Genomic DNA, 109,983 nt, shown 5'->3' with positions numbered 1-109,983 from the left:
GGGAGCCGCCCGGGCGCATGATCTTCTCGGCGCGCTGGGCCACCGCGGTGAACGAGTAGCACGAGACCAGGAGCGACTTGGTGAAGTTCTCCTCCGACGTCTCGATGTAGCGGCCCGTCAGCTCGTCCTTGTCGGAGAAGGCGACGCAGTGGACGACGAAGTCGATGCCCTCGGGGAAGACCCGGGCGGCCTCCTCGAACACGGCGTCAATCGTGGCCGCCTCGGTCACGTCGCAATGGCCGATGACGTGGGCGTCGAGTTCCCTGGCCAGGGGCTCGACCCGCTTGCGCAGGGCGTCGCCCTGGTAGGTGAAGGCGAGCTCCGCTCCGTGGGCGCGGGCGCTGCGGGCGATGCCCCAGGCGATCGAGCGGTTGTTGGCGACCCCGAGAACAATGCCCCGCTTGCCCGCCAGAAGGCCCTGCCCGTGTTCCGCCATGATCGATCCCGAAGCCGCGCGGCCCTTCTCAGGGCCGGGGGGCCTCCTTAGCGGAGGCGGCCCGGCGACGGAAGTCCGGGGCGCCTCTACGCGCTGACAGGCTTACGCTGCCTTGGCGGCCCGGCGCCCGCGGGCGAACTCCATCAGCGCCGCATCCTCACCCTGAGGCAGAACGATCGCCGTGGTGGCGAACAGGTCGCCGGGCGTGCCGTCCTTCTTCGGCAGCCCCTTTCCGCGCAGGCGGAAGGTGCGGCCGGAACTCGTCATCGCCGGGATCTTCATCTCGACGGCGCCGGTGAGTGTCGGCACGCGAATCGTCCCGCCAAGGACGGCATCCTCCAGGGGCACATCGACGGTGGTGCGCAGGTCGGAGCCGTCCACAGTGAACCGGGGATGCGGCCGGATCTTGATGGTGAGCAGCGCGTCACCGGGCTCGCCGCGCGGGCCGCCGCTCTGGCCGAGGCCGCGGAGCCGGATCGTCTGGCCGTCGACCACGCCGCGGGGGATGACCACGTCGACCTCCCGCCCGGTGGGCAGGTAGAGGCGCAGCTTCTCCTCGCTGGCGACCTGTTCCAGGGTGACCGACAGCTCGGCGGCCACGTCCTCGCCCTTGGCCGCCTGGCGGTGACCGCCAGGGCCGGCGCCGCCCGCGCGGAACGCCTCGCCGAAGATGTGCGAGAAGATGTCCTCGCCCATCCCGCCGCCCATTCCGCCCTGCCGGCTACGGGCCATGTTCTCGAAGTCGAAGCCGCCTGCCCGCCCGCCGCCGAAGCCGCCAAATCCTTCGAAGCCAGTGGCGCGCGGCCTGCCCTCGGCGTCGATCTCGCCGCGGTCGAACTGCTTGCGCTTCTCGGCGTCGCCCAGGATCTCGTAGGCCGCATTTGCCTCGGCGAACCGGTCCTTGGCCTTCACGTCGTTCTTGTTGCGGTCGGGGTGGAAGTCCTTGGCGAGCTTGCGATAGGCCTTCTTGATCTCGGCCTCGCTCGCCCCCTTGGCCACGCCCAGCACGTCGTAGGGATTGCGCATGGATCTCTTGGCTGTGCGGTGTGGGGTCTCCACCCCGATGTGGGAAGGATGTTGCATCCCTGCAACGGTCTCAGCGGCAAAACTCTGCGGGTTCGTGCGTTGCGTCAAGCGGCGGATCTCGTCCCGAGGCGCACAGGGCCTTAGTGTGAGACGGCGATCGAGATGCGCGTCCTGCGCCAGCCTGCGCCGAAGTCAAATCGCGGAAGACCGGGGACCCGATGCAATACGCCTGTGACCACGTCCATCTGCGCAGCCGCGACGCCGTGCGGGCCGCCACCTTCTACGTCGAGGCCTTCGGGGCGCGGGAGGTGAAGCGCGTCGGCGACGCCCCGGTGCAGCGCGTCGTCCTCGACCTCGGCGGACTCACCCTGTTCATCGAACAGGCACCCGCCGAGACCGCGCCCGCGACCCGCACCCCCTGCCTCGGGATCGAGCATATCGGGCTGCGCGTCGCCGATATCGAGGCGGCGATGGCCGATCTCACCGCCCGGAATGTTCCGGTGCGGACCGGCATCACCGAGCGCGGGCCGGGCCTGCGGATCGCCTTCGTGGAGGGGCCGGACGGAGCGCTGATCGAGATCCTGGAGCGCAAGTCCGCCTGATGCTGTTCGCGCCCGGACGCGGCCGCGGCGCCTCGCTCGCCGGCGTGCTGACCCTGCTCCTCGCGCTCGCCGGCGGAGCCGCGGCACGGCCCTTCACCGATGCGGCGGGCCGCACGGTCGAGCTTCCCGACCGGGTCGAGCGGGTGCTGGCTGCCGGCCCTCCCGCCTCGGTGCTGCTCTACACTCTGGCGCCCGACCTGTTGGCCGGCTGGGTGAGCGCCCCGCGGCCCGAGGCGCTCCCGTATCTGGAGCCCCGCACCCGGACGCTCCCGGCCTTTGGGCGCCTGACCGGGCGCGGCGGCACCGCCAATGTCGAGGCCGTGCTGGCCGCCAAGCCCGATCTGATCGTCGATGCGGGCAGCCTCGGGCCGACCTACGCCTCGCTCGCCGACCGGGTCCAGGCACAGACGGGCATCCCCTACATCCTGCTCGACGGCAGCTTCGCGCGGACACCCGAAACCTACCGGCAGCTCGGAGCGGCTCTGGGCCGACAGGCCGACGCGGATGCCCTGGCAGCCTCTTCGCGGGATCTGACCGACACGGTGGCGAAGGCGGTCGGGTCCCTGCCCGAGGAGAAGCGGCCGCGGGTCTATTACGCCCGCGGCCCGCGCGGGCTTGAGACCGGGTTTGCCGGCTCGATCAACACCGAACTGGTGGACGCGGCCGGCGGTCGCAACGTCGCGCAGGGCGGCGACGGTCGGCTCGGGCGCGTCTCCCCGGAGCAGGTGCTGGCCTGGAATCCGGACGTGATCGTGACCCTCGACCCGGCCTTCGCGGCCTCCCTGCACACCGATCCGCTCTGGCGGGACGTGAGGGCCGTGCAATCGGGCCGGATCTACGTCGCACCGCTCCAGCCGTTCCCGTGGTTCGATGCGCCGCCGGGGGTCAACCGGCTGATCGGCCTGCGCTGGCTGGCCGGGCTGCTCCATCCGGACCTGTTCCCGGAGCCGATGCCGGACGTCGTGAGGGCCTACTACCGCCGTTTCTACCACGTCGACCTTGACGCCGCGCAGGCCGCCTCCCTCCTCGCCCCGGCGGCCCCGGGTTCGGCGCAGTGAGCCGGAACGCGGCCGCCGCGGGACGGGCATCGGCGCGCCGCCTCCCGGCGCTTTCGACGACGGTGCTGTCCGGGCTCGCGCTTCTGGGGCTGAGCCTGTTCGCGCTCGCGGTCGGCAAGTACCCGGTTTCACTCGCGGACCTGGCTGGCGTGCTCGGCCACCGGCTGCTCGGCCTGCCGGCGCGGGCTCCGGCGGCGGCCGAGACGGTGGTGATGCAGGTGCGCCTCCCGCGGGTCGTGGCGGCCCTCGTCGTCGGCGCGGCGCTGTCGGCGGCGGGAGCGACCTACCAGGGCCTGTTCCGCAACCCGCTGGTCTCGCCCGACATCCTCGGCGTCTCGGCCGGGGCCGGGCTTGGGGCCGTGCTGGGAATCTATCTCGGCCTGCCAGTCGCCCCGATCCAGGCACTCGCTTTCCTGGGCGGCCTCGGCGCCGTGGCAGCGGTGTACGGCGTCGGGCTCGCGGTGCGGCGCCACGATCCGGTCCTGACCCTGGTGCTGGCGGGCGTCGCGGTGGGCGCGGTTCTCGGGGCGGGCATCTCGCTCCTGAAGGTTCTCGCCGATCCCTACAATCAGCTGCCGGCGATCACCTTCTGGCTGCTCGGCAGCCTGTCCTCGGTCACCCTCGGCGATGTCGGTGCCGTCCTGCCGATGATGCTCCTCGGCCTCGCACCGCTGGTGCTGCTGCGCTGGCGCATGAACCTGATGAGCCTGGGCGACGAGGAGGCCCGCGCGCTCGGTGTCGAGACGCAGGCACTCCGCCCGGTGCTGATCGCCGGCGCGACGCTGATCACGGCGGCCGCCGTCTCGATGAGCGGCGTCATCGGCTGGATCGGATTGATCGTGCCGCATATCGCCCGGCTGCTCGTCGGGCCGGATTACCGCCGCCTGCTGCCGGCGTCCCTGGCCCTCGGGGCCGGCTACCTGCTGGCCGTGGACCTGATCGCGCGCACGGCCGGGACGGTCGAGGTGCCGCTCGGCATCCTCACGGCTCTGGTCGGCGCGCCGTTCTTCCTGTGGCTGCTGGCGGCCGGGCGCCGGGGGTTCACCTGATGCTGCGGGTCGAGGACCTCGCCTTCGGCTATGGCAGGCGGAACGTCGGCGCGGGCGTGTCGTTCGGCCTCGACGCGGGCGAGGTGCTGTGCCTCCTCGGGCCGAACGGAGGCGGCAAGACCACCTTGTTCAAGACGCTGCTCGGCCTGCTCCCGGTGCGGGCCGGGCGGGTCGAGCTCGACGGTGCGGACCTGTTCCGCCGGTCGCGCAGGGAGATCGCCCGGACCGTCGCCTCCGTGCCGCAAGCGCATGCGGCCTATTTCCCGTTCACGGTGCGCGAGGTGGTGGTGATGGGACGCGCCAGCCGGCTCGGGCCATTCGCCTCCCCGGGCCCGTCCGACGCGGCGGCGGCCGAGCGGGCCCTCGCCACGCTGGGGATCGGGCATCTGGCCGACAGGGTCTACACCGAGATCAGCGGCGGCGAGCGGCAGCTCGCCCTGATCGCGCGGGCGCTGAGCGGCGAGCCCCGGCTCCTGATCATGGACGAGCCGACCGCCAGCCTCGACTTCGGCAATCAGGCCCGCGTCCTCGGGCAGATCCGCCGTCTGGCGCGGGCCGGCATCGCCGTCCTGTTCTCGACCCACGATCCCGATCACGCCCTGCTCTGCGCGGACCGGGTGATCGCCCTGCATGACGGCCGCCTCGCCGCCTGCGGGCCGCCAGCCGCGACGGTCACCCCGGCGCTGCTGCGCCTGATTTACGGGATCGACGTGGTGGTGACGCCGGTACCAGGGGTCGCCGCGCCGATCTGCGCGCCGGTCATCGACTGAGCGCGCGTGCCGAACCCCCCGGGCCTGATCTCTTCGCGTTCAGGTCAGCGCACGGCTTGCGGTCGCCGGCTGTTCGGTCCTGTGACCGTTCGCCGGGCCGTAAACCGAACCGAGCACGGCCTCACCATGCGCCCGCACACGGGCATGGCACTCGCAGGCCGCCGCCGAAACGGCCTCCCGATCGAGGATCGTGATGCGGCCACGCCCGACCCGGATGAGACCCTGACCCTGCAGAATCCGCAGGATGCGCGTCAGGTAGGTGCGCTGGACCCCGAGCATCGCCGCCAGGAGCTCGTGGGTGATGGGGAGCGTATCGCCGCCGATCCGGTCCTGAAGCGTCAGGAGCCACCGGAGGCAACGCTGCTCGATCGGATGCAGGGCATTGCAGGCCGCGGTCTGGAGAAGCTGCGCCACCAGGCAATCGGCATAGCGCGCGAACAGGTCACGGAGCTGGGCGGATCGTTCGCCGGCCTCCTGCAGCCGTTCCGTCTCGAGCCGGAGCATGGGTCCGCCGATCTGCACCATCGCGTTGGCGGAGGCCGGAACCCGACCCTGGCTGACGATCCCGCCGATCGCGCCGTCGCGGCCGACGGTGGCGGTCTCGGCGGTTCGCCCGTCCCGGGTGGCGATGACCAGAGCCACCACGGCCTGATCGCACGGGAAAGTGATGTGCGTCACCTCGGAGCCCGCCTCGAACACGGTCTCGCCTTTGGCATAGGAGACCGGCTCCAGATAGGAGGCGATCAGCGCACGGTCCGGGGCGGAAAGGGCGTCGAGGAGCAGGTTGCCCGTCGGGGCGGCGTGATCGATAGGCATTGCGAGCGGAGGAGTGCGGGGACAGAGGCTCCCGACAGGATCCTCACAGGCGCGCCCGTCGGCGGCCGGACCCGGCAGGCATACTCCGCGGGCTCCGCTGCTGAACTAACCTGTGTTTCTTCGCATACCGCATCACTACTTGTCGGTGCAAAGACCTTGTTCCGAGAGCCGCTTGTGGTCGCGCGGGTCGCAATCGGTGGACAGGAATGAGGCCCATTCGGAGGGGGTGCCGTAGAAGGCGTTGCGGTCGACATCACCCCTTACGCCGGGAACGCGGCCGGTCGAGGTGAACTGCCACAGCATCCAACGACGGCCGACGAAGCGCTGCTCCGGCTCGGCCGCGGTGGAGCGCAACCAGTGCGGGTAGTCGGGCAGCTCTCCTTCGAGCACATCCTTGTGGAAGGTGATGTCGGTGTAGATGATCGGGCGCTTGCCCGTGTAGCGCTCCATCTCCTCCAGCATCTCGGTGACCATCGCCAGCGCCTGCGCCTTCGGCAACTTCTTCGGGCAGGTCTGCGAGTGGCCATTCCACTCGACGTCGAGCACCGGCGGGAGCGCGGTCGGATCGTTGGGGACGTTCTTCTTGAACCAGTCCATCTGCTCCTTGGCGGAGCGGCACCAGAACACGAAGTGATAGGCGCCCCGCGGCACGCCGGCCCGTGCGGCGCCGTCCCAGTTGGTGCGGAAGCGCTCGTCGACGTGGTCGCCGCCCTCGGTCGCCTTGATGAAGGCGAACTGGGTCCCCGCGGCCCGGACCGAGGCCCAGTCGACGTTGCCCTGCCACTTCGAGATGTCGATACCCTGAATCGGATGGAGCTTGGCCTTGGCCACGCCCGGGTGGGGCTTGGTATCGCCCTTGGTCGGATAGAAGTCGTTGTTCGACGCACAGGCTGCGAGGCCGGCGAGAGCGGCGGCGGCGGCAACCCGGCCGGCGATGCGCCGGGCGGCCTTCAGGTGCCCGGTCAGACCCTGCGCGAAGTCCTCGAAAGGCGACCGCGAAAGCTTGTGGATCCGCGACATCAGTGCTCAGCCCGCCACCGAGAAGCGCCTCAGACAGGCGTATTCGATGGCCCCGGCGCGGTTAACGGAGCTTTGCGATCATTGCGGCGGAATTCCGAGATGCGTTGCAAAGCCGCGACATACGCCGCACATCCCCGGCTGTTTCACAGGATGGGATACGGCTAAGTGCCGGTTCCGAAACGCGAGTCCGGTCACGCCGTCGTGAGCAAGCAAATCTTTACCATAGGCTACGAAGGCCTGGATTCGGAGCGCCTGGGGGGCGTCCTGCGCTCTGCCGGAGTCGCCCTGCTGGCCGATGTCCGAGCGGTGGCCAACTCGCGCAAGCGCGGCTTCTCGAAAGGGGCGCTCGGGGCCTCCCTGCAGGAGGCCGGGCTGGGCTACGCGCACCTGCGCAGCCTCGGGACGCCGAAAGCGGGTCGCCAAGCGGCGCGGGCTGGCGATGCTGCACTGATGCGCCGGATCTACTGCGAGGAGGTGCTGGACACCGCCGCCGGGCAGGAGGCCCTCGACGGCCTGGCTGCCATGGCCGAGGCCGCGCCCGTCTGCCTGCTCTGCTTCGAGCGCGATCCGGCGCTCTGCCATCGCCGCGTGCTGGCGGAGCGCCTCGCGCAGCGGGGCTTTGCGGTCAGCGACCTCTACGGCTGAGGCGCGGTCGGGCTCAGGGCCCGAGCAGCGGCGGCACCTTCGCGCCGAGCGCCCCCGCGAGCCGCCGGACCGGGCCGAGAGCGGCGCCCAGGCGCACCGGCGACGCCTTGCGCGGCGGGCGTGGCCGCCGGCGATCCGGATCGGCCACTGGTTCCACGGGCATGTAGAGCGCGTCGAAGAAGGTCATCTCCAGGAGCGTCGCGCCGGTCTCGTCGGTGATCACCATGGCGGCGTCGAGCAGCCGGGGGTCACCGTTGTGCTGGCGCATCAGACCCTGGACGATCGTGCGCGCGGTCGCCCGGGCGGCGTCAGCATCGGCGACCCATTGGGCCGCCGATGCAGGCAGGCAGGCGCCGTCGAGGCGGATGTTGAAGTGGGCGCGGACCATCGGGCGCTCCTCGGCGGGGCCGGCTCTGGGCGTCAGGCGGCCTGCGCGTCGTCGACCGGCTCGGCCTTCTCGGCCGCCGATTTGGGGTCGAAGGCGTCCGCCAGGAGGCCGAGGCGGCGCGCCATGTCCCGTACCTCGTTCAGCGCGATCGACTTCTGGCCTTCCTTCACCGCCCGCGTGATGTCGCTGACCTGCGTGGTGGCGATCCGCTTCAGTTCGTCGGCGAGCTGCTGGCTGGTCATCATCGCATCCGGGCTCGGATTATCGGTCTGGGCCGGGACCGTGGAGTGCCGGCGCTTACCAAGGCGTTGCGCTAGCGCGCCGCGCCTGTGGACAAGATGGGACGTGTCGGACGGGCCAGACGGCCTGTAAGGCCAGCCAGATCATCTGCGACGACGGCAGATATCCCGAGATCCGGCGCGACTGCGCCATGCGGGGCGCCGAGCGGATCATCCGCTGCCAGGGCTGCATGTACCCGGCCAGGAGCAGCAGATCGTCACCTCGAAGGCGATGGCGTTCGCCAACAACGCCTACGTGGCGGTGGCCGACACCGCCGGGTTCGACGGCGTCTCCACGTATTTCGGCCACTCGGCGATCATCGGCTTCGACGGCCGGACGCTCGGCCAGTGCGGCGAGGAGGAGATGGGGATCCTGTACGCCGCCCTGTCGAAGTTCCTGATCCGGGATGTCCGCGCCCATGGCCAGTCGGAGGACTACCTCTTCAAGCAACTACACCGCGGCTACACCGGCATGATCAACGCGAAGGAGAACCGGCACGGGATGTCGGAATGCCCTTACGACGTCTACCGGCCCTGGATCGAGGATCCCGACGGAACCCGCGACGTCGTCCGGGCCATTACCCGTCAGAGCGTCGGCACGGAGGAATGGCCGATCGAGGGTATCCCCTTCGTGGGCAAGGGTCAGGGTTCGTCCGACCCGGTGCGCTGAACATCTCCGGGCTCGCCTCCGTTGGGACGAAACGGCCGCGCTGAACCACCGGGAGAACCATGGACGCCACCCCCCTCGACCCGACCGCGTTCCGAGCTCCGGCCGTCCTGCTCTCAGGCCCGGTCGATTACGCCATGTACCGCGATTTCCGGGGTCAGCTCGACGCGGCGGGCGACCGCGAGATCGTGGTCGTCGAGCTGACGACGCTCGGCGGTGATCCGGAGGTCGCCCGGATGATGGGAGAGGATATCCGCTTCAACAGCGCGATGGATCCGCACCGGCGCTTCGTCTTCCTCGGCAAGGCGGCCATCTACTCGGCCGGCACGACCTTCATGAGCTTCTTCGCCCGGCCGAACCGCTACCTGACCTGCGGCACGCGTCTGATGATCCACGAGCGCAAGATGAACAAGCAGCTCCAGGTTGAGGGGCCGCTCACCACCTGCATCGCCTCCGTGAAGGCGGCCCTCAACGAGATCCTGTGCTCGATCGAGATCCAGAACGAGGGCTTTTCCAACCTGATCGCGGGTTCGGACGTCACCCTCGACGAGGTGCTCGAGAAGGCCTCTGCCAACTGGTATCTCGAGGCCGAGGAGGCCAAGCGACGAGGCCTGATCGAGGCGGTGATCTGACGCTCAGCCCTCCGGGTAATCGGCCCCGAGGCTGGTGTCGCGCCACGCCTCGATCTCGGCGAGACGCTGCTTCAGACGGCTCGTGACCGCGTCGTATCCCCAGGCACCGAGCACGAGGTGGCGCGGCGGGTTCTCGATTTCGGTCACCCGGATCATCGCCTCGCCGGCCCGCACCGGATCGCCGGCCTGGGTGCCGCTCTTTTCCGACGTGGCTTTCAGCCGCGCGCCTGCGGTCTCGGCGTAGTCGGCGATGGTACTGGGCGTCTGGACCAGGGAGCGCCCGGCCCAATCGGTGCGGAACGGCCCCGGCTCGATGCAGCTGACGTGGATGCCCAGCGGCCCGGCCTCGGCGGCGAGCGAGTCCGAGAACCCCTCCACGGCGTGCTTGGTGGCGGCGTAGTAGCCGGAGGCCGGGAAGCCCACGAATCCCGCCACCGAGGTGATGTTGAGGATGTGGCCCGAGCGCTGCTCCCGCATGATCGGCAGCACCGCCCGGGTCAGCGCGAACAGGCCGAACACGTTGGCGTCGAACTGCGCGCGGATCTTGTCCTCTTCGCCCTCCTCGATGGAGGACTGGTAGCCGTAGCCCGCGTTGTTCACGAGCACGTCGATCCGCCCGAACGTGTCCTTCGTGGCGCGCACCGCCTCCGCGATCTGGTCGGCCTCGGTGACGTCGAGCGGCAGGGCGAGGACGCGTTCCCCGGCGCCCTGCGCGAGATCGGCCACTTTGGACCGGTCCCGCGCCGTGACCACGACGCGCCAGCCCCGCGCGACGACGAGTTGGGCGAGTTCCCGGCCAAAGCCGGTGGAGCAGCCGGTGATGAACCAGACCGGGTTCGTGTTCTGCGGCATGGTGTATCCTGGTCAGGGCGTCGCGGCCGGCTCGGCGAGCCGGTCGATCGAGAGATGGTAGGCAATCAGGGCCGTCTGGTCCTCGCGCGCGATGCCCGAGCCGGCATCCGCCCAGAAGGCGTGCCCCTTGCCGGTAACGCGGGCGATCCGCGCCGTATCCGAGGCTTCGTTCGCGGCGACGACCTTCGCGCGCAGATCGCGGTCGACGAGCGCCCGCAGCTTGTCCGCAGGATCCGCCGAGAGCTCCGTCCGGCCGGCCTCGGTGCCCTTCAGCCGGTCGACCTCGTCGCGCGAGATCCGGCGCCCGAGGATGGCGAAGGCCGTCTGGCTCGGGTAGCGGTCCGGATTAAGCAGGTCCGACCGGTCGGGCATCGGCGCGTCGCTGAAGCGGCCGACGATCAGGGTGACGCCGGCCGCGATGCCGGCAGCGATCAAGATACGGCGCGGCCAACCCATGGTCGGTAGCGATCCTCCCCGATTCCACCCTGCGGAGCTGCGGGGACGGGCGGCCACTAATAGCCCCGCGCGGTATCGACGCCCTGCGGCGGTCGTCCGGTCCGGCGGTACGCCCGCAGGTTGGCCGCCACCGTGGCGGCCGCCGAGTCCATGTCGGTCGGGCCGGAGACATGCGGCAGCACGGTCACGCCGGGATGGGACCACAGGGCGGATTCCGCCGGCAGCGGCTCGACCTCGAACACATCGAGGACCGCGTGCGCGAGGTGCCCGGCATCGAGGGCCGCGATCAGGTCCTCGATGACGACGATCGGCCCGCGGGCGAAGTTGATCAGCGCCGCCCCGGGCTTCAGCGCCGCGAGACGCGCGGCGTTCACGAGGCCGCGGGTCTCCGGCGTCAGCGGCACCAGGCAGACGAGGATGTCGCAGCGGCTGAGCATCGCCGGAAGGCTCTCCGCCCCATGGAACGTGTCGATGCCCGCGACCGTCTTCGGCGTGCGGCTCCACCCAATGACGCGGAACCCTGCGCCGACGAGCCTGCCCGCCGCCTCGGTGCCGAGCGCCCCGAGCCCGAGCAGCCCGACGGTCGTGTCGGCCGGCTTGCTGTAGGGGTGCGGACGCCAGACGCGATCGCGCTGCTGGCGCGCATAGGCCGGCATGTCGCGCTGGAGATAGTAGGTCCAGGCGAGCACGGCCTCCGCCATCGTGCGCGCCATCTCGCGGTCGACCAGCCGGACGATCGGGAGCGGCCGGTCGAAGGCGCCGACGAGCTTCTCGACCCCGGCCCAGAGGCTCTGCACCCAGACCAGGCCCGGCAGCGCCGCGACCTCCGCCGGATCGGGATTGGCCACGATGGCGATCCGTGCCGCCTCCCGTGCCGCAGCGTCCATCGCCCGGAACGGCACGAGCCGCTCCTCCGGCATCGCCGCCGATAGGATCTGCAGGTACTCCGCCTCCTGCTCCGGGTTTTTGCACCCGACCAGGGCGACTGCCTCCGCCATCCGAGAACTCCGTACCGATCTGAACCCTTCGTCCTTGGCGGACGAAGCAGCCGATGTGCCCGAGCGGGCGCAGATCGCCAAGCCTCGTCGGACAGTTGGTCAGCGCGCCTCGATCAGCGCCGGGTAGACCAGGCGGACGTTTCGGCGGCCCTCGGGAATCGCGGTCTCTGGGCGCCTACGGATGCTGCCGGTCGTGTTCGGCATCACCGGCTCCGTCGGACGCAGGCGCCAGCGTTCGGCGGCCGGTAGCGCGACGCGGGGTCTGGGGCGTTCGAGATGGACGTCCGCGCCTTCTGTCGGAACGGTGGCCAGCCCCGCGAGCGTCATCGCCGCGAGCATGGCGAAGCGGATCACAGGCTGACGCCGGAACCGGGGGAGACGGGAGAGCATGAGGAGGCACCGCGTGGACGCCCCCTGTTCTGCGCGCGGCAAGTGAAGACGCGATCGAACCGAATCGATTCCCAAGTCGTTGCCAACACCTGCCTCCAGTCGCGGTAAATGCAGGCTGTCGAGGCACGGTAAACGACAGTTCGGGAGGGCGTGCGGGGATGGCGAGCAAGGTCGAGGGGGGCTCCGGGACTCCGGAGCGGGCGGAGATCGGCCGCGTGATCGACACCGACATCTCCGCACGGCTCGACCGGCTACCCTGGGGCCGTTTCCACGTCCTCGTCATCGTGGCGCTCGGCATCACCTGGGTGCTCGACGGGCTCGAGGTGACGCTGGCGGGCTCGCTGGTGGGCGCCCTGCGCAAGCCGCCGATGTCCTTCTCCGAGTTCGACGTGGGCCTCGCTGCCTCCTGCTACCTCGTGGGCGCGGTCACCGGCGCGATCGGCTTCGGATGGCTCACCGACCGGATCGGGCGCAAGAAGCTCTTCTTCATCACTCTGGCCCTCTATCTCTGCGCCACGGCGGCAACGGGCCTGTCCTGGAGCGTGTGGAGCTTCTGCCTGTTCCGCTTCCTCACGGGCGCGGGGATCGGCGGCGAGTACACGGCGATCAACTCGACCATCCAGGAACTCGTCCCGGCCCGGGTCCGGGGCTGGACCAACCTCGTCATCAACGGCTCGTTCTGGATCGGGGCCGCGCTCGGCTCGTTCATGTCGATCGTGCTGCTGAGGCCGGAGGTGATCGATCCGGCCTGGGGCTGGCGCGTCGCGTTCTTCACGGGCGGCGCCATCGGCCTCGTGATCCTGCTGCTGCGCACTTGGATCCCCGAGAGCCCGCGCTGGCTCGCCACCCACGGCTACGCCGCGGAAGCCGACCGGGTCGTCACCGGCATCGAGAAGCGCTTCACCGACGAGGGCGTCAGGCTGCCGCCGGTGGACGAGAGCAAGCGCATGAAGGTGCGCACCCGCGACCACACCCCCCTGTCGGAGGTGTTCAAGGCCCTGTTCGTCACGAGCCGCAAGGAGACGATGGTCGGCCTTGCGCTGATGATCGCGCAGGCCTTCTTCTACAACGCGCTGTTCTTCACCTACGCGCTGGTGCTGGAGCGCTTCTACGAGGTGCCCGGCAACAGCGTCGGCTGGTATCTTCTTCCCTTCGCACTGGGCTCGTTCCTCGGGCCGCTGCTGCTCGGGCGCCTGTTCGACACCATCGGCCGGCGCGCGATGATCGCCTTCACGTACGGCATCTCGGCGCTGCTGCTCGCCGGCGTCGGCCTGCTGTTCCGGCTCGATATCCTCGGGCCGATGGGCCAGACGGGGGCCTGGATGGTGGTGTTCTTCTTCGCCTCGGCGGCGGCGAGCTCGGCCTATCTCACCGTCTCCGAGACCTTCCCGCTGGAGATCCGTGCACTCGCCATCGCGGCCTTCTACGCGGTCGGCACGGGCATCGGCGGCGTCTCCGGTCCGCTCCTGTTCGGAACCCTGGTGGAGACCGGCTCCCGGGACTGGGTGCTGGTCGGATACGGCCTCGGCGCGGTGCTGATGCTGGTCGCCGCGGTGGTCGGCGGAATCTGGGGGACGGCCGCGGAAGGCAAGTCGCTGGAGGAGGTCTCGAAGCCGCTGGCGGCGGCTTAGATCCGCGGGCCGTCAAGACTCCTCCTCGGGCACCGGACGGCCGCGGTCATGCTCCCTTCCGCCACACCTGCCCATGGTAGACGAACTTGGCGCCCTCGTTCGCGAGGGCGGCGAGCCCCCGGAAGGCGGGGTCCTGGACGGTGATCACGCTCGTCGGGATCTTGCGCATCATCCCGGCGAAGGGCGCCTTCCGCTCGAAGGCCGTGCGGAACCCGCTCTCCTGGAGCACTTTCAGGATCCGCGGCGCGATCCCGCCGCCGATATAGACGCCGCTGGTGGCCAGGAAGGTCAGTGCGAGGTCGCCGCAGACCCGGCCGAGCAGGCGGCCGAACAGCTCCAGCGTCTCTGCGGCGTGGGGATCGGAGGCATTGAGCCCCGCTTCGGTGACGGCCGCCGGATCGATCTTCTCGTGCGGCTTCCCGGTGCGGACATGCGCCACGGCCGCGTGCAACCGCGAGAGCCCGGGCCCCGACAACACCGTCTCCACGGTGATGCGATCCTCCACCCGCTCGAGGGCATGCCAGACCTTCTCCTCGAACGCGTCCGTCGGACCGAGATCGGTATGCCCGGCCTCGGTGGACACGATGGCGAGATGGGCGGCGTACGGCACCAGGGCGGCGGCGCCGAAGCCGGTCCCGGGTCCGAGCACCACGCGGGCCCCGCCCGGAACCGGCGGACACGGCCCGACCGGCGTGAGGTCGTGCGGCTCGATATCGGCGGCGCCGGCCGCGACCGGCACGTAGTCGTTGACCACGACCGCGGAGGAGAGACCGAAATCCGCGGCGATCCGCTGGCCTGCGATCTTCCAGGAGGCATTCGTCAGCTGGATCTCCGGCCCGTCGACCCGACCGGCGATCGCCAGGATGGCCGAGCGCGGCGCGGGCGTGCGCTCGCCGCCCTGGGCCAAAGACGCCTTGATGGCACTCGACGGATCGGGATGATGCGCGGTGGCCTCGTGCGACAGGAGACGGGGCTGCCCGCCCTGCGTCTCGATGAGGCCGAAGCGCGCGTTCGTGCCGCCGATGTCGCCGACCAGGACCGGAAACTCGAACATCGAATGAGTGTCCCCTTTCAGCTGGCCGGACGCAGACAGGACAGGTGCCTGCCCGCAGCTCCGGCGATACACCCGACACCCGCCGGGCGGGCAAGTCCCCTCATCGCGGTCCGTCCGCCTTCTCACGTCTCCGGCCGATCGCGAAGATGGGTGTCGCCGAAACCGCTCCCGTATTCGAGACCGTAACCGAGCATGCGATCCAGCCCGGCATAAGCGAGCCAGATCAGGGCCGCTCCCGCAGCGCCGGGCTCCTCCAGGCCGGCCCGGCGGCCCCGGCCAGGATCGCGTGTCAGGCCGGCGGCAGCGCCGCGGGGTCGATGGTTCCGCGCTCGGCCCAATCCCGGAGCAGCGCGCGGACGGCGGACGGGTCGGGCAGACGGTGGCCTGCCACGGTCTCGCCGTCACCGACCCGGACGGCGATGCCGCCATCCTCCTTGACCGACGCGAAGGCGATCTCGTCGGTGCGGTCGTCGCCGAAGAAGACCGGCCGGCGCCCGGCATAGGGGGCCTGCTCCATGAAGGCCCGGATCGCGTGGGCCTTGGTCGCCTGCGCCGGCACGATCTCGCCAACCGCCTTGCCGAGCTGCAACCGGTAGGCGCCTCCCAGGGCGCCGGCCACTTCCCGGACCAGCGCCTCGGCCTGACCGGCGTCGTCGGGGCTCGCGAGCCGCCAATGCACCGCCACCGAGGCGCCCTTGTCCTCGATCAGCACGTTCGCCAGCGCGGCGCTTTCCGCCTGGAGCCGCTCGACCTGCCGGCGCAGATCCGGGTGATCCTCCGCGCGGCCACCCGCGACCATCCCGGCGATCCGGCGCTCGACGCCGTGCAGCCCGGCCGCGTCGAGGCGCGCCGGATCGAGGAACGCGTCGATCACCGAGACCGGCCGGCCGGTCACGATCGCAAGCGCGCCGTCGAGGCGCGTGCGCAGCCGCTCGAGGGTCTGCACCAGACCGGGCTCCACCTGCACGGCGTCCGGCCGCGGCGCGATCTCGGCGAGGGTACCATCGAAGTCGAGGAAGAGGGCGATGTCCATCGCGGGCGGTCCCAAAGCGTGAGCGTCGGCCATCGGCTAACACGGGCCGGCCCACTGACAAACGGCGGGCGTGGCGCCCTATATGGCGCCGCGAGCGATCTGCACGAGGTTCCGCATGGCACGACCCGTTCCGGATCCGGTCAAGCCCGGCGAGGAGAGCGTCTGGCACTATCCGCGCCCGCCCAGGCTGGAGCCGGTCACGGCCCGATTGCGGGTGGTGCTCGGCGGCGCCGTGATCGCCGAGACGGAAGCCGGTTTCCGCGTGCTCGAGACCTCTCACCCGCCGACCTACTACCTGCCGCCGGGCGACGTCGCGGCGGGCGCACTCGCCAACCCGCGGCGCGGCGGGATCTGCGAGTGGAAGGGGCCGGCGGTCCTGTTCGACGTGCACGGGGGCGACCGGGTGGTGTCGGCCGCCGCCTGGGCCTATCCCGAGCCGACCGCGGGTTTCAGCAGGATCGCGGGCTACGTCGCATTCTATGCAGGCCCGATGGATGCCTGCTTCGTGGGTGCGGAACGGGTGACGCCGCAGCCGGGGCGCTTCTACGGCGGCTGGATCACTCCGGGCATCGTCGGGCCGTTCAAGGGCGGACCGGGCACGATGGGCTGGTGATTTTCCGCATCCAGCCCCCTAACCATTCCCGACAATTCCGTAGCGACGGAGACGGCATGAGCGCGCTGACCGACACCGACCCGAAAGGCGCAGGCTTCAGCCCGGGCCGACTCGACCGGATCGTTCCGTGGATGGATCGGCTCGTCGCGGACGGGCGGCTTGCCGGCCTGTCGGTCACGGTGGCGCGTCGGGGCCGCGTGGCCTTTTCGCGTGCCTGCGGGCAGGCCGATCTCGCCCGAAACACGCCGTTCACCCTCGACACGGTGGCGCGGATCTACTCGATGACCAAGCCGCTCACCTCGGTGGCGGTGATGCAGCTCTACGAGCAGGGTCTGTTCCAGCTCGACGACCCGGTGGCGCGGGTGCTGCCGGACTTCACAGAGATGCGGGTCGCCGTGGGCGGCAATCGGGCGAAGCTTGAGACCGAGCCGGCGCGCCGGCCGATCACCGTGCGCGACCTGCTCACGCATACGGCCGGGCTGACCTACGGTTTCATGGAGGCGACCCTCGTCGATGCGCAATACCGCGCCCACGGGATCGATTTCCTGGCGCGCGAGGGCACGCTCGCCGAGATGACCGCCCGCGTCGCCACGATGCCGCTGCTGGCGCAGCCGGGCAGCGCCTGGAATTACAGCGTCGCCACCGACGTTCTCGGCCAGTACGTCGCGGCGCTCAGCGGCCGGCCTTTCGCCGACTACCTCCGGGAGGAGGTGATCGGCCCGCTCGGCATGGTCGATACGGACTTTCATGTCCGCCCAGAGCTGATGCCGCGGTTCTGCGCGAGCTACGCGTACGATTCCGAGCGCCGGCTCAGGCTGTTCGACGACTCGGTGGAGACCGCCTTCGCGCAGCCTCCCGCCATCGCCTCAGGCGGGGGAGGCCTCGTCTCGACGGCCGCCGATTACCACCGCTTCTGCCGGATGATCCTCGCGCGCGGCACGATCGACGGTCAGCAGCTCCTCGGCCGGAAGACCGTCGACCTGATGCTGGCCAACCATCTGTCGGGAGATCTCGCCGCGATGGGCACACCCCGCTTCGCCGAGACCTCCTACACCGGTATCGGCTTCGGCCTCGGCTTCTCGGTGATGCTCGACCCGGCCCGCGCCCAGATTGTCGGCACGCCCGGCGAAGTCGCCTGGGGTGGCATGGCCTCGACCGCGTTCTGGATCGACCCCGCCGAGGATCTCTCGGTGGTGCTCATGACGCAGCTCGTGCCGTCCTCGGCGCTGCCGATCCGGCGGGAGCTGCGTGTCCTGACCTACGCCGCGCTCAACGATTGAGCGGCCGCGCCGCTCACTGTTTGGCGGGTGTCTCGGTGGCGGCGGGCTTCGCCGCCGGCTTCGCACCCGCCTTTGCGGTGGGCTTCGGCGCAGTGACGAATTCCGGATCGCTACGCGGGCCGTTCGGGCCGTTGGTCGGGCCGGCGAGCTGCCCCGGCGCAAGATCGGTCACCTTGTTCCAAGTCTGCGACTTGCACAGGAACGCGATGAGGCAGCCACGGACCGTCAGTTCGCCGGGCGTGTCCGTCCAGATGGTGACATCGTAGGACTTGCCGTCCTCGGAATTGTAGATCTTGCCCTCGTAGTGGGCGTCCGCATTCGGCTTGAGGCCCATGATGAGCTGGTGGCCGAGCGAGGGACGCGACTGCTTCTTGGGATCGGGGTTCTTGAAGTCGACCCGCGGCTCGCCCTTGTCGTTCAGCGGGACCTTCAGCCAGACCACGTAGCCGCACAGCCGGTCGTTGGCGGCGCCACACTTCTCAAGGCGCACGCGGGCGCGGCCATCCTCGGTGAGATAAGTCCCGCTGGGATCGGTCGGCGTGGCGGCATGTGCCGGACTCGCCAGCGCCGAGAGCGCCAGGATCGCCAGCGGCGCAACCCGACGCCCGATCGAAGTAAACCTCATACCCGAACTCCCATGCCTCGCGAGCCGTGATGGGGACCCGACCGCTCGCCTTCGCGTAAACCGCTCATGCGCGCAGAAAGCCCCCTTCCCTCGCGTGATCGCGCTCTGGCCAGGCCGAGAACCGGACGGCACGCGCTTCCTGCCCGCCCCTTCTCGCGCGAAGTTGTCCGCATCATGACAACGCAGCTTGTGGCTGCTGGGGTGCGGAGCTCGCACGCCGCGCTGCAGCGGGTTCAGAGTCGGGTCGGCGGCGTGGTTCGCGCGGGTCCGAGGGCGCGCTGCATCAAGGCGACGTCGAGCCAGCGCCCGTGCTTGAAGCCGACCCCGGCCAGGGTGCCGACCGGCACGAAGCCGAGGCTCGCATGCAGGGCGAGGGAGGCGGGGGAGTCGCTCTCGGCGATGACGGCCACCATCGCACGGCAATCGATCCGCTCGCAGGCCGCGATCAGGGCCGCGAGCAGGCCGTGGCCGATCCTGCCGCCCCGAAAGTCCCGCGCGACGTAGATCGAATCCTCGACAGTGGAGCGGTAGGCCGCCCGCCGGTGATAGGGGCCGGCATAGGCATAGCCCACGACCGATCCGTCGCGGAGGGCCACGAGGTAGGGGAAGCCGCCGTCACGCAGGTCTGTGAAGCGCCGGGCCATCTCGGCGACCGTCGGCGGCTCCGTCTCGAAGCTCGCCGTGCTGGTGCTCACGGCATCGCCGTAGATCGCCGTGATGATCGGAAGGTCGGCCTCGGTCGCCGGGCGTATCGCGTGCGTCACGGCGACAGGATACGCGGCTCCGGACGAGGCCGGCAACGGGCCTCGCCCAGCCGCAACAGGCCGGCGCGCAGGAGCGCGCCGCGAAACATGGGCCGTTTACTAGGCAGCGGACATCTCGGCGGTGTAGTGACCGCACCAATCCTTCGACGCGACCACCGGCCAGAGGCCCTTCGACTCGGGCGCCGGCTGGCTCACCGGCGGATTGAAGCGGCACAGGCCCTCATCGCCCTTCGCCCGCGCACCGTTGAGCTTGTGATCGTCGAAGAAGCGGCAGCTCTCGCAAGCGGCGTTCGCGGTACCGGCCATCGGATCTCTCCATCATCGGGGCCGAAGGGCGGGATCGAATCCGTCGGCGCACCGGCAGTCCTTAATTAGAACAGCTCTAAAGATGGATCAACATACCGGCTGGCGCGAGATGTTCCGACGGGTTCCACGGCAATAGCAGCCCCGCACCGGGCGCGGCGGCAGCCGGCGCTGTTCGGATCGGGATACCGAAGTGCTGGTTCATCGCCGTGCAACCGGGCTCCGAACGCGACGAAGCCGGACCCGCATGGGGGTCCGGCTTTGAGCGGGCTCGCAGAAGCCCTGGATGTGCGGCAGGGTAGACTGGGGTTTCTGCGGGACGTCTTCGGTCCGACTCAGCCCTGCTTGGCCTTCTTGTTGGCGTTGTGGTGGCCGATGGCGCAGCCCGCGGCGGCCCCCATCTTCCCGTGACCGGCCACGTGCCCGGCGACGCCACCGATCACCGCCCCCTTGAGGCAGCCCTTCGCCTCGGCCGGCGCGCCGGCGAGCAGGGCACCGATGGTCACGGCGGCGATGAGTGCGATCCGATTGGTCATCAAGTTTCTCCCGTTGTCCCCGTCGAAACGGCTCTGCGGGCAGACCCGTTCCGCATTCCGGCCGCCGAGCGGGTGGGTCGGTCGGGGATGGACCACGCGAAGCTGCCTGCATGTCCGCGCGTTCGCGGCGGTGCCCGAAGGGTCAGCGCGCGAGCCCCGTCACCAGCCGAACGAGGTCCGACTGTCGGGTGGCGCCCGTCTTGGCGAAGATCGCCTTCAGCTGCGAGCGCGCGGTCGCGGCAGTGATGGCGAAGCGGGACGACGCCTCGGTCAGCGAGGTGCCGCCGGACAGGGCCTGGGCGAGGCGCGCCTCCGCGGGGGTGAGGCGGTAGGCAGCCTGGAGGATCGCCGATGCCGGCAAGGGGGCGGCGCCCGGAATGCTGCACAGGAGCAGCGTGCTCGCGCCCGCGAAGATTCCGCGGCTCGGTCCGACCAGCGGGATGACGTGGATGACGATCGGCGGCCCATCCCGACGCGGCACCACCACGGCGGAGAGCGGCGCCCGGCCGGACGGCCGCGACAGGGCCTCGAGCTGCCGCCCCGCCTCCGGATCCTCCGCGGTGAGACGTCCGCAGGCGAGCTTCAGGTCCCGGCCGAGCAGCGCACCGAACGCGTCGTTCCAGCGGAGCGCCCGGCCCGCGGAGTCGAGAATGAGCGCCGCGCGTTCGATGAGATCGAAGGCCTGCGTCAGGCCGGCGAGCCTCGCCTTCTCGACCATTGCGGTGAGCAGGCCGGCGCGCCGGAGAAGCGGCGAGAGCGTGGCGAGGTGCATCTGCTCGTGCGGCTCGTACGGCCCCTGTGCCACCGTCCGCTGCAGCGACAGGCACCACAATCGTCCCTTCACCTCGAAGCCGATCCCGGCGAACCAGCGCAGGCCGCGGGATGCCAGCAGGTCCTGGTAATAGGGCAGCCGCTCGATCTCCTCAGGCGATGTGAAGTCCTGGTCGACGGCGATGCCGCGTGTGCGGATGATGGGGATGCCGCGGAGCCGGTGATCCTCATGGTGCCAGCCCTCGTCGAAGTAACGGCGCGAGGCATCCGCGATGGACGGCGTGCAGAGCGCGTCGAGCGCTCTCTTGTCGGAGCGCAGGAGCAGCGCGCCCTCGCTGCCGGAGGCGCGCGAGACTCGGTCGATCAGGTCCGGCCAGCGGCCCGGATCGATCACCGCTTCTTCGAGGTCCTCCCGGAAACTCGCCTCGAGATCGTCGCGCAAGCCGGGGAAGGGATCGTGGCTCCGGCCGGCCATCAGACGCGCCCCCGCGCCGAGCCTCGCCGACCAACACTGAGCCGCCCAGCTCTCATCCGGATTTCGCGCGCCGCCACGTGAATCAACCATAGGTCGATCCGTCGATCCGGAGCAAGTCTGCGGCTCTATACAGATTTCGACCAAGCCGAGTATTTGGAGCGGATTTTCCCGCACCGTGGCGGCCCGGCCTCAGGGGTCCTGATCTCCCCTAGCTGACCGCCCCACCATCAGGCGACCTGACGGCGCGGCAAGCGACCCGCAACTCGCCCGTCACTCTGCGGCGCTGAGGGCCCCGACGAGATGGCCGGCCGGCGTCTCGTCGGCGATCGGGTCCTGGATCAGCGTCCAGTAGCCGAGCGCCGCCACCAGCGCGATCACCGCTCCCGTGATGAAGGCCATCGAGAAATGGCCCGTTCCGCCGACGATGAACCCCGTCACGGTCGGGGCCAGGGCACCGCCAATGTAACCGCCGAAATTCTGCATGGCGCCGAGCGACGCGGTGCAGCTGGCCGGCGCCGCCACCGAGGCCATCGCCCAGGCCGACGAGGAACTCAGATAGACCAGGAACAGGGAGGCGGAGATGCAGGCGATGGCCAGCGTGTCGCTCGGCGTCAGGGCCGCCACCACGGTGAAGACCGCGGTCGCCACCAGGGACGCGACCATCGGGATCTTGCGGCTGCGGATCGGGTCGACACCGCGCCGGACCAGCACGTCGACCACCCGACCGCCGAGGATTCCACCCGCCACCCCGAAGGCAAAGGGGATCGAGCCGATAAGCCCGGTCTTCTGCAGGGTGAAGTGCCGTTCGATCTCCAGATAGCTCGGCAGCCACGCCGTGTAGAGCCAAGTCATGTAGATGCAGCCGAAATAGCCGGCGATCATCCCCCAGCTCGTCCGGAAACGGAACAGCCGCTTCCATGCGCTCCAGGTAACGCGCCGGTCACGCGCGGCGACGCGGCCAAGTCCATGGTGCTCCTCCCGGGATGACGGGCACCCTTGGGGTGCTCCGGGTCCGACCGGCCGTTTGCGACTCATGACGTCCCACCCGCATTCTGCATCGAATGCGGGTGGGCGGAAGAGGAGGTCCGCCCCTCGCGTCCCGGCCCCCGACGTCGTAGACCGCCCTCCTTTCTCACAATTCGAGACCGCCCCGCGTGCGCCTGATCCAGATCACCCACCACGACCTCGACGGCTACGGCGCCTCCACGGTCGCTGCCGCCTGCGCGACGGTGGAGCGCGTCGTCCATGTGCCGCGCTACAGCGATGTCGGCCCGGTCTTCGAGGACGAAATCAAGCGCCTCGGCCGCGCGGGCGAGAGCGAGATCCTGCTGATGACCGACCTCGGTCTGGAGGAGCAGACCATCGCGGGCCTCAAGAAGTTCGCTGCAATGAACCGGCGCCGCGACGAGGGCCGGAAGCACCGCTTGGTCGTCCTCGACCACCACGCCTCGTCGCTCGACCAGCTGCGCCGCCTCGGGCTGGAGCCGGTCGCCGACCCGGAGCGAAGCGGCCTCAACCGGATCGACCTCGGCGATCCCGAGATCGCGGTGCTGATCGAGGAGGACATCTGCGCCACCCGGATGGCCTTCGACCACCGGGCTCTCTTCGCGACCCGGGAGCCCGAGGCCGACCTGTCGAGCCTGCTGGCGGCGGTGGACGCCCTCGACCTCTGGCGCAAGGAGAGCCCGGCCTTCCCAGGGGGCTTGGCGCTCGACGAGCTGTTCTGGGACATCGTGTCGAGCTTCGTGCCTGTGGGCCACCCCTGGCACGACCGGTTCGTTTCCGACATCCTGCTCGCCGCCGCAGCAGCGCTGCGGGACGGGGCGAGCCCGGCGGAGCTCGAGCGGCGCGCGATCGCCATCCGCACGGACGTTGTCGGTGCCCTGCTGCGGGAGGTGCCCGGCGACGAACCGACGCTCACCACCCGCATGCGGCTCGCCCGGGCGCTCGCCCGCTCGGACGCGCTGTTCCGCCCGCTCAAGGACGGCACGCTCCTGTCCTTCGCCCTCGATTCGGGCACGTTCCAGCGGGTCTCCGACCTGATCATGGATGCGGGCCGCGCCACGCGGGTGGTCAACGTCCAGCGAATGGGCACGCTGTCGTTCCGCTCGAACAACGGCACGGCGCTGGACGGCGCCCGCCTGTTCCGCGGCGGCGGTCACCGTGACGCGGCCGGCGGCCGGCTCCAAAGCGGCTCGGCCTTCTCGATCGCGGACGCGATGGCGCAGGTCGAGCCGGTCCTCAACCCGGAGAAGCCCCCGGAGGCCGACAGCCCGTTTGCGGCGCTGAAGAACTGGAAGGGATGAGGCCCTCGGCTTCGCAGTCTGTTGGGCGGCTTCTCCGATCCATGACCTCAGGATGTGGATGAGTTCCGGACATCCGCCAGTCTCAGGCACGGCCCTTCGGGACGGGGCCTCGACCGGCCTTCAGAGCCTGAAATCCTCGCCGAGATACAACCGTCGCGCCTCGGGATTCGCCACGATCTCTTCGGGCGTGCCCTCGGTGAGGATGCGGCCGGAATGGGCGATGTAGGCGCGGTCGATCAGGCCCAGCGTCTCGCGCACGTTGTGGTCGGTGATCAGCACGCCGATGCCGCGCTGCTTCAGGTGCTTCACCAGATCCTGGATGTCGCCCACCGCGATCGGGTCGATGCCCGCGAAGGGCTCGTCGAGAAGCATGAAGGTCGGCGAGGAGGCGAGCGCCCGGGCAATCTCGCAGCGCCGCCGCTCGCCGCCCGAGAGGGCGATCGAGGGCGATTTGCGCAGGCGGGCGATGTCGAACTCCTCCAGCAGGGAATCCAGCTTGCGCGCCCGTTCCTTGCGATCGGGCTCGACCACTTCGAGGACGGCGCGGATGTTGTCCTCCACGGAGAGCCCGCGAAAGATCGAGGCCTCCTGCGGCAGGTAGCCGATCCCGAGCCGGGCCCGCTGGTACATGGGCAGATGCGTGATCGGCAGGCCGTCCAGGGTGATGTGGCCGCGGTCGGCCGCCACCAGCCCGGTGATCATGTAGAAGATCGTGGTCTTGCCAGCGCCGTTCGGTCCCAGAAGCCCGACGGCCTCGCCCGTGCGGACGGTGAGCCCGGCCTCGTGCACCACCGTGCGGGCGCCGTAGCTCTTGCGCAGGCCGCGCACGCTGAGGATGCCGGGGCCACCCTCCTCGGCGGCGAGCCACGCATCCGCCTCAGCGACGGTGCCGTCCGGCTGCCGCGCGCGCCGACCGAACAGGCGGCCGAGCCAACTCGCGCGGCCCGCCGTCTCCTGCGGACCAGCCTGAAACGCCACGGCGCCGCTCAATCGACCTGCGCCTTCGGTTTGGGGGGCTGCGCGCAGCCCTTCGCCTTGCCGTCCTTGGCGTCGGCCTTCTCGCCGGGCACGAACAGCGCCGAGACTCGCCCGCCCGCCACCGGGTCCATGTTCGCCCGGCCGGTGTTCATGTCGTAGACCAGCCGCTGGCCGCGGGTGACGTTCTGGCACTGGCTCAGCACGACGTTGCCGGTGAGCACGATCCGCTTGGCGTCCTGATCGAACACCGCGTGGTCGCCGGTGGCGACCTGATCCTTCTGCACCACCGTCACCGGGCCGGCGCAATCGACCTTCTGAATGCCGTTCTCCGCCGGATTGCGGGCGGGCGAGGCCTCCGCGCCCTCATCCTTCGCCTCGCCCTTGGCGCCCTTGCCGGGTCCGTCCTTGCCGCGCTTGTAGGTGACTGTCATGGTCGAGCACCGGATCGTGCTGTCGCCCTGCACGGCCACGACGTTGCCGGCGAAGACTGCCTTGTTCTCCCGGTCGAACACGTCGAGCCGGTCGGCATCGATCTTGATCGGGTCCTTGCCGCTGCCGCCGATATTGCCGAAGGGCGAGTCCTTGCGCGCCGCCGGCTTCTCGGCCAGGGCCGGGCCGCCGAGTACCAGCCCGGCCGCCAGGGCGGCGCAGAAGATGCGGGCGAGACTCATCGGGCACCGTCCGCGGCTTCGGCATCCGAGGTCAGGATCCGGGCGGGCGGCTTCTCCGCCTGGTCCTCGTTGACGATGACTACGTGCACGTTGCCCACGAAGGAGATCCGCTTACCGTTCTCGACCACGTCGAGGGCGTCGGCGTTCACAGTGGCCCGCGGGCTCGACACGGTGACGGGCTCCTGCGAGCTGATGGAACCGGTCTTGAACGCCACGGCGGCCGAGCGCAGCCGCGCCTCCTCGCCCTTGTCGGTCCAGATCCGGATGTCGTCCTTGAGGTCGAGGGCCTCCCGGGCGGTGTCGAACAGGCCCGACGCGGCCGAGAGCCGGGCGATGCCGCCCTGGTCGTCGGTGGCGATGTGGCCGCGCATCTGCTGCAGCTCGATCTGGCTCGGCTTGCGCACGTCCTGGAGGGCGGCATCCGCCGTCACCTCGTAGCCGCGCGTGCCCTGGCGGAAGCCGGAGAGCCGCGGGTTCTCCATGCGGACCTTCGAGCCCGCCAGCGTCACCGGGCCGACCGAGACACCCGGCAGGCTCGCCGCGAAGGGATTGAACAGGTAAGCGAGCAGCAGCGTTACCGAGCCGCCAGCGGCCACGGGAATCAGGCGGCGCATGGCGCGCACGCGGCCACTGTGGCGGTACGCCCGGGCATGGGCCCGGGTCCGCGCTGCCGCGACCGCCTGTCCGTTGCCGGCTTCAGCCTCGACCGGGTTCATGCAGCGTCCGTGAGGCGCGCAACGAGCGCGCGCGAGAGGGATCGGCTCAGACGCCTGCGGCCCCCACCGCGCCCGCGCCACAGGACGGGCAATGCTCCCGACCGGTGGCGAAGTTATGGCTTGACCATTTCCGAATGATCAACCGAACTTGCAATCGTGGAGCGAGGAAGTGTGTGGAGACACACGCCGCGCGCAGCATTTCCGCGGCGCACGGCGCGTCTCTCAGTACTTCTACGCGCCGCGCGCTGCCGTCAGGGCCGCCGCGACCGTGCGGGCGAAGGCCGCCGGGTCGCGCGGGCTGTCGCCGTCCTGGATGCGGGCGAGGTCGAGCAGCGTGCCGGCGGCCTGCGGCACCTCGGATCCGGGCGCCGCGGCGAGCGCCCGAATCAGCGGGTGACGCGGGTTGATCTCCAACACCGGCTGACCGGCGCCGGCCCGTCCCGCGCGGCGCATCAGCCGCTGCATCTGCAGGTCGGGACCGCCGGTGCCGGCGGAGAGCACCACCGCCGAATCGACCAGCCGGTCCGTGGTCCGCACGTCCGAAACCTCGGCGCCCAGCGCGGTCTTCACCGCCGCCACGAAGGTGTCGATGCCCTCGGGCGCTTCCGGCTGCTCGCCCTCCAGGGCAAATTTCGACAGGTCGAGGCCGCCCTTGGTGATCGAGCGGAGCGGCTTCTCCTCGAAGGTGCCGAGCTGGTCGGGCCAGAAGGCGTCGACGTGGTCGGAGAGCAGCAGCACCTCCAGGCCACGCGCCTTGAAGCCCTCGAGCTGCGGCGAGGATTTCAGCGCCTCGGCATCGTCGGCGACGAGGTAGTAGATCGCGTCCTGGCCGTCCTTCATCCGGGACACGTAGTCGGGCAGCGAGGTCCAGCCGTCGACCGCCGAGGAGCGGAAGCGCAGGAGCGGCGCGATCTCACCCCGGCGCTCGAAATCCTCGTAGATGCCCTCCTTCAGGACGGCGCCGAAATTCTCCCAGAAGGACTGATAACCCTCCGCGTCCTTGGCGCGGGTGGCGAGCTCCGACATCACGCGGCCGGTCACGGCCCGACGGATCCGCGCCAGGGCCGGCGTCGACTGGAGCATCTCGCGCGAGACGTTGAGCGGCAGGTCCTCGGTGTCGACGACGCCCTGGACGAAGCGCAGCCACGGCGGCAGCAGTTCGGCCTCGTCGGTGATGAACATCCGCCGGACATGCAGGCGGACCTTGCTCTGCCGGTCGTTGTCGAGCGCCTGGAAGGGCTTGGCGCCGGGGACGAAAAGCAGCGCGGAGAATTCGAGCTGCCCCTCGGCGCGCCAGTGCAGCGTCGCCCAGGGCTTGTCGAAGTTCATGCCGATGGAGCGGTAGAATTCCTCGTACTGCTCCTCGGTGACCTCGGATTTCGCCTTGCGCCAGAGCGCGGTGCCCTGGTTGGCCGATTCGTCCTTGCCGTCGCGCACGACGGCGATCGGCACGGTGATGAAGTCGGCCCATTTCCGCACGAGATGGTCGAGGCGGTAGGGCTCCAGGTACTCGTCGGCGTCTTCCTTGAGGTGCAGGACGATGTCGGTGCCGGGCTCGGCGCGCGTGGCGGGCTCCAGGGTGTAGCTGCCCTGCCCGTCGGAGGCCCAGCTCCAGGCCTCGTCGCTGCCGGCGCGGCGCGACGTGACGGTGACCCGGTCGGCCACCATGAAGGCCGAGTAGAAGCCGACGCCGAACTGACCGATCAGGCTCGGCCGGTCCTCGGCCTTGGCGGCTTCCAGCGTCTGCGAGAAGGCCCGCGTGCCGGAGCGCGCGATGGTGCCGAGGTTGGTGGCGAGGTCCTCCTTGGTCATGCCGATGCCGGCATCGGAGACAGTCAGGGTCCGCGCTGCCTTGTCGGGCACGATGCGAACCTTGGCGTCCGGCGGCAGGGCGCTCGCCGCCGAGGTCAGGGCCTCGAACCGGCGCCGGTCCATGGCGTCGGCCGCGTTGGCGACGAGCTCGCGCAGGAAGATCTCGCGGTCGGAATAGAGCGCGTGCACGACGAGGTCGAGGAGTCGGCCTACCTCCGCCCCGAACTCGTGCCGCTCAATCGTCTCGCTCACGGGTGGTGCCTCCGCTGTCGGGGGAAATTGCGGTGGCGATATGCTGGCGAACGCGGCCGTTTTCAATCCGGCGGGCGCCGGTTCCGCACCGGATGGACATGAGCCGAACGGATCAGATCTCGATCTCGGTCCCAACCTCCACGATCTGCCGGGTCGGCAGGCAGAAATGCGCGCCGGTGCGCTCGGCGTTGCGCTTCATGAAGGCGAACAGGCTCTCGCGCCACACGGCCATACCGGGCTTCTGCGAGGGGATGACCACCTCGTGTCCGACGAAGTAGGTCATGTCCTCAAGGTATTCCGGCGGCAGCAGACCGCTCGCGACGGCGCATTGCAGGCCCTCGGGGATCGAGGCCGTCTGCATGAAACCGTAGCGCAGGACGACGCGCTCCATGCCGGGAATGTGGTGGGAGATCGCCTTGCGGATGCCCTGAGCGACCAGGGTGACCTGTGCCCGTTCGCTCGCCGGAATCACCGGCTCCTCCTCGTAGATCACGGTGATCAGCAGGATCCGCTCGTGCAGGCACCGGCTGCGCTCCACCAGCCGGCTCAGGGCCATCGGGATGCCGTGCGTGGCGACGGTCAGAAAGGCCGCCGTGCCGGGCAGCGTCACCGGCGGATGCGTGGCGAGGCGGGCGAGGAACGTCGCCTCGGACTGGCGCATGGTCTCGCGCACGGTTTCCATGAGCCGGTTGCCCTTCATCCAGGTCAGCATCAGGAAGGCGAGCGCGCCGGCGAGCAGCAGCGGAAACCATCCGCCCTCCAAGATCTTCACGCTGTTGGCTGCGAAGAACACGGTGTCGATGACGAGGAAGAAGCCGTTGACTGCACAGACCAGGAGCGGGTTGTAGCCCCAGCGCAGGGCGATCAGCGCCGCCAGGATCGTGGTGACGCCCATGAGCATGGAGACCGCGATGCCGTAGGCGCCGGCCAGCGCATCGGACGAGCCGAACACCAGGACGGCGGTCAGCGTGGCGGCCGCCAGCAGCCAGTTCACCATCGGCACGTAGATCTGGCCGCGCTCCTCCCGGTCGGTGTGGACCACCCGCATCAATGGCAGGAAGCCGAGCTGGATCGACTGCTGGGTCAGCGAGTAGACGCCCGAGATGATCGCCTGAGAGGCGATGACCGTGGCTGCCGTGGCAAGGCCGACCAGCGGGTAATGCGCCCAGTCCGGGGCGAGCCGGTAGAACGGGTTCTCGATCGCGTCCGGCGCGGAGAGCAGCAGCGCACCCTGACCGAAATAGTTGAGCACAAGCGCGGGCAGCACGAGGCCGAACCACGCCACGCGGATCGCCGGGGCGCCGAAATGGCCGAGATCGGCGTACATGGCCTCGCCGCCGGTCACCGCCAGGAAGGCGGCACCCAGCATCAGGAAGCTCACGTGCCAGCCCGCGTGGACGAGGAAGTCGACGGCGCGCCAGGGATTGACCGCCGCCAGGATTTCCGGGGCGCGCAGGATACTCGGGATCGCGAGCACGACCAAGGCCACGAACCAGACGAGCATGACGGGTCCGAAGACGCGGCCGATGGCGGCCACGCCCTTGTGCTGGACCAGGAACAGCGCCAGCAGGATCGCGATGGTGATCGGCACCACGTAGGGCCCGAGCGCCGGGGCATCGACCTTCAGGCCCTCGATGGCCGAGAGCACCGAGATGGCCGGCGTGATCGCCCCGTCGCCGTAGAGCAGCGCCGCCCCGACCAGCCCGACCACCAGGAGCAGCGCCTTCCAGGTCCCCGGCCGCGCCTGCCGGGCGCCGAGCAGCGCCAGCATGGCGACGATGCCGCCCTCGCCGCGGTTGTCGGCCCGCAGGATCAGCACGGCGTATTTGAGCGAGACGATCAGGATCAGCGACCACAGGATCAGCGACACCGCCCCAATGGCCGCCGCCGGCACCGCCGCCCCGCCCGCAGTCGCGGCCTTCACCGCCTCCTTGAACGCGTAGAGCGGGCTCGTGCCGATGTCCCCGTAGACCACACCCAGCGCGCCGAGGATCAGGGTCCGGCCGGCTCCATGCCCGGCCGCACCGGGCTTGCGTGCGACCGGCGCCGCTGGAAGATTGACTGCCGAGGCGGCCGCGGTGTGGAGGGCTTGGCTCACGGGCACGTCCGGTCGATGGCGTCGCTGTTGGACGAGACCTTAGCAAGCCGAATGCGCGGCGGAAGACTTCGCGGTCTCCCGACATGGATTCGGCCAACACTTGTCACCTGAACGTGATGGCAAGACTATCGCCGGCCCGACAGTCCGGCGTCCCGATCGGATCGGGAACTCCCGATCAGGCGGCGTCCAGGCCCAGATCGATGATCGCCGCGGAATGGGTGATCCAGCCGCAGGAAATCAAGTCGACGCCGGAGGCCGCCACCGCACCCACCGTCTCGCGAGTGATCCGGCCCGACGCCTCCGAGAGTGCGCGACCGTCGATCATCGCCACGGCGCGGGTGAGCATCTCGGGGCCCATATTGTCGAGCAGCACAGCATCGACTCCGACCGAGAGTGCTTCGGCGAGCTGGTCCAGACTGTCGACTTCGCACTCGATCTTCACGAGGTGGCCGGCCCGGGCCCGGGCGCGCTCGATGGCGGGAACGATGCCGCCAGCCACCGCCACGTGGTTGTCCTTGATCAGCACGGCGTCATCGAGACCGAAGCGGTGGTTCGAGCCGCCGCCCGCCCGCACCGCGTGCTTCTCCAGGGCACGCAGCCCCGGCGTCGTCTTGCGCGTGCACACGATGGACGCCTTGCCGTACGGGCGCGCCGCCTCCACGAGGCCGTGGGTCGCCGTGGCGACGCCCGACATCCGGCAGAGCAGGTTCAGGGCGACGCGCTCGGCCGTCAGGATGGCCCGGGCGGGCCCTTCGAGCCGCAGCACCACGTCGCCGGGCGCAACCCGCGCCCCATCCCCGCGCTCGACCGTGACGGTCACGGTCGGGTCCACCAGCGCGAAGGCGATGGCGGCCGCATCGGTGCCTGAGATCACCCCGTCTTGGCGGGAGGCAATCACACCCTGCATCCGGGCGCCCGGCGGAACGATCGCGTCGGTGGTGATGTCTCCGGCCCGGCCGAGATCCTCGACCAGGGCCGCGCGCACCACCGGCTCCACCAGGAGCCGCGGCAGAGGCAGAATCTCCTCCGGCAGAACGGATTGCGTCATGGCGTCAGCATCTCCTCGGCGGCCGTCCGTCCAGGTTGTGCAGCGCGCAGATCCGCGAGCGTCGTCTCGGTGTGGATCGCGGCCGCCGCGTGGGGAAAGTCGCTGCGCCAATGGGCGCCCCGACTCTCCTGACGATCCAGAGCGCCGCGGGCGATCATCAGGGCGACGAGGGCGGCGTCACAGCCCTCGGCGAGCGGAGCCAGTTCGGCTACCGCGCCCGCGAGTCCGGTGGCGTCGCGCACGACGCCGACCTGCGTCTCCATCAGCGTGCGGATCGCCGACAGGTCGGTGGTCGGGCGGGCGGCCACGGTCTCCGGAATGATCGCACCCGGGGGCAGCGCGTCGAATCCGTCGGCGATGAAGCCGGCATAGGCGAGGCCCTCCAGCAGGGAATTGCTGGCGAGCCGGTTCGCGCCGTGCAGCCCGGTCGACGAGACCTCGCCGCAGGCATAGAGGCCCGGGATCGAGGTGGCGCCGTGCGCGTCCACCTTCACGCCGCCCATGTGGTAATGCGCCGCCGGGCGGACCGGGATCGGCTGCACGGCCGGGTCGATGCCGGCGGCGGCACAGAGGCCCGCCACCGTCGGGAAGCGCCGCGGCATCGCGGCCCCGAGTGCGCCGCGGGCGTCGAGATAGACCGTGCGGCCCCGCTGCAGGGTCTGGAAGATGCCGCGGGCGACCACGTCGCGGGGGGCGAGATCGCCGCCGCTGATCCCGGCCATGACGGCCGCGCCGGTCTCATCGATCAGTCGGGCCCCTTCTCCCCGCAGGGCCTCGGTGGCCAGGGGCATCGGGTCGGCACCGGCCGCGATCGCGGTCGGGTGGAACTGCACGAACTCCATGTCGCGCATCACCGCACCGGCCCGAGCGGCAAGCGCCAGCCCGCGGCCGACGGCGCCGGCCGGGTTCGTGGTCGCCGCGTAGAGCGCGCCGACGCCGCCGGTGGCGAGCACCACGGCGCGGGCCGTGATGCGGAACCGGGCGCCGTCGCGCTCGGCGACGATCCCGGCCACCGCACCCCGCACGTCCCGCAGCAAGTCGCAGGCGCGTGCGGTGACGATCTCGATGGACGGCGCGGCGAGCACGGCCCGCACCAGCCCTTCGAGGACGCGGGCTCCGGTGGCGTCGCCGCCCGCGCGGACGATGCGGCGGCGGCCATGGGCCGCCTCCAGCCCAAGGGCCAGCGCCCCGTCATCGGTGCGGTCGAACGAGACGCCGGTCCGCACCAGCCAGTCGATCAGCGCGGGCCCTTCCTGGGCGACCCGAAGCGCGACGTCGGGCTCGGTCAGCCCCGCGCCGGCGGCCTCGGTATCGGCAGCGTGAAGCTCCGCCGCATCGTCGGAGCCGACGGCCGCGGCGATGCCGCCCTGCGCCCAGCCGGTGGCGGTGCCGAGGCCCAGCGCCGAGGCGGTGACCAGCGTCACCGGACGGGGTGCGAGGCGCAGCGCGACGCTGAGGCCCGCGACGCCGCCGCCGACCACGACGACGCGGTCGGCCGTGTTGGGGGAGACGGCGTTCATCGCGTGCGCACCTGGAGCATGCGCTCCACCGCCGCCCGGGCGCGGTCGGCCAGCGCCGGATCGACCGTGACCTCGTGGGTCATCGTCTCAAGCGAGCGGCGGATGTTGCGCAGGCTCATCCGTTTCATGTGTGGGCACATGTTGCAGGGCTTGATGAACTCGATATCCGGGTTCTGCGCGGCGATGTTGTCGGCCATGGAGCACTCGGTGACGAGCACCACCTGCTTCGGCCGCTTCTCGACGACGAAATCCATCATCATGGCGGTGGAGCCGGAGAAGTCCGATTCGGCCACCACGTCCGGCGGGCATTCGGGGTGCGCGATGACCGTGACGCCGGGATAGCTCTCGCGGACGTCGCGGATATCGGCCGGGGTGAAGCGCTCGTGCACCTCGCAATGGCCGGCCCAGGTCAGGATCTCGATATCAGGCAGTTCCGCCTGGACGTTCTGGGCCAGGAACTCGTCCGGGATCATCAGCACGCGGGGGACGTTCAGCGACTTCACCACCGCGACGGCATTGCCGGAGGTGCAGCACAGGTCCGACTCGGCCTTCACGGCCGCCGAAGTGTTGACGTAGGTCACCACAGGCACGCCCGGGTACTTGGCACGCAGGGCGCGCACGTCCGCGGCGGTGATTGAATCGGCCAGCGAGCAGCCCGCGCCCATGTCGGGGATCAGCACGGTCTTGGCCGGATTCAGGAGCTTGGCAGTCTCGGCCATGAAGTGGACGCCCGCCAGTACGATCACATCGGCGTCGACGTTCACCGCCTCGCGGGCAAGCGCGAGGCTGTCGCCCACGATATCCGCCACCGTGTGGAAGATCTCCGGCGCCTGATAGTTGTGCGCGAGGATCACGGCGTTGCGCTCCCGTTTGAGGCGTAGGATCGCCTCGATGTCCGGTGCGAGCGCCGGCCACTCGATCGCGGGAACATGTCGGCTGACACGCGCGTAGAGATCGGGCAGCGGCAGGCTCGGGATGAGCGTGCGGGAGACGGGTGACACGGTCGCCGCCATGGCGTCCTCCATTATGCTCAGTTTGAGCATTGTGCCGTCTAACTTATGAGGGCCGGACGCGCCTGTCCAGATATGCTAGCTGTGAGCATAAATCTTTTGCGCCGCGGTGTTATGCTGCGCCGCCGAAGAGCGGCGCGCTCAGCAGTAGGTCGCCGGGTCGGGTCCGATCCGTCCATCGAGCCGGTCCAAGGCGGCGATCCGTGCCATCTCGTCGGGGCTGAGTTCGAAGTTGAACAGGGCAATGTTCTCGACGATACGCTCGGGCCGGGCCGACTTGGGGATCGCCACGCAGCCGATCTGGATCTGCCAGCGCAGCACCACCTGGGCTGGACTCTTCCCATGCGCCTTCGCGATTGCGAGAACCGCCGGGTCGTTCAGCTCCTTGCCCTGACCCAGCGGACTCCAGGATTCGGTCACGATACCGTGACGGGCATCCTCGGCCCGGGGCGCCTTGCGCTGGAAATGCGGGTGCAGCTCGATCTGGTTCACGGCGGGCGCGACGCCGGTCTCAGCCAGCAGCGTGGCGATGTGCTCCGCCGTGAAGTTCGAGACGCCGATCGACTTGGCCCGCCCTTCCTCGCGAAGCTGGATCAGCGCCTTCCAGGTCTCGACGAACAGGCGCCTCTGGGGACAGGGCCAGTGGATCAGATAGAGATCAACGTAAGATAGACTGAGACGCGCGAGGCTCTCGTCGAAAGCGCGCCGCGCCTCGTCGCGGCCCTGGCGGTCGTTCCAGAGCTTGGTGGTGAGAAAGATCTCGTTGCGCGGGACCTTCGTGTCCCGCACCGCGCGGCCGACGCCGGCCTCATTGCCATAGACGGCCGCGGTGTCGATCAGGCGATAGCCAGCCTCCAGCGCTCGCCCGACGAGATTATGGGCCTGCGCATCCGCGAGCTGCCAGCATCCGTAGCCGATCTGCGGGATGCGGCGCCCGTCGTTGAGGGCCAGGGTCGGGACGGTCGCGGCCATGCAGTGAGCCTCCGAGGGCGTGGTCTGGTCAGCCGAAATTATGCCGGCGCGCGGCGTGCGGCGCGACACCGGAGCCGTACCGCTGGATCGGTGCGGCTTCCCGAATACGGTCCAGCCGCGGTGAACGGGCGCAGTCTGGACCGGATCGAAACCGCACGACTGCACGTTGGCGCACCGATTCCAGGTTGCGCCGCGCTGCCGAGCGCCGCGCATGGACGGGATGGCAGCATGACAGACGCGACTCCGAAGAAGCCGTTCGCCCTGACGCGGCGCGCCGTGGTGGAGGGCTGCGCTGCGGCCGGCGCCCTCGGCGCCTTCGGGTTCCGGCCCGCGCCCGCCGCGGCAGCGCCGGGCGATCCGGCCCCGCAGACCATGCCGGTGCGGCTGACCATCAACGGCCAGCCGCACAACCTCGTCCTCGACACGCGCACGACGCTCCTCGACGCCCTACGCGAGCATCTGGCGTTGACCGGCACCAAGAAGGGCTGCGACCACGGCCAGTGCGGCGCCTGCACGGTGCTGGTCGACGGACGCCGGATCAATTCCTGCCTGACGCTGGCGGCGATGCACGAGGGCGATGAGGTCACCACGATCGAGGGCCTTGCGGACGGCGACACGCTGCACCCGATGCAGGCCGCCTTCCTGGAGCATGACGGCTTTCAGTGCGGCTACTGCACGCCGGGCCAGATCTGCTCCTCGGTGGGCATGCTGAGCGAGGCCAAGGCCGGCTGGCCGAGTCACGTCACCGAGGACGTCGCGTCGACTCCGACGCTCAGCGACGCCGAGATCCGCGAGCGGATGAGCGGCAACATCTGCCGCTGCAGCGCCTACCCGAACATCGTCGCGGCGATCCGCGACACCGCCGCCAGCAACCTCTGAGGAGGCGGAGATGAAGGCTTTTACCTACGAGCGTCCCGCCGCCGTGCAGGACGCCGCCAGGCTCGCGGCCGAGCGGCCGAACGCCAAGTTCATCGCCGGCGGCACCAACCTCCTCGACCTGATGAAGCTGCAGGTCGAGACCCCGGCCACCCTGATCGACGTCAACCGGCTGCCGCTCGACAAGGTCGAGGCCACGCAGGACGGTGGCCTGCGCATCGGCGCGCTGATCCGCAACTCCGACCTCGCCGCCGACCCGCGGATCCGGAAGGACTACGCCGTGCTGGCGAAGGCGCTGCTCGCCGGCGCCTCGGGGCAGCTGCGCAACAAGGCGACGACCGCCGGCAACCTGCTCCAGCGGACGCGGTGCTACTACTTCTACGACACGGCGATGCCCTGCAATAAGCGCGCGCCCGGCTCGGGCTGCTCGGCGATCGGCGGGTTCAACCGCATCATGGCGGTGGTCGGGGCGAGCGAGGCCTGCATCGCCACCAACCCGTCCGACATGAACGTCGCCATGCGCGCCCTCGACGCCACCGTCGAGACCGTGAATCACGACGGGCAGGCGCGCAGCATCCCGATCGCCGACTTCCACCGGCTGCCGGGCGACACGCCGCAGATCGAGACCGAGCTGCGCAAGGGCGAGATCATCACGGCCGTGACGCTGCCGAAGCCGGTGGCCGGCACCCACATCTACCGGAAGGTCCGCGACCGTGCGTCCTACGCGTTCGCGACCGTGTCGGTGGCCGCCGTGATCGCCGGCGCCGAGGGCGGCAAGCCTCAGGTCGCGCGGCTCGCCTTCGGCGGCCTCGCGCACAAGCCCTGGCGCGTGGCCGAGGCCGAGACGGCGCTGGTGCAGACCGGCTCCGCCGACGCCGCCGCCGACGCGGCGCTGAAGGGTGCCCGCGGCTACGGCAGCAACGACTTCAAGATCCCGCTGACGCGCCGGACCCTCCGGGCCGTCATGGCGCAGGCGACCCGCGCTTAAATCCCGGCAAGGACCGTTCCCATGGAGATGAACCAGCCGATCGGCCGGACGCCCCTCGACGACCGGCCCGACGGCCTCGTCGGCAAGCCCCTCGACCGAGTCGAGGGCAAGCTCAAGGTCACGGGCCACGCGCCCTACGCGTACGAGACCCGGGCCCTCAAGAACCCCGCCTACGGCTTCATCGTGCCGGCCACGATCGCGGCCGGCACGATCCGGGCGATCGACGCGGAGGCCGCCCGCAAGGCGCCCGGCGCCATCCTCGTGATGACCCACGAGAACGTGCCCGAGCAGGGCGAGAAGAAGGAGCAGGTCTGGCCGCAGCTCCAGGGGACGGAGGTCAGGTTCTACGGGCAGCCGGTCGCCTTCGTGGTCGCCGAGACCTTCGAGCAGGCCCGCGCCGCCGCGATGCTGGTCAAGGTCCGGTACGACGCGGCCAAGCCCAAGGGGGTGCTCAAGGACAGCCTGGCGGCGGCCTACGAGCCGAAGCCGGTCAACTCGCCGCCGGATTCCAAGCTCGGCGACTTCGACGCCGCCTTCGCGGCCGCGCCGGTGAAGCTCGACGTGGAATACGTCACACCGAACCAGATCCACGTGCAGATGGAGCCGCACGCCACCATCGCGTCCTGGGAGGGCGACGGGGTGGTCCTCTACACGGCCAACCAGATGCCGAACCGGGGCCAGAAATCCCTCGGCTCCGTGCTCAAGCTGCCGCCCGAGAAGGTGCGGATCGTCAGCCCCTATATCGGCGGCGGCTTCGGCTCGAAGCTGCAGGTCCAGCCGGAGGCGACGCTCGCGATCCTGGCCTCGAGGCTGATCCAGCGCCCCGTGAAGGTCACGCTCACCCGCCAGCAGGAATTCCACGTCGGAACCCACCGAACCGACACGATCCAGCGGATCCGGCTCGGCGCCGACCCGGAGGGCCGCCTCTCGGCGATCAGCCACGAATCCTGGTCTGACACCGCCGAGGGCGACGGCTTCTTCGAGACCGCCGCCAACGTCACCCGGTCGCTCTACGCGGCGCAGAACCGCGTGACGCGCCACAGGCTGGTGAACCTCAACATGCCCATCGCCTCGGCGATGCGCGCCCCCGGGGAGGCCGTGGGCCAGCTCGCCTTCGAGTGCGCCATGGACGAGCTCGCCGAGGAGCTGAAGATCGACCCGATCGAGCTGCGGGTGCGCAACGAGCCGGCCGAGGATCCCGAGAAGAAGGTCCCGTTCTCGACCCGCCAGCTCGTTCCCTGCATGCGTGAGGGCGCGCGCCTGTTCGGCTGGGACAAGCGCCAGGCACCGGGCAGCCGGCGCGAGGGCAACTGGTTCGTCGGCATGGGGATGTCGGCCGCCGCCCGCCTCAACCCGCTGATGCCGTCCTCCGCCAAGGTGCGGCTCGGGCCGGACGGCGTGCTGGTGGTGCGGATGGCCATGACCGATCCCGGCACCGGCACCTACACGATCCTCACGCAGATCGCCGGCGAGATGCTGGGGCTGCCGCCGGAGCGCGTGCGCGTCGAGATGGGCGACACCGACTTCCCGTTCGCGGCCGGCTCGGGGGGATCCTTCGGCGCCGGCTCGGCGGGCTCGGCGCTCTACGTCGCCTGCGACAACCTCCGGCAGGCCCTGCTCAAGGCCGGCGATCTCAACCCGGAGGGCGCCGTCTTCCGCGACGGCGCGGTCACGTCGGGCAACCGCACGGAGTCACTCACCGACCTCGCCCAGTCGGGGCTGGAGGCCTCCGGCGAGATCAAGCCCGGCGAGATGAAGCAGAAGTTCTCGCAGTACTCGTACGGGGCGCACTTCGCCGAGGTCGGCGTCGACGTCGATACCGGGGAGATCCGCCTGCGGCGGATGCTCGGCGTGTTCACCGGCGGGCGCATCCTCAACGCCAAGACCGCGCGCAGTCAGGCGATCGGCGGCATGACCTTCGGGGTCGGTGCGGCGCTGATGGAGGATGCGGTGGTCGATCCGCGCTACAGCTACTTCGTCAACCACGACATGGCCGAGTACCACGTCCCGGTTCACGCCGACCTCCCGGAGATCGACGCGGTGTTCCTGCCGGAGCTCGACGACAAGGCGAACCCGCTGAAGAGCAAAGGGCTCGGCGAGCTCGGCATTTGCGGTGCGGGCGCGGCCCTCGCCAATGCCATCTACAACGCCACCGCGATTCGCGTTCGCGAGTACCCGCTGACGCTCGACAAGATGCTCAAGGGCTTCGAGGAGCAGGAAGGACAGGCGCAGCGTCGGACGTGAGGTCGGAGCCGGTGCGCGGCAGGTCCTGTGCAGGATCCCGGATCAGGCTCCGCTGCGCTCCCCCCGGTCCGGGAAAGGGGCGGCGTTAGGATGAAACACGAGGTCCTGTCCCGGGCGCATGCAGCCAAAGCGGAATGCGACCCGGGACCCAGCATGAGACTCGCCGCTCAACGGCTCCGCACCCGAGGTTGACGCCGACGCGCGCAGGCGGGACATCCGGCCAAAAGCCCGAATGCGGGGGAACGCCCGGTGCCCGATAGCCTTGCCAACGACCGCCGTCCGCCCGCGCGGTTCAATGCCGCGCGGTATTGCTTGGCCGAGAATGCGCGCCTGCGCCCTGACAAGACCGCGCTGGTCATGGTTGGCGACGGCACCGCCGACCGCCTCACCTTCGGCGCGGTCGAGCGGGCGGTGCGCGGCATCGCGGCGGGGCTGCTCGGGCTCGGCCTCAAGCCCGGCGACCGGGTGATGATCCGGATGGGCAACGAGGCCGACTACGTCCTCGTCTATTTCGGCGCCCTGGCGGCGGGTCTCGTGGCGCTGCCCTCCTCGCCGCAGCTCACCGAGGGCGAGGCGGCCTTCCTGATGGAGAATTCCGGCGCCGCCGCTGTGGTCATCGGGAGCGGCTGCACGGTCTCCCCGGAGGCGCTCGGCGGCCGCCTCCTGCTTGATGCCGCGACCGTCGCGCAGATGAAGGCCGGGCCGCCCCTGCCCGACTACGCCGACACCGCCGCCGACGACCCGGCGATGCTGATCTACACCTCCGGCACGACCAGCCGGCCGAAGGGCGTGCTCCACGCCCATCGCGCCGCCTACGGCCGCCGGCCGATGCTCGACCACTGGCTCGGGCTCAGCGAATCCGACGTGATGCTGCATGCCGGTACCATGAACTGGACCTACACGCTGGGTGTGGGCCTGAGTGATCCCTGGTCGGTGGGCGCGACCGCGGTGCTCTACAACGGGCCTCGCGACCCCGCCGTCTGGCCGCGGCTGATCGCGCGGTACCGCGCCACGCTGTTCGCCGCCGTCCCGACCCTCTATCGGCAGATCCTCAAATACGGCGATCTCGGCGCCCACGACCTGTCGAGTCTGCGCCACGGCTGCACGGCGGGCGAGCCGCTCCCGGTGGAGCTGCTCGATGCCTGGACGCGGGCGACGGCCAAGCCCCTCTACGAGGCGCTCGGGATGAGCGAGATCTCGACCTACATCTCCAGCGGCCCGACGATTCCGGTGCGGCCGGGCTCGCCCGGCAAGCCGCAGCCCGGACGGCAGGTGGCGATCCTGCCCGTGGAGGGCGAACCGGTGCCGCTCCCGGCGGGCGAGAGCGGGCTGCTCGCCGTCCACCGGTCCGAACCGGCGCTGATGCTCGGCTACTGGAACCGCCCCGAGGAGGAAGCGGAGGTGATGCGCGGCGAGTGGTTTGTCGGCGGCGACCTCGCCCGGCTCGATGCCGACGGCTACCTCTGGTTCGAGGGCCGCAACAACGACCTGATGAAGGCGATGGGCTATCGGGTCTCGCCCAACGAGGTGGAGGTGGTGCTGTCCGCCCACCCGTCGGTGGCGGAGGTCGGGGTGGCCGAGCTGCCGGTGCGGGCGGACGTCTCGGTGATCTGCGGCTTCGTGGTGCTCCAGCCCGACGCAGAGCCCGACGCGGAGGCCCTGCTCGCGTGGTGCGCGGAGCGGCTCGCCGCCTACAAGCGCCCGCGGGAGATCCGCTTCCTCGACGCCCTGCCGCGCACGGCGAACGGCAAGGTGCAGCGGAAGCGGCTCGCCGAGGCGGTGGCGAACTGAGGCGCGGGCCCCGCCCCTACAGCAGCGTCCCGCGCAGGATCAGGAGCGCCACCGAGAAGTAGATAACGAGCCCGGTCACATCGACCAGCGTCGCCACGAACGGCGCCGAGGCGGTGGCCGGATCGAAGCCCACCCGCTGCAGGAGGAACGGCAGCATCGAGCCGGCCAGGGAACCGAAGGTCACGATCCCGATCAGCGCCGCGCCGACGGTGGCCGCGACCAGAAACCAGTGCTCGCCGTAATCGTAGAGGCCGAGCTTCTGCCACGCCACGATCCGGATGATCGCGATCACCCCGAGGATGCCGCCGAGGACGATGCCGGTCGGCAGTTCCCGTAGCGCCACCCGCCACCAGTCGCGCAGGCGGATCTGGTGCAGGGCGAGCGCCCGGATCAGCAGCGAGGTCGCCTGCGAGCCGGAATTGCCGCCCGAGCTCATGATCAGCGGGATGAACAGCGTCAGGACGATTGCCTTCTCCAGCTCGCCCTCGAAGCCCTGCATGGCCGAGGCGGTGAGCATCTCCGAGAGGAACAGCGCGCAGAGCCAGCCGGCGCGTTTCCGGATCATCGTGAAGAAGCCGATATCCATGTAGGGCTCGGGCAGCGCCTCCATGCCGCCGAAGCGCTGCACGTCCTGCGTCTGCTTCTCGATCATCGCGTCGATCATGTCGTCGACCGTGACGATCCCGATGACGTGGCCGACCGCGTCGACCACCGGCAGGGCCAGCAGGTCGTATTTGGAGATCAGCCGGGCCGCCTCCTCGCGGCTCGCGGTTGGCGAGACGGCGAGCGGCCGCCGTCCCGGCGCGACGCTGAGCACGTTGTCGTTCGGGTTGCCCGAGATCAGTCGGCGCAGGGGCACCGCCTTGGTGAGCGCCCGCGTCCGCGGGTCGAGCACGAAGATCGCGTAGATGGTCTCGCGGGTCTTCTCCACGTGGCGGATGTGCTCCAGCGTCTGGCCCACCGTCCAGGTGCCGGGCACCGTGACGAACTCGGTTGTCATCAGCGAGCCAACCGTCTCCTCCCCGTAGGCCGAGAGCCGGTCCACGGCGCCGCGGGTCTCGGCGTCGAGGCGGGCGCGCAGGTCGGAGCGGCCGGGCTCCTCGATCTCGCGGAACACGTCCGTCACCCGGTCGGCCGACATGCCCGACAGGTAGCCCGCCACCCGGTCGCGCGGCAGCATCTCGATGATGTCGGCGGCGCAGTCGAGCTCCGGCTGATCGAGCACCTCGATCGCTCGCTCCATCGGCAGGCCCAGCAGGATGGCGGCGGCGACCTCGGGGGCCTCGTCGTTGAGCTTCTCGACGATGTCGGGCGCGCGCTCGTCCGAGAGGCGCGCGGCCAGCACGGAGGGATCGATTCGCGTGTCGAAGGGCGCGATCTCGTTCATGGCCTCGCCTCGTGGGTTACGAGGCGACGCGTCGCCGGTCATCCTGGGTCAGGGCCGTGGCCGGCCGCCGCGTCGGTCGCCCCGCGGCCGGGCCTCTCAGCGGCTCAGGCGGGTCGACGGCACGTAGCCGGGCACGGCAGGCACGATCGGTCGGGCACGTCGCTTCGCGGGTCGCTGCTGAAAGGGAGCGCGCCGCCACCGGGGACGACGTCGCGCGGGTGCGTCGTGCGCCCGCGCGGATTGTCCGTCAAGCCGAAACCGTTCCCATCCGCAGCCGAGGCCGAACGGCGTGCCCCGTGGTGGCCGAGCGGCCACGGCTGGCCATGGCTGGCCTCCACGGGGCTCCCTATGAGAAATATAAGTGTTGTGCTCGCTTGTATTGCGTCCAAGATATTGCCTATATGAAACTCACCAACACCGAGGAGAAACGCCATGGCCTGGTCCGCCCCCGTCGTGTCCGAGATCTGCGTCGGCATGGAAGTCACCAGCTACGAGTCGGCCGAGATCGACACGTTCAACTAAGTCGCCCGTGGTTCGGGGCGCATGCAGCCCCGGTCTCATGGCCTTCGATCGCAGTACCTGAAACTCAAGTGGAGGAAATCATGGCTTGGTCCGCCCCCGTCGTGTCCGAGATCTGCGTCGGCATGGAAGTCACCAGCTACGAGTCGGCCGAGATCGACACGTTCAACTAAGTCGTCGACAGCACGGTTTTCGGCGCCGCTTCATCCGAAGCGGCGCTTTTCTTTTGTGGGCCGTCGAGATCGGAGCGTGGACACACGACGACCTGCTGCTCCGTGCGAAACGAGCCCGGCCGAATGCCTCTCCGGATCCCTGTGAGGGCGGCGCCAAAGTCTCACCCCACGAACAACCCCGCGATCGCCGCGCTCGTGAGATTCGAGAGCGTTCCCGCCAGGATCGCCCGGAGCCCATAGCGCGCGACCTCCGAGCGCCGCTCAGGCACGAGGCTTGAGAAGCTCGCGAGCTGGATCGCGATCGACGCGAAATTGGCGAAGCCGCACAGCGCGAAACAGACGATCGCCTGCGAGCGTGGGTCGAGCGTTCCGGCTTTCAGGGTCGGCGACAGGTTGGCGTAGGCCAGGAACTCGTTGAAGGCGAGCTTCTGGCCGATCGCGCCGCCGACGAGGGACGCGTGTTCCCAGGGCACGCCGAGCAGCCAGGCCAATGGGCTGAGCGCCCAGCCGAGCACGCCCTCGAACGAGGCGGCCGGATAGCCGAGCAGGCTGCCCGCGTAGCCGAAGAGGCCATCCGCCAGCGCGATCAGGCCCACGAAGGCGATCAGCATCGCGCCGACCGAGACAGCCACCGCGAGGCCCTTCTGCGTCCCCTCCGCGGCGGCCTCGATGACGTTGGCCGCCCGCGCGTCCCCGAATTCCACGCGGGTGGTGGCGATCCGGGCCGGCTCCGTGGAAGGCATCAGGATCTTGGCGTAGAGCAGGCCGCCGGGGATCGCCATGACCGAGGCCGCGAGCAGGTAGGTCATCGGGACGCCGAGTGCCGCGTAACCGGCCAGGATCGAGCCCGCCGTAGACGAGGCACCGCTCGACATCACCGCGAAGAGTTCGGCGCCGGTGAGGAGGGCGAGGAACGGACGGAGCGCCACCGCGATCTCGCTCTGCCCGATGGCGATGGTGATCACCGCGGCGAACGACTCGATCGGCGAGGTACCGAGAATCCGCCGGAGCCCTGCACCCATGCCGCGGGCCAGCGCCTGCATCAGGCCGATATGATACAGCACTGCGATCAGGGCCGAGACGTAGAGGATCTGCGGCAGCACCCGCAGCGCAAGGACGAAGCCCGAGCCGCCGAACAGCTCGAACATCCTCGGCTCGACGAGACCGCCGAACAGGAAGGCGGTGCCGCGATCCCCGTAGGACAGCACGGTCGCCACCACGTCGGCGGCGGCCTTCAGCGCCACCTGTCCGGCCGGCAGGAACAGGATCGACGCCCCGAGCCCCACCTGCAGCGCCAGCGCCGTGAGCACGACCCGGGGGCGGATCGCTCGCCGCTTCGTGGAGAACAGGACGGCGACGGTGAGCAGCAGGAGGAGGCTGAGGCCGGCATGGATCAGGCGGTCGAGCATCGTGTCCTTCGGCTTCAAGCTTGGCCGCAGCCGATCATGGAAGGTTCGGACCAGCCCGCGTCAATCCGGGCGGTCGGCCACGAGATACGGCGCGAACAGATCGCGGACCTGCGCGAAACCCCAGTCGAGGTCGGTCGCCGTCAGCTCGGTGCCGCCCTGGGGGCGGTGGCTCATCCAGTGGCTCGAGACGATCCAGGCGTTGTCGATGAGCCGGCCGAGAGCGTCCGGCCCGATGTGCAGCCGCCCGGCCTGTACCGCCGCCTCGAAGACGACCCGCGCCAAGTCCTGTGTCCGCGCCCGGAGGGCATGGACGCGAGGGCGCAGAGCCGGGGCGATCTCCACCATGGCGATGCCGTCGCGATACACGCAGCGATAGCGCCATATCAGGTCGAACCACGCGCGCTGGTAGGCGAGCAGGGCATCCCGGGCGGCGGGGTCCGCGGGCATCTGCCCAGCCACCGCCACGGCCTCGGACTCGAAGGCCGCGAACAGCGCCTCCATCAGGTCGCTCTTGCGCGGGAAATGGTATTGGAGATTGCCTTCCCGAATGCCTGCGGCGACGGCGATCTCGGCCGTGGTCACCCGGCCGAGCCCGCGGGCGTTGAACAGCGCGAGGCTCTCGGCGAGGATACGGTCGCGCGTTCTCGGCGCCCTGTCCCGGGCGGCCTCACCGTCGTCCGCTGGCAGCCTGCGGCTGCGGCTTTGCACGATCATCTCCCGCCCTGGCTTTAGGGTGTTCACCCTAGACATGATGCGCAGCCGGGACTATCCCCCCGTTAAGGCACGGACCAACCGGCCAGCCGGGAGGCGAGGTTTGGCACAGAGATTCCAGCTCGCGGGCGCGGTCGCGCTGGTTACCGGCGCGGCGAGCGGTATCGGTGCCGCACTGGCCGACGGGCTCGCTGTCAGGGGCTGTCGCCTCCTCTTGGTCGACCGCGACGCCGTGGGCCTCGAGGAAACGGCCCGCGCGATCCGCGGGCGTGGCGGCGCGGTCGAGACCCGGATTCTCGATCTTGTGGACGCGGACGGGATCCGTGCGCTCCCCGCATGGGTCCAGGACCGGTCCGGGCGCCTCGACATCCTGATCAACAACGCCGGCGTGGCGCTCGGCGGGCGCTTCGACGAGACGCATCTCGATGATTTCGAGTGGCTGATGGATATCAATCTGCGCGCCGTCGTGCGGATGTGCCACGCCTTCCTGCCGATGCTGCGAGCCCGCCCGGCGGCGCAGATCGTCAACATGTCGAGCCTGTTCGGCCTGATCGCGCCTCCGGGCCAGGTCGCCTACTGCACCAGCAAGTTCGGAGTCCGGGGCTTCTCCGAGGCCCTGCGGCACGAATATGCCGGCACGGGACTGGGCGTCACGGTGGTCCATCCGGGCGGCGTCGCCACGGCCATCTCGCGCAACGCCCGCGGCCGGCGGCCGCCCGGCGATCCGGAAGCGGCCGAGCTCGCGCGGGTCGAGGACGAGAAGGCCCGCGAGGCCTTCGGCAAGCTCCTGACCCTCCCCCCAGAGGACGCGGCGGCCGCGATCATCCGCGGCATCGAGGCCCGGGCACCGCGGATCGTCATCGGCAAGGATGCCCGGAACGCAGCGCTGATCCAGAGGCTGATGCCGGTGGGATACTGGAGGGCGATCGTGCGCCTGTCCGGCGGGAAGCTCTGAGATGGCCAGCCTGCGCGCCTATATCGGCACCTACATGGTCCGCAGCCGTGTCCGCGGCCCCCTCGCCAGGGCGCGGGACGCCGCCGCCTTCCGCCGCATCTTCGAGGCCCCGGCCTTCCCGGATCCCAAGGGCGTCACCTACGAGGCCGGCACGGTGGGCGGCGTGCGCGGCGAATGGATCCGGCCGAAGACGGGGCCGGGGCGACGGATGCTCTACATTCACGGCGGCGGCTTCATCGCCTGCTCGCCGCGCACGCATCGACCCGTGACGGGGGCACTGGCAAGCCGCGGCTTCACGATCTTCGCTCCCGACTATCGCCTCGCCCCGGAGTATCCCTTCCCGGCCGCAGTCGACGATGTGTCGGCCGTCTGGGCGGCGTTCAGCGCCGAGGGCGCGGCCTGCGTGGCGGGCGAATCGGCTGGCGGCAACCTCGCCCTGGTGATGATGGGCGAGGCCCGCGCCCGCGGCCTGCCGATGCCCTGGGCCGCGGCCCTGTTCTCCCCCGCCACCGACTTCGTCTCCGAGGACGGCTCGCGGGTTACGAATGCGTGGCGCGACGCGATGTTCGACCCGCAGGCGCTCGCCGCCATCCGGCCGATGTATCTCGGCCACGCGGACCCGCGCGATCCGCGCATCTCGCCGCTCTACGGAGATCCCACGGGTTTCCCGCCGCTGCTGTTCCATGTCGGCGAGCGGGAGGTCCTGCGCGACGACTCCGTCCGCATGGCCGAGCGCACCCGCGCGGCCGGGGTCGAGACGGAGTTGAAGATCTTCCCCGTCGTTGCGCACGCTTGGCAATTCGCCGCCGGAATGCTGCCGGAGGCGCGAACCTCGCTCGATGAGGCCGCCGCCTTCCTGAAGGCCCGTGCACCGAGGCCGCACGAAGCACCCGGGAGCCCCGTGCGATGACCGAGACTGCACGCCAAGCCGCCGAGCCGGGGACGCTGGCGGTTCTCATCGTCGGCGCCGGCTTCTCCGGCCTCGCCATGGCGATCCGCTGCCGGCAGGCGGGAATCGGTCCGTTTCTGGTGGTCGAGAAGAGCGACGGCATCGGCGGCACGTGGCACGACAACACCTATCCGGGGGCGGCCTGCGACGTGCCCTCGCACCTCTACTCCCTGTCCTTCGCCCCGAAGGCCGACTGGACCCGGATGTACGCCCCGCAGCCGGAGATCCTGGCCTACCTGCGCGAGACGGCCGAGCGTCACGGCCTTCTGCCCCTGATCCGGCTCGGGACGAACTTCAAAGGGGCGATCTGGGACGAGGCGCGGGCGCTCTGGCGCGTGGAGACGGATCGCGGCCCGATCATCGCACGGGCGATCGTCTCGGGTATGGGCGGCCTGCATCACCCGGCCTATCCGGACCTTCCCGGCCGCGACGCCTTTGCGGGTCCGGCCTTCCACACGGCGGCCTGGGACCACAAGGTCGACTTCGCCGGCAAACGCGTCGGTGTGATCGGCACGGGGGCGAGCGCGATCCAGGTGGTGCCGGAGATCGCCGAGATCGCCGCACATCTCACCCTGTTCCAGCGCACGCCGCCCTGGATCATGCCCAAGAATGATCGCGCCATCGCGGCGGGCGCCAAGGCCCGTTATCGGAACCTCCCCTTCGCCCGGCGCCTCGAGCGGGCGCGGCTGTTCTGGCTCCACGAGGTGCGCGCGCTCCTGGGCTTCACCAAGGTCTCGAAGCTGACCGGCCAGGCCGAGGGCCTGGCGCGCCGCCACTTGGCCAAGGCGATCCGAGATCCGGCGCTGCGGGAAAAGCTGACGCCGCGCTACCGGCTCGGCTGCAAACGCGTGCTGATCTCCGACGACTACTACCCGACGCTTCAGCGACCGAACGTCACCCTGGAAACCGACGGCATCGCGCGGATCACCGCAACCGGTGTCACCACCGAGGCCGGCCGCACGCACGCTCTCGACGTGATCGTCTACGCCACCGGCTTCGACGTGACCGCGACCTTCGCCCGCATGGACCTCGTCGGCCGCGGCGGCCTGCGCCTGACGGAAGCCTGGGCCGGCGGCATGGGCGCCTATCAGGGCATCACGATTGCCGGATTCCCCAACTACTTCATGCTTCTCGGGCCGAATACCGGCCTCGGGCACAACTCGGTCGTGTCGATGATCGAGGTCCAGGTACAGCACGTGCTCGATTGCCTGAGGGCCCTGCACCGAGGCACCCGAGCGATCGAAGTGCGCCCCGAGGCGCAGGCACGCTTCCTTGACCGGATCCGGACCCGGATGGCCGACAGCATCTGGCAAGCCGGCGGATGTCGCAGCTGGTATCTCGACGCGCAGGGGCGCAATACGACGCTTTGGCCAGACTCGGTGATGGCCTATCGCCGCAGCGCCCGCCGTGCCCGGCTGACGGATTACCGCCTCACCTGAGTTCGCGCCCCGTGTCTCGTGCCCGCCGGGCGGCCGGCAATCTCAGAACGCGGACTCATCGCGCATCGACGCGCTCGAGATCCGGCGGAAAGCATAGCTGGATCCAGCGGGAGAAGTCGGAATATGCGTGCTCCGACGAGAAGTTCCTCATGAAGATCTCCTCGCTGCGCACCTCCATGGCGGTCCGAAGCGAAGCGTCCGTCAGCACACGGATCGTCGCGGTGGCGTAATCCTGCGGCGTATCGGCGATCAACGCGGCACCGTCGAACTGGTCCGGAAGCGACGGATCGACCCCGAGCGAGGTCGTCACGACCACCCGCCCGTACCGAAACCCCTCGGCCACCTTCGTCTTGACGCCGGCACTGCCGGTGACGAGCGGAGCGACGACGACCTGGGCCCGGCTATACTCGTCTCCCAAGTCCGCGACTTCACCGACGAGGTGCACACCCGGCTGCGCCGCCGACAGATATTGGCAGACGCGGCCGACGATGCGCAGCCGGGCATCGGGAACCTGCCTCCGCACGGTCGGCCAGATCTCAGCCAGGAAATACTCGATGGATTGACGGTTCGGCGCCGTCTTGTTCCCGACGAACAGAACGGTCTTCGTATCCGGCGAACGTCCTGAGAACCGCGGCTCGAAGCCGATGCCGATGTAGAGAGGGCTCGCATTGACGGATGTGCGGGCGAACCGGTCCCGATCGAACCGGCTGCTGAACCCGAGGCCCAGGGTTCCCGATATGGGATCCGAGCTGATCACTGCCCTCTCGCGCGCGTTCGAACCGAAGTTCGCGTGATTGGCAACGAGCCGATTCTGGGACAGGCTGTATTCATCATGGTTGAGAAAACCGATCAGGTGAAGCCGCACGCCCTTAAACGCCGACCGGAACTCGCCGGCGCCCTCCACGTCGAAGCATTTCACGATCAAGCTTGGTGCCAAGGCCTGCAGATGCGCCTTCGTCCATCTGAGCTCCCTGGACCTCAGGCGGCGGGCGAGCCGTTCGATCATACCGTTGTGGCGCGAGCGGGTGAGGAAATTGAAGCCTGCCACCGCAAGGGCCTCGGGCCCGAAATAATGGCGCTTGCCGAGCCGAACCGTCCCGCGAACGATCCGCCTATAGTTTTCGTAAGTATATTTCGGCTCCAGGTAAATTCTTGGCCGGCCAAAATTGGACGTCAACGTGATCACGTCCCATCCGGACCGGATCATGAACTTCTTCAGTTGATCGAGATAGAGGCCGTCTCCTCCCGCGAAGGCGTCGTACGGCTCGCGCTGCCAAAAGACGACTGTTCTCGTAGCTCTATGCATTCGACGCTCTCGAAATCAAACGCACGCTTTCGAAATATCAGGAGGCGCCGGCAAACGGCCCACATCCGCGCGTCCGAAGCGACCTGCATCAACACGCAAAGCCCCCTCAAGCCACTGAGACATCACGCCCACAAACTTGAGAAATAGCCATGCCGAGAGGCCGATTCTCACGCGCATCTCAATCAACGAAGGGCCTCGACACAGAAGAAACGAGGGAAATAAAGCTCCCTACGCATCGCGGACAGGATTGCATTTTAGGGGACTTTCAGCGAAACTTCAATTGAGATCGCATCGAGCGTTATGGCGGCGATGCCGAGTGGATCGAGAGGTTCGCCGGCACCCTTTTAGCGCACTGACCATTGCAGATATCCGCCGGATTCGCCAGCCGAGAACACAATCCACATCCCCACTCACATCAATATTCACAGGATAATCCGCTGTACCAGCAAAGCAACGCCGCACATTTACCTGCAGGACGCGGGAGCAAGGCCCAAGGTCGAGACACAATGATTTCTGTGAACGGCGGAATATTGACCCAAGAGGTCACCGGAGTGCAACGCTATGCCTCGGAGATCCTGACGGCCATCACTGAGATCGCCACCGTGGAAGGCTGGACGCACGAACAGATCCGGGTGATCGGGATCGGCCCCCTCGAAAGTGAATCGATTACGCAGCCGGCGAGTCCGATTTCTACGCCTAGGATTCCGAGACCGATCTGGGCCCAGATCGTCCTGCCGTTCTTTGCCCGGGGCCCCCTGCTGTCGCTCGGCAACATCGGGCCCGTCGGTTACGGCAACCAGATCCTCTGCGTCCACGACGCCAATATCTATATCGTCCCTGACAGTTACACTTTCAGCTTCAGAACATATTATAGACTCATGCTGCCGATCCTGGCTCGTCGCGTAAAGCATCTGGTCACGGTGTCGAACTTCTCACGCATGATGCTGCAGAAGTACGGCGTCTCCGGGAACCGTGAGGTCCACGTCATCCCGAACGGCCACGAGCACGCCCTCCGCTGGGATGCCGGCAAATCCCGTCTGATCGCTCAGAACAATCTGAAGCGCCCGTTCGTCTTCATGATCGGAAGTCGTGCTCGTCACAAGAACACGCAAATCGTCGAAGCGATCGCTTCGGATCTCGATCAACTTGGGATCGACCTTGTGATCGCCGGCCGGTCCGGCGGTTATTTCCAGGGCATCGAACAGAGGGCTCGGAGCAACGTCATCATGCTCGGCCCGGTCTCCGACGACGACCTGGCCTTCCTGTACGCCCGGGCCCTGTGTCTGGCTTTTCCCTCCACCACGGAGGGCTTTGGGCTGCCGGCCCTCGAAGCGATGGCACTTGGCTGCCCGGTCGTATCGGCCAACGTTGCCAGCATGCCGGAGGTCTGCGGCGACGCGGCGCTCTACGCGGATCCCAACGATGCCCGGATGTGGTTCACGCAGATCAGGCGCTTGGCTCAGGAACCGGGCCTCCGGCGGCAGCTCGTCGATGCGGGCGTCAGTCAGTCCCGCAAGTTCTCTTGGACGGCGGGCGCACGCCAGTACCTCGAACTGGCCGCGTGCCGGTAGAGGGTGAAGAGCGCCAGGAATGCCGGAGGTGTGTAGCTTGATTGCCGCCCGATCCGACGGACGTTCAGCCCGCCCACAGAGTAGCGCAGCTTCTGGATATCGGACGTATGTTCAAGGAGTTTGACAGTGTGAAGCCGCCGGCAGGCTCACAATCGACCGCCGGCGGTGCTTTGGCTGTCGGGATCGCCACCGTCGGTCGCGCAGAGACGCTCCGCCGCACACTCGATTTCATCCGGCTCCAGACGCGGCGGCCGGACCGGATCGTCATCTGTGCTCCGCAGGATGCCGATGTCATGGGCCTGGAGGCGTATCCGGATCTGACGCTGATCGTGGGACCTCGGGGCCTGCCGATCCAGCGCAACGCGGTGCTGGACGCCGTGCGGGAGTGTGACCGTATCGTCTTTTTCGATGATGATTTTGTCCCGCATGCGGATTACTTGGCGCAGACGGAACACGTCTTCCAATCTGCCCCCGATGTGGTGATGACGACGGGGCTCGTTCTCAAGGACGGGATCCTCGGTCCTGGATTGCCATTCGACGATGCCGAGACTCTGATCGGGCGGGAGCCGATACTCCCGCCGGCAGATGTGTCGCGGATGAGCGAAGTCTACAACTCCTATGGTTGCAACATGGGGATCAATCTCGTCGTCGCCCGTCAGCACGCGGTGCGGTTCGATCAGACCCTGCCTCTCTACGCGTGGTGGGAAGACGTCGATTTCAGCCGTCGCATGGCGCGTTTCGGGCGAATCGTCCGCGTCCGCCAAGCGAAGGGCGTGCATCTCGGCACGAAGTCGGGGCGCCAGTCGGGCGTGCGGCTCGGATATTCCCAGATCGCCAATCCCGTCTACCTGCTGCGGAAAGGGACGTGCACGCCGCTGCGCGCCTCGGCGCAGATCACGCGCAATGTGCTCGCGAACCTCGCGAAATCCTTATGGCCGGAGCACTATGTCGATCGCCGCGGTCGAGTTCGCGGAAATGTCCGGGCCATCGCGGATCTCGTGAGCGGTCGCCTAAGCCCGATGCGCGTGCTCGACTTCTGAATTGATCACCGGCCAGCTCGCGTCTGCGTCGGCAGGAGGCTTGCCCGCCGAGACCCGGCTGTGCTGCGGAACGGATTGCGCGGCTGTCCGCCCGCAGGCGAGCCCGGAGAGGACGCAGAACACCAGGCCGAGATCGACCGACCCGCCGGAGACCGAGCCCGCCAGAACATAGGCGATGGCCCCTGAGGCGGCGGCCTCCCGCACACGCGCGACTTCGGGATCGCGATCGCGCTTGTCGAACACCATCAGGAATATGAAGCCAACGAAGGCCACGGCGCCGAAGACGCCGATATTTCCGAGCAGAGAGGTCGCGAAGCTGGAAGCTCGCACGCTGCCGATCCCCGCTCCGAGGCCATAAGTGTCGAAGAAATTGGTTATGGCCTGTTGGTTCCACATACCCCGCTCGATGCCCGATGCCGAGCTCATCTTATTGAAGAGCACGTCGTCGGCCATTTCCGACAACGCGATCAGCACGGAATCGAAGAATTGGAGCAGAATGGCCAGGAACAGGGCGGCGAACGGTGCGACGAAAATGAACAACGACATGTTGTACGTGGCACGCCCCCGCTGCAGTTTGTACAGACATTCCGCATAGGCAACGGCCAAGTACGCGATCGCGCCCGCATAGGCTGTGCTCGACGTCGAGATGAACAGGCTGAACATCAACAGGAACGATAAAATTCCGGAATAGCGGCTGCGGTAATGGCGTAGCCACAGGCTGAAGCTGGCGCCGAACAATCCGAGCGTCACGAAGGCGTAGGCGGATGCCTCCGGAAAGCTGCCGACCAGACGCTTGATGCCGAGGGCCACGTTGTCGTTCAGCATCGCGTAACTCGCGTTCCTGATCGGCCCCATGATCAGATCAGCGGTTCCGGTCAGGTACGTGACTTGGTCCAGGACCGCGAAGAACAGGTCGACGACACAGCAGAACAGAATGGCATTAGCCGTGATGAAAGCGGTCTCTCGACGCCGCGTGTAGGCGGCAACGATCATGAAGCAGATACAGTCGCCGATGAAGTAGACCATCTGCGTAAAATTGCCGGAATTCGGCATGAGTGGCATCAGAATACCCGTGCCCTCGCGATTGCCGAAGGTATAAGTCATGCCGGCGAACAAGCGCGGCAGAAACAGACCTGAGATCACTACATAGATGAGCATCAGGATAAGGAAGAATCCGGCGCGCGGCGGCGCGATCGCCGAGAACATCCCTTCGCGAATCCAGCGGTGACGCGAAAACTCAAGAAGAACAAAAATCAGCAATACGTGCGACGGAGGTATACTGGAACCGCCGACACTGGTCAGAATCGCGGCCGCCGCGGCCCCTAACAATGAGGTGGCCAGGAGCGTGTAGATGGTGAATGCAGGCCCGAACCAGAAACAGGTCAGACCCAGAAGGAGGGCGACGAAGCCGACCGGCTCAACGATCACGACGGACGAATCCCAAATGCAAGCCGCCGGAAAGCACCTATGCTCTCCGGCTCGGCCTCGGTTCGCGCGGACCTCTGCTGCAACATCGGACTTCTCCGCGCATCATGGGTGCCGCTCCAACCGGGCACGGGTGACGATCCCGCGGTCCGATCCGACCCGCAGCGCCCTCAATCGGCCTGCACTGAGGACCGCCGGTCCGGCGCATTCCTGCGGCTGTCACCATTGCGGCGGGCATTGGCGTTGGCGTTCGGAATCTGGACTTGCAGGACGTCCCCCGGCTCCAGGGCGGTCGCGGCGGACACGACGGTTGTCGATGTCGTGTCGCGCTTCGGATCCCGCCGGGTCAGGATGAAGATCGGCTGCGCTTCCTGGACCTCCCGGTCGGGATTTCCGACCACCGTCGGCCCTGTGACGTTGGCCTCGGCCATCAGGCTTTCCTGCAGCCCGACCTTCGAACGGTTCTGCTCGATTTCGCCGCGGATTTCCGTCAACTCGGCGAGGATCTTGGTGCGGCGCTCGTTCCGAACATCGTTCTGGGTCTGATCCGCCTTCTGGCGATCCTGCCGGGCGTTCAACGCGGCCATCTCGAAGTCCAGCTTGCGCGCCTCCGCCTCGGCGACGCTGCGCTCCAGAGCGAATTGGCGGGTCGAGAGAGCGAGACCCTGGCTGGTCAGGGAGGCGTAGGTCTGCAGTTCGCGCTTCGAAAGCTCGACCTGCTTGTTCTGGGAGGCGATCTTCCAGTCGAGCGTCTTGATCTGCTCGTCGAGAAGCGCCTTCAACGAGTCGGCGGCCTTGATCCGGGACGTGAACGCCTCGGCCCGGGCACGGGCAGCCGCTTCCTCGTCGGCGACCAGGCCCTGCACGTCGCGCCCCTCAAGTTCCTTCGGCACCTTGACGTCCACCCGGTCGGCGAGCTCGCTCTTCAGCCGCGCCTCGCGGATGAGTCCTCTCTGGAGGGCCAGTTGGCTCGATTCCAGCAGACCCTCGGCCGAGATGCGGTCGCGCTGCAGACCACCGGCCCGATAGAAGCCGCCGGCGATACCGACGGCCTGGAGCGTCGTGATGTTGGGCCGGTAGGGATAATCGCCGGGCTTCTCCACCGATCCGAGGATGTAGATCGGCCGGTAGGTTTCGACCTCGACCGAGATCTCGGGGCGCGTGGCGAGGCCGACCCTCTTCTGCATCTCGGCACCGATGGCCGCCGCCACCTCCGACGAGGTCCGGCCGTCGACATCGAACTCGCCGAGCATCGGCATCGAGATCCTGCCCGACGCCGTCACCGCATAGCTGTCGGACAGCGCCTCCCACTCGACCGCTTCGCCATTGCCCGGTCGCCACTCGACGACCTTGATCCGGACCTTGTCCTGAGGTCCGAGGCGGTAATCGTCCGCCTGCGCCAGGGAAGCCCCCAGACCGATGAGGCAGGCCAGAACGAGGGCCGAGAGGCCGGCCAGATGGCGTGCGCGATGCCGCAGCACCAAACGGGCGGCAGAGAGGGTCATACGGGCAATCCCAGCGATGGACGACGATACGGTCACCGGACACACTCTCATGTGGTCTTGTTGATCACGATGCCGAGAACCTCGGTGCGGGCAACCCGCAGATTCTCGAGACTGGTCGCAAGGTCCGGCAGCCTGGACTTCTTATGCTCGACGACCACGACCATGGCGTTCAGGAGCGGTGCGAGGGCGAAGGCTTCCGGAGAAACCTCCGTGCCGGGCAGATCGAAAACGATGAGATCGAACGTCTGGTTCAGGACATCGAGTTCGGCGAGATGCTGCTTGGCCGCGAACATCTCGGCGGGTGAAACAGGCGTCTCGGCGTTTCCGAAGGCCAGGAAGTACAGGTTCTTGTCAGCCCCGTACGGGATGACCGCTTGCGGCAGGATCACAGGATTGCAGAGATAGTCGGAGACGCCGAGCCGGGCCTCGGGCGCGAGACTGCGGCTCAGGGTCTGATCCTCGCCGCACAGATCCACGAGCAGCACCCGCATGCCGGACGAGGCGAGCAGCCTGCTGAGATGGAACGCGATCGTGGTCTTTCCCTCGTTGTGCCCCGGGGACGTGATGCCGAGCCGCTTCATCGGACGGCCGAGCAGCGCCGCGTTCACGGCGACTTTCAGGGCCCGCAGGTCGTTGGCGACCCGTGGCTCCTGTCCGATCACCTTGAGGCGACTGACGTCCTGGAGATACTGGCTCGCGCCGCCGCGCCGAGCGGAGCGACGCCCGGGCGCGCTGGCGACGGTGCCGAGCACCGGCACATGTGTCAGGTCCGTGACGTTGCGGACCGACTGGATCCGCTGGTCGGCGCCGCGCAGGGCCATCGAAATGCCGACGCCGGCCGCGGCACCGATCAAGCCCGCGAAGGCGACGGTCAAACCGACCTTCGGGAAGCTACGCCCCTGCGGCTTCGTGGCGGCACCGATGATGCGGGCATCCGGAACCGGGTACGTGATCTTCTGGACCGTCTCCAGCGAGCGCATCAAAAACGCGTCGTACAGGCGGCTCTGGGTCTGCGCCATGCTCTCCAGCTGGGCGAATTTCACGCTCCGATCCGCGGCGTTCTGCAGATCGCTCGTCGCCTTGAAGCGCTCAAGCGCCCCGCGCGACTCGGACATCTGATCGCGCAGTTCGTCGAGGCGCTCGTTCAGCCATTGGCTCGCCCGCCGCGCATTGTCGGCTTTGGCCGCGATATCCGCCTCGATGTAGGCTTCGAGGAGCGCATCCAGGATCCGGGTGGCCTTGGCCGGATCCACGGAGCTGAACTGGACGTCCAGCACCGAGGACTGACCGACGCGCCGCACCGCGACCCGGTTGGAGAAGGCATCGACCGCGTAGGTCATCCGCGCGGCGGCGAGATCCTGCGCCGGGGCCTTCTCCTTGCCGAGTGCCGCGAGCAGCGGAGCGTAGAAGGGCGGCTTCGGTTCCGGAAGCGCGAATTCCGGATCGTTCAGCAGATTGAGCTTCTGGATGACCGCCTCGGTGATCCGGCTCGTCTTGATGACTTGAATCTGGCTCTCGATGCGCCCAGCCTCGGTTTCGGTGACGCCAGCGTTGCGGCTGGACTCCATGAGCACTGCCGAGGCCTGGTTGGCCTCCAGCAGAATCTGGCCTGTGCTCGTATAACTCGGCTTCGCCACCATACAGAAGACGATCGCGAGCCCGACGAATACGGCAACCGAAGCAGCGACCACGGGCAATGCGGACCGCAGGAAGCGCAGGACATCACCGAAACCGATGGCGCTCTTGCGATCTTCAGCGTCGAGCGTCGGCAGAACATTCGGCCGGAAGCTCTGATTGTACATGATAACTCCCGATGCTTACCGCACGACGCCGGATTACGACCGCCAGAAAGTAATAATGACCCTTTTGCACGAATCGTGCTAGCCCGGTCATGCCGCGTGGTTCACCGAGTTGCCGCCTTCCTGAGCGGCTCACGGTAGATCGCACATTTGCGACATTATAATGGAAACACTCCTATTTAGCACGGCTATAGGTGTAAGGGCAGAACTGATCGAGAACCTTCCGTCAATTTCGCAGCCGGGCATTTACACATACATAGTGCCTAACCCTCGGCGAGACAGGTTGTCGCGCGTTCGGGGCGGCGCTGCAGAGTGAATTCTGGCTGGGCGTTTGCAGAATGGTTGTTCCGATCAGTCGATGAAGGGCATTTCGGCAAACAACCGGCGGTTGTCTATCGGGAAAAAGCGTCGTTGGGTTGCAGTTCTTGGGAGAAGGCCGCACTGGGCCTCCCGGATCATGGGCCGCGTGGGCCACAGAGTTCAAGCTCCCGTCCTGAACCGCTCTCGGCGCGGTCGATACAGCTCTCACGTGACAGAATCCGTCAGATCAGGGCTCAGACGCCGGATCCGGCGGGATTGCGCTCGGATCCAGCCCTCGAACGAACCCGAGTGACCTTCGGCGGCAGGGCCGGCGGTCTCGTTCAGCGTCCGTAGATATCCTCGACGCGGATGATGTCGTCCTCGCCGGTGTAGGAGCCGACCTGGACCTCGATCAGCTCCAGCGGGATCTTGCCGGGGTTGGAGAGGCGATGCATCGAGCCGATCGGCAGGTAGACCGCCTCGTTCTCGTGGACCAGCACCACGCGCTCGTCGATGGTCACCTCGGCCGTGCCGCGCACCACCACCCAGTGCTCGGCCCGGTGGTAGTGCTTCTGCAGCGACAGCCGCCCGCCCGGCACCACCTGGATCCGCTTCACCTGGAACCGCTCGCCCAGGTCGATCCGCTGGTACCAGCCCCACGGCCGGTACATCCGCAGATGCGCGTCCGCCTCCGGCGCGCCCGAGGCCCGCAGCGCATGGACCAGCTCCTTGACCTGCCCCGACTGCGCCTTGGACGCCACCAGCACCGCGTCGGGGGTGGAGACCACCACCACGTCCTCCAAGCCGACCACCGCGGTCAGGCCCTCGCCCTGGCTGTGCACCAGGCTGTTCTTCGTCCCGATCAGCGACACCCGGCCCCGCACGGCGTTGCCGGCCTCGTCGTGCTCCAGCACCTGCCAGACCGCGTCCCAGGTGCCGACATCCGACCAGGCAAACGCCACCGGCAGCACCCCGGCCTGCGCGGTGCGCTCCATCACCGCGTAGTCGATCGAGATCTTGGGCGCCTGCGCGAACGCCGCCGCATCCAGCCGCACGAAGTCGAGATCGGTCACCGCCGCCTCCAGGGCCGCGCGCGCGGCGGACAGCACCTCCGGCACGAACGCCTCCAGCTCAGAGAGCATCAGGTCGGCGCGGAACAGGAAGTAGCCCGAGTTCCACAGCGCGCCCTCGGCGATCAGCGCCTCGGCGCCGGATCGGTCGGGCTTCTCGACGAAGCGGGCGACGCGGGCGGCGCCGGGCACCTGCGCGATCGGCTCGCCGCGGCGGATGTAGCCGTACTCGGTGGCCGGCCGGTCGGGCTCGATGCCCAGCGTCATGGTGTAGCCGGCCCGCGCCCCGGCGGCCGCGCGCTGGACCGCGTCCACGAAGGCGGCTGTGTCGGGCACGACGTGGTCGGCGGCCATGACCAGCACCACGGCCTGCGGATCGGTGCGCGCCGCGTGCAGCGCCGCCACCGCCACGGCCGCGGCCGAGTCGCGCCCCTGCGGCTCGAGCAGGATGTCGGCGGCAAGCCCGAGCTGGTCGCGCTGCTCGGCGACGATGAAGCGCGCCTCCGCCGAGGCGATCACGGTCGGGCGGGCGAACACGGCCGCGTCCGCCACCCGCTCCAGGCTGGCCTGGAAGGTCGAGACCCGCGCGTCCACCAGCCGGGCGAACTGCTTGGGCATGCTCTCCCGCGACGCCGGCCACAACCGCGTCCCCGTCCCACCGCACAGGATCATGGGATAGACCGGCTCGGCATTCTCAGACATCCAATCGGACCTCTCACAAACTGACGTTTTCAATTCAATCTTGAAAAATTAGCCGCATGCTAGGAACTATTGAACCAGATAAGCCCGGCTCTGCTCACGGTGGCTCCTAGAGGAGACTCCCCCCCTGCGCTTCAAGACCGTGTCGACGAAGCGCTCGATCTCGTCCGAGAAGCGGCCGACGTTGAATTCGGACGCCCGGCGTGCGATCCGGCCGGGATCCAGCGCGATGGCCTTGCAGCGATGGATGGCGTCGATCAGCGCGTCGACGGATTGTTCGTGGAAGAAGGTTCCGGTCACCCCGTCGATGACGGTTTCCGTGACGCCCCCCTTTCCGTAGGCGATCACGGGCCGCCCGCTCGCCATGGCCTCGACGGGAACGATGCCGAAATCCTCTTCTCCCGGGAAGATCAGAGCTTGGCATCGTGCGTAGTGGTACTTCAGCACGTCAAAGGGCTGGGGACCGAGAAGCTTGACGTGGGGGCCCGCCATCCCTTGAAGCTCGCGGAGCATTTCCCCGCCCCCGATCACGATGAGCGGCTTCTGCAGCCGATTGAACGCCTGGATTGCCAGTTCCGGCCGTTTGTATCGCACCAGTTCCCCGACCATGAGGTGGTAATCGCCGATCTCGCTCTCCGGAACGGTCTCGAACGCGGACGTATCGACGGGTGGATGAATGACCGCCGCTTGGCGACGGTAATATGTCTCGATACGGCGAGCGACGGTGGCTGAATTGGCGATGAATTCGTGGACACGTCCTGCCGAAATCGCGTCCCAGTTCCTGACGTAATGAGCGGCCGGCGGCATCAGCAAGCGCGTGAAAAGACCTGTCCGCTCGCGATAGTCGTGGTACATGTTCCAGACGTAACGCATCGGCGAGTGACAGTAACAGATATGAATCGCGTCAGACGGCGGGATAATACCCTTCGCCGGCCCGGACTCGCTGCTGATGATCAAATCATATCCCCTCAGATCGAGCTGCTCGAGGGCCATCGGCATCAGCGGCAGATAGGATTTGTATTTCGTGGCGGAAAACGGAAGCCGGTCTATGAACGACGTTTGGACCCGGTGAGCATTGATGACCGGCGACATGGATTGCGGAGCATAGACATGCGTGAAGATGTCGGCTCCCGGATAGAGATTGCACAGCGCCTCGACGACTTTCTCTCCGCCTCGCATCCCGACAAGCCAGTAATGGACGATTGCAACTTTCATAAATTATGCCCTAGCAGATACAATCGCCGGAAGACGCAGCTTACACGGCCATGCCGGACATCGACCCTGCGCAGAGCGCTCGATCGCGCCGGGCGCAGGCCCGTTTCGTCCAGCCTGACCTGACGCCAGACCTTCAGAGCAGCGGGCTGCCATCCGTTGCCGGGCGGTTCGGGGAGGCACTGGCCGGGGGCGCGGCTTCCTCAAGGCCCCCCTCTCAATCTGGTGTCATCGACAGCGAACGGCATCCCTCGTCCGCCCCCACGGAGCTCTCCGAATGCCGGAGGCCCATTCAACGCCTGGGCTCCCGATCGGGCTGTCCGGTACGAGGACAGCTGCAGCGCCCCGCCTGCGCGGAGGCCCACGAATTCGACCGGCAAGGGCCGCTCGACCGCGCATGCATCCGGCACAAGCACCGCTTCAGGCGTCAGAAACATCAGAAGCTCCACATTCGCACAGGCTCATGCATGTCGCGTGTCGTTGGGCGGCCTCAGCCGAACATCGAAGTCCTGCCGCGCCCGCCCGGGACACAGCCCGCGCGCCACCGCAAGAGGTCGGAGCGACTCTCCGGCGCGGAACACGAGCATCCGCTTGCATCCGAGCCGAAGCGGCGGCAACCTGCCCCTTCCAAGCCCACACGTCGGACCGGTAGGCCGAGCTCTCCGGCCCGATTGGCAGCGAGCCAAACATAGGGCGCCATGACGGCCTTGTCATGGCTACCGTGTGCCGAGGATTGAAAAGGTCGCTCTATTGAGCCCACATTTACGCGCGCAAATCGCGCGTTTTCGATTTGCGACAGGCACTTGCGCCACCCCTGACGGGCACCATCCAGCCTCACCGCTCCCATGCCCGAGTGCCGATCCGGCACCTTGTCGATCCATGTCGGGCGTCCGGGAGCGTACCGAACCTTCGATACGCGGCCATACGTCGAGCGAACGGCCCATCGGCGGGGCGACACCCCCGCCGGTGAACCTCGTCCTGCCCGATCATGCGCGCCCAGTCGCCGTCGTTTCCACCTGTACGACGCCAACGTCGTTCCGGCCTTCCTATCGAACATCCTCGGCAGGCCAGCGGCAGCTGAAGCCGGGCCCCGGTTCGCCCCACGGTGGGAATCGAGGTACCCCGCAACGCACGCGCGTGCGCCGCACAAGCTGCGCGAGCAATCGCGCAACTCTGCCGCGTGGCGACACTAGGATGTCTCGCGGCAATGGACGGCCCGTGCCATCGCCCACTCAAATGGACCTCGGCGGATGTAGGCCTCCTCGTAAAATGTACAGCGCTCGACATGGCCGCATGAACACAATCTAGACTGCACAGGACGCTATGGCCAAGCTTGTAACAGGGCGATTCATTTGTTACCAGGGCTGTTAACGATTAATTCACTGATTGGCCGACGTCGCATTCCAGGAGCCGAGACCATGCTGCACCGCACGGGCCTGCCGCTTCAGTCGCCCGCCTTTGCACCGCACCATTGTGGTGAGGGATCGGAGCCTGTGACGGGTGCCCTTGCGGGATCTGTCGAGGCGGCGGAGGCGGTGGCGGAGGCGGTTCTGCCGCCGGCGCCGTTCGTGGCCCGGGGCCTGCGGCTGGACTGGGCGGCCAAGCGCGGGCTCGACATTGCGGTGGCGGCCACGGCGCTGCTCTTGCTGTTGCCGCTGCTGCTGCTGATCGCCGCGCTGGTTTATGCCGGCGACCGCAAGGCGCCGATCTTCCGGCACATGCGGCTGGGCCGGGACGGGCGGCGCTTCGGCTGCCTGAAGTTCCGCTCCATGGTTGTGGACGGCGAGGCGGTGCTGGCCGCCTATCTGCGCGCCAACCCGCAGGCCCGGGCCGAGTGGGAGGCCAGCCACAAGCTCAGCGACGACCCGCGGGTGACGGCCATCGGGCAGGTGCTGCGCAAGACCTCGCTCGATGAGCTGCCGCAGTTGTGGAACGTGCTGCGTGGCGAGATGAGCCTGGTCGGCCCGCGCCCGATCGTGCCCGCCGAGGTGGCCCGCTACGGGCGGGCCTTTGCCACCTGCTTTGCGGTGCCGCCCGGCGTGACGGGCCTGTGGCAGGTCTCGGGCCGCTCCGACACCAGCTATGCCGAGCGCGTGGCGCTGGATCTGGATTATGCCAGCCGCTGGAGCCTGCGCCGGGATCTGGCGATCCTGCTGCGCACCGTCCCGGCCGTCCTCGCCCAGCGCGGAAGCCGCTAGCAAACCCCGCCCCCACCGGACCGCCACGATGGCGCGCGGGGCGGGATCGGTCTACCACCCGGACCTGACCCAGGCGGGTGTGGGGGCGGGCTGCGATGAAGGGGCTGCTGCTGAACGCGCTGCTCGGGCTGGGACTGGGGCGCTTCGGCTCGGTCTGGTGGCTTCTGCTGTTCCTGCCGCTCGTGGCCGCCGAACTGGCCTACGGCGTCTATGTCCACCACCTCGGCCTGAGCGCCGGCTTCGTCCGGCGCGGCGCCGCCCTCCTGGTCTGCGGCCAGCTCGGCTTCCTCCTCGGCGCCCTCATGCGCCCCATGCGCGGCGAAACCTAGGACTGACCCCGCGCCATTCCGAGGTCCTATCCACACTCGCCGGCCTATCGGCACCGACAGAATGGGTGGTAAACGATTTGCTAATTCCCCGGCGCCGCGCTCAGGTTCCACGGCGGAGGGTCCAATCTTGGACGAGAACGATCCAGGTCGGGACTCCGATCCGCTCTGGTACGATCAGGCGGAAGTCGACCTGCCGCCGGGCCCGCTCCTCAGTGGCTTGGCGTACCTGTTCCCATTTATCGCGGCAGCGATTGTCGCCGGGTTTCGGTTTTACCGGCTCCCGGATCGCCTCTGGTGCGCGGCCTCGCTTCGGATCAGGCGCCGCTATTCCGAAAGGACGGATCGTCCCTGATCATCGAGGCCGTTCACAGGCCAAACGGACCGGCACGCGGAGGGCGCACCGCGATCTCGATCCGGCGACCAACGGATTGAGGTCGTCCGGCCCCACCGCTTTTATCGAACTGGCCATTCCCGCACGCCACGAAGCGGAAGTGTCGCGCCTGCCCCACGCGGATGAACACCGTGGTCTTCGTTCAGCTCACGTGGGAGTCACCGCTCCGCGACACGGAACGGTTTCCCAAACGATGCGGGCGCTCCAAATCACCCGACACGCGTCGGCTCGGGCCTTCAGGGCCGGCAGCCCGAGGCCGCGACCGAATCGGGATCGCGCACTGGCGCATTCAGAAAAGTTGAGCCCATCATCGATCCGATCCCTGTGCCCATGATCGTTCAGTCGAGAGAGGCAACAATGCGACGACCCCTCGGTTTGAGCCTCCTGCTGCTGTCCCTCTGCGGGAGCACGGCGGCCTCTTCTGCCGAATCGTTCTCCTGTCCGCCAGCGAAACCCGGCAATGCTCTGGTCGAGTCGATCGGGATGAACACGCACTTCATGCAGGGCTGGCAGTACACCGATTTCAAGCGCGTCATCGCGATGCTGAAGGATCTGGGGGTCAACCAGATCCGGGAAGGGTTTGCCGGACCGGGACGCGTGCCGCTGGAGGTGGCAGCGCGCTCCGGCATCAAGTTCAATTTCGTCATCGACCGAAAATGGGACAACCTCCTGATCGAAAAGCTGGAATACTGGGAGAAACGATTCCCCGGCTCCATTCTTTCGATCGAGGGGCCGAACGAAGTGAACAATTGGCCGGTCAAGTTCGACGGCCTGGACGGCATCCCGGCGGCGAAGAAGTTTCAGGACGCGCTCTACAGCGGCGTCAAGGCCAGCCCGATCCTGAAGCACATTCCGATCGTCGCCATGACCTCATATCCAACATTCACTAACGTGGCGGATATCGGCAATATTCATGTCTACTCACGCTCTGGCGACGGCCTGCTGGGCGAGATCGACAGCGGTTCCAAAGATGAGATCGACCACAATCCCGATCGAAAGAAAATCTGGATTACGGAGGCCGGCTACCCGACGCTGGCTGGCCCGGGTTACTTCGAAGGCGTCTCGGAAGATCTTCAGGCCAATCTGCTGCTCGACCTCCTCTTGAATGCCAGCACGCGCGACATCGGCAAGGTCTTCATCTACCAATTCCTGGATCAGTACACGGATCGAGCCGACCAACAGGGCTACTTCGGGGTCGTGTCCCTCGACTGGCGGCCGAAGCCCGCTTACGAGGCGATTCGCAACCTGATCACGATCGTCTCGCGCGACGGGGGTGCCGCCTCCACCTCCCGGGCGGATCTGTCGTATCGCCTCGACGGCCTGCCCGAAACCGCCGCCCACGCAGTCTATCAACTGAATGATCGCTCCTGGATCGTCGCCGTCTGGGACAATCGCAGATTGTGGGACAACACGACCCATCGTCCCGTCGCGGCCTTCGAAACGCCTGTGACCTTGGTCCTTCCGCAGAAGAATGCCACGCTGACCCTGTTCGATCCCGTCGCGGGTTCGGCCTCAAAGGCGATCGCTAAAGGAACGGATCGCATGTCCTTCAGTCTGAGCGGTGCACCGCTCCTCCTGCGGGTCGATGTCGCCGGGGGCGGCGGCTGCAAAAAATAGCCCACTTCAAGGGCCGAGGGGGCAATCTCGACGCGTCTCGGCTTCCAAGAACCGTCTCGGTTGCCGCCCGACGGCGCACATATCCGACGCCCTATACTGTAACTCGTCGAATCAGGATCGCAGCGCGGATGTCCAGCACGCAGTTACGCCGGCTCGATCACCGACCGATCAAGCTCGAGGGCAGCGCCGTGCCCCTGATCGCGCCGATGAAGAACGAGAAGACCATCCTGCCCGACTTTCTGCGCCATTACCGTGGGCTCGGCGTCGCGGCCTTCTTCATCATCGACGACCATTCCGACGACGGAAGTCTCGACTACCTCCTCGATCAGCCGGACTGCCATGTCTTCCAGTCGGACGGCGGCTTCCGTCAGGCGCGGTATGGCGCCGATTGGATGAACGAGATCCTGAATGCCCATTGTACCGGGCGCTGGTGCCTGGTCGTGGATTGCGACGAATTTCTGTATTACGAAGATTGTGAGCGCGTCCCGCTTCCGGAATTCTGTGAACGAATCGGCCAGCAAGGTGCCGATACTGTTTATGCCAGCATGATCGACATGTACCCGTCCGGCAGCTTCCGGAAGGCGGCGGAGACGGGTGCGGCGTCGGTGATCGAGCAGATGCCCTATTTCGACGCGGATTACCTGTTTCGCCCCTGGCCTCAACGCCCCTGGGACCCGACGCCGGTTCCGTTCTTCCTGCAGGTCATCGGCGGGCCGAGGCTCAGGCTCCAGTCCAGCCTCGACGCGGAAAGCCGGCGGGGCGCATGGCACCAGACAATCTGCAATCAGGTGGACCGTTTCGTCGATCGGCTCCCCGCAAGCGCGCTGCCTGCGCTCGCGGCGATCTGGCCGATCGAATTGCCTGCGCAGCAGAAGCGTCCCCTCAACTATGTTCGCGCGGGCTTCACCTATCATAACCCGCACGGCAACTCGAACACGCGCTTGGCCGACACCGTCACCGCGCTGGCGCATTACAAGTTCCTCGGCGCCCTCGACCGCCGGCTGGAGCGTTCGGACATCCTGCATCAGCATTATCGGCGCGGGCTCTCCTACCTGCAGATCCAGCGCGCCATCGACCGGTTCGGATCGGAATCGCTTCTGTACCCCGGCAGCGTGCGGCTCAGGTCGTCCACGGATCTCTCCGCGGTGGGCCTGATCGGTGCGAATGTCGCCCGGCTGTGGCATTCGCCGACGCCCATCCGGGAGATCAGGACCTCCCTCACCGCGTGAGCCTCAGGGTACCGGCGCCGGGCCGCGTTCAGGCAGCCTCGTCCCGGGCGTTGAACACGGTGGCCTCCAGGGTGCGGACGGGCATCGGACGTCCGAGATGGTAGCCTTGGAGGAACGGGCAGCCCATCGCCTGCAGCGACTGGAGATCCTCGGCGGATTCGACGCCCTCGGCGACCACCTCGAGGCCGAGAAGCCGGCCGAGACCGAGGACCGCGAGCACCAGCCCGCGCTTGTCGTCGCAGGTACTGAGCCCGGTGACGAAGCTCCGGTCGATCTTGATCCGGTCGGCCCTGAGCTGCCGCAGGGACGAGAGCGAGGAGTAGCCGATGCCGAAATCGTCGAGCGCCACCCGGATCCCGGCGCGCGAGAGCGCTTGGAGCTTGCCCTGCACCGCGCCGATGTCGAGGGCGGTCTCCTCGGTGATCTCGACCTCCAGCATGGCGGAGGGCAGGCCGAGGGCGCCGAGGCGCTCGATCACGATCTCGTCTACCGGCACCTGCGCCATCTCCCGGGGCGAGACATTGATCGACACGCGGACCATCGGGAGACCACGCGTGCGCAGGATCTGCATCATGCCGCAGACCTGCTCCAGGATGTAGCGGAGCAGCGACTCGGTGAGACCGGCCGTCGCGGCCGCGGCGATCAGGTCAGGGGGCGCTATCCAGCCGAGCCGCGGGTGCCGCCAGCGCACCAGCGCTTCCAGACCCGCCAACATCCGGGCATCGCCGGCGTAGATCGGCTGGAACCAGACCTCCAGGGCATTCTCCGCCAGCGCCTGGGACAGGTCGCGCTCAAGGTCGCGCCGCATCTGCAGGCGCTCGCGCAGACCCAAATCGAACAACCGGTAGCGGTTCCGACCAGCGGCCTTCGAGGCGTAGAGTGCCTCGTCGGCGCAGCTCAGCATCTCGGTCAGGCTGGGCTCCGGGCCGGCATGAACGCCGATGCTGACCCCGAGCCTGCCGGCGTCGAAGCCGTCGAACGGCTGCGCGACCGCGGCGATCAGGCTCGCCGCCAGGACCGCGTGGCCCGGGCCGGACGGCGCGGGATCGTACAGGACAGCGAATTCGTCGCCCCCGAGCCGCGCGGCGAGGCCCTGCTCCGGCAGCGTGGTACGCAGCCGGCGGGCCACCTCGACCAGCACGCGGTCGCCAGCCTTGTGGCCATAGACGTCATTGTTAGCACCTTCCCCGACCTGAAGGACGGGGATTTTCGGAGACCGTGAGGCCTCGTCCAGTTGACGCTTCACAGGGCTGCTGATGCACACCCTCCACGTCCAGCAACGGTGTGCTCCACCGCCGTTTGATGTTGATCGCCGCGTTGACGTCGGCATGGTCCTCGTGACCGCAACCGATGCAGGTGAAGCGCGCTTGGCTCTCGCGGCTCCTCGCATCGACCACACCGCACGCCGTGCAGGTCTGCGACGTGAATCGCGCGGGCACGGTGACCACCTGACCGCCGCGCTCCTCCATCTTGTAGGTCAGGAGCGTCGCGAAGACGTGCCAGCCCGCGTTGAGAATGCCCCTGTTCAGCCCAGTCTTCTGCCGGACGTTGCGGCCGGGCTCGGCCACCGTGCCCCGCGCGCTGGCCGTCATGCCACGCGTGTTCAGGTCCTCCAAGGCCGCCACGCCGCACCTGCGCGCGATGTCGAGAGCGGCGCGGTGGTGGAAGTCGCGTCGGATGCGCGCCTGCCGGGCTTGGAGGCGCGCGACACGGGCCTGAGCCCTGCGCCTGCGGTTCGAGCCGCGCTTGCGCCGGGCGAGGATGCGCTGTGCCTTCCGCTTCTGGACCTCGATCCGCTCCAGGCTCGCGGGCAGCGTCAGCCTCTCGCTCGTGGACAGGGTCAACGTCGTGGCGACCCCGCGGTCGATGCCGACCACTTCCGGGCTTGGCGCGGGCGCGTCGTGCGCGATCGCGCGGGTGAAGGCGATGTGCCAGCCCGAGGCATCAAGGCGGACGGTCACGTTCCTCAGGTCGCCGCGCATCGGCCGCGTGTCGCGGAACTTGACCCAGCCGATCTTCGGCAGGCGCACGGCGCTCCACTTACCGTTGAGCCGCTTCACCGCGACTTCGCGACCAGGGAACCGGAACCTGTCGTCAACACCGCGACGGCGGGGCTGAGGGAAGCTCGCGCGGCCTGCGAAGAAGTTCTGGAACGCCCGGTCGAGGTCGCGCAGGGCCTGCTGCTGGCACGAGACGTAGACGGCACGCAGCCAGTCGAACTCGGCGCGGAGCTTCGTCAGGTCGGCGGCTTGAGCGACGTAACCGAGCCGGTGCTTCCGGCCCCAGGTCGCCCGCTGCTCCAGGGCGAGGTTGTAGACGAGGCGGCACACGCCCGCGAACTGCCGGAACAGGGTCTCCTGCTCGGGCTGGGGTTCCAGCTTGTAGCGGAAGCCGCGGGCGATCACCCTGAGAGGCTACAGGTTGGTCTCAAAAGCCGCAACATGGATCAGCGCTACATGCCCACTTGGTCTTCGTCACCAAATTCCGCCGCGACGTGCTCTCGGCGCTGGCGATCCACGATCTGACGGCGATCTTCGCCAAGGTGTGCCGCGACTTCGAGGCGCAGCTTATCGAGTGCTCGGGCGAGGACGATCACGTCCACCTGCTCGTCACCTCTCCGCCCAAGATCAGCCTGTCGAAGCTCGTCAACAGCCTCAAGGGCCTGTCGAGCCGCAAGCTGCGCGACAGGCGCCGCGAGATCACCGGCCGCTACCACCAGGGCGTGCTCTGGACTCCTTCGTACTTCGTCGCCTCGAGCGGCGCTGCCCCTTTGTCGGTCGTGGCTGAGTACGTCCATTCGCAGCGCGCAGACGCGCGTTCTCCCCGGCCTGAAGGCCAAGGGTTCAAGGATTTCCGATGAACTTGAAACCATCGAGGTCGAGGAGCAGCAGGCAGGGCGTGCCGGTGAGGAGACGATGCTCCGCCTGCTGAATGAAGCCGGCTCGGTTCATCAGCCCGGTGAGGTCGTCATGCGTGGCACGCCACCGCATCTCGTCCACGAGGTCGGTGGCGCTGGCATGCGCCTGCGCCTGCGCCTGCGAGCGGACCAGCGCGGTAGTCTCGTTCTTGATGCGGCACGCCTTCCAGGCAGCCGGCCTCGCTGTGAAACGCCGTGCGGGTCAGGGTCATGAGATGGAGCAGCACGCAGGCCGCAAGGCTGACGCGGTCGAGGCCGCCCGGGCTGATCAGGCAGATGGTCACCGACAGAAGCGGAGGCAGGTTGAAGCTGACGGGGATGCGGGCATAGGCGAAGCCGTGCGTTACCGCCCCCACGGTGATGCCGCACGTAACGACGAGATAGAACAGCGTCTGGGGGGAGGTGTAGCCCGCGCACAGAAGCGGCTGGCAGGCCCAGACGAGGCCCGACAGGAACGTTGCTATCGTGCAGGCGCGCAGGTGGCGGTCGACCGAGAGCGAGGCCGCGACCGCCATGCCCGGCGGCATATCGGCCGTGAGCGCCAGCCTGGGACAAGGTGCATGGCAGAGGCCGATGCGCAGGAGATTGATGCCAGTCGAGGCCGCGTACCACACGGCTCCGGTCCACCCCTCCCCGCCGTGGATCGCGACCAGCACGCTCGCGAGCCCGAGCAGCATGTTGATGGGTATCGCGGCGAGCACGGTGCCGCGCACGGCTTCCAGTTGGTCCCGCCGGACCGATGCGTCCCATCTCGGACCCGGTCGATCGTCGGAACAGGCGAGGCCCGATGTCTCCGGAACGGATCTCTCCAGGTCTCCAACGATCATCGCACGTCCACTCAGAGGCGGATGATGATCGGCAGAGATTCGTAAGACATCGTTGAAGCAGGCACGACGGACGGAGTCTATCCGATGTCTGTCCACGTCCTGATCGGCCGAGGCGACCGGTCGCAAGCCATTCCCGGCGCACCGTTCAACACCATATCGGCTCCTGGCCCGCCGCCGGGCCGCGGATCTGCCATGGCCCTCACCCGCGATCTCGTCGATATCCGGACGATCTACCACGAGCCTGCCGCAGGTGATTTCCCCCTCGGGCGAGAGATCCTCGCGCGGTTTCCCGATGCCCGGCGCATCACCGTGCCCTCGCATTGGAACATCCCGGACCTGCATGGAAATGCGGGCTCCGTGGACGATTGGGTGCGGATCAAGCGCTCGACTCTGGTCCTCGGCGTAAAGAAGGGCCTTGCCCTGCGTCCCAACGGACGCAGCGCCCATTTCATCGCACCTTCGACGTCCAACGGCTGCGCCATGGCCTGTGCCTACTGCTACGTGCCGCGCCGCAAGGGCTTCGCGAACCCGATCTCGCTGTTCGTGAATGTCGAGCAGGCCTGCGCGGCGATCAGCCGGCACGCCGCACGCCAGGGGCGCCTGCCGGAGCCCGACCTGATCGATCCGGATTACTGGGTCTACGATATCGGTGAGAACGGCGATCTCTCGGTGGATGCGGCCGTGAGCGGCGGCGTGCGCACCCTGATCGAGACGTTCCGCACCGTGCCGAACGCGAAGGCCTCCTTCGCCACCAAGGCCGTGAACCGCGACCTCCTCGCCTACGACCCACAGGGGAAGACGCGGATCCGCTTCTCGCTCATGCCCGCGCGGATCGCCAAAATCGTCGATGTGCGCACTGCGCCAATCCCGGAGCGGATCGCCGCGATCAACGACTTCGTGGCCGCCGGCTACGAGGTCCACGCCAATTTCTCACCCGTCATCCTCTACGAAGGCTGGGAGAACGACTGGCGCGCGCTCTTCGCCGAGATTGACGGCACGCTGTCGGCCGCCGCCAAGGCACAGCTCAAATGCGAGATCATCATGCTGACCCACAATGCGGATCTGCATGAGGTCAATCTCGGCTGGCATCCCCGAGCCGAGGACCTTCTCTGGCGTCCGGACATCCAGGAGGCGAAGGTCTCGGAGGGCGGAGGCACCAACCTGCGCTACCGCGCCGGCTGGAAAGGAACGTGGCTCGCCCGGTTCAAGGCCCTGCTCGCCGAGTCCCTGCCCTACTGCACGGTGCGCTACGCGTTTTGAACCCTCGCCTGCGCGCCGCGTTGGAGCGCCGGCGGAGGGGATCGGATCCATGTCCACGCACGAAATCTACCTTGGCGAGGCGGTCGCCCTCGCGGCGGCGAATGTCGAGGCCGGCGGAGCACCCTACGGAGCGGTGATCGTGCGCGACGGCGCCGTTCTGGTCCGTGCAGCCAATACCGTGCACGCGACCAACGACCCGAGCGCCCATGCCGAGATGGTGGCCCTGCGCGAGGCGAGCCGCATCCTCAGTCGCCGCGACCTCTCCGACTGCGTGATGTACGCGAGCGGGCGCCCCTGCCCCATGTGCCACGCGGCGATGCGGCTCGCCGGGTTCAAGGAGGGCTACTTCGCCTTCTCGGCCGAGGAGGCCGAGCGGCACGGGGCCGGCAGCGCGACGATCTATGCCGAGTTGTGCCAGCCCCTCGACGCGCAACCGATGAAGCTCAGCCAGATCCGTCCCGCGGGGGAATCGCCCTACGCGGCATGGCGCGCGCGGCGGAACGGCTGACCAATCAGTGGGTCCAGGGCGCAGTCCGGTTGAATTTGAAATTGTCCGAGTAAGACAGGCCCTTCCGCAGGGCGGGCTTCGCCGGCTGCTCGACCCGGTAGGCGATTCCCTCGCGCTTCGCGTAGGCCACCGCCTCCTCCTCCGTGTCGAATTCCAGCCGCACCTGCTGCATCATGTCGGAGGAGCTGTTCCAGCCCATCAGCGGATCGATCTCGCGCGGACTGGTCCGGTCGAACTCCAGGATCCACTGCTTGGTCCGGGCGAGGCCCGACTGCGTGGCATCCCGTGACGGACGGAAGATGCGGGCGCTCGGCATCTGAGTCGACAAGCTCCTGAACGAATGGTCGGGGCGATAGGATTCGAACCTACGACCCCCTGGTCCCAAACCAGGTGCGCTACCAGACTGCGCCACACCCCGACACCCCACTAGGGGCCTCTGGCTCTAACGTTTTGCCCGATCCGGCGCAACCACGACCAAGCGGCCATCCCGGAACGCAAGGGAAACGAATGGCACTCGTCGGGACCGGGAGTCCCAACGAAAGTCCCAACGCTTTCCCGACGCGCCCGGCTACGGTAGCGTCACCTTATGAGCGAAGGCCATGATCCGGTTCTTGAAGCCGTTGAGGCGCTGAAGCTGCGCGGCCACACCGTTGAGCCATGGGGCGACGACTTCATGCTCTGGCTGGTAGACGGGCAGTCGCTGACGAGCGGAGAGCTGCTCGCGCTGGCCGTGCGCCTCGGCCTCATGGACTCGCCGGGGACGCTGCAATAGGCCGCTGCCATGGCCACCAACCCCACCGTCTCCGAGCTTCGCAAGGCCGCCGAGATCACCGATCAGGAGATCGAGGCCGCGATCAGCGCGGTGCTCGCCAACCCCAAGGTCGGCCCATTCGAGCTAGCCTCCGGCTGGACGATCGACCTCACGAAAGCCGTGATGGCAGACCGGCATGCTTCGGCAATTATCAAGGAGCCGACTGCCAAGGCCGGCAGCAAGCGATTGGCGGTCAGATCTGCGATCCTGCTGGCGCACCCGGCGAAGGGATGAGCGAGGAGCCACACCCGAAATACGAGATCGTGCTCGCATGCTTGATGCAGCGCCTGCACGGATACGCGCAGGGGCTCGGCCTGAACGAAGCCGCGACCCGTCAGATCGTGGAACGCGTGATCGCCGACATGCCGGACGCCGACGATTTCGATCGTATGGCCGAGGCACGGCGCCGGATGCTGATCGCCATAGGCTTAAGGCCGTGACCTTCACCTGGCGCCGCACCTTCCCCGACACGCACCACGATTTCGTGGCTGAGGATGCCGGGCGGCACGTCGGCCGGATCAAGCGCATCGACGGCGGTCCGCAGAACGGGACCTGGACTTGGAGCTGCACCGGGTGCCAGCGCGGGCACGAGGCTGAGGGCGTGCGCCCGCTCAACGGTATGGCAGCGACCCGGGACGAGGCGATTGAGGCGCTGGCCGCAGCCTGGGTCCGGGCGAAGACCTGGAGCGCGCGGACCGGGCTGACGCTGTCCTAGCTTAACCACTCTCAGCGCATTTCCAGATTGGTGAGCCCAACCCTACGTTGGTCTGTTCCGGAATTTGGAACATCAGACAGAGTATCAGTAGCACTCAGACCGCATGACAATGACCAGCCGCTGCGCCCAACGCACAAACCAAGGCGTTGACCGGGGTTAACACTTCACTGTACATCCCGCCGATGATTCGTCTTCGCAGGGATTGGCGACGTGACCGAAGTTGCAAACTGCAGTGTGCGGAACTCGATGGAACTGGCGGCTGAGATCGTCGCCGCCTACGTCTCCAACAACCCTATACCGGTCCCCGAACTACCAGCGCTGATTGGGAAGGTGCACGACGTAATTGTCGGTTTAGGTTCGGGCGCTGCCAGCAACAGGACTCCAGAAGCTAGGGTCGAGAAGCCCACACCAGCTGAGATCCGAAGGTCGCTCCGTGACGACGGCATTGTGAGTTTCATCGACGGCAAGACATACAAGACGTTGAAGCGTCATCTGACTGCTCACGGCCTCGATCCGCACTCCTACCGCGAGCGCTACGGCCTGCCGGCCGATTACCCGATGGTGGCGCCGAGCTACGCCGAGAAGCGCTCCGCTCTGGCCAAATCCATCGGCCTCGGCGTACCCGGGGCGCGGAGCGTTCAGCGCAGGACCGGTACAGACGGCTAATCGGCGGCGCGTTGCGGAGCGGCTTGCCGCTCGCCTCACAAAGCGCGGGCCTGAAATGGCAGCACCTGCGCGACCGTGCCGGCAGCTCCCGATCGAACCGGTCGGCTGAAGGTGTCGGCACAGCTCAGCCGGATGATTTGCGCGCTCGTGGGCGCGCTTCCAGCGACGGCGACCAATTTCTTGGCCCGGCGCTTAGCGGCGCCGATCCAGCGCACGGTCCAGTGCTCTCGCCCGCGACGGGATGCCGGAAATTTCTCAGGCCTGGTCCCACCCCGGAACAGGCGGCAGCTGTCGCGCTTAGCCGGAGACATTAGATAAGGCTCCCGAAAGGGATCTAGGACACTATTCGTAGCGTCGCCATAAACTCAGCCGCATCCCCCATTCGGAGGATGTGCACAAGCTACTGGCTTGATTCGCTCCTAGCCCTTCCTGGCAAACTCCCAGATCGGGACGCCCGGCATCTGACCCTTGAGGAAGCGGTAGCCGGCGGTCTGCGCGAACGTGACGCGATCGGCATGGACCGCCTGGACTGCACCGGTGCCGAGCATCAGCCCGCCGCAGGAACCCAGGCGCAGGGTGCCGCACGATGGATGGACCCCGAACAGCTCGGTCAGTGCGTCGCCTGCCAAGCCGCTCCCGACTGGCGGTTCATGTGTGTCGCTGGTAACACCAACGCGCCTTTTTCAGGCGCCTCGCTGGCACCCCGTGTTGACTTTTATGGCAACAATCTCATCTCTGGTAGGGCGCGACGAGCTTGTCAAAATTGACCCCCAGCTAGAGCCGAACGAGCAGGAACATCGCCTTGTGTACGCTCTTCCAACGGTGATCCCACGGCTTTCGGATGACCTGCCTTCTTGGACATCGGTATGGGAAGTAGAGCAGGATCCAATACAGCAACTAGACGCTCTCTTGGAGGTATATTGCTCAGGAGAATCTCTAATATTTAATAGAAGATTCAAGCCTCTTAACCATCTCGGCGAGGGAGTTTGGGAACTCAAAACTGCCGATCTGAGATTATTTGGATGGTTTCCGTTTAGGGACATTTTTATTCTATCGTGTATCGATACCGCGACGAAAGTTAAAACTTATAATTTATATGCAGGTTACGCAGGGCAGGTAGTCAGACAGCGGAAGGTTCTACCGCTGGATAATCCGAAGTTTGTGGTTGGAGAGGACCCGAGAGATGTCGTTTCGAATTACGCTTACCCCTAGCAAGCGTACTGCCGGACGTTTCATCGAGAAGGTTCGTCGCGCTCTGCTGACCGCTTTGGCTCAGGAAGAAGCTGCAAACGGACTGACACAATCAGACATTGCTCGATCCATTGGCGTCAATAGATCGGTAATCCACCGTGAATTGCGCGGCCATAAAGATATAACGTTGGGCCGCGTTGCTGAGCTTGCCTGGGCAATGAAGCGCAAGCCTCAGATCCTTCTCATCCCCGAAGAAGCCCCGACGGGAAACATCAGCCGCGAGCTGCAGACTATCACAAATGATAGTTCTTCGAGCCATGGTCAATATAAAATCGAGCAGGCGTTTCTATAATGTGCGCAGAACGAATCGCCTGGGGCCAAACCCTATTTTGTGACGATATCCGGCACGAGCTCGGCAACAAATTGAGCATAATAGGCATTTATCAATCTGATTTTATTGTAAATGCAGACTTTCCTTTAATGATACCAAAATTCTGTCTATACGTGTCGTATTACGAAATAGCAGGACGACTTAAAGAAGAGCTTCAGCTAAATATTTTTTTCCCAGCCGATTATGCCAACCCGGCCTTTCAGGTCAACATCCCACGCCCGGCGATCCCGGAGCAGGTTGTCCAGCAAGATCAGGCAGAGGCCGAAAGAGTAAATATAATACGAGCGCCCGTAATATTTTCGCCCCTCCAAATTATGGAGCAAGGATCCATTAAGGTCCGGATGACTTGCGGTGATTATATCACAAAACTCGGGATCATTAATATTCGCAAGGCAAGCGACGCAGAAATTGGTATGTTTTTCAATGTACCATCGCAGCAACCAGCGCCGCCTCCACCCGGCAGTCCTGAGTCGTAGCCGAACCTCACGCAGCAGCATCCTTATGGCGCTGATCTGCGCCCACGAAAAAGCCCGCGCCGGCGAACCGGGCGGGCCTGAAACTGGGATCCCTGCGTCGCTAGCTGCCGTGCTTTTCCGCAAGGAGCAGAACCATCTGGGAGAGCGCCACCAACAGAGGCTCCTCATTAGTGGCGAGGCGCAGCGTCTTGGTCCCCGGTCCGTTCTCAAGGCCGTCCAAATGCTCCCGAATGAGCTTGGACAGCTCGGCAATCTGCTTCTGCATTTCGTTCTGCTCGTGTGCCACCGTGATCTCCGATCGCGCGCCGCGTACTGCCGCTTACCTCGACGCACCGTAACGGTAGGTCCGCTCCAGCGCGTCTGGGTGGCGACATAGCGCAACACGGGCGGGTAGTGGCAGCCACGAAAAAGCCCCGCACGGCGGTGCCGGCGGGGCTGAGGTGGCTGAGACTTTGGGCCTCGACCATTAAACGTTGTTGGTGGTGTTCTAATCCGGCCGGCCTCTGAAATGACGAAAGGCGCCCCGGCCGATACTGGGGCGCCGGACACAGAAAAGCCCCGTGCGGCGGTGCCGGCGGGCTGAGTGTCGTCTATCGTGCGAACCTCGCGATCAGGTCAGGTATAGATCTCCTCTTCCTGCGCCAATTCTGAGCTTGGACGGGAAGAATTCCGTCAGGCGAGCCGCAGTATGTCGCTCTCGTCTACTTCCGCAGCAGCGGCCCAGTTATGCAGGAGCCATGGCACGCGCGAGCCGGGCATCGGTTTAGCGTAGCGGTAGCCCTGAGCGTAGTCGCAGCCCATCGCGCTGAGCCGTTGTGCCTGCCCGGCAGTTTCGACGCCCTCGGCCGTGACCTGCACACCCATGCTGCGGCCGAGGCCGACTACCGCCGCGACGATAGCCGCATCATTCCGGTCCTGCTCCATGTTGCGCACGAAGCTCTGTTCCACCTTCAGGTGGCCGACCGGGAACTGCTTCAAGTGCGTCAGCGAGGCGAACCCGGTGCCGAAGTCATCGAGCGTGATCAGAACGCCTGCATCGTGCAACTGCTGGAGGGTGGCGGCGACGTTCTCCATGCCGTGGCCGAAGAAGACGGTCTCGGTCACCTCCAATTCGAATTGCTTCGCCTGAACGCCGTACTCGCTCAGCACCGTCAGGATGTTGCCAGCGAGATCCGGCTTACGAAATTCGGCCGAGGCGAAGTTCACGGCCACACGGCCCGGCTTGACGCCGCGCACACACCAGTTGCGCAGATCGGCTGCGACTTGCCGGAGCATTCTGTCACCGATGGCTGTCGCAAGCTCTGGGTCATCAAAGGCTGAGCTGAAGTAGCCGGGCGTGAGCAGGCCCTTCTCAGGATGCTGCCAGCGTGCCAGCGCCTCGAAGCCGACGACCGCTCCGGTCGTGAAGCACACCTTGGGCTGATAGTAGGGCACGATCTGCCCCGCATCGAGCGCAGCCCTGATCTCGGCTGCGATGCTCACACGCCGCTCCGTCTCAGCGCGCATCTCCGGCGCGAACACGACGGCACGGTTTCGGCCCTGTATCTTGGCGCTGTGGAGCGCGATGTCCGCGTCCTTCATCAGTTCGCGTGGCTCGCGGTGGTGGTCAGGGTAGGCTGCAACACCGATGCTGGCCTTGCAGGTCAGAGTGTGACCGCGATGGCTGAACGGCTGGCCCAGCCTCTCAACGAGCCTCTGTGCGTGTCTGAGGGCGTGCTCCAGGCGCAGCGGCTCCACGAGCAGCAGAGCGAACTCGTCGCCGCCCAGACGCGCGACCGTGTCCATCGCGCGCAGGCCCTCGCTAAGCCGCTGAGCAGCCTCCACCAGCAATGCGTCGCCCACGTCATGCCCGAGCGTGTCGTTCACGTCCCGCAGGTGGTCGAAGTCAACGAGCAGCAGGCTCGCACTCGTCCCACTCTGCTCCGCAGCGGCAATGGCTTGTTCCAGCCGCTGATCAAACAGCCGGCGATTGGGCAGACCCGTCAGCGTGTCGTGATTGGCGGCCCGCCACGCCTGTTCTTCTGCAAGCTTACGCTCGGTGATGTCGAACGTGATGCCGACGATCCGATCCGCATCGGCCCGCTCCACCGAGGAACGGAGCCACATCATCGGACCGGCCGGTGGAAAGTACCGGAACTCGCGTTCCTCCCGGGTCCCAGCCGATTGGAGGAACTTCGCCATCTCCGCCCGGTCCTCCGGATGGACACGGGTGAAGAACTCGGAACGTGCTTCCGTGGCAAGCCCCAGAAGTTCCGGCGCGTTCTCGGACCGGGTGCTGTAACCGGTGCTCAAGTTGTGTTCCCAAGCAACCATCCGTCCGACGTGGAGGGCAAGCCGCAGGCGCTCCTCGCTGGCGCGCAGTGCGGATGTGAACTGCCGTTGCTCGGTCACGTCGCGTACGGCTCCGACCATGCGCAACGGACGGCCTTGCCCGTCGCGCAGTACGAACCCGCAGTCGGTCACCTCGGCGTAGGTGCCGTCATCACGCTCGTAGCGGTACTCCTCGGACCAGCGAGTCTCGCCGCTGTCGATGACGCCGCGGATCGACGTGGTGACCCGCTTACGGTCATCAGGATGTAATCGGGCTGTCCAACGTGCCAGGGAGGGCTGCTCCTCGTCATCCCTGTGCTGGAGCACCCCGGACGTGGCAGGAGCCCACTCGACCTCGCCCGTGGTCAAGTCCCAATCCCAGATCCCATCCTCGCTGGCCAGTACGGCCAAACGATAGCGCTCTTCCTGAATGCGGATCGCCTCGTGAGCTTGCTTGGTCTCGTGAATGTCGGCTGTGGTGCCGACCCACTCCTGTAATTCACCGGCCGCGCCTTTCAGGGGCGCGACCCTGGCCAGGGTCCAGCGGAACACCGCGTCCCGATGCAGAACTCGGAACTCGCACGAGCCGGCCGATTGTGAGGCGATGATGTCGCGCCATGTGGAGATCACACGCGGACGGTCGCCGGGATGGACAGCGGTCAGCCAGCCGAAGCCCTTGTAGGCGCTCTCCGGCTGCCCGGAGTAGTCCTCCCATCCGCTGATCTCGATGACGGAGCCGTCTGGCTCTGCCCGCCAGACCATGGTCGCGCTCGCCTCGATCAGCGCCTTATAGCGCTGGGCTGTCGTCCTGAGCCTCACCTCAAGTTCAACTTGTTCAGTCACATCGCGGGACACGGACAGGATGCGCTGCGGCGAGCCGCTCAGCCCCCGCATGGGGCTCAGGCTCACATCCCACCACCGTGGCTGCCCCTTGGCTGTTGGACAGAAGCCTCGGAAGCGGGCGGGCTCACCTGTCTTAGCTGCCTCAAACGCCTGCTGCGCCACGTCGTGGTGCTCGCCTTGCCAGAAGTTGAGCCAGCACTGCCCCAGAACAGAGGCAGCGTTCTCGATGTCCATTAGCCGCTGACCGCCCGAACTCATGAACAGCAGCCGGCCTTGCTCATCGAGGAGCTTCACGCAGTCTGTGCTGCCTTCGAGCAAGCCGGACAGTACTTCGTCAAAGAGCTTGGGGTGAGACGCGATGGGATCGATGCCGCGGTTTTGGAGGGCACCGGCCTGCTCAGCACCATTCCTGTCTGAGGTGGCTTCGGCCGCTTTGTGGAAGCGGAAGGTATTCCGTCCAGCGGCTTTGGCGCGGTAGAGCGCCCGATCCGCGTGACCGATCAGCTTGTCGGCATCGGCTGCGTCGGCTGGGCAGAGCGCGATGCCAACGCTGAGGCCTATTCCGGCTGGGTAGCCATCGAGATCGACGGGCGAGGACATCGCCTGGATCAGCCGCTCGGCCAATCGTGTTGCGTCCGCAGGTCCAACGCGGCCGGTCTGAATGATCACGAACTCGTCGCCCCCGAGCCGCGCAACCGTGTCCTCGGTGCGCACAACAGCCCTGATCCGCTGCGCCACGACCTTCAGCAAGGTGTCACCGGCTTGGTGCCCGAGCGTGTCGTTGACGAGCTTGAAACGGTCGAGGTCCAGGCAAAACAGGGCGAAGCCGCTGCCGTTGCGCTTACTTAGCGCGATCTCCTGCTCAAGACATTCGCGAAAGTGGAGCCGGTTGGGCAAGCCGGTAAGTGGATCATGGCGCGCCATATGCGCCATTGCGTGCTCAACCTTCTTCCGCTCAGAGATGTCCCGCACCACCGCAACGAAGCCGGAAGCCGCGCCTACTGGATCACATGTGACGCTGAAGGTTGCTTCGACCCATACCCAGGTGCCGTTCTTGTGCCGGTAGCGCTGCTGGCTCACGGCGTAGTCTGCGCAGCCCTGGCCCACTTTGTTCAGCACCTGAGCGAAGTCAGCCGCATCGTCTGGATGGACGAAGTCAAGAGAGGTGGTGCCGACAAGCTCGTCCGGTTCGTAGCCGAGGAGGCGCTTGGCAGCCGGCGAGACATAGAGGCGAACGCCATCGGCAGCACAGCGGACGATCATGTCGGTGCTGTTGTCGGCCAAGAGGCGGTAGTTGGCCTCACTTGCTCTAAGGCGAGCTTCCCCAGCGCGAGCCGTCTGCTCGGCCTTGCTCAGGCGAAGTTGAGCGACGACAGCTTGCGCGAGATCGCGAAGCTGTTGCTGCTTCTCAGCCGGAAAGGGGCGCGGCACGCGGTCGATTACGCAGAGGGAGCCAAGATGGATGCCGGGGCTGAGGATGAGCGGTGCACCTGCGTAGAAGCGGATGTGCGGCTCGCCTGTGACTAAGGGATTGGCGGAAAACCGCTCATCCTGAGTGGCATCCTCGACTACCAACACCTTGTCTGAGAGGATCGCGTGCGTGCAGAACGAGATCTCCCGTGAGGTCCCGCTCACATTCAGCCCACACCTGCCCTTAAAGAGTTGCTCTGTCTCGCTGACGAGCGACACGAGCGCGATGGGTACACTAAAGAGCGCCTGGGCGGTTCGGCAAAGCGTGTCGTACTGCGGCTCTGGGGGCGAGCCTAACACCATCAGATCGTGCAGCGCCGCCAGGCGTTTCGCCTCGTTCGGATGAAACGGGTACATAAACCGACCACCGGATCAGCTCCGCCCCCGCGGTATCCCCCACTGATCCCCATAGGTCATAGCCAACAAATCTTAATGGCTCGGCATTTTTGAGCGCGTTCTGACCTACCACGATGAGTACTCAGAGTCGCTCAGAATGGCGATTTGATCGGCTGGCTTCGAACGAGGCTGATAGAGAGGATCAGCCCGGACCAGGGGAATTGGAGATGATGGTTTGCCCCGTAAATCGCCCATGCCTACGGCTTTCGGCCGTTCCCACAAAGCTAGGCTCCAACACGAAGACCCTGATTGAAGCGTCTCACCGTATACACGCGGGGGAGCGGCCGATCTCACCGCGATGAACGAGCCAGGTAGTCATAGGTCTAATGGTGGGCAGTTCGCTCGCGGACTATCGGCATAAGGATGGGACACAACGCAGCATACTTCCGCGAGAAAGCCGAGCAGTGCCGCCGTTTGGCCCGCTCGATCCTGTCGAGAAACGACCCAACGCAGGCGTCGCTGAACGCCATGGCTGCAGAGTTCGACGCGCAAGCCGCAGCGATCGAGGCCAGCGTGGCGACCGCGCACGTCATTGGCTACGGGGATGACGTGTCCCAGGAACGCGAAGAAGCCAATGAGGCGCCGGGTACAGGCAACGATCGTGTAGGCGAAGCCTATAGCCTCGCTCCTTAAGCCCACCGCGACAGCTGCTGAGCGGGCCCTTCCGAGCGTCAGAGTGGGGCTGCCAAACTCGGGTCAAACCGCTCGATAAAACGTATGCCATCCCAGAGCTCCACCGGATGGGCTTCAGCCAACTGCTGCGCAACGGCTAAGGCAACGTCATCGCTACTTGCATTCAGCCGTTCAACCCTGAGGACCTCGTTGGAAGCGCCAATAAACAGCAACCGATAAACGGGTGTCGTGGGATCGTGGCCTGGCAGCGCGTCGAGGTTGCTCATCCGCATACTACCGCAAAGTGAGAGTGCTCCACCGGGTAAGCCCCTCACAAATCCGTTCCAGCCGGTGGTGCTGCCGGTGGCACTTCAGTGAGTCTGCTCTCCAACGTATGCGACGATACCTTGGTTTGCGGCCTGCCGTCACTCCGACACCCGGAGCACCGCGCATGAAAAAGCCCGCTCCGGCGAGCCGGGCGGGCTGAGGTTTGCCTTCACGCACGACAGCTCCGGCGTAGCGCTCCTGTAGGGCCAGCGGCAAGTCACTTGCTCATCCACGTTACGTCGGAGGCGGCATGCGCGGTACGGTAGCGGACGAGAAGCCGTTGGCGGCGGGAGCCGCCGTTCCAAATACGTCGCCGACCGCATCGCTCAACCGAGCGGTCACCCGCCCGGCCCGGACCCCGGATGCCGTTAGACCCATCCGACGGCGCTCCTCCGATTACGCCTCATCCGGGTCGGGCGGGCCTGAGTTTACGGCGGACTGGCCGCTCTTCGAGGATGTGAAGACCTTAACGCTCGGCCATCACGCATGAGGCCATGCGTAGATCTCGTGCAGACTACCTTCGTATCTGAACCAATGCACGCCAGTACCGGGCCTTCGCCCGTGATCTGGATACGACCTCGCGATGCCAGAAACGAGAGACTGCGCTTCTCGTCCATCGCGAATGTCGTATGCCAGCAGCTGCGGTCTAGATCCATCGCCGTTCGTGAGATTTCGGACAAATATGGAATATGTGCTCATTACGCAGAACCATTCACTGAGCTTCCATTGCTAGACATGCTCAGCGGCGCAAGAATGTTCACGACAGTGCTGCACGATGGTTAATGCATTTTAACGGGAATTCGCGCATTTGATTTAAGCGGCCAACATCCTGTTGCGTCTTCCCTCTCCTTACCGCGCGCAGCACCACATCATTGAGCACGTTGGCGAGGCCGACGCAGCACACGAAAAACCCGCCGCGGAGGACCGGGCGGGCTAGTTTTTAGTCTCATTGAATGAGCCGCTTGGACGCGGCGAACGGAGACATAGTTACCTGCGCCCTTCGGCGGCTATTGTACCTTTGTAGAATAAAAAAATCCCGCCGCGGCGCTGGGCCGGGCGGGCTGAGGCTGTCGCAAATCAGGATCGAAGTCCGAGGCACACGAGACACCCCCGATCACTGCGCCACAACCGCGCCTTCGGACGCGCGGCAAAAAGCCCGCCGCGGCTTTTACGGGTGGACCTTAGCCGTTTGGCGTAGGACTCCGTTCTTGCGTTGATGTGGCATGCCACAGACGATCCAGCGTCGCTCCGACCTGATCTTGGCCGAACGGCACCGGGCCGAACCACGTAGCAACGGGATCCGGCCCACCACTCACCATAGCGCTCCAGAATGAAAGAGCCCGCCGCGGCATGAGCCGGGCGGGCTGAGTCCTTCATCGCTGACGAGGGGCTTCAATCCTCGTCGGTACGACCGTAGCTGTAATGGCGGCCCGGTATACGCCCGAATGGAGTACTCGGCGGTAAATCCACGCGGCACAGTGCGTAGACGGTCGATTTTCGGGCAGCACCTGCGAGCTTCCGAGGGCCGGAATGCCTTTCCGGCGGAAGCAGTGGCATATGACGAAGACCGCCCCGGGGTTGGACCGGGCGGGCTGGTAGGTTCGGGGCTGGCGGCCGGGCTCAGTCCGGCGGATCTCGCGAGGCGGTCAGGTTGCCGATGATCAGGCCGATCATGAGCGCGATCAGGGCGTAGACGCTGCTGAGATCCTGCTCGACAGGCGCGCATGTCACGTGTGCCGCCGCTCGCGCTCCGAGTTGAGGCGGTGCTCGAGCCGCTGATCGTCTCGGATCTCGTCCAGGATCTCAGTGTGCCTCTTCACCTCCTCCCGGATAATGCGCACGCACTCGCGGATGTGCGTCGAGTCCTCGGTGCGGCGGCGGTCCATGTCCCGCTGCTCTCGCAGGATGTCGAGCAACATTGCCGGCCCCTGCGCGAACGGGATCATGGGTGGATCGGAGATCGTGCCCGGTGCCGGCGGTGGTAGAGCCTCCTTGTCGTTCCTTCCCCGCGTAACCATCCAGGCGATCAGCAGGAACGTGCTGCCGCCCACGAAGACTTGGAAGAGTGGTTGGTTCTCGAGGATCCCCTTGAACAGGGCCATCAGCACATCCATCAGCCAACCACCCTCTCCAACTGGTCCAAAGCCTTCCCGATGCGGCTCTTGCGGGTCACTCCGTCCAGGACCGCGATGTAGACGGAGAGCGCCTCGAACATCGCCAGCGTACCGAACACCGGGATCACGAAGCTGGGGGCATCAGCCTTGAAGGCGTCGAAGATCAGGGCACCGCAGAACTGGCCCATGATGAAGCAGCCCGCACCGGCACCGAGCGCACGGATGTAGGCGCCCTTCGGACCCACGACGTAGTTGTTGATGTGGCCGTTCAGGTAGAGCGCCAGCGACCGGAGCACGCCGACCGCTCCGAAGAACAGGGCCATGTTCTCCTCGCTGAAGCCCATCTCGGCGATCGGCTTGAGTGCAGCCCGTTCCATCGTGTCCCCGGGCAGCACCAGGGTGATCGCGATGAGCAGCATCATCACCGCCATGCACCACTCGAAGAGGCGATAGGTGCTGTAGGGGCCGGCGGGATGAGGCTGGATCAGCGGCTTCGTCTGTGACAGCGGCAGCCTCATCTTACGACCCGATCTGTCTGGCAATCTCCCGTGCCTTCGGCCGGCTCCAGCCGCACACGCGCACGCCAGTCTCGATCTGCCCGGCGATCCAGCGCCGATCCTCTCGGTCGACACCACGCACCGCGACCTTCGGCGATTCAAACGCATCACACGCGCCTTGGATCGTCGCCGGCTCGTTGCTGGTGACGCACCCGCCGAGCGCTGCACCGAGCAGCGCCACCATGATCACTTTGCGCATTTGCCCACCTCCTGCAGCCATTCCCCGCCCGCGTTGAAGCAGGCTTCGATGTCGTTCTGAGCGCCGCGGGCGACCTGGGCGGCCTCGGCGTTCCGCTTGTTCACGGTCTCGACGATGGCGGCCCGGCCGGCCGCGTTGCCGTCGTGCCTAGCGACGAACTTGCCGATGAAGTAGCCGCCGCTGGCGAGCGGCAGGCCGGCGACGACGGCGCCGACTACCATCAGCGCCGTAGGTGAGAGCGTTCCGAGCAGGCGGAGCATCAGGCAGCCTCCATCGCGTCATGCAGCCCCTCGGGCGGCGCTTCGTCGTTGTCGTTGCTCGGGAGACTCGGTCGGAGATCGAGCGCCTGGGCGAGCTTCGCGGAGCGCTGCCGGGCCCACCACGAGTAGAGGCCGCCAGCGATGCCGAGCAGCACGCCGATCACCGTGATTGCGGTCAGCAGATGGGCGATCCGCTCGATGTTCTGGAGCGGCTCCAGGGTCTGTGTGATCTGCGCCAGGATGCCGGTGCTGGTGCTGGCGCTCCACACCGCATCGAGCTTCGGCGGACTCGGCTTGGCGCTCTCCAGCAGCGCCTTCGCGTTCATGCCGCTGAAGAAGGCCACAGCCGGCGCCGGGCCGACCAAGCCGCGGGCGTAGTGCTGGCCGAGATCCTTGAGCTGCTGCGTCCGGCGGAGCCAGCCCTTGCCGAAGCGCTTGAAGGTCTTCAGCGCCCGCAGGAAGGACTCGCGCGCGGCGATCACCTTGGCGATCAGCGTATCCACGTCGTTCACGAGGTTCGCCGCGGTCAGGGTCGCATCGCCCATGACGCCGTCGATCCGGACGCCTAGCGCGCGCTGCAGCCACTTCACCGATTGCGAGACGCCGCTGTTGATCGCACCGTCGGCCACCACGATGTCGAGGCCTTCGGGCAGTCGATCGCCCCAGACCTTGTCCCAGTAGCCGGTCTTGTAGATGTCGACGATCTCGGCGGTCTCGATCAGCCACACGTCGCGGACCGGCAACCTCCGGGCCTTGCGCCAGCCGTTGTAGACGCGCTGGGTCACACCGTAGGCGGTGCGCCCGCCCGGATCCGCCTTGTCGTCGACTCGGCCGCCCTCGAAGGTCAGCTCGACCTTGAACCACGGTTTCAGGTTGGCCTCAGCCATGATGGTCTCCGGGAATCGGGAATGGTGGTCGGCCGAGCACGCGGTGCGGGATGCCGCAGATCCGGACGAGGCCGACGCCCTTGGCGATCACGGGCGCGCAGAACGTCCCGTGACGGGGCCGGTTGTGGGCGCCCGCCGAGGCCGGCCAGACAAGCACGCAGGCAAGCGCCAGCGCCGCGATGGTGCGCGTCATGGAAGGCCTCGATTGTCGGGGGTGTGTGGGCTCGCCCGGCTCAGCGCTGGCTGGCGGCGAGGAAGAAGGCGTCGACCTTCTCGGGCGTGGCCTTGCCGAACGAAGCGGCCAGGATCGGGGTCAGTTCGTGGAAGCGCGGGAACACCGTCGTGCCGGCCATGAACAGGAGCACGCGCTTCTGGCGCTCCGGATCGGTCACCTTCTCCTTCACCGTGTCGATGAGCTTCTGAGGCGTCGTACCGACGGTGATCCAGTTCAGCGCGTCTTCGTCGCTGATGATGCCCTCAGCCGCGGCCTGTCCGGCGAACTGATAGTCCCTCACGGACATGACTGGCGGTGCCCAAAGGTCTCCGATCGTCCGAGCGGCCGGGTCATAAATCCGCTGCTCGTATGTCTTCCACGGAGTAGGGTCGGCGGGGCTCACGTCTTCGATCTGGATCACTCGCATGCCAATGGGCACTGCGATGGTGTTCCGATCCCGATGGACACCTTGAACGATTTCGTGCCCGGTATTGGTCTCCTTGCTCGTAGTGGCCAGCAGGAACTTGTCCTTGAATGAGCCCTTCTTTGCCCTGAAGTCATACCAATCCACCCCGTCGCTATCTCGGCGGACAAAGATGAATTGCTGGCCCGGCGCGGCCGCAGAGGTCCACGGCGGGAGCTTGTCCGGGACGTATGGGTTCCAGAGTCCAAGGTCGATGATCTGGGGGGCCATATTACCTTCTCCAACAGCCGCGAACTAAGCGAAGTAGCTGGCGACCCAGCCCTGATTTGGAATGTATTGCTGGAGCTGCCGGTAGCGAAGCACTGTGACGATGATGTCCTGCTGGTCATTCGCCAAGTTAGTCGTCCGACCAGTCACCATAGAGGCACCGTAGACCTCGCGCATGCCGCCGCCGAACTGCGCGGCGACATTCTCGTCGGCAACGTACGACAGTCGGGTACTGGTGACGCAGCGGTTCACCGCATTGTCTGCCCAGGCAGAACCGCGGCTCTCGATGCGGCTGTTGAGGTCGCCAAGCTGCTTGGTCCAGAATGCCCCGCTAGGCGCCACATAGAAAAAGTTGTCGTTGTTATCGCCGTTCCTGAAAATGATGTTTCCAGATCCGTCGACCTGCACTCGGGCGCGAAGAACACCGCCGTAGGTCAGATCGATATACGGGTTCGTGCCTGAGACCTCTATCGGGGCGCTGCTCATCGTCAGCTTGCCCGTCATCGTGTCGCCGGTCTTCTGGACAGCGGCGGCGAGGATAGCTGCGGCGCCAAGATTGGAGAGGATCTTGGTTTTCTGGGCGTCGGTCAGCGGGAGGTTGTTGGCCAGCAGCCCGATGTTCGTGAGGAGGGTGACGATCTCCGCCGTCACGAAGCTCTGCGCATTGTCGGCCCGAAGCGCCTTTGGCGAGGCCGCTGAGGCAGCCTGGGCAGCGTCGACCATCGGCGCGACGGCATTCACCACCGTGGCGAGGTCTTGCAGCGCCGGGACGAAGTTGATGAGGTGACCGCCCTGGCGCAGTCCGCCGGGGTTCGTGGCAGCGTTATAGGCCTTCAGCCCCTCATAGAAGTTCAGGAGGCGATTGAGGGCCGCTTGTTGAGCCTCGGTGAAAGCCATTACAGCGATTCCTTCACGACAAAGTCAGTGGCGACATTGGGCATAGCCATGCGCCGAAGGCTCGGCGGCTGGCTCAGCGTCCCGATGAATGCCTCGCGCAGGTAGGTGCTGGGATCCGCCGGGTTGGGCACGACCAGCACCTGATTGTGGATTCCGGAGCGCACCACGATCTGGAAGATCTCTCGGAATTCGCTGTCCGGCAGGTAGGAGAAGCCGAACTTGAACGTCCGCCGGATGGCGCGAGGATTGAAGAAGGAGGTGCCGCCCCGGCCCTCCTCCACGTCCGTGATCGCCTCGAAGTCGAGCGAGTTGCCGTTCTCTTCGTAATTGCGCGTCGGGCGCCACGTGCGGCTGGCGAACATGCGGCCGATGTCTATGAAGCCGGCCGGGTTCGCCGTATCGAAGATCTCCACCTTGATGTACGCCGCGACGAAGCGGACCGGCGCCACGTAGATGACGGTCGGCCCCTTGCCGGTGTCGTCGAACTCCTGGCCGATGCCTTCCCAGAAGCCAGGGGACTCCCAAGGAAGCGTCAGGCTGTCGACGCGGTTCGACGGCAGAGCCATCAGCCCGCTGTCGTCGATCAACTGCGTCAGACCGGCATCGAGGTACGAGCGGAAGCGGACAACCGCGTTCGGCGTGAGATTGGTCGGACCGAGCGCGATGCCGCCGATGGAGTAGGGCTGCGGCAAAGCGCAGATAAATTGCGTGTCGGCCGCCGCGACGCTCATCGACCGCGCCACCTCGGCGAGGTACGGCGTGCGCAGATTCGCCAGTCCGAGCGACCCGGTCTGCCAGGACCCGCCCGAGAACGTCACGCCGTCGTAGTCGACCCGGTTCTCGTACAGCAGAGCGAGGTTCGACTGCAGCCTGGTATCCCCGGCATCGCCGCCGATGCCGGGCGCGCTACCATCGAGGCCAGCAGCGAAGTTCGGCCAGAAGCTCATTGCGAGCGACCCTCACGCATGTGTCAGCCCCAGGCGCTGAACTCGAGCGCATCCGCGACCGCGTCATCCACGCGGCTGATGATCACGAGCGGCTTGGGCGTCTTCAGGAATCGGGACATCTGGAGGGAGACGACGCTCCCCATCTGCAGGCCGGGCGCGAACACGTCGGCGGAGCCCTGCTGCGGACGATACTGAGGCCCGGTCACGTTCACCCGGAATTTCCAGATGTCACGCCGGGCGCTGTAGATGGTGAGCAACCGCGCCGCTTCCGTCGCAGCATCGGCCGCCTCGGTGAGGCACGTGTCGAAGATCAGCTCCTGCGCCAGGAGGTGCACGGCCTGCACGGACGTGTCTTCCGCCTTCGCCTCCTGCCACTCCTGCTGCAGGGCGGCCCGGCGCGCGCCCGTGACGGCGCCGGCGATCTGATCCTCGCTGAAGGCCGTGGCGAGGCGCCCATAGCGAACCGTGACCCGGTACGCTGGCACGCCAGCGCCCTGATCAGACGGCGCTACGCGCGTCACGTCGCCCCGAAGCTGCCATTCGGTGAAGGCCGCGACCGGCGTCCCGGACGGCAGCTCCAGGCGGCCCACCGAGAAGGTGCTCTGGTTGTTCGATACGATCCAGCCGCCGACCGACTGCAGGATGGATGTGATCGCGGCCAGCGCCGTCCGCTCATCGTTGATCCAGAGCCCGCAGCTCGCGCCGTTCTTCGACGTGAGGGCCAAAAACGAGGCGGTGTCGATGTCGGCCGTCGAGATGCCGAAGTCGATCAGGATCTGCTTTGCGAGGCTCGCCGCATCCCGCGCGCCTGAGGCAACAACATCGGCCGTGATGGCGAACGCGGGCGTGCCACCGAGCTTGATCATCCCCCGCGAGAGGCAGGTCGAGTATTGCCCCGCCGGAACGGGCTGTTCGATCATAGATGGGACGTCGCTGTAGTTGGCCTTCAGCGTCAGCGGCTGTCCGCCGTCATAGACCGTGATCGAGTCGCACGGCTTGTCGGAAACCTGCCGGACCAAGTTGAACGGGTTCACGTCGATCGGCGTGACGTTGCGGATCAGCCCATAGGCGCGGGGCTTGATCGTGTCCTTCAGGGTGGCCGGTCCCTCCCACGTGTAGCCAGCCGCCGTCGTGGTCCCGGCATACCGGGTGGTCAGCAGGGGCTTCGCGTCGAGGTCGGCCAGCCGGTCATGGATCCGGAGCCGGATGGTCTTGAAGGCGTCCGTGATGTCGATGGACTCGATGGTGCCGCGGAGCATGATCGGCGCATCGCGGTAGAGCCCCTTGGGCGCCCCGAAGATGTCCTGCGGGATCGCCCGGACGGTGATCGGCCGGCCGTCGAAGGCGTAGTCCGCCCAGGCGTCGTAGCGGCCGTGCGCATTCGCCAGCACGACTTCTCCGAAGGCGATACTGGAGGCGCCGGAGGTGGTCCCATCTTGGAAGAGGTGCCGCTCGAAGTTGGCCGGCGTCTCCAGCGAGGGATGGAAGTGCTGGTTGGCGGGCGTATCGCCCGGGCCGGTGTTGAACCCGGCCGAAGCGGCGTAGAACGTCTGGACGCCGCCAGCGCCCGTGTGGGCCTGCAGCTCGATCGTGTAGATGGTCATGCGGCCACCTCACGACGCGAGGCGACGCGGTTGCCCTTGGCGATGCCGGCGCCGACGTCCTTTGTGGCGGCGATGTTCTGGAGGTGGCCCTCCTCGTTGATCGCGTTGCCTTCCTCAGCGGTGGCATGTAGCGCCTCGACCCGCGCCCGGAGAGCCCGGAGTTCGGCCAGCAGCGCCGCATTGCCCTGGTTGCCGCTCGCCGTCGGCGGTCGCGGCGGGGCCGCCACGGTTGCCATCGGCCGATCATCGTTCATGGCCTCAAGGAGGGGACCGTACCGCCGTGCCGCCTCGGCCGACATGACGTACTCACCGGCAGAGACCCGCGCGATGATGCTGTCCGACGTGCCGGTGCCCGGGCCCTGGACCCAGCCGCCAGCAGCATACTGCTTCATGAAGCCGTTGAGGCCGATCTGCCCCGGCAGCGCACTCAGGGTCTGCTTCACGCTGGCGAAGATGTCTTGGAAGGACTGGCTGGAGGCGTAGAAGGCCTTACCCGCGTCGAGGAGCTGCTGAGCGTAGGTGGTGATGCTGCCCATGGCATCGCTGTTGCCGCTGCGCGCCAGGGCGAGCTGCTCATTGTACTGCCTCTGGGCCTCCGCCAGCCGGTCCTGCGGGGACAGCAGCGAGTTGCTGCCGGCGGCCAAGCTGTCCAAGAATTTCTTGATGGTGTTGGAGAAGTTGTCAAACGCGGTTTGAGCCTGCTTCTGGAAGTCCTGAATGATCTTCAGGCGCTCGGCCGCTTGGGCCGCCTCCAGATCGCGGATCGCCTCGCCTCCGGCCTTCATCTCCTCAAGGCGCTCCTGCTGCGCCTTGCGGTCGAACGCGGCGAGCTGGCCGGCGAGCGTCGTGGTGTCGACTTGCGCGGCGAACTGCCGGTCTGCGAAGGACTGGCGCCGCTCCTGAATCGCGGCTTGGTAGTCGGCGATCAGCTTCGCCCGCTCCGCTTCCTGGGCTTGCAGCAGGTTGTTGATCGCCTGCCCGCCCTGCTGCCATTCCGCGTACTGCTCCTCCCAGGCATTGCGGTCGAAGTGCTCCAGCTTCTGCGGCAGCGTGGTGTCGGGGAACGCCGCGGCGAAGTAACGATCCTCGTAGCCCCGGGCGCGCTGCTCGATCTGATCGGCCAGCTTCTTCGCCTCGTCCGCCAACTGCTGCACCGACTTCGTGCTGTCGGCGCTGAACTCGTGCACGACACCGGCGAGCTGCGGGAACGCCGCCACGAGCCCGTTGAAGGTGTCGCCGACGAGCTGCGAATCGTCGACGATCTTCTGAGCCGCAGCCGAGAAGTAATCGCTGACCTTGCTGCCGTTCTGGCCAAGGGAGGCAGCATCCTCGCTGAGGCTCGCGACCTCCTTGATCAGGTCCGCCGCGTCGTTGAGATAGCTCTTGCCCTTCGCCTCGTTGATCTTGCGGTCGAGATCGGTGTTGAACTTGTCGGCGAGGTTCGCGAGCGCCTTCGTCACACCGTCGTTGATCGCCTGGGCAGCCTGATCCGCTGTCAGGCCGAGATCCTTGAGCACCTGATTCAGGCCCGCGGCCGTGCCCTGGATCCGCTCAATCTCGGTCTGGGTCTCAGAGAGCGTCTTCGGCCCGTCGAGGGTCCCGAGCGCATTCTGGACAGCGGCGGCGCGGGCGCGCTGAGCATTCGCCGGATCCGGAAGCCGGGCGGCGTCGGTGACGAAGGCCTTCAGGCTCTCGCCCAGCGTCTGCACCGTGTTGACCGCGCTCGCGAACGGCCCGTCGGGGCCGAAGCCCTTCTGAATGTCGCCCAGAATGCCCTCGTAGCTGTCCGAGAACATCGCGGTCACGCGGGCCATGTAGGACAGGTAGTCCTGCACGAGCTGGTTGGCCTTCGCGCTGTCACCCGCGTCACTCGCGGTCTTGGCGGCCTGCTTGAGCTGGGTCTCTGCGTCCGTGATCTTCGCGCCGACGACGCCGATCGACTCGCCGAGGAAGGTCTTGTCGAGGGCCTCGATCTGGGGCTTGGCCTGCTCGTAGGCTTCGCGCCGGGCCTGAAGCTCCTGCTGGAGTTGCTTCTTCGCCTGCTTCTTGGCTTGGCTCTCGCCGAGCAGGCCGCCGAGGAGGCCCGCGCCGGCGCCGATCACCGCGCCGATCGGACCCGCTGAGCCTCCCAGCGCCGCGCCGGCTGCCAGCCCCGAAAGACCGCCGCCGACCGCGCCGATCAGTGGGCTCTGGCTGGAGTAGCCGATAGCGAAGCCGGCTCCTGCGGAGGCCAGCCCTCGGCCAAGCGGAGACGACATCACCCCGCCGCCGGGCGTCGAAGGCTTCAGCGCGTCTCCAAGGGCTTTGCCGATCCCGTCCTCCGCGCCGTCTCCGAGAGCCTTGCTGATCCCCTCGAAGTTGAAGAGGCTCGACAGGCCACTATTCCCGCCGAGCAGACCGCCGAGCTGTCCCTTCTCTTTAGGAGCGGTGCCGAGGATCCCGGCAAGCGGTCCGTCGCCCGAGATGATCGCCTTCAGCGCGTTGCCGCTCAGGCTCTTAGCGAAGGACGAGAATGCCTCGGACATTTTCTGTCCACCGACTAGAAAACCTTCCACGAAGGTCTCGAATTCGTTGGCTAGCTCCTTCTGGCCATCCCGCATCCGCTGTTGCGCCTCAAGAGCCCTGTCGTAGGACAGGCCGAGCCGGGCGTTGGCCTCGGCGCCCGCGATCACGCTGCGCGCCAAGTCGCTATTCAGGCTGAAGCCCTGCCGGGTGAGGTCCTGCTGCGCCCGTTGACGCGCGATGGCGACAGCACGGGACTCTGTGTCTTGGTCGAGCAGGGCGATGCGCTTCTTGATCTCCTCCGCCTCAAGGCCCTGATCCCGGATGATGTTGCGGAGCTGCTGGTCCGCCTGCTCCCGGATGACCTGCGCGGCGTGCTCGGCGTCCGCCTGGGCCTGCTGCACGGTGATGAGCTGGCCGCGCTGGCGCGACTCGGCCTGCATCTGCGCGACGCGGGCGCGCTCCTCCACGCTGACGGCCCGGGTGCTGGCGATGTCGATCCGGCGCTGTTCCGCGGCCCTGTCGCCGGCGGTGAGGCGCTCGCCCTCGGCCGTCGACATCGATTTGACCACGTGCTCGAAGACGGATGACGCTTCGGAGAGATCCTTCACGTTGTCGACGCGCTTCATCAGTTCGGGGTTGCCGGACTTGAGCGCGTCGGTAGCCGCGATCTCCATGTCCTTGTACTTCCGCCACGTGTCGGACCCGGGGACGGCTTCCTCCGTGAGCTTCTTCAGCTCGACGGACTTGCGGTTCAGGCTGGCCTCCAGCTCCTTGTGCTCCGCCATCTCCAGCTCGGCCCGCTTCGTCTCGGCGAGCTTCTCCATGTACTTCTGAAGTTCGGATTTCGCCGCCTCAAGTTCGGACGGGCGCGAGGGCGGGAGCGGCACGGTGGTGGTGCTGCTCACCGTCGGGGAGGTTGGCGGGACGTAGGTGCGCTTCGTGCCGCCCGGTTGCACAAGGTTCTCGGCGTCGGCCGCCTTCAGCGACGCGACTCGATCCTGAAGCTCCTTCAGCCGATCCGCCGGTGACGGCCCCTTGGTGATCCGGTCGATGAACCGCCCCATCGCGGTGTCGGCATCCGAGGCGGCATTCTTGATCGCCTCCCAGGCCTTCGCCACGGCGCCCTGTGCCGTCTCGGACTTCGCCAGGGCCGCGGGGAGCCGCTCCACGGCCATCCTGATGGCGTCCTGCTCCTTGCCCGCCTGGAACAGGCTCTGAATGACCCGCAGGGTGCGCGCATCGAGGAATTGCAGCTGATCATTCAGCCGCGTGATGCCCTCTGCCGTGCCGAACGCCGCCAGCTTGTCCTTGATGCCATCGAGGTCGGTCGAGAACGTCGCCGCGAAATCCTTCGACACCCCGATCAGCTTCGAGATGTTCTCCGGCCCGATCCGCCCAGTAGCAGCCAGCGCAGCACCGAGATCCGTAGCCTGCCGCACGGTGATGTTTCCGGCGGCTGCCGCGGAAATGGCAAGCTGCTCAAATGCACCCTTGGTGAGCCCGGTCTCCCGGCCAAGGCCCTGGAGAGTGACGCCTACCTTTCGGGTGAGATCGTCGTACCGGCTCCAGGCCGTGTAGCCATAAATCGCCGCGGCACCGAGAGCCGTGAGCCCGACAGTCATGGGCGTCACGAAGCGGCTGACGAACCCGCTCAGCCCGCCCTGGCTCGTCTGGAAGATCTGTACGATCTGGCCGCCCTGCTGGGCGAACGTCTGCATCGGAGAGATGCCGGCGGCCAGGGACGTGACGACGTCGTTCACCTGAAAACTCAGGTTCTGCATTGCGTAGGCGTTGAGACCGAGGCCTTTGTTCAGGCTGGCATGCGCGCGTTCAGCCTTTCCGATCTCGATCGTCTGGTTGTTGAACCGGGTGGTCACAGCCGCAGCAGCTTTCGCAGCCTGCTCCTGGGTGAGAGCCCCTACCTTCTCGGCCTCGTTGATCTCAAGAAGCGCAGCCTTATACTCGCGCTCAGCAGCGAATAGTGGATCGTACTTCGCCTGCAGATCATCGAGGCTCTTGGCATAGGCCGCGATGTCGGCGCCCCTGTCAGGCACGATCGTCTGGGTATTGACCATACCCTGCGCCCGGGCCTTATTCGCCGCATCCTGCTGGATCCTGGCGCTCTCAGCAGCGGCTGCGGCGGCCTCACGCTGAGCCCGGCTGTAGTTGCCGAGTGCGTTGACCTGCTCGGCGAACGCGGCCTTCTGTTCCTCTAGGCGCTTGGTGTAGACGTCCTGGCTAATGGCTCCGACGGCAAGGGTGTCGCGAAGGTCGCGAAGGCCAGCGATGTAGCTCTGTTGCGCGCGATACAGAGGGTCGTACTTCGCCTGCAACTGGCTCAGAGAGCGCCCATAGGCCTCGATGTCGCCCGCGCGATCCGGCACGATCAACTGCGAATTGACGGAGCGCTGCGCGGACTCCTTCTGGGCCTGCGCCAACCTCTCCAGCTTCTGAGTCTGATCCTCATAGGCGCGCGTCAGCCGCAGACTCGCGGCAGCGGCCTCATTCGTCGAGATCGCGCCGACCTTCAGCGCGTCGGCCACCTCCTCCTGCGCGCGCGCGAGCTGCTGCGACAAGGCGAACATCGGGACCAGCTTCTCGCGGACCCGGTCCAGCTCGGCGCCATAAGCCGCGATGTCGGCAGCCCTGGACTCGGTGTCGAAGTCGCTTTTCACGCCCGTGACGGAGTTGATCGAGGTCTGAGCCTGACTGCGGATAGTAGCGGCGAGCTTCTGCTGCGCCTCGTTCGCTACCCGCGCGGCGTTCGCCTGCGCCTGCAATTTCAGGGTGACGTTGTCCTGAATCCGCGCGTAGGCCTCGGTGCCGGACAGTCCCTGCGAGCGCGCACGCTCCAGCAGGTTGAGCGCCCGCTGGAGTTCGGTGATCGCGCGATACTCTTGGTCGTACTTCTTAGCGGTCGTCTCAAGAGCATTGTTCACCCGGATCTGAGCGGGCGTGAGCTTGTCTTGAGCGACAACGAGGCTTTCCACGCTGCCGGCGAGCTGATCCACCTTCGCCAGGGTCTCATTGACCCCGGATGAGGTGACCTCGATCTTGGCTTCGCTGATCAGGTCCAGATCGTTCATCAGCCTGCCTCAGTTGCGCGCCCGGCCCGTCGCGCTATCTGCGCGCCGTCGACAGGGAGACGGGAATGATTGTGGTTCGAGTGTTGGGATTGTGCCTGCTGGCCTGCGGATCAGCGGCAGCCCAGGATGGCGCGCCGATTCCGTTCCGCCTGACGGCGAAGCAGATCGATGCGGTAAAGAATGGCGTCAGGTCTCAGCTCAAGGATCCTGATAGCGCCCGTTTTAGTCGGCCCTTCGTTGCCACGAAAAACAGCCGCGGCCTCGTGAACGTTTGCGGCTACGTAAACAGCAAGAATGGCTACGGCGGCTTCAGTGGCGACATCATTTTCGGCGGCATGATGATGAAAAACAACACCGTTTTCATGCCGCTGTCGATTGACATCTCGCGCAGCGCCCAGGCCACTCAGCGTGAACTCTGCTTGGCGGACGGTATCGATTTGAACTGAGCCGGAGGTAGCGGGGCGGCCCTAGAGCCGCCCCTTCCTGACCGGAGGCGATCCGGCAAATCCTGGCCATAGCCCTCAACCTTGTGGCGAAGGACCGGGCTGTTGTTAGCGCTTCCCGTGCACCGCTGCGGCCCGGGATCTGAGGCTGGCGAAGACCATCCTCACAGCATCCGTGTCGTCCGCTGCGGCCTCGATCTCCGGCTCGCCCTCGGGTGGCGTCCCGCTGGTCTTCTGGCTGGCCAGTGTCACAGCATCGAGGCGCTTCAGCAGGCTGACCTCCCATGGCGTGGGCTCGACCCCGGTGAGATCCGCCCATGCCCTGATCTCGGTGTAGGAGATCGGGTTGAGCCCGAAGCCATTGCTGGTCCGGGCTCCGCCGAGTTCGCAGTACCATCGCCACACGTGGTCGAGGGCCAGGGGCGGAGCGTCCCGGAAATTCCGGTCCCCCGCGCTCCTCTCTGCGTGCTTGATCAGCCCCTCGGCTAGGCCTTCAAAAAATTTGCGCGGTCCGCGGTGAACGCCTCCGCCTGCTCCCGCAGCCAGGGCAGGCGCTTGTAGGCCTCGCGGGCATTCTCCGGCGTGCACTCCTTATCGGCGCCGCCCCAGCCGATGCCGTTCCAGGCGATCGTGCAGGCGACCAGCCGCTCGAGGTTGTCGGACTCGATGCCCTCGGCGGTGAGCTTCACGCGCTGGCCGTTGGAGCTGGCCTGGAGCCGCTTGTTGGCGATCCTGCGGTCCGCCTTGCGGTAGCGCTCGCTGTCCTGGCCGGCCAGGGTGATCGAGACCACAGCGCCGCCATCCTGGGTCAGCGGAGCGCCGGTTGCCGGGTGCACCACCTCCATCGTGGCGCCGGCCTCGGCGGTAGCAGTCGTGTCGAGATTCGAGAGGTCCATTTCGGGATTTCCTGCTTTCCGGTTTTTCCGGGATTTAGTGGTGGGGCGTGGCGCCCCGGAACAGCGCCACGCCCCTCACCCGCGTGGCGCCGGAGGGGGACAGCGACCGCGAGTGATCAGGCTCGAGATCAGGTCGTCGGGGCGACGTCGATGATCTCGGAGTTGATGCCGATGTTGAACACGCGCTTGATCACGTTGTCGGCCGAGCCGACGCTGCGACGCCGCGACATCACCAGGCCGCGGAAATACTGGATTCCGCCGTCCGGGAAGGTGACGCGAAAAGCGAAGTTCTCGATGCTCTTCTCGGCCGCCTCCAGGGCGATCTGGCCCGGATCGTCCGGCACGTAGGCGACGGTCAGCGCCAGGGTGCCAGCGTCGCGCGAGCCCTTCGCCTTCTCGATGCGGCCCTCACCGACGGTGTTGAGGGTGACGGCCGCGGACTCGTCGCCGAAATCGCCGTAGCTCTCGACTTTCGCGATCTCGGTGTAGGGCGTCGCAGCCGCGTATTCCGCGGCGGTGTCCATTGCGTCGGTCGCCACGGGACCGATCGCGATCTTGGTTCCTGAGGCGGTGATAATCGCCATGACAGGGTTCCTCTTTCGATGTCACGGCTGCCCATGCCGCATGTGAATCGGTTCAAGCGCGCGCTGGGCGACGCGGCTATTCTGGGCCGGGCGTGCTCGGCAGAATTTCAGGAGGCGGGTGCGCCGCCCGCGGCCTCTTCGCCCTTCGGCACGCCACGGCCGCTCACGGTGATGAGCTTCGCGTTGAGGGCGGCCACGAGAGTCGGATCATCGGCCTTCAGCCGCATGTCCGAAGACGTTTCGCCGGGGCGCACGCTCTCGGCATGCTCACCATGGCCGAAGGTCAGCACGCCTCTGGAAATGTTCGTGATCTTCATGACGCTCTCCTGTCTTAGTCCTCGTTGCCGTCGAAGTGGTAGACGTAGGGAATGACGACGGAGGTCTTGAAGTACATGCCGTCATCATTGTCATCGTGCACCAACGGCGAGGTCGGTACTTTGAACTCGATGCCGTTGATCTTCTTGGCGCGGAACAGCGCGCCGATGTCCTCGCCGACCTTGATGCTGTCCTCCAGCCCGGCCCCGCGGGCCTCATGGATGACGATCCGGGCCGCGCCCTCCTCGACGAAGCTGAGGCTGTGCGTCGTGCGGCTGCTGTTCGCGACCGGGTATTGGACGAGGATGAAGAGGTCGCCGGTCCCGTCGGTCTCTCCGTCCTCGTTCACCGGCATCCGCGGCGGGCAGTCCGCCCAAGCGGAGAGAACCCCCTCGACGGTGGTGATGACGGCCAGCTTCGCCACGGTGCTACCTGATCGTGATGATGATCGCGGGCTGGCGCGTGTCGCGCTCGGCCTTGATGATCTTGCTGGCCGCAGCCTTCGCCGCCGCCTCGCTGAGACCCTGTTCCCGGAAGCCGCGCCGGAGGTCGAACTTGCCCGGGTTGTAGACCAGCGCGCCGGCCTGGAAGGAACGATAGCCGAACTTGATGCTGGCGATGTTGCCGAAGCGCCGGGCCGCCAGGGTCGCCACCACCTCGTAGACGCCATCCGGAGTCTGCTTCGACAGTCCGCGCTCGATCTTCCGCGCGTACGGCACCGTGTTGAGGTAGATGAAGGTCTCGCCCGAGACGCCCCCGCTCGGATCCGACTGCTCCCCGTCGACGAAGAAGATGTGCGAGCGGTTGTACTCGGGAGACTTCGGGGTATCGCCGACCGGCGAGTGGATGATGAGCTGCTCGTCGATCCACGCGAACACGTCGGTCGCGAGGTTGAACCGGAATAGGATCTCGCCGCGGTCCGGGTTCACCGACTCCAGAGCTGCCCCGGGCCGGCCGTCCACGAAGGTCTCGTGCGGCGGGATCGCCCCGAGCGCCCGGGCGTTCTGCGCCTGCGCCTCAGCGAGAACGCGGCGGCCGGCGTCAGCGGCCAGCTTCTGCCGCGCCTGCGTCGACAGCGTGCGCTCCACGATCACCTTGAGATCGCGGGAGAAGGCGTGGAGCCGGACCCGGGCCATCAGCCGCGCACCGTGCAATCGTACGCCAACTGCACGCCGGCGATGCGGTGCGTGTTGTCGTCTACCTTCTGCAGCATGCGGACCCGGCCGCCGAAAACCACGCGGTCCGAACTTCCCGCTCGCAGCGGCAGCGACAACGCCGACGAGAGGAGATCGGCGGCTAGCAAAATCACGCGGCTGTCGCCCTGCTGAACGCCACCGCTCAGTTCTTCTGGTGTGTAGCCGGTGATGATCGCCCTGACAGGCACGTCTATCTGAGGCGCAGAGCCGGCCTGGATGCGACGAACGGTGACGATCTCGCCTCGGCGGTCGACCTCCCGCGCGTAGAGGGCTGGCGTTGGCGCCGACTCGATCTCCAGGTGAACATCGTCGGTCGACACCTCCTCAGCCTTGCGGATGGTGATTGCGAACTCCTCACCGTCCATGCGCAGCCGGTCGCCAATGGTGAGGCCGCGGGTCAGGTCGCAGCCTCGCACGGTAAGCCGACCGCCCCGCCCCTGGAACGGCACACCGACGACGGTGATGATGGCGGCCCGCTCGTACTGCAGGCGGCCCCATTGCATCGGTCCGAGCGGCTGGTACGACCCCGCGGCACGGCGCAGGAACTGCACCTGCTGGTTCATGCTGCCGGCAGCGATCGGCATCAGATCACCCTCGCGCCCGCTGTGAGGACGGTCAGCATGAGGCGCCCTTACAGGTTGTCGTCGCCGCGAAAGCGCGAAGACCCAACGCCATGTTAGGAGCGCGCCTTCATGGGAGTGGCCCGCACGACGGCCGCCGAACTGCCGAGGGACAAGGCGTAGACCGCTGTTCCCGGCACGACAGGAATGACCTCGGGCCTATTGGCGATGATGCGCACGGAGGTGCCGTCGTCGACAGCAGCGACACCCGCCGTATTCACGACTACGTCCGCGTCGCAGGAGATGCGGAGGTATTTGCATGCAGCCGGCGGGGTGATCACCAGGGCCGAGTCTGTGATCGAGACCTTCTTGCCGTTCGTGTGATCGTAGACAGACTGATCCAGCGGCGCCGGGAAGACCGCGTCGGTGGCCGGGGTCACGGACAGGGAACTGGCCGCCGTCCTCGCGCCGAGCGCCGTCGGCAGCTTGCCGGACAGCGTCACGAGGTTCGCCACCATGCCCTTCATCAGCGAGACGAGGCTGAAGGAGGCGTTGGTGGCGGTGATGTCCGGGGTCGCGGTGTCCGTCAGCGCGCCGAGGATCGGGCCGGTCACCTCGACGATCGGCGTGTCCGTCGCCGCGGCCAGGGTGTTGTCGCTCTTGCGCGCAGCGGGGGTATAGGCGCGCGAGGCGCCGCCCGTTCCGGTCAGGAACTGGAGATCAGTGGTCATCAAGGTGCTCCTGAAAGATCAGCTCGCGATGAGCGCCAAAGGGCGCCGCCGCTTCTTGCTCGAAGCCGTTGAGACGGTCGGGGCTGCCGCCTTGTAGGGGTGGCCCGCCGGGAGCTGGCCGACCAGATTCACTGGAGCGTCGGGCGGTCCCCAATCCCAGGCCAGGGCACCAACTGTGCGGTCGATGTCGTCGGCGGCGATGCTGTCGAGGAACAGCATCTCGGCCCAGTCCATGCCGCCGTAATCGTACTGCCAGATCGAGAACAGCCGGAAGTCGGTCTGCAGGTCGAAGGTGGTGTCCGGGCGGGTGTAGTCGCCCCCCTGCCACGGGCCGCCGTCCACCGACACCTCGGCGTGGGTCACCGTGTCCCGGAACGCGATGATGTGCCAATTGGTCCAGTCGCCGCCGTTGAAGCTGTAGCCGTTGCTGGCGCCGTAATTGTCGCCGCGCAGATAGACGTTCACGTTCGGGTTGTAGTAGCGGACGCCCGAGTAGCTGGCGCCGTTCGCGTCACTCTCGCCGTACAGGCCACCGTCGAGACGCCTGAACAGGCCGATGACCGTGTAGCCCGGCCGCTTGTTCATCAGCTTCAGCGACTTCGATCCCTCAAGCCCATGCGGGGCGCCGTTGTTCGGCTTGAGGTAACGCCGGCCGTTCAGCCCGTATTCGATGACCGGCGGCTGCTTGCCGACGATGCTCTGGGACATGGTAACGCCGGCCGGCCCGTAATCCGGCAGCGTCGCGACGTTGGTCTGCTGCAGGACCATGTTGGGATCGTCAGCGCGGTAGCCGGCCAGGAGCTTGGCGCCCAGGTTGGTAGCCCGTGACCAGAGGCGCGTGCCCGCCGGCAGCGGGGTGACGGTCGGGGCGGCGGACTTATAAGGGTGGTTGGCACTCAGGCTGCCCTGAGTGCCGTTGTTCCAGGCCGCGTAGCCCTGCATCTTGGCAAGGTCGGTCGGCGAGATGATCCCGGTCCAGATGATCTGCTCGGCGATGACGCCCAGCAGCTGCTCGGATCCGTCATCCGCGTGACAGCCGATGCCCATCAGGGTCGGCGATTTCGGCGAGATCGCGGCCGTGGCGCCGGCCGTGTCGTTGAAGTACATCGCCGTCGTGGTCGGCGTCTGAGCGATCTGCGCGAAGATGGCCGGCACGCCCGTGGTCACGGCGACGGTCGCCGAGGCCCCGTTGTCGAAGTGCGCGATGCTGTTGAGGCCGTTGCGGAAGATCTGGACCAGGGCGTTCGGGCCATAGTCGGGCTGCCCGGGGACGGCCAGCGACGCGAGGCGGTCGTTGATGCTGCTGGCCGCTGAGACCGATCCGACCACCATCGCCGAGTAGATGGCATTGGGCGGGAGCTGTGCGGAGCCCTTGAGTCCGGAGGGACGGGTAAAGATCACCCCGGGGTAGCCGGTCGACAGGCCGTTCGCTGAATAGCTCGGCGGCGCCATAGCCGGCATAGTGTTGTTCTTGCCCGATGCATCCGTCCATCTGGACACAGGAGTACCTGCGCCAGGACCGCTCGGCCCGCCGCTGCTGGCCCCGCTCGCGCCGACCTGAGCACCGTTCGGCAACACGCCGGTCGCGTCGCGGCAAAAGTACCACCCAACGAGATTGATGCTCTTCGCGTCGGTCGGAAGCCAGAGGCGGGTGGCCATGGCCGGGCCTTATGCGAAAGTGGCGAGCGCGGTGTCGATCAGCGCAGCAAGGTCGCCGAGGGTGTTGCGGTCGACGATGACCCGCTGAACCGTGCTGTCCTGCTGAAGCCGCCAGCCAAGGAAGCCGCCGTTTCCGTCGCTCGGCATGTTCGCGAGCAGCCAGTCGGTGACTGCTTTGCACGCGATCACGGAGGCCATGAACTCAGCATCGATGTCGTAGTCGGGGTTTCCGACCGCCTGCTTGGCGTAGTCCGACAGGCCCTCCACGCCCTGGATCGAGAGGCCCACGCCCTGCGAGGCGTTGAGCGCCTGATACAGCCCGATCAGGTTGTCCATGTAGATCGTGCCGCCTGCGATCAGGTCCCGGACCCCGGTGAGGTTGGTCTTGACGCTGAAGGCGGTCGAGAGGACGCGGTTGAAGGCCTCTGCGGCTGTCTCGGGGACAGAGGTGGGGAGCGGCATTGCTAGCGGGTCCCTGCAAGGGTGAAGGAGATGTCAGACAGGGCGCTGTCCTGGGTCGCTGGCGCCTTGAGCCGGAGGATGTCGCCAGCCGCGACGCTGACCGCCGCCTGAGTCGAGAAGGTCGCCGCGGTGGCGCCGGCCGCGAAGGTCAGCGTCGCGATCGTGGTCTCGGTCGAGGATCCGGATGGGATCCGCGTCAGGGTCCAGGTCGCACTGGCTGCCGCAGCAGTTAGCGCCCGGGCGATGCTGCCGGCGAGGTTGGCCGGGAGCGTGAAAGCCACCGGCGCCACGAAGGCCCCGACGATCTCGGCCGCATCCGGCTTACCGACGCACGCGAGGCTGAGGTCGTAGCGGATGAACGAGCGCGGCACGCCATCGTCAGTCGCGGTGGGCGTGCCAACGCCGCGCAGGCGCTGGCCCTGGTTGTCGATGCCGCCGACGATCTTGCGCGACATGGGATTAGCCGATCACGGTGCAGCGGTAGAAGCCCGCAGCCGGCGCGCTCGGGAAGCTCAGCGTGATCGTGTTGGCGTCCTTGACCACGTAGTCGGGGATCACCTCCTCGCCCGTGCTGGCGATCTTCAGCGACACCACGAGGTCGTTGGTGACGCCGAGGGAGTGCACGAAGTCGATGGAGGTCAGCGTTCCATTGCCGACATTGCCGGAGACCTTGCGGGCGACCACGCTGGTGTCGATTGAGAAGCCCGACGCACCAACCGTGAGGCCGCCGCCTGAGGCTGCCACGCCTGTGATGTTCGCGCCGGAGACGGAGACACCATTCGAGCCGGTGTAGGTCTGACCACCGCCACCGAGCTGCCCCCAGGTGGTGGAGGTGGTGCCGATCGTGACCGCGGCGTCCGAGATGATCTGGAAGACCTTGTCGCCATTGGCCGTGCCCTCGGTGACGGTGACCGAGGTGCCCGGGTTCAGCTCGGTGCCGTTGTCGGCATCGTTGGCGCGCGCAAGCGCCGAACTGGCGCCGGACCAGACATAGATGCCGTTCTCGGCGCCGGCGGTCTGGTTCTTCAGCAGGATCCGGTCGTTGACGGCCAGGGTCACGCCGTCGAGCGAACTGCCGGGCGCGGACAGCGAGACGTTGCCCGTCGAGGCGGCGCGCACCGGCATCTTCCACGAGAGGCCGCGGGCGACGTTATCGACGTAGTTGCGGTTGGCCGCATCGGTCGAGGCCGACGGGTCGCCGACGTTCTGAATGCGCTGGCTCTGGAGATCCAGGCCGTTCGTGACCTTCTTCGTCATGGTCTAGTCCTCAGGCAAGCACAGCCGAGCCGGCGGTAGGTTGGGCGAAGGTCACGGTGACCGAGGAGGCGCTCGCCGCGATGTCGGCGAGGAGTTCGCCCCCGTCAGAGTCGAAGACCGACGTGATCGGCAGGCGGCCGAAGGCATGCGGGATCGTCCAAGTCGCGGCCGGCGTGGCCTGCGTGAAGACCTGTGCGCGGGCGGTGTCGCCTGAAGCCCCCCGAGGCCCCTGCTCGCCCGGCACCTCGACGATGATGACGGCGGGATCAGCCTCGATCTCGGCGACAATGACCTCTGGATCAGTCATCGCTGATGCTACCCTCGCCGATGACGAAGCCGCTGAGGATCGTGGACTGGTTGCTGGCGATCCGCCGCTCGATCTCGTATTGCGCGACGCGGCCGAGCGGGATCAGGCGGCTCTCCGCCAGGGTACGGACCCACAGCAGCCGGCCGGCATCCACGTCGTAGCTGAGGCCGCCGCCCGCGCTGGTGTCCTTGCGGATGAGCACCTTCGAGCCACGGCTGATGGTGAGCACGAACTCGGAGCCCGTGCCGTCGAAGACCGTGCCGTCCTTGTTCTGGAAGCGCCACGCCCGATCCGGCTTGTTCGTGCCGCGGCGGATCGTGATGTCGGCGGGAGAGCTCATCGGCGCCACGTCGCTCCGGTCGCAGCAGAAGAGGGGCGGTCACGAATGATCCGGGCTCACGCGGTACCGGCCCGCGAGCGCTCTCAGTCCGTATTCGACCTCGCGGGACAGTGGACCGCCGCGACCCGCAGGCTCGGCCACCTCGCGCGAGGCGTAGAAGTGCGCCGCCAGCATCTTGATCGCCTGCTTCAGCGGGCTTGGCACCAAGTCCGAGTCGCTCCATCCGGCGGAAAAGCGGATCCGGTACCGGCGCGGATCAATCACGCCGGGCTGCGGGGCAAACCCAGCCGTCGTGAGCCGTGCCACGGTGGCGAAGCCGTTGATCTGTGCGATCGTGAAGTCGCCGGCCGCGATGGCGACATAGTCAGCACCGGCCGCCCGCCCCTCGAACGACACGCTCGTGTCGTCGACCACTGGCCGAACCGGCAACTCAAGCACGGCATCAACGCGGCTTGTGCAGAGCTCGAAGCTCTCCTCAAGGAGGCAGTAGCCGTTCAGCCAGCCATCAGGGCCGTGCAGGAAGTCGAAGGCGGCGGCGATGTAGCCCGTGAAGAGCTGATCCTCGTCGTTGTGCCGCACGCGCGCCTGCGCCTTCGCCTCTTCGAGCGACACGACCGCCAGCTTCTGCTCGAGCGTCAGCGGGGCTGAGATCAGGCGCAGGTCCACGAGGCCGCCTCACTTCGTCTCGTAGCCACGCGCAGCGCCTGGCCGCGCCATCTTGTCGGCCGGCGGCCGCGTGATGGTCTTCGGCCGCTGGCGCTCGGCGCGGTAGCGGGTGATCTCCGCATCGGACGAGCCGGTCTGGCGCGGGGTTTCCGCGCCATCCTTGCGATCGCCAGCCATCAGCGGGTGACGGTCTGCTGCGAGGTGAGCCCGTTCGGACCAGCGCCGCCGATCCCGGCCGCCGCCGCGCGCCGAGCGAGCTCGTCCTGGATCACCTTGTCCGCCTGATCGGCAGTCAGGCTGGCATCACTGCCGGTGATTTTCTTGGCGAGAGCGATGCGCTGGAGGTGATGATCGTCCTCCCAGGTCTCCGGGATCTCGATAGCACCCTTGCGCTCGACCTCGGGATCGATCTGCGCTTGCTGCTGCGCCGGCCTGGCGTTGAGCTTCGCGGTCGGCTCGGCCAAGCCCTCGCTATACCAGCGGAGCGCTGTGTAGGGCTCGGCGCCGCGGATGTCGCCGACGCGCTCGGTGATGGTCGGCACCAGGAACGACATCGGCACGAGGCCGGTGTCCGCGTTCTTGAGCTTCTCGAAATCCTCGACCGTGGCCACGTTCTTCGCCATGTCCGTCGTCCTCGTGATGATGCGATGGTCGGCGAAGACGTCGCCGCGGCGTGCCGCGCGCCAGCCGGAACCGGCGCGCGGCTATGCGGTCGGCGTTCAGCCGGCGACGGTGGACGGCGAGCCCGCGCGGACGTGGGTCAGCCGGACGGCAGCCTTGGGCTGGTCCAGAGCCACGTCGTGCTGCATCTCGCAGAGGATGGCGCTCATGTTCTGCTGCCAGAGCAGGACGAGCGTGCCGCCGTCGTCGATGGTCGCCTCGGTGGAGGTCTTCATCGTCATGCCCTCCTCCTCGGCGAAGAGGACATGGCCGAAGTCGACGAGGCCTAGATCGCCCTCGTCGGTGTTGGTGCCACCGTTCTCGGCGAACTGGTTGGACACCAGGATGCGGATCCCCTTCCAGCGCGGGTTCACCGGATCGTCCACGCCGGGATAGATCTGGTTGCCGTTCCCGTCGCGGAGGTCGGCGAGGTACTGCATGAAGCGGTACCCCATGGTCCACCGCCACGTGTCGGACCGGACGATGTTCGCGCCGGTGAGCGCCAGCATCATGCGCGAGGCGACCCGGTCGAGTTCAGCGACGGTCGGCGCCCGGTTGTTGGCGAAGAGCCCCGTGCCCGAGCCGTCAAGGACGGTGATGCCGTCCTGATTGAAGATGCCGGTCGGCGTGGCTCCGGCTCCGGTACCGAAGTACATGGCCGAGTCCATCTTCAGGCCCATGACCCGCTGCAGGTCGCTGCGGACGTAGTCCTCCAGCCGGCCGATGGTCCACTTGGCCGCTTCGTTGGTCATGTAGACGATGCCGGCCAGCTTATGGCTCCGCATGTCGATGTCGTCGAAGGTCGGCGCACCGACCGGCTTCTTCGCGCCCTCACCGACGTAGGCTGCGGTCGCCGAGCCGACGCCACGCGCCTGCCGGTATACGCCGCCGATCAGCTGCACGCGACGCGGGTTGCCCTGGAGGAAGGTCGCCGCCGGATAGAGGATCGGAATGATCTCTTCGGCGACCGGCTGCGGTAGCAGCACCCTGCTCGACACGTTGGAGGCGAGCCCGGCCTTGAAACGCTGCTCGCGCGCCTTGGCGTCGAATTCCTTGAGCACCTCGCCATAGCCTTCCTGCTTAAGCAGGTCGACCGCGCTGACCCGCTCGCCGGAGCCGCTCTCCTGCGACTGCTTGTTGAGGATGGCGGCCTTCACCTGGGCGGCGATCGGCAGCAGTGGCTTCTGGGCGTCCTTCACCTGCTTGGCCGGGGCCGCATAGGGAAGACGCTCGCCGCCCTGACCGCCGCCGGCGGGGGCATCGGCTGCCTTCGAGGTCGAGCCCTCGATGGCCTCGTCCGCCTCGGCAATCGTGATCAGCCGGTCCAGAGCCTTCAGGGCGTTCACACCGGCCTCGTAGGCGTTCACCGCCTCGTCCGTCGCATCAGCAGCGAAAGCGGCCGTCTTGAGCGCCTGGAGAGCGATGCGCTTGGCCTTCCGCTCTTCACGCAGTTCCTGCAGAGTCTTCATCACTTCGCTCCGTAAGACATGCCTGGAGAGCAGCCCCGCAGCCGCGGGCCTCCAGGTTTCAGATGCTGGCTGCGGGGATGGGGTTGAGCGCTCAGGCGCTCAGGCGCGCCTCGACGTCGGCGTGCCGCTCGGCAGCCGCGTTGCGGCGCTCGATGCGGTCGTGCAGCGCGGCGAGCGCCGGCAGATCCTTGGTGATGTCGTCCTTGAGCTTCTGCTCAGGCGTCGGCTCGGGGGCGGGCTTCTTGCCGCCACCACCCGGCTCGGGATCGGCCTCGCCAGTTTTGCCCTTCAGACCGAGCGCGTGGGCGAGGCGCGCCAGCACGCCCGGCTCCTTCTCGATCGCCGCGGTGATGCGCTCTGCCTCGCTCGGGTCGACCGGCGCCAGGATCGGGGCGCCGTCGGGGCCAGCCTTGGCCTCGAAGGTTTTGCCGCCGAACACAACTGTGGTGCGCTCGGCGGTGGCCTGCCGATGCGCGTCCTCGAAGGCCTTGCGTGGCACCAGTACGCCCTTCTCGATCGACCAGGTGTCGAGCACCTCCTCGATCATCTCGCGAGACAGGACATCACCACCTTCCGCCGCCTTCGCGAGCGCCGCCGGGTTCGCCGGGATCGTGCACGGGGAGCACTCGTATAGGTCGGCCGCGTGGATGATGTAGCCCGGGTAGTAGTAGTCCGCGCTGTCATCCACCTCACGGCGCTCGATCTCTTTCGGCATGAAGCCGATGGAGCAGGCGCACAGGCTACCGGCATCGAAGTGACCCGCGACGCGCTGCGCCATCGGGTCAGACATGGTGAGGGTCAGCGTGCCCTCGGTCCGCTTCGGCCGTCCGGTCAGGGTCTTGGTCAGGTCTGACCACTTGCCGATCGGCGGATCTCCGGCGCGGTGAGCCCACGGTGCGACCGGGTTCTTCTCGAATTCGGCGGTGTCGAGCCCGGCCTGGATCACGATGTCCCGGTCGCGATCCTCGACCTCGGCCGACATGACGAAGCGCATCGTGCCGGCGTCCTTGTCGAACTTGGCGCGCTTCTCCTCCGGCACCCTGGCCGCCTTGATGATCACTCCGGAATCCCGGGCGAAGTGCTTGCGCTCCACGCCGCCGTAGCCGCGCGAGCCGAGATATTCGTCGATTGAGACGCGCTTGGTGGCCATCAGGCTACTCCTGCGGAATGGACGAGCCGCGGGCCCGTCTTGCCAGCGTTGTTGTCGGGGCTCTCGCTCTCACCGGCGCCGGGTTGCGTCGGGTTCTGTCCCGTCCCAGCCCGGACGACTTCCCCGTTGGCGTCGACCAGGCTCATGTTGACCGGCACCGTGCGCTGGTCGCCGCCCTTCTTCAGCGGGTTGAGCCGGAACGGCATCACCTCGCGACCCTCGTCGAAGGTCATCAGGCCAGTGCCCATGCCCGCCTTGACCAGCTTCTCGATCGTGTCCGGATCGTTCGACATCAGCGCAGAGCGATCAAACTGCAGGCTGAAGCGAGGCCACTCGTCCCGCGGCAGCGAGTGATTCCGGAACTTGGTTTCGACGTTGACGGCCAGCGGCATCAGGCAGTCGTTCACGTACTGCCGGTTCATCGCCGACATGTTGTTGTAGGCGACAGCCTCGAGCGCGTAGATCCGGTGCGGCGGCACATCCATCAGGCCGCAGATCCGCATCACCGCCTGGGTGAAGCTGTCCTTGCTCTGGGCGTCCACCGAGTTGATCGCAACCGGCTTCGCTGTGAGACCCGCCTCCAGCAAAATTGCTTCACCGCTGCTGTTCGCCTTGCGGGCAGCCTCGCGAAGTTGATCCTTCAGCCGGCGGAAAGCCGCTTCGCCCTGATCGGAATTCGGAAAACCCTCCTTGGTCTCAAAGACCAGCGGCTGCTTGCCGTCGTTGCCGAAAAGCTTGGTCTGATAGCGGCCGATGGCGGACAGCAGATCGAGGTTCGGCGACCCGAGCAGCACGTTCGACAGACCGTTGACGCCGTCGAGGAGCCGACCGCGCAGGTGGATCATCTCGTGCTCGGGCACGATCAGATAGGTCTCACCGAGGGCCGCGCGCTCGTATTCCGTGGCAGCCACGATCTCGTAGAAGATGTTGCCCTTGTCGCTGACGCGCATCCGGGCCCGGCCCGGCATGATCGGGATGTACTCCTCGATCGTGTCCTCACGGTCGCGCGGGGTGTAGACGTAGGCGTTCTGCGCGACCTCCAGGTGGAGCACGACCATCCGCCAGAACTCCGGCCACGTCATTGCCGTGTCGTTCGGCTTGGTCATCAGGTGATAGGCGAGCTCGCCCTTCACCGGCTCGACCATCTGCCAGCCGCGGCCGTTGCGCCGCCACTGCAGCAGCTCGGCCTTCGAGATGTCCCGGGCCTTCACGTCGGCGCACTGAATCAGCAGGGCCAAGCCGAGCGCGCTACCGTGATAATAACCAGCGCCGACGCCGAGGAAGCCGAGATCGTCCCAGCCGCGATCGTACATCTCGCGGGCAATGGCCTCACGCGGATCCTTCGCCGGTCCGGAGTAGACGAGCTGCCCCGCCTCATCCGATTTGGCGATGACCGCCCACATCTCGGCTTCGGTCTGCGCCATGTTCAGAATCCGATCAGCCCACGTTCCATGTAGATCGACGGCTTTTCGACCTTCACGCCGGCCGGGACGCTGCCGCTTTCGTGCGCCAGACGGGCCGCGTTCGCGTTGATCGCCGCGTCGAAGCCGTCGATCGATGCCTTCGAGCCGGGCTTAGCCTTCTTGGGCAGCACGTTGTCGTTCGCATCCCAGTGTCCGACGACGTTGCCGGCCATCCAGGAGGTGACCGGGTTGGCGTCGTGCTGAAGCCGGGCCGGATCCTCGTGACGGGTCACGAGATCGTCGGTCGACCGGGTGATGTGCGAGGCCGTCTTCGAGACCGAGTAGACGGTGTGTCCGCGCTCCTCGATGGCGCCCGCCAGAAAGTCCGCTTGGAAGCGATCGACCCCGAACGCCGCAACGTTGTGGCCCTCGATCAGGGCCAGGATGTCGGCCAGGATGGTCGGGTGGTGGACGTGGCTCCCGCGCGTCGTCGTTAGGTAGCCGGCCCGTTCCCAGGCCAT

General features: G+C 67.2%; 115 protein-coding genes, 1 tRNA gene and 2 pseudogenes (2 of these 118 only partly in view). 39 read left to right on the top strand and 79 right to left on the bottom strand.

Features of this window, described 5'->3' with window-relative positions; all coding sequences use genetic code 11:
* Window positions 1–436, bottom strand: the 5' portion of a protein-coding gene (fabI, locus tag ACYCO6_RS01195; RefSeq protein WP_459768542.1) for an enoyl-ACP reductase FabI. Its footprint begins 389 nt before the window's first position; only the first 436 of its 825 coding nucleotides appear in the window; its start codon is at window positions 434–436; the stop codon falls past the left edge of the window.
* Window positions 437–538: 102 nt separating this feature from the next.
* Window positions 539–1,462, bottom strand: coding sequence for a DnaJ C-terminal domain-containing protein (locus tag ACYCO6_RS01190; RefSeq protein WP_459768540.1), 924 nt, complete (start codon window positions 1,460–1,462; stop codon window positions 539–541).
* Between the two features lie 218 nt (window positions 1,463–1,680).
* Between ACYCO6_RS01190 and ACYCO6_RS01185 the strand changes: the two genes are divergently transcribed.
* Genes ACYCO6_RS01185 through ACYCO6_RS01170 form a run of 4 tightly spaced genes read left to right on the top strand, consistent with a single transcriptional unit; the run spans window position 1,681 to window position 4,941 of the window.
* A complete protein-coding gene (locus ACYCO6_RS01185; RefSeq protein WP_459768538.1) occupies window positions 1,681–2,064 on the top strand; it encodes a VOC family protein in 384 nt (127 codons plus the stop codon).
* On the top strand, window positions 2,064–3,122 hold the full coding sequence (locus ACYCO6_RS01180; RefSeq protein ID WP_459768537.1) for an iron ABC transporter substrate-binding protein: 1,059 nt from the start codon (window positions 2,064–2,066) through the stop codon (window positions 3,120–3,122). The genes ACYCO6_RS01185 and ACYCO6_RS01180 overlap by 1 nt, the downstream gene beginning before the upstream one ends.
* Window positions 3,119–4,171, top strand: a complete 1,053-nt coding sequence (locus ACYCO6_RS01175) for a FecCD family ABC transporter permease (RefSeq protein ID WP_459768535.1) — start codon at window positions 3,119–3,121, stop codon at window positions 4,169–4,171. The genes ACYCO6_RS01180 and ACYCO6_RS01175 overlap by 4 nt, the downstream gene beginning before the upstream one ends.
* On the top strand, window positions 4,168–4,941 hold the full coding sequence (locus ACYCO6_RS01170; RefSeq protein ID WP_459773393.1) for an ABC transporter ATP-binding protein: 774 nt from the start codon (window positions 4,168–4,170) through the stop codon (window positions 4,939–4,941). Before ACYCO6_RS01175 ends, ACYCO6_RS01170 begins: the two co-directional genes overlap by 4 nt.
* A gap of 39 nt (window positions 4,942–4,980) precedes the next feature.
* Here ACYCO6_RS01170 and ACYCO6_RS01165 read toward each other — a convergent pair whose 3' ends face one another.
* Both ACYCO6_RS01165 and ACYCO6_RS01160 read right to left on the bottom strand, forming a co-directional pair.
* Complete coding sequence (locus ACYCO6_RS01165; protein ID WP_459768533.1) at window positions 4,981–5,757, bottom strand: Crp/Fnr family transcriptional regulator; 777 nt, start codon at window positions 5,755–5,757, stop codon at window positions 4,981–4,983.
* Between the two features lie 135 nt (window positions 5,758–5,892).
* Entirely contained in the window at window positions 5,893–6,777 is an 885-nt protein-coding gene (locus ACYCO6_RS01160) for a glycoside hydrolase family 25 protein (protein ID WP_459768531.1), read from the bottom strand.
* Between the two features lie 201 nt (window positions 6,778–6,978).
* On the opposite strand from ACYCO6_RS01160, the gene ACYCO6_RS01155 reads away from it, so the two are divergent.
* Window positions 6,979–7,422 carry a DUF488 domain-containing protein gene (locus tag ACYCO6_RS01155; RefSeq protein ID WP_459768529.1) on the top strand — a complete coding sequence of 148 codons (444 nt, stop codon included), beginning with the start codon at window positions 6,979–6,981 and terminating at the stop codon, window positions 7,420–7,422.
* Between the two features lie 13 nt (window positions 7,423–7,435).
* Here ACYCO6_RS01155 and ACYCO6_RS01150 read toward each other — a convergent pair whose 3' ends face one another.
* Window positions 7,436–7,810: a DUF6894 family protein gene (locus ACYCO6_RS01150; protein WP_459768527.1), complete on the bottom strand. Its 375-nt coding sequence runs from the start codon at window positions 7,808–7,810 to the stop codon at window positions 7,436–7,438.
* 32 nt (window positions 7,811–7,842) lie between these two features.
* The gene (locus ACYCO6_RS01145) at window positions 7,843–8,055 is read right to left on the bottom strand and encodes a hypothetical protein (RefSeq protein ID WP_459768525.1); all 213 of its coding nucleotides are present in this window, start codon (window positions 8,053–8,055) and stop codon (window positions 7,843–7,845) included.
* A gap of 142 nt (window positions 8,056–8,197) precedes the next feature.
* Here ACYCO6_RS01145 and ACYCO6_RS01140 point away from each other — a divergent pair, with 142 nt between their 5' ends.
* Entirely contained in the window at window positions 8,198–8,758 is a 561-nt protein-coding gene (locus ACYCO6_RS01140; protein WP_459773391.1) for a nitrilase-related carbon-nitrogen hydrolase, read from the top strand.
* A 59-nt stretch (window positions 8,759–8,817) separates the two neighbouring features.
* Window positions 8,818–9,387 carry a ClpP family protease gene (locus ACYCO6_RS01135; RefSeq protein ID WP_459768523.1) on the top strand — a complete coding sequence of 190 codons (570 nt, stop codon included), beginning with the start codon at window positions 8,818–8,820 and terminating at the stop codon, window positions 9,385–9,387.
* A gap of 3 nt (window positions 9,388–9,390) precedes the next feature.
* On the opposite strand, the gene ACYCO6_RS01130 is transcribed toward ACYCO6_RS01135, so the two are convergent.
* From ACYCO6_RS01130 to ACYCO6_RS01115, 4 genes are all read right to left on the bottom strand, one after another.
* Entirely contained in the window at window positions 9,391–10,239 is an 849-nt protein-coding gene (locus ACYCO6_RS01130; protein WP_459768521.1) for an oxidoreductase, read from the bottom strand.
* Window positions 10,240–10,251: 12 nt separating this feature from the next.
* Complete coding sequence (locus ACYCO6_RS01125) at window positions 10,252–10,695, bottom strand: hypothetical protein (RefSeq protein WP_459768519.1); 444 nt, start codon at window positions 10,693–10,695, stop codon at window positions 10,252–10,254.
* Between the two features lie 56 nt (window positions 10,696–10,751).
* Window positions 10,752–11,693 carry a 2-hydroxyacid dehydrogenase gene (locus ACYCO6_RS01120; protein ID WP_459768518.1) on the bottom strand — a complete coding sequence of 314 codons (942 nt, stop codon included), beginning with the start codon at window positions 11,691–11,693 and terminating at the stop codon, window positions 10,752–10,754.
* 99 nt (window positions 11,694–11,792) lie between these two features.
* Window positions 11,793–12,083 (bottom strand): hypothetical protein, encoded by a 291-nt coding sequence (locus ACYCO6_RS01115; protein ID WP_459768517.1) that lies wholly within the window; start codon window positions 12,081–12,083, stop codon window positions 11,793–11,795.
* A gap of 158 nt (window positions 12,084–12,241) precedes the next feature.
* Here ACYCO6_RS01115 and ACYCO6_RS01110 point away from each other — a divergent pair, with 158 nt between their 5' ends.
* Window positions 12,242–13,714, top strand: a complete 1,473-nt coding sequence (locus tag ACYCO6_RS01110; protein WP_459768516.1) for an MFS transporter — start codon at window positions 12,242–12,244, stop codon at window positions 13,712–13,714.
* A 46-nt stretch (window positions 13,715–13,760) separates the two neighbouring features.
* On the opposite strand, the gene ACYCO6_RS01105 is transcribed toward ACYCO6_RS01110, so the two are convergent.
* The 3 genes from ACYCO6_RS01105 to otsB form a co-directional block, all read right to left on the bottom strand.
* Window positions 13,761–14,768 carry a glucokinase gene (locus ACYCO6_RS01105; RefSeq protein ID WP_459768515.1) on the bottom strand — a complete coding sequence of 336 codons (1,008 nt, stop codon included), beginning with the start codon at window positions 14,766–14,768 and terminating at the stop codon, window positions 13,761–13,763.
* A gap of 122 nt (window positions 14,769–14,890) precedes the next feature.
* Window positions 14,891–15,106, bottom strand: a complete 216-nt coding sequence (locus ACYCO6_RS01100; protein ID WP_459768514.1) for a DUF4260 family protein — start codon at window positions 15,104–15,106, stop codon at window positions 14,891–14,893.
* Window positions 15,058–15,801, bottom strand: a complete 744-nt coding sequence (otsB, locus tag ACYCO6_RS01095; RefSeq protein ID WP_459768513.1) for a trehalose-phosphatase — start codon at window positions 15,799–15,801, stop codon at window positions 15,058–15,060. The genes ACYCO6_RS01100 and otsB overlap by 49 nt, the downstream gene beginning before the upstream one ends.
* A gap of 115 nt (window positions 15,802–15,916) precedes the next feature.
* Between otsB and ACYCO6_RS01090 the strand changes: the two genes are divergently transcribed.
* Together ACYCO6_RS01090 and ACYCO6_RS01085 are read left to right on the top strand one after the other, a co-directional pair.
* Complete coding sequence (locus tag ACYCO6_RS01090; RefSeq protein ID WP_459768512.1) at window positions 15,917–16,414, top strand: DUF427 domain-containing protein; 498 nt, start codon at window positions 15,917–15,919, stop codon at window positions 16,412–16,414.
* A gap of 56 nt (window positions 16,415–16,470) precedes the next feature.
* Window positions 16,471–17,694 carry a serine hydrolase domain-containing protein gene (locus tag ACYCO6_RS01085; RefSeq protein ID WP_459768511.1) on the top strand — a complete coding sequence of 408 codons (1,224 nt, stop codon included), beginning with the start codon at window positions 16,471–16,473 and terminating at the stop codon, window positions 17,692–17,694.
* Window positions 17,695–17,707: 13 nt separating this feature from the next.
* Here ACYCO6_RS01085 and ACYCO6_RS01080 read toward each other — a convergent pair whose 3' ends face one another.
* The 6 genes from ACYCO6_RS01080 to ACYCO6_RS01055 all read right to left on the bottom strand — a co-directional run bounded on the left by ACYCO6_RS01080 (window position 17,708) and on the right by ACYCO6_RS01055 (window position 22,203).
* Window positions 17,708–18,319: a DUF2147 domain-containing protein gene (locus tag ACYCO6_RS01080; protein ID WP_459768510.1), complete on the bottom strand. Its 612-nt coding sequence runs from the start codon at window positions 18,317–18,319 to the stop codon at window positions 17,708–17,710.
* A 233-nt stretch (window positions 18,320–18,552) separates the two neighbouring features.
* Entirely contained in the window at window positions 18,553–19,083 is a 531-nt protein-coding gene (locus ACYCO6_RS01075; RefSeq protein ID WP_459773389.1) for an N-acetyltransferase family protein, read from the bottom strand.
* A 99-nt stretch (window positions 19,084–19,182) separates the two neighbouring features.
* A complete protein-coding gene (locus ACYCO6_RS01070; RefSeq protein WP_459768509.1) occupies window positions 19,183–19,389 on the bottom strand; it encodes a hypothetical protein in 207 nt (68 codons plus the stop codon).
* Between the two features lie 332 nt (window positions 19,390–19,721).
* Window positions 19,722–19,922, bottom strand: coding sequence for a hypothetical protein (locus ACYCO6_RS01065; RefSeq protein ID WP_459768508.1), 201 nt, complete (start codon window positions 19,920–19,922; stop codon window positions 19,722–19,724).
* Window positions 19,923–20,064: 142 nt separating this feature from the next.
* The gene (locus ACYCO6_RS01060) at window positions 20,065–21,168 is read right to left on the bottom strand and encodes a helix-turn-helix transcriptional regulator (RefSeq protein WP_459768507.1); all 1,104 of its coding nucleotides are present in this window, start codon (window positions 21,166–21,168) and stop codon (window positions 20,065–20,067) included.
* Between the two features lie 270 nt (window positions 21,169–21,438).
* Entirely contained in the window at window positions 21,439–22,203 is a 765-nt protein-coding gene (locus tag ACYCO6_RS01055; protein WP_459768506.1) for an MFS transporter, read from the bottom strand.
* A 119-nt stretch (window positions 22,204–22,322) separates the two neighbouring features.
* On the opposite strand from ACYCO6_RS01055, the gene ACYCO6_RS01050 reads away from it, so the two are divergent.
* The gene (locus tag ACYCO6_RS01050; protein ID WP_459768505.1) at window positions 22,323–23,474 is read left to right on the top strand and encodes a dimethylmenaquinone methyltransferase; all 1,152 of its coding nucleotides are present in this window, start codon (window positions 22,323–22,325) and stop codon (window positions 23,472–23,474) included.
* 120 nt (window positions 23,475–23,594) lie between these two features.
* Here the strand turns inward: ACYCO6_RS01050 and lptB are convergent, their stop codons facing one another.
* From lptB to ACYCO6_RS01005, 9 genes are all read right to left on the bottom strand, one after another.
* The gene (lptB, locus tag ACYCO6_RS01045; RefSeq protein ID WP_459768504.1) at window positions 23,595–24,452 is read right to left on the bottom strand and encodes an LPS export ABC transporter ATP-binding protein; all 858 of its coding nucleotides are present in this window, start codon (window positions 24,450–24,452) and stop codon (window positions 23,595–23,597) included.
* 8 nt (window positions 24,453–24,460) lie between these two features.
* Window positions 24,461–25,123 carry an LptA/OstA family protein gene (locus tag ACYCO6_RS01040; RefSeq protein ID WP_459768503.1) on the bottom strand — a complete coding sequence of 221 codons (663 nt, stop codon included), beginning with the start codon at window positions 25,121–25,123 and terminating at the stop codon, window positions 24,461–24,463.
* Window positions 25,120–25,839 carry an LPS export ABC transporter periplasmic protein LptC gene (gene lptC / locus ACYCO6_RS01035; protein ID WP_459768502.1) on the bottom strand — a complete coding sequence of 240 codons (720 nt, stop codon included), beginning with the start codon at window positions 25,837–25,839 and terminating at the stop codon, window positions 25,120–25,122. Before lptC ends, ACYCO6_RS01040 begins: the two co-directional genes overlap by 4 nt.
* Window positions 25,840–26,070: 231 nt before the next feature.
* Window positions 26,071–27,903, bottom strand: a complete 1,833-nt coding sequence (gene htpG / locus ACYCO6_RS01030) for a molecular chaperone HtpG (RefSeq protein ID WP_459768501.1) — start codon at window positions 27,901–27,903, stop codon at window positions 26,071–26,073.
* Between the two features lie 112 nt (window positions 27,904–28,015).
* Window positions 28,016–30,001, bottom strand: a complete 1,986-nt coding sequence (locus ACYCO6_RS01025) for a potassium transporter Kup (RefSeq protein ID WP_459768500.1) — start codon at window positions 29,999–30,001, stop codon at window positions 28,016–28,018.
* A 175-nt stretch (window positions 30,002–30,176) separates the two neighbouring features.
* The gene (gene nadC / locus ACYCO6_RS01020) at window positions 30,177–31,049 is read right to left on the bottom strand and encodes a carboxylating nicotinate-nucleotide diphosphorylase (RefSeq protein WP_459768499.1); all 873 of its coding nucleotides are present in this window, start codon (window positions 31,047–31,049) and stop codon (window positions 30,177–30,179) included.
* Window positions 31,046–32,569, bottom strand: a complete 1,524-nt coding sequence (locus ACYCO6_RS01015; protein WP_459768498.1) for an L-aspartate oxidase — start codon at window positions 32,567–32,569, stop codon at window positions 31,046–31,048. Before ACYCO6_RS01015 ends, nadC begins: the two co-directional genes overlap by 4 nt.
* On the bottom strand, window positions 32,566–33,582 hold the full coding sequence (nadA, locus tag ACYCO6_RS01010; RefSeq protein ID WP_459768497.1) for a quinolinate synthase NadA: 1,017 nt from the start codon (window positions 33,580–33,582) through the stop codon (window positions 32,566–32,568). The genes ACYCO6_RS01015 and nadA overlap by 4 nt, the downstream gene beginning before the upstream one ends.
* Before the next feature lie 138 nt (window positions 33,583–33,720).
* Window positions 33,721–34,551 (bottom strand): aldo/keto reductase, encoded by an 831-nt coding sequence (locus tag ACYCO6_RS01005; protein WP_459768496.1) that lies wholly within the window; start codon window positions 34,549–34,551, stop codon window positions 33,721–33,723.
* Between the two features lie 228 nt (window positions 34,552–34,779).
* On the opposite strand from ACYCO6_RS01005, the gene paoA reads away from it, so the two are divergent.
* The 4 genes from paoA to ACYCO6_RS00985 all read left to right on the top strand — a co-directional run bounded on the left by paoA (window position 34,780) and on the right by ACYCO6_RS00985 (window position 40,450).
* Window positions 34,780–35,430: an aldehyde dehydrogenase iron-sulfur subunit PaoA gene (gene paoA / locus ACYCO6_RS01000; RefSeq protein ID WP_459768495.1), complete on the top strand. Its 651-nt coding sequence runs from the start codon at window positions 34,780–34,782 to the stop codon at window positions 35,428–35,430.
* 10 nt (window positions 35,431–35,440) lie between these two features.
* Entirely contained in the window at window positions 35,441–36,415 is a 975-nt protein-coding gene (locus ACYCO6_RS00995; protein WP_459768494.1) for an FAD binding domain-containing protein, read from the top strand.
* A 21-nt stretch (window positions 36,416–36,436) separates the two neighbouring features.
* Window positions 36,437–38,659 carry a molybdopterin cofactor-binding domain-containing protein gene (locus ACYCO6_RS00990; protein ID WP_459768493.1) on the top strand — a complete coding sequence of 741 codons (2,223 nt, stop codon included), beginning with the start codon at window positions 36,437–36,439 and terminating at the stop codon, window positions 38,657–38,659.
* Window positions 38,660–38,908: 249 nt separating this feature from the next.
* On the top strand, window positions 38,909–40,450 hold the full coding sequence (locus ACYCO6_RS00985) for an acyl-CoA synthetase (RefSeq protein ID WP_459768492.1): 1,542 nt from the start codon (window positions 38,909–38,911) through the stop codon (window positions 40,448–40,450).
* Window positions 40,451–40,466: 16 nt separating this feature from the next.
* On the opposite strand, the gene mgtE is transcribed toward ACYCO6_RS00985, so the two are convergent.
* Window positions 40,467–41,879, bottom strand: coding sequence for a magnesium transporter (gene mgtE / locus ACYCO6_RS00980; RefSeq protein ID WP_459768491.1), 1,413 nt, complete (start codon window positions 41,877–41,879; stop codon window positions 40,467–40,469).
* A gap of 390 nt (window positions 41,880–42,269) precedes the next feature.
* Here mgtE and pqqA (ACYCO6_RS00975) point away from each other — a divergent pair, with 390 nt between their 5' ends.
* Together pqqA (ACYCO6_RS00975) and pqqA (ACYCO6_RS00970) are read left to right on the top strand one after the other, a co-directional pair.
* Window positions 42,270–42,359 carry a pyrroloquinoline quinone precursor peptide PqqA gene (gene pqqA / locus ACYCO6_RS00975; protein WP_007559225.1) on the top strand — a complete coding sequence of 30 codons (90 nt, stop codon included), beginning with the start codon at window positions 42,270–42,272 and terminating at the stop codon, window positions 42,357–42,359.
* A gap of 80 nt (window positions 42,360–42,439) precedes the next feature.
* Window positions 42,440–42,529: a pyrroloquinoline quinone precursor peptide PqqA gene (pqqA, locus tag ACYCO6_RS00970; protein WP_007559225.1), complete on the top strand. Its 90-nt coding sequence runs from the start codon at window positions 42,440–42,442 to the stop codon at window positions 42,527–42,529.
* A 161-nt stretch (window positions 42,530–42,690) separates the two neighbouring features.
* Here the strand turns inward: pqqA (ACYCO6_RS00970) and ACYCO6_RS00965 are convergent, their stop codons facing one another.
* Both ACYCO6_RS00965 and ACYCO6_RS00960 read right to left on the bottom strand, forming a co-directional pair.
* Entirely contained in the window at window positions 42,691–43,938 is a 1,248-nt protein-coding gene (locus ACYCO6_RS00965; RefSeq protein ID WP_459768490.1) for a NupC/NupG family nucleoside CNT transporter, read from the bottom strand.
* Window positions 43,939–43,998: 60 nt separating this feature from the next.
* The gene (locus ACYCO6_RS00960; RefSeq protein ID WP_459768489.1) at window positions 43,999–44,646 is read right to left on the bottom strand and encodes a TetR/AcrR family transcriptional regulator; all 648 of its coding nucleotides are present in this window, start codon (window positions 44,644–44,646) and stop codon (window positions 43,999–44,001) included.
* Between the two features lie 106 nt (window positions 44,647–44,752).
* Here ACYCO6_RS00960 and ACYCO6_RS00955 point away from each other — a divergent pair, with 106 nt between their 5' ends.
* Genes ACYCO6_RS00955 through ACYCO6_RS00945 form a run of 3 tightly spaced genes read left to right on the top strand, consistent with a single transcriptional unit; the run spans window position 44,753 to window position 47,992 of the window.
* A complete protein-coding gene (locus tag ACYCO6_RS00955; protein WP_459768488.1) occupies window positions 44,753–45,604 on the top strand; it encodes an SDR family NAD(P)-dependent oxidoreductase in 852 nt (283 codons plus the stop codon).
* A 1-nt stretch (window position 45,605) separates the two neighbouring features.
* Window positions 45,606–46,514 (top strand): alpha/beta hydrolase, encoded by a 909-nt coding sequence (locus ACYCO6_RS00950; RefSeq protein ID WP_459768487.1) that lies wholly within the window; start codon window positions 45,606–45,608, stop codon window positions 46,512–46,514.
* Window positions 46,511–47,992, top strand: coding sequence for a flavin-containing monooxygenase (locus ACYCO6_RS00945; protein WP_459768486.1), 1,482 nt, complete (start codon window positions 46,511–46,513; stop codon window positions 47,990–47,992). The genes ACYCO6_RS00950 and ACYCO6_RS00945 overlap by 4 nt, the downstream gene beginning before the upstream one ends.
* A gap of 55 nt (window positions 47,993–48,047) precedes the next feature.
* Here ACYCO6_RS00945 and ACYCO6_RS00940 read toward each other — a convergent pair whose 3' ends face one another.
* Window positions 48,048–49,298, bottom strand: coding sequence for a glycosyltransferase (locus ACYCO6_RS00940; RefSeq protein ID WP_459768485.1), 1,251 nt, complete (start codon window positions 49,296–49,298; stop codon window positions 48,048–48,050).
* A 506-nt stretch (window positions 49,299–49,804) separates the two neighbouring features.
* Here ACYCO6_RS00940 and ACYCO6_RS00935 point away from each other — a divergent pair.
* Together ACYCO6_RS00935 and ACYCO6_RS00930 are read left to right on the top strand one after the other, a co-directional pair.
* Window positions 49,805–50,869: a glycosyltransferase family 4 protein gene (locus tag ACYCO6_RS00935; protein WP_459768484.1), complete on the top strand. Its 1,065-nt coding sequence runs from the start codon at window positions 49,805–49,807 to the stop codon at window positions 50,867–50,869.
* 41 nt (window positions 50,870–50,910) lie between these two features.
* Window positions 50,911–51,909, top strand: a complete 999-nt coding sequence (locus ACYCO6_RS00930) for a glycosyltransferase family 2 protein (protein WP_459768483.1) — start codon at window positions 50,911–50,913, stop codon at window positions 51,907–51,909.
* Here ACYCO6_RS00930 and ACYCO6_RS00925 read toward each other — a convergent pair.
* From ACYCO6_RS00925 to ACYCO6_RS00905, 5 genes are all read right to left on the bottom strand, one after another.
* On the bottom strand, window positions 51,880–53,337 hold the full coding sequence (locus ACYCO6_RS00925) for a hypothetical protein (protein WP_459768482.1): 1,458 nt from the start codon (window positions 53,335–53,337) through the stop codon (window positions 51,880–51,882). The two genes, ACYCO6_RS00930 and ACYCO6_RS00925, sit on opposite strands and share 30 nt — an antisense overlap.
* 167 nt (window positions 53,338–53,504) lie before the next feature.
* Window positions 53,505–54,839: a polysaccharide biosynthesis/export family protein gene (locus tag ACYCO6_RS00920; protein ID WP_459768481.1), complete on the bottom strand. Its 1,335-nt coding sequence runs from the start codon at window positions 54,837–54,839 to the stop codon at window positions 53,505–53,507.
* A gap of 47 nt (window positions 54,840–54,886) precedes the next feature.
* The gene (locus ACYCO6_RS00915) at window positions 54,887–56,641 is read right to left on the bottom strand and encodes a polysaccharide biosynthesis tyrosine autokinase (protein ID WP_459768480.1); all 1,755 of its coding nucleotides are present in this window, start codon (window positions 56,639–56,641) and stop codon (window positions 54,887–54,889) included.
* A 638-nt stretch (window positions 56,642–57,279) separates the two neighbouring features.
* Window positions 57,280–58,680 carry a mannose-1-phosphate guanylyltransferase/mannose-6-phosphate isomerase gene (locus ACYCO6_RS00910; protein ID WP_459773388.1) on the bottom strand — a complete coding sequence of 467 codons (1,401 nt, stop codon included), beginning with the start codon at window positions 58,678–58,680 and terminating at the stop codon, window positions 57,280–57,282.
* Window positions 58,681–58,776: 96 nt separating this feature from the next.
* Window positions 58,777–59,922, bottom strand: coding sequence for a glycosyltransferase (locus tag ACYCO6_RS00905; RefSeq protein ID WP_459768479.1), 1,146 nt, complete (start codon window positions 59,920–59,922; stop codon window positions 58,777–58,779).
* Between the two features lie 1,415 nt (window positions 59,923–61,337).
* On the opposite strand from ACYCO6_RS00905, the gene ACYCO6_RS00900 reads away from it, so the two are divergent.
* The 5 genes from ACYCO6_RS00900 to ACYCO6_RS00880 all read left to right on the top strand — a co-directional run bounded on the left by ACYCO6_RS00900 (window position 61,338) and on the right by ACYCO6_RS00880 (window position 65,683).
* A complete protein-coding gene (locus ACYCO6_RS00900) occupies window positions 61,338–62,117 on the top strand; it encodes a sugar transferase (RefSeq protein ID WP_459768478.1) in 780 nt (259 codons plus the stop codon).
* Window positions 62,118–62,212: 95 nt separating this feature from the next.
* Window positions 62,213–62,446 (top strand): hypothetical protein, encoded by a 234-nt coding sequence (locus ACYCO6_RS00895; RefSeq protein ID WP_459764598.1) that lies wholly within the window; start codon window positions 62,213–62,215, stop codon window positions 62,444–62,446.
* Between the two features lie 127 nt (window positions 62,447–62,573).
* Window positions 62,574–62,798: a hypothetical protein gene (locus ACYCO6_RS00890; protein WP_459768477.1), complete on the top strand. Its 225-nt coding sequence runs from the start codon at window positions 62,574–62,576 to the stop codon at window positions 62,796–62,798.
* Between the two features lie 414 nt (window positions 62,799–63,212).
* A complete protein-coding gene (locus ACYCO6_RS00885; protein ID WP_459768476.1) occupies window positions 63,213–64,454 on the top strand; it encodes a hypothetical protein in 1,242 nt (413 codons plus the stop codon).
* A 128-nt stretch (window positions 64,455–64,582) separates the two neighbouring features.
* A complete protein-coding gene (locus ACYCO6_RS00880; RefSeq protein ID WP_459768475.1) occupies window positions 64,583–65,683 on the top strand; it encodes a glycosyltransferase family 2 protein in 1,101 nt (366 codons plus the stop codon).
* A gap of 28 nt (window positions 65,684–65,711) precedes the next feature.
* Here the strand turns inward: ACYCO6_RS00880 and ACYCO6_RS00875 are convergent.
* Window positions 65,712–66,857, bottom strand: a pseudogene (locus tag ACYCO6_RS00875) (putative bifunctional diguanylate cyclase/phosphodiesterase); the annotation flags it as partial.
* 1 nt (window position 66,858) lies between these two features.
* A complete protein-coding gene (locus ACYCO6_RS00870; protein WP_459768474.1) occupies window positions 66,859–68,088 on the bottom strand; it encodes an RNA-guided endonuclease InsQ/TnpB family protein in 1,230 nt (409 codons plus the stop codon).
* A gap of 47 nt (window positions 68,089–68,135) precedes the next feature.
* Between ACYCO6_RS00870 and tnpA the strand changes: the two are divergent.
* A pseudogene (gene tnpA / locus ACYCO6_RS00865) lies at window positions 68,136–68,543 on the top strand (IS200/IS605 family transposase); the annotation flags it as partial.
* Here tnpA and ACYCO6_RS00860 read toward each other — a convergent pair.
* Both ACYCO6_RS00860 and ACYCO6_RS00855 read right to left on the bottom strand, forming a co-directional pair.
* The gene (locus ACYCO6_RS00860) at window positions 68,527–68,673 is read right to left on the bottom strand and encodes a diguanylate cyclase domain-containing protein (protein ID WP_459768473.1); all 147 of its coding nucleotides are present in this window, start codon (window positions 68,671–68,673) and stop codon (window positions 68,527–68,529) included. The pseudogene tnpA and the gene ACYCO6_RS00860 overlap by 17 nt on opposite strands.
* Window positions 68,651–69,313, bottom strand: a complete 663-nt coding sequence (locus ACYCO6_RS00855; protein ID WP_459768472.1) for a hypothetical protein — start codon at window positions 69,311–69,313, stop codon at window positions 68,651–68,653. The genes ACYCO6_RS00860 and ACYCO6_RS00855 overlap by 23 nt, the downstream gene beginning before the upstream one ends.
* Window positions 69,314–69,619: 306 nt before the next feature.
* On the opposite strand from ACYCO6_RS00855, the gene ACYCO6_RS00850 reads away from it, so the two are divergent.
* Both ACYCO6_RS00850 and ACYCO6_RS00845 read left to right on the top strand, forming a co-directional pair.
* A complete protein-coding gene (locus ACYCO6_RS00850; protein WP_459768471.1) occupies window positions 69,620–70,687 on the top strand; it encodes a spore photoproduct lyase family protein in 1,068 nt (355 codons plus the stop codon).
* 49 nt (window positions 70,688–70,736) lie between these two features.
* On the top strand, window positions 70,737–71,195 hold the full coding sequence (locus tag ACYCO6_RS00845) for a nucleoside deaminase (protein ID WP_459768470.1): 459 nt from the start codon (window positions 70,737–70,739) through the stop codon (window positions 71,193–71,195).
* Between the two features lie 4 nt (window positions 71,196–71,199).
* Here ACYCO6_RS00845 and ACYCO6_RS00840 read toward each other — a convergent pair whose 3' ends face one another.
* Together ACYCO6_RS00840 and ACYCO6_RS00835 are read right to left on the bottom strand one after the other, a co-directional pair.
* Window positions 71,200–71,511 (bottom strand): ETC complex I subunit, encoded by a 312-nt coding sequence (locus ACYCO6_RS00840; RefSeq protein WP_459768469.1) that lies wholly within the window; start codon window positions 71,509–71,511, stop codon window positions 71,200–71,202.
* 25 nt (window positions 71,512–71,536) lie between these two features.
* Window positions 71,537–71,613 (bottom strand) — tRNA-Pro (locus ACYCO6_RS00835).
* Window positions 71,614–71,781: 168 nt separating this feature from the next.
* Here ACYCO6_RS00835 and ACYCO6_RS00830 point away from each other — a divergent pair.
* The 5 genes from ACYCO6_RS00830 to ACYCO6_RS00810 all read left to right on the top strand — a co-directional run bounded on the left by ACYCO6_RS00830 (window position 71,782) and on the right by ACYCO6_RS00810 (window position 73,387).
* On the top strand, window positions 71,782–71,967 hold the full coding sequence (locus ACYCO6_RS00830) for a hypothetical protein (protein WP_459768468.1): 186 nt from the start codon (window positions 71,782–71,784) through the stop codon (window positions 71,965–71,967).
* Between the two features lie 9 nt (window positions 71,968–71,976).
* A complete protein-coding gene (locus ACYCO6_RS00825; protein ID WP_459768467.1) occupies window positions 71,977–72,240 on the top strand; it encodes a hypothetical protein in 264 nt (87 codons plus the stop codon).
* Window positions 72,237–72,446: a hypothetical protein gene (locus ACYCO6_RS00820; protein ID WP_459768466.1), complete on the top strand. Its 210-nt coding sequence runs from the start codon at window positions 72,237–72,239 to the stop codon at window positions 72,444–72,446. Before ACYCO6_RS00825 ends, ACYCO6_RS00820 begins: the two co-directional genes overlap by 4 nt.
* Entirely contained in the window at window positions 72,443–72,721 is a 279-nt protein-coding gene (locus ACYCO6_RS00815) for a hypothetical protein (RefSeq protein ID WP_459768465.1), read from the top strand. Before ACYCO6_RS00820 ends, ACYCO6_RS00815 begins: the two co-directional genes overlap by 4 nt.
* 210 nt (window positions 72,722–72,931) lie before the next feature.
* Window positions 72,932–73,387 carry a Ros/MucR family transcriptional regulator gene (locus ACYCO6_RS00810; protein ID WP_459768464.1) on the top strand — a complete coding sequence of 152 codons (456 nt, stop codon included), beginning with the start codon at window positions 72,932–72,934 and terminating at the stop codon, window positions 73,385–73,387.
* 419 nt (window positions 73,388–73,806) lie between these two features.
* Here the strand turns inward: ACYCO6_RS00810 and ACYCO6_RS00805 are convergent, their stop codons facing one another.
* Window positions 73,807–74,016: a hypothetical protein gene (locus ACYCO6_RS00805; protein WP_459768463.1), complete on the bottom strand. Its 210-nt coding sequence runs from the start codon at window positions 74,014–74,016 to the stop codon at window positions 73,807–73,809.
* A 554-nt stretch (window positions 74,017–74,570) separates the two neighbouring features.
* Here ACYCO6_RS00805 and ACYCO6_RS00800 point away from each other — a divergent pair.
* Window positions 74,571–74,930 carry a helix-turn-helix domain-containing protein gene (locus tag ACYCO6_RS00800; protein ID WP_459768462.1) on the top strand — a complete coding sequence of 120 codons (360 nt, stop codon included), beginning with the start codon at window positions 74,571–74,573 and terminating at the stop codon, window positions 74,928–74,930.
* Complete coding sequence (locus tag ACYCO6_RS00795) at window positions 74,930–75,445, top strand: hypothetical protein (RefSeq protein ID WP_459768461.1); 516 nt, start codon at window positions 74,930–74,932, stop codon at window positions 75,443–75,445. The genes ACYCO6_RS00800 and ACYCO6_RS00795 overlap by 1 nt, the downstream gene beginning before the upstream one ends.
* Window positions 75,446–75,545: 100 nt before the next feature.
* On the opposite strand, the gene ACYCO6_RS00790 is transcribed toward ACYCO6_RS00795, so the two are convergent.
* Window positions 75,546–75,731 carry a hypothetical protein gene (locus tag ACYCO6_RS00790; RefSeq protein ID WP_459768460.1) on the bottom strand — a complete coding sequence of 62 codons (186 nt, stop codon included), beginning with the start codon at window positions 75,729–75,731 and terminating at the stop codon, window positions 75,546–75,548.
* A 386-nt stretch (window positions 75,732–76,117) separates the two neighbouring features.
* Window positions 76,118–80,425 (bottom strand): diguanylate cyclase domain-containing protein, encoded by a 4,308-nt coding sequence (locus ACYCO6_RS00785; protein WP_459768459.1) that lies wholly within the window; start codon window positions 80,423–80,425, stop codon window positions 76,118–76,120.
* A 402-nt stretch (window positions 80,426–80,827) separates the two neighbouring features.
* On the opposite strand from ACYCO6_RS00785, the gene ACYCO6_RS00780 reads away from it, so the two are divergent.
* Window positions 80,828–81,097 (top strand): hypothetical protein, encoded by a 270-nt coding sequence (locus ACYCO6_RS00780; RefSeq protein ID WP_459768458.1) that lies wholly within the window; start codon window positions 80,828–80,830, stop codon window positions 81,095–81,097.
* 38 nt (window positions 81,098–81,135) lie between these two features.
* Here the strand turns inward: ACYCO6_RS00780 and ACYCO6_RS00775 are convergent, their stop codons facing one another.
* The 12 genes from ACYCO6_RS00775 to ACYCO6_RS00720 form a co-directional block, all read right to left on the bottom strand.
* Window positions 81,136–81,363 carry a hypothetical protein gene (locus ACYCO6_RS00775; RefSeq protein WP_459768457.1) on the bottom strand — a complete coding sequence of 76 codons (228 nt, stop codon included), beginning with the start codon at window positions 81,361–81,363 and terminating at the stop codon, window positions 81,136–81,138.
* A 1,767-nt stretch (window positions 81,364–83,130) separates the two neighbouring features.
* Complete coding sequence (locus ACYCO6_RS00770; RefSeq protein WP_459768456.1) at window positions 83,131–83,505, bottom strand: hypothetical protein; 375 nt, start codon at window positions 83,503–83,505, stop codon at window positions 83,131–83,133.
* 11 nt (window positions 83,506–83,516) lie between these two features.
* Window positions 83,517–84,035 carry a hypothetical protein gene (locus ACYCO6_RS00765; protein ID WP_459768455.1) on the bottom strand — a complete coding sequence of 173 codons (519 nt, stop codon included), beginning with the start codon at window positions 84,033–84,035 and terminating at the stop codon, window positions 83,517–83,519.
* 1 nt (window position 84,036) lies between these two features.
* Entirely contained in the window at window positions 84,037–84,273 is a 237-nt protein-coding gene (locus ACYCO6_RS00760) for a hypothetical protein (protein ID WP_459768454.1), read from the bottom strand.
* The gene (locus ACYCO6_RS00755; RefSeq protein ID WP_459768453.1) at window positions 84,261–84,533 is read right to left on the bottom strand and encodes a hypothetical protein; all 273 of its coding nucleotides are present in this window, start codon (window positions 84,531–84,533) and stop codon (window positions 84,261–84,263) included. Before ACYCO6_RS00755 ends, ACYCO6_RS00760 begins: the two co-directional genes overlap by 13 nt.
* Window positions 84,533–85,420: a glycoside hydrolase family 108 protein gene (locus ACYCO6_RS00750; RefSeq protein WP_459768452.1), complete on the bottom strand. Its 888-nt coding sequence runs from the start codon at window positions 85,418–85,420 to the stop codon at window positions 84,533–84,535. Before ACYCO6_RS00750 ends, ACYCO6_RS00755 begins: the two co-directional genes overlap by 1 nt.
* A complete protein-coding gene (locus ACYCO6_RS00745) occupies window positions 85,413–85,613 on the bottom strand; it encodes a hypothetical protein (RefSeq protein ID WP_459768451.1) in 201 nt (66 codons plus the stop codon). Before ACYCO6_RS00745 ends, ACYCO6_RS00750 begins: the two co-directional genes overlap by 8 nt.
* A 40-nt stretch (window positions 85,614–85,653) precedes the next feature.
* Window positions 85,654–86,328, bottom strand: coding sequence for a hypothetical protein (locus tag ACYCO6_RS00740; RefSeq protein ID WP_459768450.1), 675 nt, complete (start codon window positions 86,326–86,328; stop codon window positions 85,654–85,656).
* 24 nt (window positions 86,329–86,352) lie between these two features.
* The gene (locus ACYCO6_RS00735) at window positions 86,353–87,222 is read right to left on the bottom strand and encodes a hypothetical protein (protein ID WP_459768449.1); all 870 of its coding nucleotides are present in this window, start codon (window positions 87,220–87,222) and stop codon (window positions 86,353–86,355) included.
* Window positions 87,222–88,169: a hypothetical protein gene (locus ACYCO6_RS00730; protein ID WP_459768448.1), complete on the bottom strand. Its 948-nt coding sequence runs from the start codon at window positions 88,167–88,169 to the stop codon at window positions 87,222–87,224. The genes ACYCO6_RS00735 and ACYCO6_RS00730 overlap by 1 nt, the downstream gene beginning before the upstream one ends.
* 23 nt (window positions 88,170–88,192) lie before the next feature.
* Window positions 88,193–89,773, bottom strand: coding sequence for a hypothetical protein (locus ACYCO6_RS00725; RefSeq protein WP_459768447.1), 1,581 nt, complete (start codon window positions 89,771–89,773; stop codon window positions 88,193–88,195).
* Complete coding sequence (locus ACYCO6_RS00720) at window positions 89,770–95,364, bottom strand: phage tail length tape measure family protein (RefSeq protein WP_459768446.1); 5,595 nt, start codon at window positions 95,362–95,364, stop codon at window positions 89,770–89,772. Before ACYCO6_RS00720 ends, ACYCO6_RS00725 begins: the two co-directional genes overlap by 4 nt.
* A gap of 65 nt (window positions 95,365–95,429) precedes the next feature.
* Between ACYCO6_RS00720 and ACYCO6_RS00715 the strand changes: the two genes are divergently transcribed.
* The gene (locus ACYCO6_RS00715) at window positions 95,430–95,810 is read left to right on the top strand and encodes a hypothetical protein (RefSeq protein ID WP_459768445.1); all 381 of its coding nucleotides are present in this window, start codon (window positions 95,430–95,432) and stop codon (window positions 95,808–95,810) included.
* Window positions 95,811–95,915: 105 nt separating this feature from the next.
* Here the strand turns inward: ACYCO6_RS00715 and ACYCO6_RS00710 are convergent, their stop codons facing one another.
* The 21 genes from ACYCO6_RS00710 to ACYCO6_RS00610 all read right to left on the bottom strand — a co-directional run.
* Window positions 95,916–96,395 (bottom strand): phage tail assembly chaperone, encoded by a 480-nt coding sequence (locus tag ACYCO6_RS00710; RefSeq protein WP_459768444.1) that lies wholly within the window; start codon window positions 96,393–96,395, stop codon window positions 95,916–95,918.
* Complete coding sequence (locus tag ACYCO6_RS00705; protein WP_459768443.1) at window positions 96,293–96,703, bottom strand: hypothetical protein; 411 nt, start codon at window positions 96,701–96,703, stop codon at window positions 96,293–96,295. Before ACYCO6_RS00705 ends, ACYCO6_RS00710 begins: the two co-directional genes overlap by 103 nt.
* 128 nt (window positions 96,704–96,831) lie before the next feature.
* On the bottom strand, window positions 96,832–97,287 hold the full coding sequence (locus ACYCO6_RS00700) for a phage tail tube protein (RefSeq protein ID WP_459768442.1): 456 nt from the start codon (window positions 97,285–97,287) through the stop codon (window positions 96,832–96,834).
* A 107-nt stretch (window positions 97,288–97,394) separates the two neighbouring features.
* Window positions 97,395–97,604 carry a hypothetical protein gene (locus tag ACYCO6_RS00695; protein WP_459768441.1) on the bottom strand — a complete coding sequence of 70 codons (210 nt, stop codon included), beginning with the start codon at window positions 97,602–97,604 and terminating at the stop codon, window positions 97,395–97,397.
* Between the two features lie 14 nt (window positions 97,605–97,618).
* The gene (locus tag ACYCO6_RS00690; protein ID WP_459768440.1) at window positions 97,619–98,026 is read right to left on the bottom strand and encodes a hypothetical protein; all 408 of its coding nucleotides are present in this window, start codon (window positions 98,024–98,026) and stop codon (window positions 97,619–97,621) included.
* A gap of 4 nt (window positions 98,027–98,030) precedes the next feature.
* Window positions 98,031–98,738 carry a hypothetical protein gene (locus tag ACYCO6_RS00685; protein WP_459768439.1) on the bottom strand — a complete coding sequence of 236 codons (708 nt, stop codon included), beginning with the start codon at window positions 98,736–98,738 and terminating at the stop codon, window positions 98,031–98,033.
* Complete coding sequence (locus ACYCO6_RS00680; RefSeq protein WP_459768438.1) at window positions 98,738–99,382, bottom strand: hypothetical protein; 645 nt, start codon at window positions 99,380–99,382, stop codon at window positions 98,738–98,740. Before ACYCO6_RS00680 ends, ACYCO6_RS00685 begins: the two co-directional genes overlap by 1 nt.
* Window positions 99,383–99,474: 92 nt before the next feature.
* On the bottom strand, window positions 99,475–100,089 hold the full coding sequence (locus tag ACYCO6_RS00675; RefSeq protein ID WP_459768437.1) for a hypothetical protein: 615 nt from the start codon (window positions 100,087–100,089) through the stop codon (window positions 99,475–99,477).
* Window positions 100,090–100,107: 18 nt separating this feature from the next.
* The gene (locus ACYCO6_RS00670; protein ID WP_459768436.1) at window positions 100,108–101,550 is read right to left on the bottom strand and encodes a hypothetical protein; all 1,443 of its coding nucleotides are present in this window, start codon (window positions 101,548–101,550) and stop codon (window positions 100,108–100,110) included.
* Between the two features lie 207 nt (window positions 101,551–101,757).
* Window positions 101,758–102,210 carry a hypothetical protein gene (locus ACYCO6_RS00665; protein WP_459768435.1) on the bottom strand — a complete coding sequence of 151 codons (453 nt, stop codon included), beginning with the start codon at window positions 102,208–102,210 and terminating at the stop codon, window positions 101,758–101,760.
* A gap of 2 nt (window positions 102,211–102,212) precedes the next feature.
* On the bottom strand, window positions 102,213–102,665 hold the full coding sequence (locus tag ACYCO6_RS00660; RefSeq protein WP_459768434.1) for a hypothetical protein: 453 nt from the start codon (window positions 102,663–102,665) through the stop codon (window positions 102,213–102,215).
* Window positions 102,666–102,669: 4 nt separating this feature from the next.
* Window positions 102,670–103,467: a hypothetical protein gene (locus tag ACYCO6_RS00655; protein WP_459768433.1), complete on the bottom strand. Its 798-nt coding sequence runs from the start codon at window positions 103,465–103,467 to the stop codon at window positions 102,670–102,672.
* A gap of 10 nt (window positions 103,468–103,477) precedes the next feature.
* Window positions 103,478–103,774 (bottom strand): hypothetical protein, encoded by a 297-nt coding sequence (locus ACYCO6_RS00650; protein ID WP_459768432.1) that lies wholly within the window; start codon window positions 103,772–103,774, stop codon window positions 103,478–103,480.
* Window positions 103,767–104,114, bottom strand: a complete 348-nt coding sequence (locus ACYCO6_RS00645) for a hypothetical protein (protein WP_459768431.1) — start codon at window positions 104,112–104,114, stop codon at window positions 103,767–103,769. Before ACYCO6_RS00645 ends, ACYCO6_RS00650 begins: the two co-directional genes overlap by 8 nt.
* Window positions 104,115–104,153: 39 nt before the next feature.
* Window positions 104,154–104,780, bottom strand: a complete 627-nt coding sequence (locus ACYCO6_RS00640) for a head-tail connector protein (RefSeq protein ID WP_459768430.1) — start codon at window positions 104,778–104,780, stop codon at window positions 104,154–104,156.
* Between the two features lie 9 nt (window positions 104,781–104,789).
* Window positions 104,790–104,957: a hypothetical protein gene (locus ACYCO6_RS00635; protein WP_459768429.1), complete on the bottom strand. Its 168-nt coding sequence runs from the start codon at window positions 104,955–104,957 to the stop codon at window positions 104,790–104,792.
* Window positions 104,957–105,403 (bottom strand): hypothetical protein, encoded by a 447-nt coding sequence (locus ACYCO6_RS00630; RefSeq protein WP_459768428.1) that lies wholly within the window; start codon window positions 105,401–105,403, stop codon window positions 104,957–104,959. The genes ACYCO6_RS00635 and ACYCO6_RS00630 overlap by 1 nt, the downstream gene beginning before the upstream one ends.
* Before the next feature lie 96 nt (window positions 105,404–105,499).
* Window positions 105,500–106,909: a phage major capsid protein gene (locus ACYCO6_RS00625; RefSeq protein ID WP_459768427.1), complete on the bottom strand. Its 1,410-nt coding sequence runs from the start codon at window positions 106,907–106,909 to the stop codon at window positions 105,500–105,502.
* Window positions 106,910–107,000: 91 nt separating this feature from the next.
* On the bottom strand, window positions 107,001–108,059 hold the full coding sequence (locus ACYCO6_RS00620; protein WP_459768426.1) for an HK97 family phage prohead protease: 1,059 nt from the start codon (window positions 108,057–108,059) through the stop codon (window positions 107,001–107,003).
* Window positions 108,059–109,483 (bottom strand): phage portal protein, encoded by a 1,425-nt coding sequence (locus ACYCO6_RS00615; protein ID WP_459768425.1) that lies wholly within the window; start codon window positions 109,481–109,483, stop codon window positions 108,059–108,061. The genes ACYCO6_RS00620 and ACYCO6_RS00615 overlap by 1 nt, the downstream gene beginning before the upstream one ends.
* 2 nt (window positions 109,484–109,485) lie before the next feature.
* On the bottom strand, window positions 109,486–109,983 hold the end of the coding sequence (locus ACYCO6_RS00610) for a terminase large subunit (protein WP_459768424.1). Its footprint extends 1,221 nt past the window's final position; 498 of the gene's 1,719 nt are visible here — the last part of the coding sequence; the start codon falls outside the window, past its right edge; the stop codon is at window positions 109,486–109,488.

This window comes from Methylobacterium sp. CM6257, from assembly GCF_054611515.1.
This window is presented reverse-complemented; position numbering and strand designations above follow the sequence as displayed.

Coding starts and splice junctions, on each gene's coding strand:
- ACYCO6_RS00840 (WP_459768469.1), bottom strand. CDS start 71,511: ATGCCGAGCGCCCGCATCTTCCGTCCGTCACGGGATGCCACGCAGTCG.
- ACYCO6_RS01040 (WP_459768503.1), bottom strand. CDS start 25,123: ATGAGTCTCGCCCGCATCTTCTGCGCCGCCCTGGCGGCCGGGCTGGTA.
- ACYCO6_RS00940 (WP_459768485.1), bottom strand. CDS start 49,298: ATGCATAGAGCTACGAGAACAGTCGTCTTTTGGCAGCGCGAGCCGTAC.
- ACYCO6_RS00740 (WP_459768450.1), bottom strand. CDS start 86,328: ATGGCCCCCCAGATCATCGACCTTGGACTCTGGAACCCATACGTCCCG.
- ACYCO6_RS00650 (WP_459768432.1), bottom strand. CDS start 103,774: ATGACTGATCCAGAGGTCATTGTCGCCGAGATCGAGGCTGATCCCGCC.
- ACYCO6_RS01130 (WP_459768521.1), bottom strand. CDS start 10,239: ATGCCGCAGAACACGAACCCGGTCTGGTTCATCACCGGCTGCTCCACC.
- ACYCO6_RS01180 (WP_459768537.1), top strand. CDS start 2,064: ATGCTGTTCGCGCCCGGACGCGGCCGCGGCGCCTCGCTCGCCGGCGTG.
- ACYCO6_RS01090 (WP_459768512.1), top strand. CDS start 15,917: ATGGCACGACCCGTTCCGGATCCGGTCAAGCCCGGCGAGGAGAGCGTC.
- ACYCO6_RS00765 (WP_459768455.1), bottom strand. CDS start 84,035: ATGAGGCTGCCGCTGTCACAGACGAAGCCGCTGATCCAGCCTCATCCC.
- ACYCO6_RS01055 (WP_459768506.1), bottom strand. CDS start 22,203: ATGAGTCGCAAACGGCCGGTCGGACCCGGAGCACCCCAAGGGTGCCCG.
- ACYCO6_RS00735 (WP_459768449.1), bottom strand. CDS start 87,222: ATGGCTTTCACCGAGGCTCAACAAGCGGCCCTCAATCGCCTCCTGAAC.
- ACYCO6_RS00830 (WP_459768468.1), top strand. CDS start 71,782: ATGAGCGAAGGCCATGATCCGGTTCTTGAAGCCGTTGAGGCGCTGAAG.
- ACYCO6_RS00965 (WP_459768490.1), bottom strand. CDS start 43,938: ATGCTCGACCGCCTGATCCATGCCGGCCTCAGCCTCCTCCTGCTGCTC.
- ACYCO6_RS00660 (WP_459768434.1), bottom strand. CDS start 102,665: ATGTCGCGCAAGATCGTCGGCGGCATCGACAACCAGGGCCAGCGCCTG.
- ACYCO6_RS01185 (WP_459768538.1), top strand. CDS start 1,681: ATGCAATACGCCTGTGACCACGTCCATCTGCGCAGCCGCGACGCCGTG.
- ACYCO6_RS00825 (WP_459768467.1), top strand. CDS start 71,977: ATGGCCACCAACCCCACCGTCTCCGAGCTTCGCAAGGCCGCCGAGATC.
- ACYCO6_RS00760 (WP_459768454.1), bottom strand. CDS start 84,273: ATGCGCAAAGTGATCATGGTGGCGCTGCTCGGTGCAGCGCTCGGCGGG.
- ACYCO6_RS00755 (WP_459768453.1), bottom strand. CDS start 84,533: ATGCTCCGCCTGCTCGGAACGCTCTCACCTACGGCGCTGATGGTAGTC.
- ACYCO6_RS00655 (WP_459768433.1), bottom strand. CDS start 103,467: ATGACGAAGAAGGTCACGAACGGCCTGGATCTCCAGAGCCAGCGCATT.
- ACYCO6_RS00705 (WP_459768443.1), bottom strand. CDS start 96,703: ATGGACCTCTCGAATCTCGACACGACTGCTACCGCCGAGGCCGGCGCC.
- ACYCO6_RS00780 (WP_459768458.1), top strand. CDS start 80,828: ATGGGACACAACGCAGCATACTTCCGCGAGAAAGCCGAGCAGTGCCGC.
- ACYCO6_RS01085 (WP_459768511.1), top strand. CDS start 16,471: ATGAGCGCGCTGACCGACACCGACCCGAAAGGCGCAGGCTTCAGCCCG.
- ACYCO6_RS01060 (WP_459768507.1), bottom strand. CDS start 21,168: ATGGCCGGCCGGAGCCACGATCCCTTCCCCGGCTTGCGCGACGATCTC.
- ACYCO6_RS01110 (WP_459768516.1), top strand. CDS start 12,242: ATGGCGAGCAAGGTCGAGGGGGGCTCCGGGACTCCGGAGCGGGCGGAG.
- ACYCO6_RS00615 (WP_459768425.1), bottom strand. CDS start 109,483: ATGGCGCAGACCGAAGCCGAGATGTGGGCGGTCATCGCCAAATCGGAT.
- ACYCO6_RS00625 (WP_459768427.1), bottom strand. CDS start 106,909: ATGAAGACTCTGCAGGAACTGCGTGAAGAGCGGAAGGCCAAGCGCATC.
- ACYCO6_RS01145 (WP_459768525.1), bottom strand. CDS start 8,055: ATGATGACCAGCCAGCAGCTCGCCGACGAACTGAAGCGGATCGCCACC.
- ACYCO6_RS00900 (WP_459768478.1), top strand. CDS start 61,338: ATGCTGCACCGCACGGGCCTGCCGCTTCAGTCGCCCGCCTTTGCACCG.
- ACYCO6_RS00750 (WP_459768452.1), bottom strand. CDS start 85,420: ATGGCTGAGGCCAACCTGAAACCGTGGTTCAAGGTCGAGCTGACCTTC.
- ACYCO6_RS01115 (WP_459768517.1), bottom strand. CDS start 12,083: ATGCTCTCCCGTCTCCCCCGGTTCCGGCGTCAGCCTGTGATCCGCTTC.
- ACYCO6_RS00745 (WP_459768451.1), bottom strand. CDS start 85,613: ATGACGCGCACCATCGCGGCGCTGGCGCTTGCCTGCGTGCTTGTCTGG.
- ACYCO6_RS01160 (WP_459768531.1), bottom strand. CDS start 6,777: ATGTCGCGGATCCACAAGCTTTCGCGGTCGCCTTTCGAGGACTTCGCG.
- ACYCO6_RS00730 (WP_459768448.1), bottom strand. CDS start 88,169: ATGAGCTTCTGGCCGAACTTCGCTGCTGGCCTCGATGGTAGCGCGCCC.
- ACYCO6_RS01165 (WP_459768533.1), bottom strand. CDS start 5,757: ATGCCTATCGATCACGCCGCCCCGACGGGCAACCTGCTCCTCGACGCC.
- ACYCO6_RS01015 (WP_459768498.1), bottom strand. CDS start 32,569: ATGAACGCCGTCTCCCCCAACACGGCCGACCGCGTCGTCGTGGTCGGC.
- ACYCO6_RS00795 (WP_459768461.1), top strand. CDS start 74,930: ATGTGCGCAGAACGAATCGCCTGGGGCCAAACCCTATTTTGTGACGAT.
- ACYCO6_RS00715 (WP_459768445.1), top strand. CDS start 95,430: ATGATTGTGGTTCGAGTGTTGGGATTGTGCCTGCTGGCCTGCGGATCA.
- pqqA (WP_007559225.1), top strand. CDS start 42,270: ATGGCCTGGTCCGCCCCCGTCGTGTCCGAGATCTGCGTCGGCATGGAA.
- ACYCO6_RS01125 (WP_459768519.1), bottom strand. CDS start 10,695: ATGGGTTGGCCGCGCCGTATCTTGATCGCTGCCGGCATCGCGGCCGGC.
- ACYCO6_RS00800 (WP_459768462.1), top strand. CDS start 74,571: ATGTCGTTTCGAATTACGCTTACCCCTAGCAAGCGTACTGCCGGACGT.
- ACYCO6_RS01105 (WP_459768515.1), bottom strand. CDS start 14,768: ATGTTCGAGTTTCCGGTCCTGGTCGGCGACATCGGCGGCACGAACGCG.
- lptC (WP_459768502.1), bottom strand. CDS start 25,839: ATGAACCCGGTCGAGGCTGAAGCCGGCAACGGACAGGCGGTCGCGGCA.
- ACYCO6_RS00695 (WP_459768441.1), bottom strand. CDS start 97,604: ATGAAGATCACGAACATTTCCAGAGGCGTGCTGACCTTCGGCCATGGT.
- ACYCO6_RS00860 (WP_459768473.1), bottom strand. CDS start 68,673: ATGCGGTGGCGTGCCACGCATGACGACCTCACCGGGCTGATGAACCGA.
- ACYCO6_RS00950 (WP_459768487.1), top strand. CDS start 45,606: ATGGCCAGCCTGCGCGCCTATATCGGCACCTACATGGTCCGCAGCCGT.
- ACYCO6_RS00645 (WP_459768431.1), bottom strand. CDS start 104,114: ATGAGCTCTCCCGCCGACATCACGATCCGCCGCGGCACGAACAAGCCG.
- ACYCO6_RS00995 (WP_459768494.1), top strand. CDS start 35,441: ATGAAGGCTTTTACCTACGAGCGTCCCGCCGCCGTGCAGGACGCCGCC.
- ACYCO6_RS00935 (WP_459768484.1), top strand. CDS start 49,805: ATGATTTCTGTGAACGGCGGAATATTGACCCAAGAGGTCACCGGAGTG.
- ACYCO6_RS00665 (WP_459768435.1), bottom strand. CDS start 102,210: ATGCCGCTCCCCACCTCTGTCCCCGAGACAGCCGCAGAGGCCTTCAAC.
- ACYCO6_RS00945 (WP_459768486.1), top strand. CDS start 46,511: ATGACCGAGACTGCACGCCAAGCCGCCGAGCCGGGGACGCTGGCGGTT.
- ACYCO6_RS00630 (WP_459768428.1), bottom strand. CDS start 105,403: ATGGCGAAGAACGTGGCCACGGTCGAGGATTTCGAGAAGCTCAAGAAC.
- ACYCO6_RS00775 (WP_459768457.1), bottom strand. CDS start 81,363: ATGAGCAACCTCGACGCGCTGCCAGGCCACGATCCCACGACACCCGTT.
- ACYCO6_RS00820 (WP_459768466.1), top strand. CDS start 72,237: ATGAGCGAGGAGCCACACCCGAAATACGAGATCGTGCTCGCATGCTTG.
- ACYCO6_RS00915 (WP_459768480.1), bottom strand. CDS start 56,641: ATGTACAATCAGAGCTTCCGGCCGAATGTTCTGCCGACGCTCGACGCT.
- ACYCO6_RS00895 (WP_459764598.1), top strand. CDS start 62,213: ATGAAGGGGCTGCTGCTGAACGCGCTGCTCGGGCTGGGACTGGGGCGC.
- ACYCO6_RS01135 (WP_459768523.1), top strand. CDS start 8,818: ATGGACGCCACCCCCCTCGACCCGACCGCGTTCCGAGCTCCGGCCGTC.
- ACYCO6_RS01065 (WP_459768508.1), bottom strand. CDS start 19,922: ATGACCAATCGGATCGCACTCATCGCCGCCGTGACCATCGGTGCCCTG.
- ACYCO6_RS00770 (WP_459768456.1), bottom strand. CDS start 83,505: ATGGCCCTGTTCAAGGGGATCCTCGAGAACCAACCACTCTTCCAAGTC.
- ACYCO6_RS00880 (WP_459768475.1), top strand. CDS start 64,583: ATGTCCAGCACGCAGTTACGCCGGCTCGATCACCGACCGATCAAGCTC.
- ACYCO6_RS01080 (WP_459768510.1), bottom strand. CDS start 18,319: ATGAGGTTTACTTCGATCGGGCGTCGGGTTGCGCCGCTGGCGATCCTG.
- ACYCO6_RS00720 (WP_459768446.1), bottom strand. CDS start 95,364: ATGAACGATCTGGACCTGATCAGCGAAGCCAAGATCGAGGTCACCTCA.
- mgtE (WP_459768491.1), bottom strand. CDS start 41,879: ATGACCGGCGACGCGTCGCCTCGTAACCCACGAGGCGAGGCCATGAAC.
- ACYCO6_RS00675 (WP_459768437.1), bottom strand. CDS start 100,089: ATGACCACTGATCTCCAGTTCCTGACCGGAACGGGCGGCGCCTCGCGC.
- ACYCO6_RS00850 (WP_459768471.1), top strand. CDS start 69,620: ATGGCCCTCACCCGCGATCTCGTCGATATCCGGACGATCTACCACGAG.
- ACYCO6_RS00910 (WP_459773388.1), bottom strand. CDS start 58,680: ATGATCCTGTGCGGTGGGACGGGGACGCGGTTGTGGCCGGCGTCGCGG.
- ACYCO6_RS00635 (WP_459768429.1), bottom strand. CDS start 104,957: ATGGCTGGCGATCGCAAGGATGGCGCGGAAACCCCGCGCCAGACCGGC.
- paoA (WP_459768495.1), top strand. CDS start 34,780: ATGACAGACGCGACTCCGAAGAAGCCGTTCGCCCTGACGCGGCGCGCC.
- ACYCO6_RS00670 (WP_459768436.1), bottom strand. CDS start 101,550: ATGCCGGCTATGGCGCCGCCGAGCTATTCAGCGAACGGCCTGTCGACC.
- ACYCO6_RS00620 (WP_459768426.1), bottom strand. CDS start 108,059: ATGGCCACCAAGCGCGTCTCAATCGACGAATATCTCGGCTCGCGCGGC.
- ACYCO6_RS00700 (WP_459768442.1), bottom strand. CDS start 97,287: ATGGCGATTATCACCGCCTCAGGAACCAAGATCGCGATCGGTCCCGTG.
- ACYCO6_RS01150 (WP_459768527.1), bottom strand. CDS start 7,810: ATGGTCCGCGCCCACTTCAACATCCGCCTCGACGGCGCCTGCCTGCCT.
- ACYCO6_RS00990 (WP_459768493.1), top strand. CDS start 36,437: ATGGAGATGAACCAGCCGATCGGCCGGACGCCCCTCGACGACCGGCCC.
- ACYCO6_RS01070 (WP_459768509.1), bottom strand. CDS start 19,389: ATGGCCGGTACCGCGAACGCCGCTTGCGAGAGCTGCCGCTTCTTCGAC.
- ACYCO6_RS00785 (WP_459768459.1), bottom strand. CDS start 80,425: ATGTACCCGTTTCATCCGAACGAGGCGAAACGCCTGGCGGCGCTGCAC.
- nadA (WP_459768497.1), bottom strand. CDS start 33,582: ATGGCGGCGACCGTGTCACCCGTCTCCCGCACGCTCATCCCGAGCCTG.
- otsB (WP_459768513.1), bottom strand. CDS start 15,801: ATGGACATCGCCCTCTTCCTCGACTTCGATGGTACCCTCGCCGAGATC.
- ACYCO6_RS00680 (WP_459768438.1), bottom strand. CDS start 99,382: ATGCCGATCGCTGCCGGCAGCATGAACCAGCAGGTGCAGTTCCTGCGC.
- ACYCO6_RS00920 (WP_459768481.1), bottom strand. CDS start 54,839: ATGACCCTCTCTGCCGCCCGTTTGGTGCTGCGGCATCGCGCACGCCAT.
- ACYCO6_RS01190 (WP_459768540.1), bottom strand. CDS start 1,462: ATGCGCAATCCCTACGACGTGCTGGGCGTGGCCAAGGGGGCGAGCGAG.
- ACYCO6_RS01005 (WP_459768496.1), bottom strand. CDS start 34,551: ATGGCCGCGACCGTCCCGACCCTGGCCCTCAACGACGGGCGCCGCATC.
- pqqA (WP_007559225.1), top strand. CDS start 42,440: ATGGCTTGGTCCGCCCCCGTCGTGTCCGAGATCTGCGTCGGCATGGAA.
- ACYCO6_RS00685 (WP_459768439.1), bottom strand. CDS start 98,738: ATGGCCCGGGTCCGGCTCCACGCCTTCTCCCGCGATCTCAAGGTGATC.
- ACYCO6_RS00725 (WP_459768447.1), bottom strand. CDS start 89,773: ATGACCATCTACACGATCGAGCTGCAGGCCCACACGGGCGCTGGCGGC.
- ACYCO6_RS01120 (WP_459768518.1), bottom strand. CDS start 11,693: ATGGCGGAGGCAGTCGCCCTGGTCGGGTGCAAAAACCCGGAGCAGGAG.
- ACYCO6_RS00845 (WP_459768470.1), top strand. CDS start 70,737: ATGTCCACGCACGAAATCTACCTTGGCGAGGCGGTCGCCCTCGCGGCG.
- nadC (WP_459768499.1), bottom strand. CDS start 31,049: ATGACGCAATCCGTTCTGCCGGAGGAGATTCTGCCTCTGCCGCGGCTC.
- ACYCO6_RS00905 (WP_459768479.1), bottom strand. CDS start 59,922: ATGAAAGTTGCAATCGTCCATTACTGGCTTGTCGGGATGCGAGGCGGA.